Source organism: Nocardia sp. CDC153 (genome assembly GCF_035818515.1).
In the GTDB taxonomy this organism is placed as follows: Bacteria; Actinomycetota; Actinomycetes; order Mycobacteriales; family Mycobacteriaceae; genus Nocardia.
Genome location: NZ_JAYKYU010000009.1, coordinates 1 through 115,343, shown reverse-complemented (window position 1 = coordinate 115,343; position 115,343 = coordinate 1). Strand labels below are relative to the sequence as shown.

101 protein-coding genes, 1 pseudogene and 1 riboswitch (1 of these 103 running past the window's edge) are annotated in these 115,343 nt (G+C 68.7%); of the genes and pseudogenes, 45 read left to right on the top strand and 57 right to left on the bottom strand.

The window, feature by feature from the left end; genetic code table 11:
* The 5 genes in view from VMT65_RS36745 to VMT65_RS36725 are tightly spaced (at most 11 nt apart) and all read right to left on the bottom strand, a layout consistent with a single transcriptional unit that may run on beyond the window.
* Positions 1 to 1,018, bottom strand: partial view of an acyl-CoA dehydrogenase family protein gene (locus tag VMT65_RS36745; protein WP_326313304.1) — the 5' portion only. Its footprint begins 146 nt before the window's first position; only the first 1,018 of its 1,164 coding nucleotides appear in the window; the start codon lies at positions 1,016 to 1,018; the stop codon falls past the left edge of the window.
* 3 nt (positions 1,019 to 1,021) lie between these two features.
* The gene (locus VMT65_RS36740; RefSeq protein WP_326313303.1) at positions 1,022 to 3,031 is read right to left on the bottom strand and encodes an acetyl/propionyl/methylcrotonyl-CoA carboxylase subunit alpha; all 2,010 of its coding nucleotides are present in this window, start codon (positions 3,029 to 3,031) and stop codon (positions 1,022 to 1,024) included.
* An 8-nt stretch (positions 3,032 to 3,039) separates the two neighbouring features.
* Positions 3,040 to 4,644, bottom strand: coding sequence for an acyl-CoA carboxylase subunit beta (locus VMT65_RS36735; RefSeq protein ID WP_326313302.1), 1,605 nt, complete (start codon positions 4,642 to 4,644; stop codon positions 3,040 to 3,042).
* Positions 4,641 to 5,789, bottom strand: a complete 1,149-nt coding sequence (locus tag VMT65_RS36730) for an acyl-CoA dehydrogenase family protein (protein ID WP_326313372.1) — start codon at positions 5,787 to 5,789, stop codon at positions 4,641 to 4,643. Before VMT65_RS36730 ends, VMT65_RS36735 begins: the two co-directional genes overlap by 4 nt.
* An 11-nt stretch (positions 5,790 to 5,800) precedes the next feature.
* Positions 5,801 to 7,516 carry an acyclic terpene utilization AtuA family protein gene (locus tag VMT65_RS36725; protein ID WP_326313301.1) on the bottom strand — a complete coding sequence of 572 codons (1,716 nt, stop codon included), beginning with the start codon at positions 7,514 to 7,516 and terminating at the stop codon, positions 5,801 to 5,803.
* Between the two features lie 167 nt (positions 7,517 to 7,683).
* Between VMT65_RS36725 and VMT65_RS36720 the strand changes: the two genes are divergently transcribed.
* Positions 7,684 to 7,842: a hypothetical protein gene (locus VMT65_RS36720; RefSeq protein WP_326313300.1), complete on the top strand. Its 159-nt coding sequence runs from the start codon at positions 7,684 to 7,686 to the stop codon at positions 7,840 to 7,842.
* Here the strand turns inward: VMT65_RS36720 and VMT65_RS36715 are convergent, their stop codons facing one another.
* The 6 genes from VMT65_RS36715 to thiO all read right to left on the bottom strand — a co-directional run bounded on the left by VMT65_RS36715 (position 7,843) and on the right by thiO (position 13,117).
* The gene (locus tag VMT65_RS36715; RefSeq protein ID WP_326313370.1) at positions 7,843 to 8,610 is read right to left on the bottom strand and encodes an adenylate/guanylate cyclase domain-containing protein; all 768 of its coding nucleotides are present in this window, start codon (positions 8,608 to 8,610) and stop codon (positions 7,843 to 7,845) included.
* Positions 8,611 to 9,156: 546 nt separating this feature from the next.
* Positions 9,157 to 9,975, bottom strand: a complete 819-nt coding sequence (locus VMT65_RS36710; protein ID WP_326313299.1) for an ABC transporter permease — start codon at positions 9,973 to 9,975, stop codon at positions 9,157 to 9,159.
* Entirely contained in the window at positions 9,975 to 10,919 is a 945-nt protein-coding gene (locus VMT65_RS36705) for an ABC transporter ATP-binding protein (protein WP_326313298.1), read from the bottom strand. Before VMT65_RS36705 ends, VMT65_RS36710 begins: the two co-directional genes overlap by 1 nt.
* A 140-nt stretch (positions 10,920 to 11,059) precedes the next feature.
* Positions 11,060 to 11,824, bottom strand: coding sequence for a thiazole synthase (locus VMT65_RS36700; RefSeq protein ID WP_326313297.1), 765 nt, complete (start codon positions 11,822 to 11,824; stop codon positions 11,060 to 11,062).
* On the bottom strand, positions 11,817 to 12,026 hold the full coding sequence (gene thiS / locus VMT65_RS36695) for a sulfur carrier protein ThiS (RefSeq protein WP_326313296.1): 210 nt from the start codon (positions 12,024 to 12,026) through the stop codon (positions 11,817 to 11,819). The genes VMT65_RS36700 and thiS overlap by 8 nt, the downstream gene beginning before the upstream one ends.
* Positions 12,023 to 13,117: a glycine oxidase ThiO gene (gene thiO / locus VMT65_RS36690; RefSeq protein WP_326313295.1), complete on the bottom strand. Its 1,095-nt coding sequence runs from the start codon at positions 13,115 to 13,117 to the stop codon at positions 12,023 to 12,025. The genes thiS and thiO overlap by 4 nt, the downstream gene beginning before the upstream one ends.
* A 153-nt stretch (positions 13,118 to 13,270) precedes the next feature.
* Here thiO and thiE point away from each other — a divergent pair, with 153 nt between their 5' ends.
* On the top strand, positions 13,271 to 13,972 hold the full coding sequence (thiE, locus tag VMT65_RS36685; RefSeq protein WP_326313294.1) for a thiamine phosphate synthase: 702 nt from the start codon (positions 13,271 to 13,273) through the stop codon (positions 13,970 to 13,972).
* Here the strand turns inward: thiE and VMT65_RS36680 are convergent, their stop codons facing one another.
* Both VMT65_RS36680 and VMT65_RS36675 read right to left on the bottom strand, forming a co-directional pair.
* The gene (locus tag VMT65_RS36680; RefSeq protein WP_326313293.1) at positions 13,973 to 16,156 is read right to left on the bottom strand and encodes a molybdopterin-containing oxidoreductase family protein; all 2,184 of its coding nucleotides are present in this window, start codon (positions 16,154 to 16,156) and stop codon (positions 13,973 to 13,975) included. It abuts the gene before it with no gap.
* Between the two features lie 3 nt (positions 16,157 to 16,159).
* Positions 16,160 to 16,831: an NUDIX domain-containing protein gene (locus VMT65_RS36675; protein WP_326313369.1), complete on the bottom strand. Its 672-nt coding sequence runs from the start codon at positions 16,829 to 16,831 to the stop codon at positions 16,160 to 16,162.
* Positions 16,832 to 16,987: 156 nt separating this feature from the next.
* Here VMT65_RS36675 and VMT65_RS36670 point away from each other — a divergent pair, with 156 nt between their 5' ends.
* The 3 genes from VMT65_RS36670 to VMT65_RS36660 are packed head-to-tail and all read left to right on the top strand — an operon-like array spanning position 16,988 to position 21,674.
* Positions 16,988 to 18,319, top strand: coding sequence for a hypothetical protein (locus VMT65_RS36670; RefSeq protein ID WP_326313292.1), 1,332 nt, complete (start codon positions 16,988 to 16,990; stop codon positions 18,317 to 18,319).
* Positions 18,319 to 19,302 carry a glutamate ABC transporter substrate-binding protein gene (locus VMT65_RS36665; protein WP_326313368.1) on the top strand — a complete coding sequence of 328 codons (984 nt, stop codon included), beginning with the start codon at positions 18,319 to 18,321 and terminating at the stop codon, positions 19,300 to 19,302. Before VMT65_RS36670 ends, VMT65_RS36665 begins: the two co-directional genes overlap by 1 nt.
* A complete protein-coding gene (locus VMT65_RS36660; protein WP_326313291.1) occupies positions 19,302 to 21,674 on the top strand; it encodes a serine/threonine-protein kinase in 2,373 nt (790 codons plus the stop codon). Before VMT65_RS36665 ends, VMT65_RS36660 begins: the two co-directional genes overlap by 1 nt.
* Positions 21,675 to 21,863: 189 nt before the next feature.
* On the opposite strand, the gene VMT65_RS36655 is transcribed toward VMT65_RS36660, so the two are convergent.
* The 3 genes from VMT65_RS36655 to fgd form a co-directional block, all read right to left on the bottom strand.
* Positions 21,864 to 23,060, bottom strand: coding sequence for an acetate kinase (locus tag VMT65_RS36655; protein WP_326313290.1), 1,197 nt, complete (start codon positions 23,058 to 23,060; stop codon positions 21,864 to 21,866).
* Positions 23,057 to 25,138 carry a phosphate acetyltransferase gene (gene pta, locus VMT65_RS36650; protein ID WP_326313289.1) on the bottom strand — a complete coding sequence of 694 codons (2,082 nt, stop codon included), beginning with the start codon at positions 25,136 to 25,138 and terminating at the stop codon, positions 23,057 to 23,059. The genes VMT65_RS36655 and pta overlap by 4 nt, the downstream gene beginning before the upstream one ends.
* Positions 25,139 to 25,444: 306 nt before the next feature.
* Complete coding sequence (fgd, locus tag VMT65_RS36645) at positions 25,445 to 26,452, bottom strand: glucose-6-phosphate dehydrogenase (coenzyme-F420) (protein WP_326313288.1); 1,008 nt, start codon at positions 26,450 to 26,452, stop codon at positions 25,445 to 25,447.
* 296 nt (positions 26,453 to 26,748) lie between these two features.
* Here fgd and VMT65_RS36640 point away from each other — a divergent pair, with 296 nt between their 5' ends.
* Positions 26,749 to 27,507: an HAD-IIA family hydrolase gene (locus VMT65_RS36640; RefSeq protein ID WP_326313367.1), complete on the top strand. Its 759-nt coding sequence runs from the start codon at positions 26,749 to 26,751 to the stop codon at positions 27,505 to 27,507.
* A gap of 13 nt (positions 27,508 to 27,520) precedes the next feature.
* Here the strand turns inward: VMT65_RS36640 and VMT65_RS36635 are convergent, their stop codons facing one another.
* From VMT65_RS36635 to VMT65_RS36610, 6 genes are all read right to left on the bottom strand, one after another.
* Positions 27,521 to 27,982, bottom strand: a complete 462-nt coding sequence (locus tag VMT65_RS36635) for a MarR family winged helix-turn-helix transcriptional regulator (protein ID WP_326313287.1) — start codon at positions 27,980 to 27,982, stop codon at positions 27,521 to 27,523.
* Entirely contained in the window at positions 27,979 to 28,623 is a 645-nt protein-coding gene (locus VMT65_RS36630) for a type 1 glutamine amidotransferase family protein (RefSeq protein ID WP_326313366.1), read from the bottom strand. Before VMT65_RS36630 ends, VMT65_RS36635 begins: the two co-directional genes overlap by 4 nt.
* A gap of 65 nt (positions 28,624 to 28,688) precedes the next feature.
* Complete coding sequence (locus VMT65_RS36625) at positions 28,689 to 29,501, bottom strand: alpha/beta fold hydrolase (RefSeq protein ID WP_326313286.1); 813 nt, start codon at positions 29,499 to 29,501, stop codon at positions 28,689 to 28,691.
* Positions 29,502 to 29,618: 117 nt separating this feature from the next.
* On the bottom strand, positions 29,619 to 30,833 hold the full coding sequence (locus tag VMT65_RS36620; RefSeq protein WP_326313285.1) for an O-succinylhomoserine sulfhydrylase: 1,215 nt from the start codon (positions 30,831 to 30,833) through the stop codon (positions 29,619 to 29,621).
* A 40-nt stretch (positions 30,834 to 30,873) separates the two neighbouring features.
* Positions 30,874 to 31,296, bottom strand: coding sequence for a rhodanese-like domain-containing protein (locus tag VMT65_RS36615; RefSeq protein ID WP_326313284.1), 423 nt, complete (start codon positions 31,294 to 31,296; stop codon positions 30,874 to 30,876).
* A gap of 14 nt (positions 31,297 to 31,310) precedes the next feature.
* Positions 31,311 to 31,426, bottom strand: a riboswitch (SAM riboswitch).
* 62 nt (positions 31,427 to 31,488) lie between these two features.
* Positions 31,489 to 31,935, bottom strand: coding sequence for an Rv0361 family membrane protein (locus VMT65_RS36610; protein WP_326313283.1), 447 nt, complete (start codon positions 31,933 to 31,935; stop codon positions 31,489 to 31,491).
* A 240-nt stretch (positions 31,936 to 32,175) separates the two neighbouring features.
* Here VMT65_RS36610 and VMT65_RS36605 point away from each other — a divergent pair, with 240 nt between their 5' ends.
* From VMT65_RS36605 to VMT65_RS36595, 3 genes are all read left to right on the top strand, one after another.
* Positions 32,176 to 33,585 carry an FAD-dependent oxidoreductase gene (locus VMT65_RS36605; RefSeq protein ID WP_326313282.1) on the top strand — a complete coding sequence of 470 codons (1,410 nt, stop codon included), beginning with the start codon at positions 32,176 to 32,178 and terminating at the stop codon, positions 33,583 to 33,585.
* Positions 33,586 to 33,665: 80 nt separating this feature from the next.
* Positions 33,666 to 34,550: an amidohydrolase family protein gene (locus tag VMT65_RS36600; protein ID WP_442790387.1), complete on the top strand. Its 885-nt coding sequence runs from the start codon at positions 33,666 to 33,668 to the stop codon at positions 34,548 to 34,550.
* Positions 34,551 to 34,625: 75 nt separating this feature from the next.
* Positions 34,626 to 35,723 (top strand): CaiB/BaiF CoA transferase family protein, encoded by a 1,098-nt coding sequence (locus VMT65_RS36595; protein ID WP_326313281.1) that lies wholly within the window; start codon positions 34,626 to 34,628, stop codon positions 35,721 to 35,723.
* 73 nt (positions 35,724 to 35,796) lie between these two features.
* On the opposite strand, the gene VMT65_RS36590 is transcribed toward VMT65_RS36595, so the two are convergent.
* On the bottom strand, positions 35,797 to 36,333 hold the full coding sequence (locus tag VMT65_RS36590; protein WP_326313280.1) for a YceI family protein: 537 nt from the start codon (positions 36,331 to 36,333) through the stop codon (positions 35,797 to 35,799).
* A 101-nt stretch (positions 36,334 to 36,434) separates the two neighbouring features.
* Here VMT65_RS36590 and VMT65_RS36585 point away from each other — a divergent pair, with 101 nt between their 5' ends.
* From VMT65_RS36585 to VMT65_RS36550, 8 genes are all read left to right on the top strand, one after another.
* Entirely contained in the window at positions 36,435 to 37,256 is an 822-nt protein-coding gene (locus VMT65_RS36585) for a helix-turn-helix transcriptional regulator (protein WP_326313279.1), read from the top strand.
* A gap of 65 nt (positions 37,257 to 37,321) precedes the next feature.
* Positions 37,322 to 39,937 (top strand): helix-turn-helix transcriptional regulator, encoded by a 2,616-nt coding sequence (locus tag VMT65_RS36580; RefSeq protein ID WP_326313278.1) that lies wholly within the window; start codon positions 37,322 to 37,324, stop codon positions 39,935 to 39,937.
* A 198-nt stretch (positions 39,938 to 40,135) separates the two neighbouring features.
* Positions 40,136 to 41,029, top strand: coding sequence for a hypothetical protein (locus tag VMT65_RS36575; protein ID WP_326313277.1), 894 nt, complete (start codon positions 40,136 to 40,138; stop codon positions 41,027 to 41,029).
* Positions 41,030 to 41,220: 191 nt separating this feature from the next.
* Complete coding sequence (locus VMT65_RS36570) at positions 41,221 to 42,210, top strand: hypothetical protein (RefSeq protein ID WP_326313276.1); 990 nt, start codon at positions 41,221 to 41,223, stop codon at positions 42,208 to 42,210.
* Between the two features lie 78 nt (positions 42,211 to 42,288).
* On the top strand, positions 42,289 to 42,618 hold the full coding sequence (locus tag VMT65_RS36565) for a hypothetical protein (RefSeq protein WP_326313275.1): 330 nt from the start codon (positions 42,289 to 42,291) through the stop codon (positions 42,616 to 42,618).
* 108 nt (positions 42,619 to 42,726) lie between these two features.
* The gene (locus VMT65_RS36560) at positions 42,727 to 43,155 is read left to right on the top strand and encodes a DoxX family protein (RefSeq protein WP_326313274.1); all 429 of its coding nucleotides are present in this window, start codon (positions 42,727 to 42,729) and stop codon (positions 43,153 to 43,155) included.
* Positions 43,156 to 43,324: 169 nt separating this feature from the next.
* Entirely contained in the window at positions 43,325 to 44,248 is a 924-nt protein-coding gene (locus tag VMT65_RS36555; protein ID WP_326313273.1) for a helix-turn-helix domain-containing protein, read from the top strand.
* A gap of 1 nt (position 44,249) precedes the next feature.
* Positions 44,250 to 44,783, top strand: a complete 534-nt coding sequence (locus VMT65_RS36550; RefSeq protein WP_326313272.1) for a dihydrofolate reductase family protein — start codon at positions 44,250 to 44,252, stop codon at positions 44,781 to 44,783.
* Positions 44,784 to 44,805: 22 nt separating this feature from the next.
* Here the strand turns inward: VMT65_RS36550 and VMT65_RS36545 are convergent, their stop codons facing one another.
* Both VMT65_RS36545 and VMT65_RS36540 read right to left on the bottom strand, forming a co-directional pair.
* Positions 44,806 to 45,366, bottom strand: a complete 561-nt coding sequence (locus VMT65_RS36545) for a methylated-DNA--[protein]-cysteine S-methyltransferase (RefSeq protein ID WP_326313271.1) — start codon at positions 45,364 to 45,366, stop codon at positions 44,806 to 44,808.
* A 52-nt stretch (positions 45,367 to 45,418) separates the two neighbouring features.
* Positions 45,419 to 45,721 carry a hypothetical protein gene (locus VMT65_RS36540; protein WP_326313270.1) on the bottom strand — a complete coding sequence of 101 codons (303 nt, stop codon included), beginning with the start codon at positions 45,719 to 45,721 and terminating at the stop codon, positions 45,419 to 45,421.
* Positions 45,722 to 45,783: 62 nt separating this feature from the next.
* On the opposite strand from VMT65_RS36540, the gene yczR reads away from it, so the two are divergent.
* The gene (gene yczR, locus VMT65_RS36535; protein WP_326313269.1) at positions 45,784 to 47,277 is read left to right on the top strand and encodes a MocR-like transcription factor YczR; all 1,494 of its coding nucleotides are present in this window, start codon (positions 45,784 to 45,786) and stop codon (positions 47,275 to 47,277) included.
* A gap of 79 nt (positions 47,278 to 47,356) precedes the next feature.
* Here yczR and VMT65_RS36530 read toward each other — a convergent pair whose 3' ends face one another.
* Positions 47,357 to 48,646, bottom strand: a complete 1,290-nt coding sequence (locus VMT65_RS36530) for an adenylosuccinate synthase (RefSeq protein WP_040813938.1) — start codon at positions 48,644 to 48,646, stop codon at positions 47,357 to 47,359.
* Between the two features lie 274 nt (positions 48,647 to 48,920).
* Between VMT65_RS36530 and VMT65_RS36525 the strand changes: the two genes are divergently transcribed.
* Together VMT65_RS36525 and VMT65_RS36520 are read left to right on the top strand one after the other, a co-directional pair.
* The gene (locus VMT65_RS36525) at positions 48,921 to 49,580 is read left to right on the top strand and encodes a hypothetical protein (protein ID WP_326313268.1); all 660 of its coding nucleotides are present in this window, start codon (positions 48,921 to 48,923) and stop codon (positions 49,578 to 49,580) included.
* Between the two features lie 58 nt (positions 49,581 to 49,638).
* Entirely contained in the window at positions 49,639 to 50,421 is a 783-nt protein-coding gene (locus tag VMT65_RS36520) for a site-2 protease family protein (RefSeq protein WP_326313267.1), read from the top strand.
* A 185-nt stretch (positions 50,422 to 50,606) separates the two neighbouring features.
* Here VMT65_RS36520 and VMT65_RS36515 read toward each other — a convergent pair whose 3' ends face one another.
* Positions 50,607 to 51,701 (bottom strand): FUSC family protein, encoded by a 1,095-nt coding sequence (locus VMT65_RS36515; RefSeq protein ID WP_326313364.1) that lies wholly within the window; start codon positions 51,699 to 51,701, stop codon positions 50,607 to 50,609.
* 73 nt (positions 51,702 to 51,774) lie between these two features.
* Positions 51,775 to 52,218 (bottom strand): DUF3151 domain-containing protein, encoded by a 444-nt coding sequence (locus tag VMT65_RS36510; RefSeq protein WP_326313266.1) that lies wholly within the window; start codon positions 52,216 to 52,218, stop codon positions 51,775 to 51,777.
* 83 nt (positions 52,219 to 52,301) lie between these two features.
* On the opposite strand from VMT65_RS36510, the gene VMT65_RS36505 reads away from it, so the two are divergent.
* Together VMT65_RS36505 and VMT65_RS36500 are read left to right on the top strand one after the other, a co-directional pair.
* Positions 52,302 to 54,242, top strand: a complete 1,941-nt coding sequence (locus VMT65_RS36505; RefSeq protein ID WP_326313265.1) for an Rv0361 family membrane protein — start codon at positions 52,302 to 52,304, stop codon at positions 54,240 to 54,242.
* Between the two features lie 216 nt (positions 54,243 to 54,458).
* Entirely contained in the window at positions 54,459 to 55,508 is a 1,050-nt protein-coding gene (locus tag VMT65_RS36500; protein ID WP_326313264.1) for a fused (3R)-hydroxyacyl-ACP dehydratase subunits HadA/HadB, read from the top strand.
* Between the two features lie 70 nt (positions 55,509 to 55,578).
* Here VMT65_RS36500 and VMT65_RS36495 read toward each other — a convergent pair whose 3' ends face one another.
* From VMT65_RS36495 to fbaA, 3 genes are all read right to left on the bottom strand, one after another.
* Positions 55,579 to 57,036 (bottom strand): DUF4185 domain-containing protein, encoded by a 1,458-nt coding sequence (locus VMT65_RS36495; protein ID WP_326313263.1) that lies wholly within the window; start codon positions 57,034 to 57,036, stop codon positions 55,579 to 55,581.
* 159 nt (positions 57,037 to 57,195) lie between these two features.
* A complete protein-coding gene (locus VMT65_RS36490) occupies positions 57,196 to 58,314 on the bottom strand; it encodes a BTAD domain-containing putative transcriptional regulator (RefSeq protein WP_326313262.1) in 1,119 nt (372 codons plus the stop codon).
* Positions 58,315 to 58,403: 89 nt separating this feature from the next.
* Positions 58,404 to 59,441 (bottom strand): class II fructose-bisphosphate aldolase, encoded by a 1,038-nt coding sequence (fbaA, locus tag VMT65_RS36485; protein ID WP_326313261.1) that lies wholly within the window; start codon positions 59,439 to 59,441, stop codon positions 58,404 to 58,406.
* Between the two features lie 226 nt (positions 59,442 to 59,667).
* On the opposite strand from fbaA, the gene VMT65_RS36480 reads away from it, so the two are divergent.
* Together VMT65_RS36480 and VMT65_RS36475 are read left to right on the top strand one after the other, a co-directional pair.
* On the top strand, positions 59,668 to 60,321 hold the full coding sequence (locus VMT65_RS36480) for a DedA family protein (protein WP_326313363.1): 654 nt from the start codon (positions 59,668 to 59,670) through the stop codon (positions 60,319 to 60,321).
* A 7-nt stretch (positions 60,322 to 60,328) separates the two neighbouring features.
* The gene (locus tag VMT65_RS36475; RefSeq protein ID WP_326313260.1) at positions 60,329 to 61,048 is read left to right on the top strand and encodes a DedA family protein; all 720 of its coding nucleotides are present in this window, start codon (positions 60,329 to 60,331) and stop codon (positions 61,046 to 61,048) included.
* Positions 61,049 to 61,068: 20 nt separating this feature from the next.
* On the opposite strand, the gene VMT65_RS36470 is transcribed toward VMT65_RS36475, so the two are convergent.
* The 3 genes from VMT65_RS36470 to VMT65_RS36460 form a co-directional block, all read right to left on the bottom strand.
* Positions 61,069 to 62,214 (bottom strand): glycoside hydrolase family 76 protein, encoded by a 1,146-nt coding sequence (locus VMT65_RS36470; RefSeq protein ID WP_326313259.1) that lies wholly within the window; start codon positions 62,212 to 62,214, stop codon positions 61,069 to 61,071.
* Between the two features lie 114 nt (positions 62,215 to 62,328).
* Positions 62,329 to 63,012, bottom strand: coding sequence for a TrmH family RNA methyltransferase (locus VMT65_RS36465; protein ID WP_326313258.1), 684 nt, complete (start codon positions 63,010 to 63,012; stop codon positions 62,329 to 62,331).
* A 48-nt stretch (positions 63,013 to 63,060) separates the two neighbouring features.
* A complete protein-coding gene (locus VMT65_RS36460; RefSeq protein ID WP_326313257.1) occupies positions 63,061 to 63,564 on the bottom strand; it encodes a DUF4190 domain-containing protein in 504 nt (167 codons plus the stop codon).
* 92 nt (positions 63,565 to 63,656) lie between these two features.
* Here VMT65_RS36460 and VMT65_RS36455 point away from each other — a divergent pair, with 92 nt between their 5' ends.
* From VMT65_RS36455 to VMT65_RS36425, 7 genes are all read left to right on the top strand, one after another.
* Positions 63,657 to 65,084, top strand: coding sequence for a sensor histidine kinase (locus VMT65_RS36455; RefSeq protein ID WP_326313256.1), 1,428 nt, complete (start codon positions 63,657 to 63,659; stop codon positions 65,082 to 65,084).
* 14 nt (positions 65,085 to 65,098) lie between these two features.
* Positions 65,099 to 65,761 (top strand): response regulator transcription factor, encoded by a 663-nt coding sequence (locus tag VMT65_RS36450; protein WP_326313362.1) that lies wholly within the window; start codon positions 65,099 to 65,101, stop codon positions 65,759 to 65,761.
* Between the two features lie 39 nt (positions 65,762 to 65,800).
* Positions 65,801 to 66,412, top strand: a complete 612-nt coding sequence (locus VMT65_RS36445; protein ID WP_326313255.1) for a Uma2 family endonuclease — start codon at positions 65,801 to 65,803, stop codon at positions 66,410 to 66,412.
* A gap of 92 nt (positions 66,413 to 66,504) precedes the next feature.
* Positions 66,505 to 66,951, top strand: coding sequence for a hypothetical protein (locus VMT65_RS36440; protein ID WP_326313254.1), 447 nt, complete (start codon positions 66,505 to 66,507; stop codon positions 66,949 to 66,951).
* Between the two features lie 67 nt (positions 66,952 to 67,018).
* Positions 67,019 to 68,341, top strand: coding sequence for a purine-cytosine permease family protein (locus VMT65_RS36435; RefSeq protein ID WP_326313253.1), 1,323 nt, complete (start codon positions 67,019 to 67,021; stop codon positions 68,339 to 68,341).
* On the top strand, positions 68,338 to 69,438 hold the full coding sequence (locus tag VMT65_RS36430; RefSeq protein WP_326313252.1) for a phosphotransferase enzyme family protein: 1,101 nt from the start codon (positions 68,338 to 68,340) through the stop codon (positions 69,436 to 69,438). Before VMT65_RS36435 ends, VMT65_RS36430 begins: the two co-directional genes overlap by 4 nt.
* A 188-nt stretch (positions 69,439 to 69,626) precedes the next feature.
* Complete coding sequence (locus VMT65_RS36425; RefSeq protein ID WP_326313251.1) at positions 69,627 to 70,115, top strand: hypothetical protein; 489 nt, start codon at positions 69,627 to 69,629, stop codon at positions 70,113 to 70,115.
* 124 nt (positions 70,116 to 70,239) lie between these two features.
* Here the strand turns inward: VMT65_RS36425 and VMT65_RS36420 are convergent, their stop codons facing one another.
* The 7 genes from VMT65_RS36420 to clpB all read right to left on the bottom strand — a co-directional run bounded on the left by VMT65_RS36420 (position 70,240) and on the right by clpB (position 78,351).
* Positions 70,240 to 70,926 carry a lysoplasmalogenase gene (locus VMT65_RS36420; protein WP_326313250.1) on the bottom strand — a complete coding sequence of 229 codons (687 nt, stop codon included), beginning with the start codon at positions 70,924 to 70,926 and terminating at the stop codon, positions 70,240 to 70,242.
* Complete coding sequence (locus VMT65_RS36415) at positions 70,926 to 71,984, bottom strand: beta-ketoacyl-ACP synthase 3 (protein WP_326313249.1); 1,059 nt, start codon at positions 71,982 to 71,984, stop codon at positions 70,926 to 70,928. Before VMT65_RS36415 ends, VMT65_RS36420 begins: the two co-directional genes overlap by 1 nt.
* Before the next feature lie 122 nt (positions 71,985 to 72,106).
* Complete coding sequence (gene pyrE / locus VMT65_RS36410; protein WP_157389682.1) at positions 72,107 to 72,652, bottom strand: orotate phosphoribosyltransferase; 546 nt, start codon at positions 72,650 to 72,652, stop codon at positions 72,107 to 72,109.
* 8 nt (positions 72,653 to 72,660) lie between these two features.
* Positions 72,661 to 73,470, bottom strand: a complete 810-nt coding sequence (locus VMT65_RS36405; RefSeq protein WP_326313248.1) for an SDR family NAD(P)-dependent oxidoreductase — start codon at positions 73,468 to 73,470, stop codon at positions 72,661 to 72,663.
* Positions 73,471 to 73,620: 150 nt separating this feature from the next.
* The gene (locus VMT65_RS36400) at positions 73,621 to 74,718 is read right to left on the bottom strand and encodes a hypothetical protein (protein WP_326313247.1); all 1,098 of its coding nucleotides are present in this window, start codon (positions 74,716 to 74,718) and stop codon (positions 73,621 to 73,623) included.
* A gap of 59 nt (positions 74,719 to 74,777) precedes the next feature.
* Positions 74,778 to 75,650 (bottom strand): DUF5666 domain-containing protein, encoded by an 873-nt coding sequence (locus VMT65_RS36395; protein ID WP_326313246.1) that lies wholly within the window; start codon positions 75,648 to 75,650, stop codon positions 74,778 to 74,780.
* Positions 75,651 to 75,795: 145 nt separating this feature from the next.
* Positions 75,796 to 78,351 carry an ATP-dependent chaperone ClpB gene (gene clpB, locus VMT65_RS36390; protein WP_326313245.1) on the bottom strand — a complete coding sequence of 852 codons (2,556 nt, stop codon included), beginning with the start codon at positions 78,349 to 78,351 and terminating at the stop codon, positions 75,796 to 75,798.
* Positions 78,352 to 78,580: 229 nt separating this feature from the next.
* Between clpB and VMT65_RS36385 the strand changes: the two genes are divergently transcribed.
* The 3 genes from VMT65_RS36385 to VMT65_RS36375 all read left to right on the top strand — a co-directional run bounded on the left by VMT65_RS36385 (position 78,581) and on the right by VMT65_RS36375 (position 81,713).
* Complete coding sequence (locus VMT65_RS36385) at positions 78,581 to 79,558, top strand: NADP-dependent oxidoreductase (protein ID WP_326313244.1); 978 nt, start codon at positions 78,581 to 78,583, stop codon at positions 79,556 to 79,558.
* A 133-nt stretch (positions 79,559 to 79,691) separates the two neighbouring features.
* A complete protein-coding gene (locus VMT65_RS36380; protein WP_326313243.1) occupies positions 79,692 to 80,852 on the top strand; it encodes an FAD-binding oxidoreductase in 1,161 nt (386 codons plus the stop codon).
* Positions 80,853 to 80,912: 60 nt separating this feature from the next.
* Entirely contained in the window at positions 80,913 to 81,713 is an 801-nt protein-coding gene (locus VMT65_RS36375) for an FAD-binding oxidoreductase (RefSeq protein WP_442790389.1), read from the top strand.
* Positions 81,714 to 81,716: 3 nt separating this feature from the next.
* On the opposite strand, the gene VMT65_RS36370 is transcribed toward VMT65_RS36375, so the two are convergent.
* From VMT65_RS36370 to VMT65_RS36335, 8 genes are all read right to left on the bottom strand, one after another.
* Positions 81,717 to 82,886, bottom strand: coding sequence for a globin domain-containing protein (locus VMT65_RS36370; RefSeq protein WP_326313242.1), 1,170 nt, complete (start codon positions 82,884 to 82,886; stop codon positions 81,717 to 81,719).
* Between the two features lie 505 nt (positions 82,887 to 83,391).
* A complete protein-coding gene (locus tag VMT65_RS36365) occupies positions 83,392 to 83,790 on the bottom strand; it encodes a heat shock protein transcriptional repressor HspR (protein WP_326313241.1) in 399 nt (132 codons plus the stop codon).
* Positions 83,790 to 84,962: a molecular chaperone DnaJ gene (gene dnaJ, locus VMT65_RS36360; RefSeq protein ID WP_326313240.1), complete on the bottom strand. Its 1,173-nt coding sequence runs from the start codon at positions 84,960 to 84,962 to the stop codon at positions 83,790 to 83,792. The genes VMT65_RS36365 and dnaJ overlap by 1 nt, the downstream gene beginning before the upstream one ends.
* Before the next feature lie 78 nt (positions 84,963 to 85,040).
* Positions 85,041 to 85,673: a nucleotide exchange factor GrpE gene (gene grpE / locus VMT65_RS36355; RefSeq protein WP_326313239.1), complete on the bottom strand. Its 633-nt coding sequence runs from the start codon at positions 85,671 to 85,673 to the stop codon at positions 85,041 to 85,043.
* Entirely contained in the window at positions 85,670 to 87,508 is a 1,839-nt protein-coding gene (dnaK, locus tag VMT65_RS36350) for a molecular chaperone DnaK (protein WP_326313238.1), read from the bottom strand. Before dnaK ends, grpE begins: the two co-directional genes overlap by 4 nt.
* A gap of 173 nt (positions 87,509 to 87,681) precedes the next feature.
* The gene (locus VMT65_RS36345; protein ID WP_326313237.1) at positions 87,682 to 88,452 is read right to left on the bottom strand and encodes a DUF1707 SHOCT-like domain-containing protein; all 771 of its coding nucleotides are present in this window, start codon (positions 88,450 to 88,452) and stop codon (positions 87,682 to 87,684) included.
* An 8-nt stretch (positions 88,453 to 88,460) separates the two neighbouring features.
* Entirely contained in the window at positions 88,461 to 89,528 is a 1,068-nt protein-coding gene (locus VMT65_RS36340) for a DUF1707 SHOCT-like domain-containing protein (protein WP_326313236.1), read from the bottom strand.
* Positions 89,529 to 89,581: 53 nt separating this feature from the next.
* A complete protein-coding gene (locus tag VMT65_RS36335) occupies positions 89,582 to 90,226 on the bottom strand; it encodes an endonuclease (RefSeq protein WP_326313235.1) in 645 nt (214 codons plus the stop codon).
* A gap of 152 nt (positions 90,227 to 90,378) precedes the next feature.
* Here VMT65_RS36335 and VMT65_RS36330 point away from each other — a divergent pair, with 152 nt between their 5' ends.
* A complete protein-coding gene (locus tag VMT65_RS36330; RefSeq protein ID WP_326313234.1) occupies positions 90,379 to 91,272 on the top strand; it encodes an LLM class flavin-dependent oxidoreductase in 894 nt (297 codons plus the stop codon).
* 10 nt (positions 91,273 to 91,282) lie between these two features.
* On the opposite strand, the gene VMT65_RS36325 is transcribed toward VMT65_RS36330, so the two are convergent.
* On the bottom strand, positions 91,283 to 91,768 hold the full coding sequence (locus tag VMT65_RS36325; protein ID WP_326313233.1) for an SRPBCC family protein: 486 nt from the start codon (positions 91,766 to 91,768) through the stop codon (positions 91,283 to 91,285).
* Between the two features lie 106 nt (positions 91,769 to 91,874).
* On the opposite strand from VMT65_RS36325, the gene VMT65_RS36320 reads away from it, so the two are divergent.
* Positions 91,875 to 92,351 carry a winged helix-turn-helix transcriptional regulator gene (locus tag VMT65_RS36320; RefSeq protein ID WP_326313232.1) on the top strand — a complete coding sequence of 159 codons (477 nt, stop codon included), beginning with the start codon at positions 91,875 to 91,877 and terminating at the stop codon, positions 92,349 to 92,351.
* Here the strand turns inward: VMT65_RS36320 and VMT65_RS36315 are convergent.
* The 3 genes from VMT65_RS36315 to VMT65_RS36305 form a co-directional block, all read right to left on the bottom strand.
* Positions 92,340 to 93,185: an RNA polymerase sigma factor gene (locus VMT65_RS36315; protein WP_326313231.1), complete on the bottom strand. Its 846-nt coding sequence runs from the start codon at positions 93,183 to 93,185 to the stop codon at positions 92,340 to 92,342. The genes VMT65_RS36320 and VMT65_RS36315 overlap by 12 nt on opposite strands.
* Positions 93,186 to 93,290: 105 nt before the next feature.
* Positions 93,291 to 94,166, bottom strand: a complete 876-nt coding sequence (locus VMT65_RS36310) for a haloalkane dehalogenase (protein ID WP_326313230.1) — start codon at positions 94,164 to 94,166, stop codon at positions 93,291 to 93,293.
* Positions 94,167 to 94,235: 69 nt separating this feature from the next.
* A complete protein-coding gene (locus VMT65_RS36305) occupies positions 94,236 to 94,751 on the bottom strand; it encodes a MarR family winged helix-turn-helix transcriptional regulator (RefSeq protein ID WP_326313229.1) in 516 nt (171 codons plus the stop codon).
* Between the two features lie 114 nt (positions 94,752 to 94,865).
* Between VMT65_RS36305 and VMT65_RS36300 the strand changes: the two genes are divergently transcribed.
* Both VMT65_RS36300 and VMT65_RS36295 read left to right on the top strand, forming a co-directional pair.
* Positions 94,866 to 96,551, top strand: coding sequence for an MFS transporter (locus VMT65_RS36300; protein WP_326313228.1), 1,686 nt, complete (start codon positions 94,866 to 94,868; stop codon positions 96,549 to 96,551).
* Between the two features lie 105 nt (positions 96,552 to 96,656).
* Complete coding sequence (locus tag VMT65_RS36295; protein ID WP_326313227.1) at positions 96,657 to 97,817, top strand: zinc-binding dehydrogenase; 1,161 nt, start codon at positions 96,657 to 96,659, stop codon at positions 97,815 to 97,817.
* 7 nt (positions 97,818 to 97,824) lie between these two features.
* Here the strand turns inward: VMT65_RS36295 and VMT65_RS36290 are convergent, their stop codons facing one another.
* From VMT65_RS36290 to VMT65_RS36280, 3 genes are all read right to left on the bottom strand, one after another.
* Complete coding sequence (locus VMT65_RS36290) at positions 97,825 to 99,387, bottom strand: dynamin family protein (RefSeq protein WP_326313359.1); 1,563 nt, start codon at positions 99,385 to 99,387, stop codon at positions 97,825 to 97,827.
* 182 nt (positions 99,388 to 99,569) lie between these two features.
* A complete protein-coding gene (locus tag VMT65_RS36285) occupies positions 99,570 to 101,411 on the bottom strand; it encodes a dynamin family protein (RefSeq protein ID WP_326313358.1) in 1,842 nt (613 codons plus the stop codon).
* Between the two features lie 94 nt (positions 101,412 to 101,505).
* Positions 101,506 to 103,032, bottom strand: coding sequence for an IniB N-terminal domain-containing protein (locus tag VMT65_RS36280; protein WP_326313226.1), 1,527 nt, complete (start codon positions 103,030 to 103,032; stop codon positions 101,506 to 101,508).
* Positions 103,033 to 103,348: 316 nt separating this feature from the next.
* On the opposite strand from VMT65_RS36280, the gene VMT65_RS36275 reads away from it, so the two are divergent.
* From VMT65_RS36275 to VMT65_RS36250, 6 genes are all read left to right on the top strand, one after another.
* On the top strand, positions 103,349 to 105,091 hold the full coding sequence (locus VMT65_RS36275; RefSeq protein ID WP_326313225.1) for an Hsp70 family protein: 1,743 nt from the start codon (positions 103,349 to 103,351) through the stop codon (positions 105,089 to 105,091).
* Positions 105,092 to 105,104: 13 nt separating this feature from the next.
* A complete protein-coding gene (locus VMT65_RS36270) occupies positions 105,105 to 107,972 on the top strand; it encodes a LuxR C-terminal-related transcriptional regulator (protein WP_326313224.1) in 2,868 nt (955 codons plus the stop codon).
* Between the two features lie 46 nt (positions 107,973 to 108,018).
* Complete coding sequence (locus VMT65_RS36265; protein WP_326313223.1) at positions 108,019 to 109,131, top strand: hypothetical protein; 1,113 nt, start codon at positions 108,019 to 108,021, stop codon at positions 109,129 to 109,131.
* A 118-nt stretch (positions 109,132 to 109,249) separates the two neighbouring features.
* Positions 109,250 to 110,602 carry a S1 family peptidase gene (locus VMT65_RS36260; RefSeq protein ID WP_326313222.1) on the top strand — a complete coding sequence of 451 codons (1,353 nt, stop codon included), beginning with the start codon at positions 109,250 to 109,252 and terminating at the stop codon, positions 110,600 to 110,602.
* 149 nt (positions 110,603 to 110,751) lie between these two features.
* Positions 110,752 to 112,098, top strand: a complete 1,347-nt coding sequence (locus VMT65_RS36255; protein ID WP_326313221.1) for a S1 family peptidase — start codon at positions 110,752 to 110,754, stop codon at positions 112,096 to 112,098.
* A gap of 163 nt (positions 112,099 to 112,261) precedes the next feature.
* Positions 112,262 to 113,095 (top strand): NRDE family protein, encoded by an 834-nt coding sequence (locus VMT65_RS36250; protein ID WP_326313220.1) that lies wholly within the window; start codon positions 112,262 to 112,264, stop codon positions 113,093 to 113,095.
* Positions 113,096 to 113,282: 187 nt separating this feature from the next.
* Here the strand turns inward: VMT65_RS36250 and VMT65_RS36245 are convergent, their stop codons facing one another.
* Positions 113,283 to 114,086 carry a hypothetical protein gene (locus VMT65_RS36245; protein ID WP_326313219.1) on the bottom strand — a complete coding sequence of 268 codons (804 nt, stop codon included), beginning with the start codon at positions 114,084 to 114,086 and terminating at the stop codon, positions 113,283 to 113,285.
* 322 nt (positions 114,087 to 114,408) lie between these two features.
* On the opposite strand from VMT65_RS36245, the pseudogene VMT65_RS36240 reads away from it, so the two are divergent.
* Positions 114,409 to 115,343: pseudogene (locus VMT65_RS36240) on the top strand (Fe-S oxidoreductase); the annotation flags it as partial.

The window sequence follows — 115,343 nt, the reverse complement described above, 5'->3', positions numbered from 1 at the left end:
TCTGGATCGCCTGGTCGAGGGCCTTGATACTGGCCTCGGCCGCAGCGTATTTGGCCATATTGGCGGCCTCGGCGGCACCGAAGTCGTCGCCGGAGTCGTAGAGGAACGCGGCCTTCTGCATCATGACCTTGGCCAGTTCCAGCTCGATCTTCACCTGCGCCAGCGGATGCGAGATGCCCTGGTGCGAACCGATCGGCGCGCCCTTCCACACCGCACGCTCCTTGGCGTACTTCACCGCCGCGTCGATGGCGTAGCGGCCCATGCCGACCGCCATGGCCGCACCCATGATGCGCTCCGGGTTGAGGCCCGCGAACAGCTGCGCGATGGCCGCGTCCTCCTGACCGACCAGGGCGGTGGCGGGCAGGCGGACCTCGTCGAGGAACAGCGTGAACTGGTTGTCCGGCTCGATGATGTCCATCTCCTGCTTCGTCTTCACGAAGCCGGGGGTGTCGACGGGGACGATGAACAGCGCGGGCTGCAGGTTGCCGGTCTTGGCGTTCTCGGAGCGGGCCACGATGAGCACGGCCTCGGCCTGGTCCACGCCGGAGATGAAGATCTTGCGGCCGTTGAGGATCCAGTCCTCGCCGTCGCGGCGGGCGGTGGTGGTGATCTTGTGCGAGTTGGAGCCCGCGTCCGGCTCGGTGATGCCGAACACCATCTTCGCCGAGCCGTCGGCCAGCTTGGTCAGCCACTGCTGCTTCTGCGCCTCGGTGCCGTACTTGGTGATGATGGTGCCGCAGATGGCGGGCGAGACCACCACGAGCAGCAGTCCGCAGCCCTGCGCCGCCAATTCCTCTTGGACCAGCGCGAGTTCGTAGATGCCCGCGCCACCGCCGCCGTACTCCTCGGGCAGGTTCACGCCCAGGAAGCCGAGCTTGCCCGCCTCGTCCCACAGTTCGTCGAAGGGCTCGTTGCGGCGGGCCTTGGGTCCGGCGTAATCGCGGAAGTTGTATTTCGCGGCCAGCTTGGCCACCGCGGACCGCAGCGCCTTCTGTTCGTCGGTCTCGATGAAACTCATTGCCTACTCCTGCTCTTCGCTGGGGACCGCGGATTCTTCGGCATGCACGACGGCGAGCACCGCGCCCACCTCGACCTGCTGACCGGCGGAAACATTCAATTCGGTGAGGACACCGGCGGCGGGCGCCGCGATGGTGTGCTCCATCTTCATCGCCTCCAGCCACAGGATCGGCTGGCCCTTCTCGACCCGATCGCCGACCTGCGCGCCCAGGCGGATCACCGCGCCGGGCATGGGCGCGAGCAGCGAGCCCTCGGCCACCTGGTCGGCCGGGTCCTCGAAACGCGGCAGGCGGCGCACGGCCACCGGGCCGAGCGGGGAGTCCACCGCCACCAGATCGCCGTAGCGGGCGATCTCGAAGCGCCGACGCACCGGGCCGCGCTCGCCGGGGACCTGAAGGATGACGAGATCCGGTGTGGCCTCGACCAATTCGAGCCCATCGTGACACTCGACCTCGAGCCCCGTGCGGGTGAGGCGGTAGCGCACCTCGTGCTTACCGGTCAGACGCGACTCGTAGGACTTGGACTGTCCCTGCGAGGGCAGATTGCGCCAGCCGCTGGGCAGCCCGCCACCGACCCGCGCCGAGCGGCGATTGGCGGCCGCGTCGGCCAGGGCCGCGGCGATGATCGACAGCTTCTCGTCCTCCTCCGAAACCAGCGGGGCGGAGAGCTTTTCGAGATCGTGCGTGGCGAAGAACGCGGTGTCGGTGTCCCCGGCCAGGAACGCCGGGTGCCGCAGCACCCGCACCAGCAGGTCGCGGTTGGTGACCAGGCCGTGAATCTTGGCCCGCTGCAACGCGCTCGCCAGCAGGTGCGCGGCCTCGTCGCGGGTCTCGGCGAAGGAGATGACCTTCGACAGCATGGGGTCGTAGTGCACGCCGACGACCGAACCGTCCACCACGCCGGTGTCCAGGCGCACGCCCGGCTCGGTCAGCACGGTGAATTCGCCCAGGGTGCCCGGGATGTCGAGCTTGTGCACCGGTCCGGACTGCGGCTGCCAGTCGTGGGCCGGGTCCTCGGCGTACAGGCGCACCTCGATGGAGTGGCCGCGCATCTCCGGCTGCCGCGCGGGCAGCGGGCGACCGGCGGCCACCTGCAGTTGCAGGCGCACCAGATCCAGGCCGGTGACCTGCTCGGTGACCGGATGTTCCACCTGCAGACGGGTATTCATCTCCAGGAAGAAGAAGTCGCCCTTCTCGTCGGCCAGGAATTCGACGGTGCCCGCGCCCTCGTACCCGATGGCCTCCGACGCCAGCCGCGCCGCCTCGAACAGCCGCGCCCGCATCCCGTCGATCTTCTCGACCAGCGGCGACGGTGCCTCTTCCACCACCTTCTGGTGCCGGCGCTGAATCGAGCACTCGCGCTCGCCGACCGCCCACACCGTGCCGTGGGTGTCGGCCATGACCTGCACCTCGATATGGCGGCCGGTCTCGAGGTAGCGCTCACAGAAAACCGTCGGATCGCCGAAGGCGGACTGGGCTTCGCGCTGCGCGGCCTCGATCTGACCGGTCAGCTCGGACAGCTCGCGCACGACCCGCATGCCGCGACCACCGCCGCCGGCCGATGCCTTGATGAGCACCGGCAGCATCTGGGCGGTGACCTCGGCCGGATCCAGCTGCTTCAGCACCGGGACGCCCGCGGCGTCCATCATCTTCTTGGACTCGACCTTGGAGCCCATCTGCTCGATGGCCGCGACCGGCGGGCCGATCCAGGTCAGTCCGGCGGCCTGTACGGCCGCAGCGAATTCGGCGTTCTCGGAAAGGAATCCGTAGCCCGGGTGAATGGCGTCGGCACCGGCGGCCAAGGCGGCCTCGATGATCAATTCGCTCCGCAGGTACGTCTCACCGGGCGTGTTGCCCGGCAGGCGAATCGCCGCGTCGGCCTCCGCCACATGCGGGGCGTTGGCGTCGGCGTCCGAATAGACCGCGGTGGTCGCGATCCCCATGCGACGGCACGTCGCGAAGACCCGTCGCGCGATCTCGCCACGGTTGGCGACCAGCACATTCGTGATTTCCATACCGTGCCTCACATCCGGAAGACGCCGAAGCCCTCGGCGCCCTTGATCGGGGCATTGTGAATGGCCGACAACGCCATTCCCAAGACCGTGCGGGTGTCGCGGGGATCGATGACGCCGTCGTCGTAGAGGCGGCCCGACATGAACATGGGCAGCGATTCGGCCTCGATCTGCGCCTCGATCATGGCGCGCAACCCGGCGTCGGCCTCCGCGTCGAAGGGAATGCCGCGGGCCTCATTGGCGGCCCGGCCGACGATCGAGATGACGCCCGCCAGCTGCGCGCCGCCCATGACGGCGGATTTCGCACTGGGCCAGGCGAAGACGAAGCGCGGATCGTAGGCGCGCCCGCACATGCCGTAGTGGCCCGCACCGTAGGACGCGCCCATGAGCAGCGAAATGTGCGGGACCTTCGAGTTCGACACCGCGTTGATCATCATCGCGCCGTGCTTGATGATGCCCTTCTGCTCGTACTCCTTGCCGACCATGTAGCCGGTGGTGTTGTGCAGGAACAGCAGTGGCGTGTTCGACTGGTTGGCCAGCTGAATGAACTGGGTGGCCTTCTGGGCCTCCTCCGAGAACAGCACCCCGCGCGCATTGGCGAGAACGCCGACCGGATAGCCGTGCAGTTCGGCCCAGCCGGTGACCAGGCTGGAGCCGTAGAGCGGCTTGAACTCGTCGAAATCCGAGCCGTCCACCACGCGGGCGATGACCTCGCGCGGATCGAACGGGATCTTGAGATCGCCCGGCACGATGCCGAGCAGCTCCTCCTGGTCGTACAGCGGCTCGATGATCTGATCGGCCGGGCGCGCCGCCGGACCCTGCTTACGCCAGTTCAGGCGCTTGACGATGGACCGGCCCAGGCGGATCGCGTCCTGCTCGTCCACGGCCAGGTAGTCGGCCAGACCCGAAGTGCGGGCGTGCATTTCGGCACCGCCGAGGGATTCGTCGTCGGACTCCTCACCGGTGGCCATCTTGACCAGCGGCGGCCCGCCCAGGAACACCTTGGAGCGCTCCTTGATCATGACCGTGTAGTCGGACATACCGGGTATGTACGCGCCACCGGCGGTCGAGTTTCCGAAAACCAGTGCGATGGTGGGGATTCCGGCCGCCGACAACCGGGTCAGATCCCGGAACATGCGGCCGCCGGGCACGAAGACTTCCTTCTGCGTCGGCAGATCCGCGCCGCCGGACTCCACCAGGCCGATCACCGGCAGCCGGTTCTCCAGCGCGATGTCGTTCATCCGCAGCGTCTTCCGCAGCGTCCAGGGATTCGAGGTGCCGCCGCGCACCGTCGGGTCGGGGGCGGTGATCAGGCACTCGACGCCCTCCACAATGCCGATGCCCGCGATCACGCTCGCGCCCACGTGGAACTCGCTGCCCCAGGCCGCCAGCGGGGCCAGCTCGAGGAACGGCGAGTCCTCGTCGATGAGCAGTTCGATGCGCTCGCGCGCGGTCAGCTTGCCGCGCTTGCGATGCCGCGCCAGCTTCTCCGGGCCGCCGCCCGCGATGTTCTTGGCGTATTCGGCCTCCACCTCGGCGAGCTTGGTGGTCATGGCCTCGGCGGCGGCCTGATACTCCGCCGAGTTCGAGTCGAGGGACGTGCGCAGAATGGTCAAGACTGGAACCCCAATCGCTTGGCCGCGAGGCTGGTCAGGATCTCGTTGGTACCGCCGCCGATGCCCAGGATGCGGACATCCCGGTAGTGCCGTTCGACTTCGGACTCACGCATGTAGCCGAGGCCGCCGAAGAGCTGCACCGCCTGGTGCGCAACCCATTCGGCCGTCTCCACGGCGGTGTTCTTGGCGAAGCATACTTCCGCGATGAGATCGGTCTCGCCGTGCGCGGCGCGCTCCACCACATGATGGGTGTAGACGCGTGCCACATCTATGCGACGCGCCATCTCGGACAGCGTGTTCTGCACGGCCTGGCGGCTGATGAGCGGGCGACCGAAGGTCTCGCGATCCCGGCACCACCGCAGGGTCAGGTCCAGACAGCGCTGCGCGTGCCCGTACGCCTGCGCGGCCAGACCCACCCGCTCGCTCACGAAAGCCTGTGCGATCTGCGCGAATCCGGAATTCTCCGGGCCCACCAGATTCGAGACCGGCACCCGCACATCGACATACGACAGTTCGGCGGTATCGGAGGCCAGCCAGCCCATCTTCTCCAGCTTGCGGCTGACCGTGAATCCCGGCGTGCCCTTCTCCACCACCAGCAGCGAAACACCGCCCGCGCCGGGGCCACCCGTGCGCACGGCCGTCACGACGTAATCGGCGCGCACGCCGGAGGTGATGAACGTCTTGGCACCGTTGACGATGAATTCGTCGCCGTCGCGCACCGCGCTGGTGCGCAGATGCCCGACATCCGAGCCGCCGCCCGGCTCGGTGATCGCCAGCGACCCGATCTTCTCCCCCGCCAGCGTCGGCTTCACCCACCGCTCGATGTGCTCGGCATTCCCCGACGCGACCAGGTGCGGCACCGCGATTCCACAGGTGAACAGCGACGCGAACAGACCGCCCGAGCATCCCGCGTAATGCATCTCCTCGCACACGATGGCGGCGTCGATCCCGTCACCGCCTGAACCGCCCACGGCTTCGGGGAATTGGATGCCCAACAGCCCCAGCGCACCCGCCTTCTTGTGCAGCTCGCGCGGAATCTCGCCCTGCCGCTCCCAGTCGTCCAGGTAGGGCAGCACCTCCCGCTCCGCGAAACCGCGCACGGTCGCACGCAATTCACGCCGCTCGGGCGTCGTCCAGGGATTCACGTATCCGGTGGTCATGGCAGCAGCTCCACGGGGATCTCGAGGTGTCGGGCCCGCAGCCATTCGCCGAGCCCCTTGGCCTGCGGGTCGAAACGGGCCTGATAGGCCACGCCCGCGCCGAGCAGGCCTTCGACAATGAAGTTGAGTGCCAACAGATTCGGCAATACATGCCGGGTGACGGGCAGCTCGGCGGTCTCCGGCAGCAGGCGGCGCAGCTCGTCGACGGTGAGGGTGTGCACCAGCCAGCGCCACTGCTCCTCGGTGCGGACCCAGACACCGATGTTCGCGTTACCGCCCTTGTCACCGGAGCGTGCGAGCGCGATCGTGCCCAGCGGCACCCGCTTGCTCGCGCCCGCCGGAAGCGGTTGCGGCAGCGCCGGTTCGGCGACCGCGTCGAGTTCGAGGGTCTCCCCCGCCGGGGCGATCGCCACCTCGGAGCCGTCCGGCAGCACCGCCGTGTGCGGGACCTCCTTGGCATCCACGTAGCCCGGCGTGAACACGCCGTAGGGGCCGCCGTTGCCGGGCGGGGAGGTCAGCGAAAAGCCGGGGAAGCTGGCCAGCGCCAATTCGACCGCGACACTGGAGAAATTGCGGCCCACCTTGTTCGGGTCCGGGTCGCGCACCACGCAGCGCAGCAGGGCGCTGGCCTGCTCCTCGGTGTCGGCGTCGGGGCGGTCCAGGCGGGCCAGGGTCCACTCCAGCTCGGCGGGCCGGACGGCCAGCCAGGATTCCAGCTGCCGTTGCGCCAGTGCGGCTTTGGCCTCGATATCGAGGCCGGTGAGGATGAACTCCATCTCGTTGCGGAAGCCGCCGATGGTGTTGGTGGAGACCTTCGTCCGCGGCGGCGGGGCCTCACCGGTGACCCCGCTGATGAGCACCCGATCCGGCGCGTCCTGGCTCACCCGGATGCTGTCGAGCCGCGCGGTGACATCCGGCCCGGCGTAGCGCGCACCCTGGATCTCGTACATCAGCTGCGCCTTGACCGTGTCCACGGTGACCGCGCCGTCGGTGCCCTCGTGCTTGGTGATGACGCTGCTGCCGTCGCGGCGCACCTCGGCGATCGGGAAGCCGGGGCGGCCCAGATCGGCGATCTCGGTGAAGAAGGCGAAGTTGCCGCCGGTGGCCTGGGTACCGCATTCGATCACGTGCCCCGCCACCACCGCACCGGCCAGCGCGTCGTAATCGGTTCGGCCCCAGCCGAAGTGCGCGGCCGCCGGTCCGACGACCACCGACGCGTCGGTGACCCGGCCGGTCACCACGATGTCCGCGCCCGCGTTCAGGCATTCGGCGATGCCCCACCCGCCCAGATAGGCATTGGCGGTCAGCGGTGCGCCCAGCCCGAGTTCGCCCGCGCGTGCCAGCAGGTCGTCACCGGTCACATGGGCGACTTTCGGTGCGAGACCGAGGTTCTCGGCCACCTCGCGGATCCGCTGCGCGAGCCCGGCCGGATTCAGCCCGCCCGCGTTCGACACGATCTTCACGCCCGACTCCAGGGCCAGCCCGAGGCAGTCCTCCACCTGCTTCACAAAGGTCTTGGCGTAGCCGAGGTTCGGATCCTTCATGCGATCCCGTCCCAGGATCAGCATGGTGAGCTCGGCCAGATAGTCGCCGGTCAACACGTCGAGCTGCCCGCCCTCGAGCATCTCCCGCATGGCGCTGAGCCGATCGCCGTAGAACCCGGAACAATTGCCGATCCGGATGACATCCGGAGTGTCGGCGAGCTGACTCATGAAGGGCCTCCTGTGCACACCTGAGTCCGGCGCAGCTTCGGCGCTGCGGTCGGTTACAGGGTCACATCCACCCCTGAAAAAAGCAAGCCCGCGTGCTTGTTATTCAAAGAATCACCAGTTCGGGACCGGTGACCGGAGTGGCGGCAACCTTCAGGCAGACTGGGCGCGTGTCCTCAGACGTCACCGCCATCGTCCTGCTCGCCCTCGCCGGATTCCTGCTCGGCGGGGCGTACTCGCTGTTCAAGACCTCGCGGCCACTGGCCATCGGCCTGGGCGCGTGCGGCGTCCTCGCGGCAGTGGGCGCGATCTTGTGGATGACCAGCTAGCTATTCGGCTTCGAGGCGGAAGATGCGCAGATCTTCCGGGACCCCGCTGAGGGGAGCCGCGAAAAAGCTCCGGCGGTAAGGCTTTACGCCCAGGCCGAGTTCCTCGAGCGTTTCGGGCTGCAGGGCGTCGAGGGTCGCGCCCGAGATCATGGTGTTGCCATTGCCGCCCGCCTCCATGACGCGGGCGGCGATATTCACGTCGATGCCGAGCCAGTCGCCGCCGATCTCCCGCGGGCTGCCGGTGTGCAGGCCCAGGCGCATCTGCGGGCGGTAGCCGTCCACGGAAACCGCGGAGAGGTTCTCCTTGGCGGCGATGGCCGCGCGCACCGCGCGGTCCGCGGACGGGAACACGGCCATGACACCGTCACCCATGCGCTTGACCACCTGGCCGCCGCGATCATTGATCGGCGGCTCGATGGCCTTGGCCACCCGCCGCAGCAGATCCAGGGTCACCTCGTCGCCCGCGGCCAGCGACCAACTGGAGAAGGCCACCAGATCGGTGAACATGATGGTGATCTCCTGCGCCCCACGGCCTTTGCCGACCCGTTCCAGCATGGCCTGCCAGACCTGCAGCGCGCCCAGCCCCAATTCGCGTGCGGCACTGGGGGAATCGCCGACCAGCTTGTCGGCCGCGCGAGCCACGGCGCGCACGCCGCCGGGACCGGACACCGAGAGCGGATCGCCGAAGGCCGGATCGCCGGGCAGGTTCTCGCGGGCCTTGCGGATGACGCCGATCAGATCGCCGCGCTGATTGGCGGCGTTGACCAGGGCCGAGAGCTGCCCCGGAAACCGGCCGCGCCGACGCGGCTGCCCGTCGGATTCGGCGTCGTCCGCGGAGAGTTCGGCGGGGATCAGGGGAATGACCACATCCGGGTCGATGCGGTTGTCCCGCGCCCGGTTGCCGCTCGCCTCGCGCGAGCGGTTGCGATCGGTTCCCAGTCCGTCCGTGCGGTTCGCGTCGGAGGCGCGTTCACCGCCGTCGGAGGGTCGTTCGCTCACGCCCAGAGCGTATCCCAGGGCTCGGTCCTGGGATGGATCAATGATTGCCACCTGACACCTCCCGATCGGTGCTAGCGGCCACTTCATTGGACCCGCCGATGTTTGAGTGTTTTGGTTGCTGAGGCGATGCTACAGACCGTTCAGTCCGAGATCTAGAAGATTCCGGCCGGAAGCGAAAGTTTTCACACGGCCTTAGCCCGCCGCTCGGAAATGACATCGGCCCGACACGGAATTCCGCATCGGGCCGATGCCTGCCGCCGGGCCGGGCAGTGGCCGGCGGCTCCCCGGGCAGGGTCTCTATTCGATGGTCACGAGCTAGGCGTCGCGCTTGTTCACCACGAACAGCGCGGCACCGAAGACGATCGCCACGAAGACGGCGAAGTAGATCAGACCACCCCACGGTCCCCAGTGCCAGTACTGGGATTTCTCGTCCACGGTACCCAGGAACCGGCCCGCGTTCTGGAACGGCAGCAGCACCTGGATCTCGCGGCCGATCTTGCCGAACGCGCCGACCATGGGCTCGATGATCACCGGCCACACGATCAGCAGCGACAACGCGCCCGCCGACTGCCGGATCAGCGTGCCCACGCCCACGGCCAGGAACACCACCAGCAGGATGAACAGCGGCACGGCGTAGAAGACGCGCAGATCACCGCTGCTCAGGCTCAGGTGACTGCCCGCGTCGTGGGTGACCATCGCCTTGAAGATGAAGAATCCGAGGAAGGTCAGCATCGCGCTCAGCAAACTCATAGCTACCCCGATGACACCCGCCTTGGTGAGCAGGACCGTGGTCCGGTTCGGGCTGGCCAGGAAGGTCGTCTTGATGGTCCCGAAGCGGTATTCACTGGTCACCGCGAGCGCGGCCAGGATCATGACCATCAGGTAGCCGAAACCCGGAATGCCCTGGGCCAGACCGGTGATGCCCAGGCCCGCCACCGAGTTCTCCGCGTAAGGGGCGTCGGCAGGGGTCATCTTGCCCTCGGCCAGCTGATCCTGGAACACCCGCCAGGAGGCATTGAGCGCCAGGCTGAACAGGGCCGCGATACCGAGCGCGAACACCACCAGCAGGGCCGTGCACCAGACCGGGGACTTGGTCGAGGTGAGCTTGATTCGTTCCGCCGCGAGCACTCCCATCAGAGCGCACCTCCCATAACCTGATCGAAGCCTTCGCCGTGGTACTGCACCGCGCCACCGGTCATGCGCATGAACGCCTCCTCCAGCGAGGCCCGCTGCGGCGAGAGCTCGTAGAGCGTGATGTCGTTGGCGCCGGCCAATTTTCCGACCGCGTCACTGGTGACACCGGCGACGACCAGGGCCGGACCGTCGGCCTCGGCCCCGTCCTCGCGGACGGTCATGCCATTGGAGGTGAGCAGGCTGCGCAGCTGATCCAGCTGCGGACTGCGCACGCGCACCGACTGTTCCGAGGCCTTCTCGATGAAATCCTTCGTGGTGGTGTCGGCGATCAGGCGGCCGCGGCCGATCACGATGAGATGCTCTGCGGTCTGGGCCATTTCGGAGAGCAGGTGGCTCGACACCAGCACGGTGCGACCCTCCCCCGCCAGCCGCTGCATGAAGCGGCGGATCCACAGGATGCCCTCGGGGTCCAGGCCGTTGACCGGCTCGTCGAACAGCAGCACCTGCGGATCCCCGAGCAGCGCCCCGGCCAGGCCGAGCCGCTGCGACATGCCCAGGGAGAAGCCGCCCGCGCTCTTGTTGGCCACCTCGGACAGGCCGACCAGGCGCAGCACCTCCTCGACCCGGGCGGCCGGAATGTCATTGGAGGCGGCCATCCAGCGCAGATGCGAGCGCGCGGAACGGTTGGGGTGCACCCACTTCGCGTCGAGCAGCGCGCCGACCGTCTCCAGCGGCTTCTTCAATTCGTGGTAGGGCTGGCCGTTGATGAGGGCGGTGCCCGAGGTCGGGGTGTCGAGTCCCAGGATCATGCGCATGGTGGTCGACTTGCCCGCCCCATTGGGGCCGAGAAAGCCGGTCACCTGGCCGGGCGGGACCGTGAACGACAGGTCCGACACCGCGACGGTCTGGCCGTAGTGTTTGGTCAGGCCTCTCAGTTCGATCATGGGCACCAGTCTTCCCCACATTCGGAGCGCGCACTATCGCTAATTGGTAGCGCGTCGCTCATCCTCAGGGATGACTACGGCCGGACCACGACTCCGGGTTCACAATCAGGGCCGACCGGTTCGGAATTCGGCCCGTCTGCTCAGAATCCGGGCGAGGAGGCCTGGGCCCAGAAGCGCTTGGGGATGCGACCGGCCTGGCGGGCGAGCCAACCGGCCTCGACGGCGCGGGCCATGGCGGCGGCCATGAGGGCGGGCTGGCGGGCGCGGGTGACCGCGGTCGCCAACAGCACGGCCGAGCAGCCGAGTTCCATGGCCAGGGCGGCGTCGCTGGCGGTGCCGATGCCCGCGTCGAGAATGACCGGGACGCCCGCGGCGGCCACGATCATCTCGATATTGTGCGGATTGCCGATGCCCAGGCCGGTGCCGATGGGCGAGCCCAGCGGCATGACCGCGGCGCAGCCGATGTCCTCGAGCCGCTTGGCCAGCACCGGATCGTCATTGGTGTAGGGCAGCACGGTGAAGCCGTCGTCCACCAATTGCTCGGCGGCGGCGACCAATTCGATGGCGTCGGGCAGCAGGGTGCGCTCGTCGGCGATGACTTCCAGCTTCACCCAATCGGTTTCGAGCGCCTCGCGGCCCAGCTGCGCGGTGAGCACGGCCTCGGCGGCGGTGCGACAGCCTGCGGTATTGGGCAGCGGGGCGATCTCGAGGCGCTTGAGCAGATCCAGCACGCCGGTGCCGCCCGCGGCGTCCACCCGGCGCATGGCCACGGTGGTCAGCTCGGTGCCGGAGGCGACCAGTGCCTCCTCCAGGACCGCCAGATTCTCCGCGCCGCCGGTGCCGGTAATGAGCCGCGAACCGAATTCGCGACCCGCGATGACCAGGGGCTCGACGAGACTAGCCACCCTGCACCGCCGTCAGCACCTCGATCTCCCAGCCGCGGCCGACCGGTTCGTCCCAGCGGGACTTGGGGAACACCGCGCCGTCGATGGCCAGGGCCACGCCCTGGGACGGCAGGTTCAGGCGATCCAGCAGTTCACGCACGGTGAGCGCGTCGGGGAAGACATGGTCCTGCCCGTTCACGGTCACGCCGACCGGGATTGTCATCGAACTCCTCCTGGGTAAAGCGATGCGGCAACCGAAGATTCGGGGAACCGCCGCGGATGCGCGGGGGCGGCCTCGGGCAGCTCGGTATCGGTGAGCAGGGCGAGGACGGCGTCGGCGGTGACGGGGGTATCGAGAATGCCGTTGCGGCCGTGGCCCGCCGCCACGATCACGCGGTCGTCGAGATGGCCGATGAGCGGCAGATTGTCCGGGGTGCCGGGGCGGTGACCGGCGATGGCCTCGGCGAATTCGTACTCGCCCAGGCCGGGCAGCACCGACTCGGCGTCGGTGACCAGATCGCGCACGCCCGCCACGGTGACGGCGGTGTCGAAGCCGACCTCGTATTGGGTTGCGCCCAAAACGATTCCGTCGTGGCGGGGCACGATGTAGATGGGACGCCCGTGCACGCGCGCGCGAATGACGCGCCGGGGCGGGGTCGGCGCGCTGGGGCGGCGGCGCAGGCGCAGGATCTCGCCCTTCACCGGTCGAATCGGCAGACCGGGCCACAGCTGCGCCGCGGCGGCCCCGGTCGCGAGGACGACGCGGTCGTGCGGCAGGTCGGCCAGGGCTGCCACGCGTTCGGCGCGGAACTCGACTCCGGCTGCGCCGCAGGCGATTCGGAGCGCGTCGACCAGGGCCCGATTGTCCACGGCCGGTTCGGTGCTCGCGAGCAGTCCGGCGCGCACACCGCGACCCAGATTCGGTTCCGCGGCGCGCACGCCCGCGCGGTCCAAGACGCGCAGTTCGTGGCCGCGGGCATTGACCCAGTCGGCGATGGTGCGCAGGTCCGCGGCATCGGCGGCGTCGAGGGCGACGGTCAGGGTCTCATCGGCGACGAAGACATCGGTACCGCTGATCGCCTTCAGCTCGGCGGCGAAGCCGGGCCAGCGGGCGAGGGAGGCGGCGCCGAAGGCGAGGGCCTCGTCCTCGCCGGGCCAGCCTTCGGACAGCGGTGCGAGCATGCCGCCCGCCACCCAGGAGGCTCCGGAGCCGACGGCCGGGTCGAAGAGGGTGACGGTAAAGCCCGCTCCGGCGGCCCGCCAGGCCGCCGACAGTCCGATCACACCGCCGCCGACGACGGCCAAAGTCCGCATTAGATCCACCTAACCCGCCCGGACGCCGCCGGGACCTGCATATATACCTTTCGAAACCGAAAATTCACGGGTGACCGTCGCGCTGCCCGGCAGCGGGTGCGTCCCCATGGGTCGTTTCGACTCAACCACCGTAGCGCGACTACCGTCGTGGCTGTGCAACCCTCCCACCCGAACCGGCCGGTATCCCCACGGGAGCGTCTCGCGACCGCGCGGCTCTACCTGTGCACCGACGCCCGCCGCGACAAGGGCGACCTGGCCCAGTTCGCCGAAGCCGCCCTCGCGGGCGGTGTCGACATCATTCAGATCCGCGACAAGGGCTCGCGCGGGGAGAAGCAGTTCGGCCCGCTCGAGGCCAAGGCCGAACTGGGTGCGCTCGCCGAATTGAAGGCCGCGGCCCGCCGCCACGGCGCGCTGGTCGCCTGCAACGACCGCGCCGATATCGCGCTCGCGGCCGGGGTCGACGTGCTGCACCTGGGTCAGGGCGATCTGCCGCCCTGGTACGCGCGGCAGATTCTGGGCAGCGAGGTCGTGCTGGGCCGCTCCACCCACAATCGCGCGCAGGCCGGACTGGCCGCGATCGACGAACACATCGACTACTTCTGCACCGGCCCGGTCTTCGCCACCCCGACCAAGCCCGGCCGCACCCCCGCGGGCATCGACCTGGTCCGCTCCACCGCCGATTCGCACACCCAGCGCCCGTGGTTCGCCATCGGCGGCATCGACGAGCAGACCCTCCCCGAGGTGCTGGACGCGGGCGCGACCCGAATCGTGGTGGTACGAGCCATTACCGAGGCCGACGACCCGGAGGCCGCGGCCCGCGCGATCAAACAGCGGATCCTCGAGAACGACCGCTGATCAGGCGACCGGGTCCAGGCGGATGGGGACGCCGTTCAGGTTGGACATGCCCGCGAGGCGTTCCACATCGGCGAGCTCGGTGGACATCAGGTCGTTGACGTTCGCGCCGCCCGCGGCGTTCGCGCGCTGCCAGCCGCCGCGGTGACCCCAGCCGTGCGGGATGGCCACGGTGCCCTCGGTCATGTCCTCGGTCAGGCGGGCGGTGACCTCGATGGAGCCGTGGGCGGAGGTGACCCGGCAGCGGTCGCCGTCGTTGATGCCCGCCACCGCGGCGTCCTTGGGGTTGATGCGGGCCGCGTGCTCGCGGTCGCCGCGCATGAGCGCCTCGACATTGTGCATCCACGAGTTGTGGGATTTGAGCTCGCGCAGGCCGATCACGCGCAGCGGGTAGGTGGGGTCGGCGGGACGATCGGCGAGGGTGCGCAACTCGATGATGATCTCGTCGGGGTCCAGCCGGACGCGACCGCCCTTGTGCATCACCACTTCTCGCAGCACGCCGGTGGTGATGGCGTCGGCCAGCACCACGCCGTGCGGGTGGCGGCGCAGCATGCGCAGGCTGATTCCCTTGCGGCGCAGGCCGAACAGATCACCGTAGGGGCCGGTGCGCAGGGCCAGATCCGCCAGCAGGGTCGGGGTGGGGCGCGCCGAGGCCAGGCCGGGCACGCGGCGGCGCAATGAGCTCAGCAGGCGACCCATCGGGCGAGCCGGCCCGACGGCGAAGGGCTGCACGCCGATTCGGGTCGCGAGGGCGTCGATGATCCGCCATTCCTCGCGGGCCTCCCCGTACGGCTCCACGACGCGCTCGGTGTACTGGGTGTACGGGGTCGGGGAGAGCGCGGTGAACGGCAGCGGAATGTCGTCGCGCTCGAGGAAGGTGGTCGCCGGGAGGATGTAGTCGGCCAGCCGGTTGGAGTCGTTGACGTAGATGTCGATGGAGACGTGCAGGTCGAGTTGTGCCAGGGCGGAGGCCAATTCGCGGCCGTTGGGCACCGAGGACACCGGATTGCCCGCCGAGGTGAACAGGGCCCGCAGTCGACCCGGCCCCGGCGTGGTGATCTCCTTGGCCATGATGGCGGCCGGGAAGGTGCCCAGCACATCCGGGAATCCGCCCACGCGGGAACGGTTCTTGCCGTAGCCGACGAAACCCAGGCGGGCGTTCAGCTTGGAGACCGCCACCAGCTCCTTGCCGAAGACGGCGCCGCCGGGCCGGTCCAGATTGCCGGTGACCAGGGACAGCGCGTCGATGAGGAAGGCCACCAGGGTGGCGTGCCGACCCAGGCAGGTGCCGGTGCGGCCGTAGACGGCGGCGCTCTCGGCGCGGGCCAGATCGCGCGCCAGGGCGCGCACCCGGTCGGGTTCGAGGCCGGTCACCTCGGCGGTGGCCTCGGGCGTGAAACGGCTGACGGCCGTGCGCAATTCGCGGACCCCGGAGGCTTGGCGGCGCAAGGCTTCGGCGTCCTCGAGACCCTCGTCGAAGATGACCTGCAGCAGCGCGGCCAGCAGCCAGGCGTCTCCGTCCGCGCGCACCCCGACGTGCTCGAACAGCTTGGCCGTCTCGGTGTTTCGCGGATCGACCACGACCACGCGGCCGCCGCGCTTGGTGATCGCGGTGAGCTTCTCGCGAATCCGCGGCACGCTCATCACACTGCCGTGCGAGATCAGCGGATTCGCGCCCAGCATGAGCAGGAAGTCGGTGCGGTCCAGGTCGGGCACCGGCACCGAGGTGAGCGAGCCGTAGAGCAGCTGACTGGCCACGAAGCGGTTGTTCACGTCCTGGGAGCCCGCCGAATACACGTGCTTCAGCCCGGCGGCCAGCTGGAATCCCAGCATCCACAGGGTGTGTGAGTAGGAGAAGGAGGACGGGTTCCCGAAATACCAACCGAGGCTTTCGATTCCGTGCAGGTCGATGAGTCGGCGCAGCCGCTCGCCGATCTCGTCCAGCGCGGTATCCCAGGAGATCCGCTCGAACTCGCCCTCGGGCGTGCGCCGCAGCGGGTGGAGCACGCGGTCCGGATCGTTCTGGATCTCGGTGAACGCGATGCCCTTCGGGCAGGCATTGCCGCGGGAGAGCGGATGCTCCTTGTCGGCGCGCAGCTGCACCAGCCGACCGTCCTCGACGGTGGCGATCAGCCCGCAGAGCGGCTCACAGATTCGGCAGTAGGTCGGAAGCTCGCGCGTGCTCACGGCTCAAGACAACACCTGATCCAGAGTGAGGAACAACACATTTCCGGCCAATTCGGTCTGTTTCGGGTCGGATCCGCCGCCGATGCGGGCCGTGCGGCCGTCCCCGTCGCCATTGGAGTGCAGCCAGAGGAATCCGAGCTCGGCCAGGTCCAGGGTGCGCGGCAACGCGGCCGCCACCGCCTCGGACTCGGCGAAACCCTCCAGGCTGACGCGGGTGGGTGTGGCGCGCAGGGTCGGCCAGGCCGCGGCGAAACCCGGATGCAGCGGACGGTCCTCGACCTCGTCCTCGGGGACCCAGACCAGATCCTGACTCTCCTTGTTGCCGCGGGTCTCGAGGCGGTCGGCCGCGTCGGCGACGACCGTCGTGTAGGTCCAGCCGCTGGGCGCGGTCGCGGTCACCCGGGAGCCGCGCACGCGAATCGAGCCGGGCGCGATGCCCGCCTCCTCCTCGGCCTCGCGGACCGCGGCGTGCACGGTGGTCTCGTGCGAGTCGCGGGCGCCGCCGGGCAGGGCCCAGGTGCCGCCCTGATGGGTCCACGCGGCGCGGTGATGCAGCAGGACCGCGGAGCCGCCGCCGATGAGCGGGGCCCGCAGCAACAGTCCGGCAGCGCCGTAACGGCCCCATTGACGGGTGCCATCCGGACTTTCCGCCCAACCGTCGCCGTCACCACGCATCGCCACAATCCCATCGTCCGAACACGCCGTGGTGCGCGTTTCCCGCACGGTGGGGCACACCGCGGGGATTCCCGCGTCACGGCGGAGGTACGTCCACAATAAGCTCATCCGACGGGAACAAGTCGGTCGTTCGATTTCGGTCACTGGGAGGTGAGGATGGCTCGTACCGCGGAGTTGGATATCGAGGAGCTGTCCCCGCGCGCGTCCGCCGCGGCCTGGCGAGAACGCTTCGCCACCACCGAACTGCGCTCGTTCGCCCAGTCCTCCCCGGCCAAATTGATCGCCGTCGGACTGGTGCTGCTGAGTCTGTGTGTGACCGCGGGCATCGTGACCGCCACCGCGGTCACCAACCGGCAACAAGCCCTCGACGTACTGCTGAGCGAATCGGAACCCGACGCCTACTCGGCGCAGCGGCTCTACACCTCGTTGTCGGTGGCCGACGCGTCGGCGGGCACCGCGTTCATCTCCGGTGGGCTGGAGCCCAAGCCGGTGCGCGACCGCTACAACCAGGCGGTCGGCGAGGCCGCCGCCGAACTGGTCACCCAGTCCAATCGCAGTGAGGGCGACGCGGATACGCATCTGCGCAGCGGGATCGCCACCGGCCTGCCGGTCTACACCGGGATCGTCGAGACCGCGCGGGCCAACAATCGCGGCGGACAACCGGTCGGCGCGGCGTATCTGAGCGAGGCCTCCAATCTCATGCAGACCACCCTGCTGCCGATGGCGCAGGAACTGCAGGAGCACCGGTCCGCGGCCATCACCGCCACCCAGCGCAATCACGTGCGGCCGCCGTGGCCGGCCATCCTGCTGCCGCTGCTGGCCGTCGCGGCCCTGATCATCGCGCAGCTGTTCCTGTTCCGCCGCTGGCACCGGGTATTGAATCTCGGTCTGCTGCTGGCCAGCGCGACCATGGTGGTGCTGCTGGCCTGGACGGTGGTGGCGGGCATCATCTCCGCGGTGGACACCACCCACGCCCGCGACGACGGCAGCATTCCGACCGCCGCGCTCACCGAGAGCCGCATCCTGGCCCAGCAGGCGCGCACCGCCGAGACCCTGAAACTGGTGCGCCGCGACACCAGCGCCGACTACGACCGCACCTACGACCAGGCCATTGGAAAACTGCGAAACATCCTGTCCGGCTACGCATCCGACGCGCCCGGCGCGAACGACGTGAAGACCGCCGCGGACGCGCTGGACCGCTGGCGGGCCGCCCATCAGCGCATGAACGAGGCGCTGTCCAAGGGCGATTTCCTCGGCGCCGCCGCCGTCGCGACCGGGCCCGGCGCGAACGAGGCCACCGCCCAGACCGACGCCCTGGACAAGGCCCTCGGCGACGGCATCGCCGAGACCCGGAACATGTTGCGCGCCGACACCTCTCACGCCGCCCGCACCCTGGACCTGCTCGGGCCGGGTGCGCTGGTGCTGAGCACGGCGGCCGCGGTGCTGGTCGCGGCGGGTCTGTGGCCACGGCTGCGGGAGTACCGATGATGCGAAGACCCGCCCGTCCGCTCGCCCTCGCGGCCCTGGCGCTGGCCGTGGCCGCCACGGCGGCCTGCGGCGACGACACGCCACCGCCGCCCGCGCCGTCCACCCGGGTGCCGAGCTATATCGAACCGCCGCTGCCGTCGGGAGCCGTGGTGGCGCAGACGCAATCGGCCCCGCCGCCGGTCGCCCCCGACTGCGGGGACCCGACGGCCAGCCTGCGGCCCAATGGGATTCGCAGCGGCCCGAACATCGATGCCATTCGGGCGCGCGGCCGACTACTCGTGGGCCTGGACCCGGGCAGCAATCTGTTCAGCTTCCGCGATCCGACCACCGGCACCCTGGCCGGCTTCGACGTGGACATCGCCAAGGAGCTGGCCCGGGATCTGCTCGGCGATCCGGCCGCGATCGAATATCGGATCCTCAGCTCGGCCGATCGCGAGAAGGCCCTGGTGGAGCACACCGTGGACGTCGTGGTGAAGACCATGACCATCAATTGCCAACGGCGGCAGACGGTCACCTTCTCGACCTCGTATCTGCAGGCGCACCAGCGGGTGCTGACCGTGCGCGACTCCGGCATCGCCGGGCTCACCGATCTCGCGGGCAAGCGGGTGTGCGTGGCCAGCGGCACCACCTCGCTCGACCTGATTCGGCGGCAGCAGCCCGCCGCCTCCGTCCTCACCGTGCCCGGCTGGGCCGACTGCCTGGTGGTGCTGCAGCAGCGGCAGGTCGACGCGGTCAGCACCGACGACACCGTCCTGGCCGGTCTGGCCGAACAGGATCCGGCCACCGAGGTGGTCGGGCCGAATCTGAGCACCGAGCAGTACGGCATCGGCATCTCCAAGGGCTCGGACGATCTGGTCCGCTTCGTCAACGGCACCCTGGAACGGATTCGCGCCGACGGCACCTGGGACCGGCTCTACCAGCGCTGGCTGGTGTCCGAGCTGGGCACCGCGGCCATCCCGCCCGCACCGAGGTATCAGGATTGATGACCACGCCGTCCGGATCCGAGCCCGCGCGCACCGAGATCACCACCCGGCCCGAACCGGCCGGGGACAGTGCGGAATTCCCGCCGACGCAGGCCACCGAGCGCACCCAGTTGACACCGCGCACGGCCGGGGAGGCGGACGAGGCCGTTCCCGAGGCGGAGCCCGTCCCGAAGGCGGAGTCCGTCCCCGAATCCGAGCCGCGCACACCGACGCGACCCTCACAGCGGACCGCGCGCATGACGCGCCCGCGGCCGGTGGTCCGGCGGCTCGGGGCCGGGCTGGTGCCGATCCCCACGGTCGAACCGGTCGATCCGGAAGCCGCGGTGCTGGAGGATCCGGTGGTGGCCGAGGGTCGCCGATTCTGTTGGCGCTGTGGGAAACCGGTGGGGCGGGCCACGCCGACGCAGCCGTCGACCACGGTGGGCACCTGCCAAACCTGCGGCGCGCCTTACGATTTCCGGCCGTCGCTGCATCCGGGCGATCGGGTGGCCGGGCAGTACGAGATCCAGGGCTGTATCGCGCACGGCGGGTTGGGCTGGATCTATCTGGCCATCGACCGGAATGTGAGCGACCGCTGGGTGGTGCTCAAGGGCCTCTTGCACGCCGGTGACGCCGAGGCGCAGGCCGTGGCCGTGGCCGAACGGCAGTTCCTGGCCGAGGTGGCGCATCCGAGCATCGTGAAGATCCACAATTTCGTGGAGCACGCGGGTTCGGACGGGACGCCCATCGGCTATATCGTCATGGAGTACGTGGGCGGGCATTCGCTGCGCGATCTGCTCGATCACTATGCGCCCGAACGCATGCCGGTCACCGAGGCCATCGCGTATCTGCTGGAGATCCTGCCGGCACTGGACTATCTGCACTCGGTGGGGCTGGCCTACAACGACCTCAAGCCCGACAACATCATGATCACCACCGATCGGGTGGAGCTCATCGACCTGGGCGCGGTCAGCCAGTTCGAGGCGTACGGAAACCTGTACGGCACCAGGGGATATCAGGCGCCGGAGATCGCGCAGACCGGGCCGACCGTGGCCTCGGACATCTACACCGTGGGCCGCACGCTGGCCGTGCTCACCCTGCACATGCCGATGGAACGCGGCGCGTATGTGGACGGCATCCCGGACCCCAAGGACGAGCCGATCCTGGCCCGGCACCGGTTCCTTTATCGGCTGCTGCTGCGCGCCACCCACCCGGACCCGGATCGCCGCTTCCCCTCGGCGCGGGTGCTGGGCAACCAGCTCACGGGTGTCCTTCGCGAGATCCTGGCCGTGGAGACCGGGACCGAGCATCCGCAGCTGTCCACGCTGTTCAGCCCGCCGCGCACCAGTTTCGGGACGGGTGAGCTGATCGCGCAGACCGACGGCATCATCGACGGCGTCGCCCGCGACACCCTGTTGCGGCCCGGCGAGGTGGTGGCGGCGCTGCCGGTGCCGATCATCGATCCCGGCGACCCCTCCGCGCCGCTGCTGGCCGGGGCCGCGCATCCCGAACCCCGCCACGCCCTCGACGAACTGCGGCACGCCCGCCAGCGCGCCACGGCCGAACCCGGCGGCGCGCCCGAGACTTTCGAGCTCGAGGTGACCCTGGCCGAGGCCCGCGCCCACCTGGATCTCCAGGAACCCGCGGCCGCGCGCATGCTGCTGGACCGACTCGCCGACGAGCCGCTGCCGCCAGCCCCGGATTGGCGCATCGACTGGTACCTGGGCCTGACCGAGCTGCTGGAACTGGAATACGAGCGCGCCTTCGCCCGCTTCGACGCGGTACTGGAGGCGCTGCCCGGCGAGATCGGACCCAAGCTGGCCTTGGCCGCCACGGCGGAACTCATTCTCCAGCACTGGGATTCGCCAGATCCGGAGGAGTGGCGGGTCTACGCCGAGAACTACTACGCCACCGTGTGGCGCACCGACCGGGGTGTGGTGAGCGCCGCGTTCGGGCTGGCCCGCCAGCTGGCCGCGGCGGGGAACATCACCGCGGCCGTGCACGCGCTGGATCAGGTGCCGCCCGCCTCGCGGCACTACTCCGAGGCGCGCATGACGGCCGTCCTCATGCTGCTGACCTGCGCTCCCGCAGCGGAATTGGATGAATCGACACTGCATGTCGCGGCCGCGCGGGTGCAGGATCTGCCGCCCGGCGAGGGGCGCGCGGCACAGCTGCGCATCCTCACCCTGGGCATCGCGCTGGGCTGGGTGCAGGCCGGGAAACGTCCGAAGTCGCCCGCCGCCAAGCTGTTCGGCTCCCCGTTCACCGAACGGGATCTGCGCCGCGGCATCGAAACGGGTCTGCGCGGCCTGGCGCGCTCCGCACCCGCGCGCACGCACCGCTACGCCCTCGTGGACCTGGCCAACGCGGTGCGCGCCAAATCCTGGTTCTGATCACCCGGAGAGAGCCCGTGTCGCCTGCGGCGATCTCGGGGGCAGCCTGAGATCACGGGGTCGGCGAGGGATATGTTCGATCCCTACCGCAGTTGTGCGTGGTGCGACACGGGTTCCGGTGGACCGGGGAAGAACCGGGCCCGTCGACCACGATGCCAGGGGCATCGTGATGTTTTCATGAAGAAGTTTTCAGGCCACCAGGTCGGCGGCCGCGCGGGCGATGGCGAGCTCCTCGTTGGTCGGCACCACCAGTACCGAGATCGCGGAGTCGTCCGTCGAGATGCGCCGGGCCGAGCGGTCTTTCGCGGTATTGCGGGCCTCGTCGAGCTTGATGCCGTAGTTCTCCAGCCCGGCCAGCGCCTCGGCGCGGACGTGCGCGTCGTTCTCGCCGACACCGGCGGTGAAGGTGATGGCGTCCACCGTGCCCAGGTCGATCAGGTACGCGCCGATGTAGCGGCGCAGGCGGTGGATGTAGACGTCGAAGGCCAATTTCGCGGTGGGATGGCCGGTTTCGATGAGCTGACCCAGTTCGCGGAAGTCGTTGACACCGGAGATGCCCTTGATGCCGGAGTGCCGGTTGAGCAGGTTGTCCACATCGTCCACGCCCATGCCCGCGGTGCGGATCAGGTGGAAGATGATGCCCGGGTCCAGATCTCCGGAGCGGGTGCCCATGACCAGGCCCTCGAGCGGGGTCAGACCCATGGTGGTGTCGACGGCCCGTCCGGCGCGAATGGCCGAGGCCGACGCGCCGTTGCCCAGGTGCAGCACGATCTGATTGAGCTCGGACCGGTCCTTGCCCAGGAAGGCCGCGACCTGCCCGGAGACGTAGTCGTGCGAGGTGCCGTGGAAGCCGTACTTGCGAATGCCGTGCGCGGCGGCGGTTTCCGCGTCGATGGCGTAGGTCTTGGCGGCGGCGGGCAGGTTGTGGAAGAACGCGGTGTCGAACACCGCGACCTGCGGCACGTCCGGCAGCAGCGCCCGCGCCGACTCGATGCCGGTGACATTCGGCGGATTGTGCAGGGGGGCCAGCGCGGACAGGTCGATGATCGCCTTGACCACGTCGTCGTCGATCAGGGTCGGCCGGTAGAAGACCTCGCCGCCGTGCACCACCCGGTGCCCGACCGCACCCAGGTCGGCGTGGGCCAGATCCTGGCCGCTCGCGCCGAACAGGTCGAACACCACCCGCAGGCCCGCCGCGTGATCGGCGACGGGTCCGCGGTGCTCGAAAGTCTCTCCGCCGCACTTGTGTTCGACGGTGACGACATCGCCCTCGACGTCCTCGCCGATGCGCTGCACCGTGCCGGAGGCCACCACATGAGCCGATTCCGGTTCCAGCAGTTGATATTTGATGGACGAGGAACCGGAATTGATCACCAGTACCTTCATTGCGCCTCCTGTTGGGCTTGAATGGCGGTGATGGCGACGGTGTTGACGATGTCGGCGACGAGCGCGCCGCGCGAGAGGTCGTTGACCGGCTTGCGCAGACCCTGGAGCACGGGGCCGATGGCCACCGCGCCGGCGCTGCGCTGCACCGCTTTGTAGGTGTTGTTACCCGTATTGAGGTCCGGGAAGATGAAGACCGTCGCCTGACCCGCCACCTCGGAATTGGGCAGCTTGGTCTTGGCCACCGTGGGTTCGATGGCGGCGTCGTACTGAATCGGGCCCTCCACCAACAACTCCGGGGCACGCTCGTGCACCAGCTTGGTGGCGGTGCGGACCTTGTCGACGTCCGCGCCGGAGCCGGATTCACCGGTCGAGTACGAGAGCATGGCCACGCGCGGGTCGATGCCGAACTGGGCGGCGGTGCGCGCGGAGGAGATGGCGATATCGGCCAGCTGTTCCTGGGTCGGGTCCGGCACCACGGCGCAGTCGCCGTACACCAGCACCCGATCCGCGAGACACATGAGGAAGACCGACGACACCGTGGACACGCCCGGCGTGGTCTTGATGATCTCGAAGGACGGGCGGATGGTGTGCGCGGTGGTGTGCGCCGCACCCGACACCATGCCGTCGGCGACACCCATGTGCACCATCATGGTGCCGAAATACGAGATGTCGCTCATGAATTCGCGGGCGCGGTCCACCGTCATGCCCTTGTGGGCGCGCAGGCGGGCGTACTCCTCGGCGAATTCGTCGCGCAGCGGGCAGGTCTTGGGGTCGAGCACCTCGGCGGCGTCGATGTCCACGCCCAGTTCGGCGGCGCGGCCGCGAATGGCGGCCTCCTCGCCGAGAATGGTGAGGTCGGCGATCTTGCGCTGCAGCACGCGACCGGCGGCGCGCAGAATGCGGTCGTCGTCGCCCTCGGGCAGCACGATGCGCTTGCGGTCGTTGCGGGCGCGCTCGATGAGCTGGTATTCGAACATCTGCGGGGTGACCACGTTCGGAATCGGAACGTCGATCTGCCGCAACAGTTCTCGCGGATCTACGCGCTCCTCCATGACGGCCAGCGCGGTGTCGACCTTGCGAATGCTGGACAGCGAGACCCGGCCGCGGGTGAGCGCGGTGGCCTTGGCGGTCTCGTAGGTGCCGAGGTCGGTGGAGAGGATGGGCAGCTTGGGCTTGAGGCCCGCCATGAGCCGCGCGATGGACGGCTCGGGCAGCATGCCGCCGTTCATGATGATGCCCGCCAGCGACGGAAAGCCTTCCGCCTCATGGGCGTTCACCAGGGCGAGCAGCACGTCGGAGCGGTCGCCGGGGGTGATGACGGCGACGCCGTCGGTGAGCCGCTCCAGAATGTGTTCGGCGGTCATGCCGCCGACGATCACCTCGAGGGCCTCGCGCTGCATGAGTTCCGGGTCGCCGCTGTAGAGTTCGCCGCCGATGGCCTCGCGCAGCTCCTCCATGGTGGGGGCCTGCAGCAGCGGCACCTCCGGCAGCGCCCAGGACGGCACGGCCGCAACCTTTTTCAGCACGGCGTCGTCGGCCTCGAGCTGGGCGGGCTCGCAGCGGTTGGCGACCACGGCCACCAGCTTGGCGTGCTCGGCCACCAGCTCGCCGCGGCACAGCTCCACCAGCTGACCCAATTCGTCTGGGGTGCGGCCGATTCCGCGCACCACGAGCAGCACGGGCGCACCGAGGTTCACGGCGATGCGGGCGTTGTAGCGCAGTTCGCTGGGGCTGGCGACATCGGTGTAGTCGGAGCCGATGATGAGCACGGCGTCGCACTGCTTGGCGACCGCGTGATAGCGCATCACGATCTCGCTGATCGCCGCGTCCGGGTCCTCGTGCACCTGTTCGTAGGTGACGCCGATGGCCTGGTCGTAGTCGACATCGGAGGTGGAGTGCTCGAGCAGCAGCTCGAGGATGTAGTCGCGTCCGTTCGCGGACCGGGTGATGGGTCGGAACACGCCTACGCGCGGTGTGGTCGCGGCGAGGGCCTGCAGGACGCCGAGCGCCACCGTCGACTTGCCGGTGTCGCCCTCGGGGGACGCGATGTAGACACTGGAAACCGGTGTGGCAGCCATGAGCAGAAGACTACCGACCGATATGGGCCGATTTCCGCTGCTGCCTGGCAACACGACATTCGGTCCGACTGATGCACAGTTGCTATTAGTTGGTCAAGGCCCGTCCGAGCTGGGGTTTCCGCGACCGCCCATACCCGAACCCATCGGCGCGAGACCGCAATCACATGACATATGTCCCGGTCCGGCACCACTTTTCAGCCAACGAGCGGCACACCGGGACCGGACTTCGCAAGGGATGTCCGTCCCGATGTGCCGCTCGATGAGGTGTGACGCAGGTCCCGTCAGAGTCGAATGGGACGCGACGCGTCAGAGCGCGCGCAGACGCGGGGCCAGATCGCGCTGGAACAGGTCCAGGAAGCGCTTCTGGTCGTGCCCGGGGGCGTGGAAGACCAGGTGGTTCAGGCCCGCGTCCAGGTACGGCTTGATCTGCTCGACGGCCTGGTCGGGATCGCTGGCCACGATCCAGCGCTTGGCGATCTGCTCGATCGGCAGCGCGTCGGCCGCGGCCTCCATCTCGATCGGGTCGGTGATGGAGTGCTTCTGCTCGGCGGTCAGCGACAGCGGGGCCCAGAAGCGGGTGTTCTCCAGCGCCAGAACGGGATCGGTGTCGTAGGAGATCTTGATCTCGATCATCCGGTCGATGTCGTCGAGGGTGCGCCCGGCCTTGGCCGCGCCCTCCTCGACGGCGGGCATGAGCTTCTCGGTGTAGAGGTCCATGCCCTTGCCCGAGGTGCAGATGAAACCGTCACCGGCGCGACCGGCGTAGCGGGCCACCAGCGGACCACCCGCGGCGATGTAGACCGGGATGCCGCCCTTGGACACGTCGTAGATGGAGGCGCCGACGGTCTTGTAGTACTGGCCGTCGAAATCGGTGCGCTCGCCCGTCCACAGGGCGCGCATCAGATCCACCGACTCGCGCAGCCGCGCGAAACGCTCCTTGAATTCGGGCCATTCGCCGGTGTAGCCGGTGGCGATCTCATTGAGCGCCTCGCCGGAGCCGACGCCGAGCATGATGCGGCCCGGGTACAGGCAGCCCATGGTGGCGAAGGCCTGCGCGATGACCGCGGGGTTGTAGCGGAAGGTCGGGGTCAGCACCGAGGTGCCGAGCTGAATGCGGCTGGTGCGCTCGCCCACCGCGGCCAGGAAGGCCAGCGAGAACGGGGCGTGACCGCCATTGTGCCGCCAGGGCTGGAAATGGTCGGAGACGGTCGCGGAGTCGAGGCCGTGCGCCTCCGCCTCCACCGCCAGCTCCACCAGTTCGCGCGGGCCGAACTGTTCCGCGGATGCCTTGTAACCGAGCTTGAGGTCCTTCACCTGGGCACTCCTGTCGCCTTGCTGCGCTTGGGTTGTGCGGGCCAACCTCCCGCCGGTCGCCTGCGACGCGCGCGCCGCAAACGGACTTACCTCGCACCCTAGTCAGCGGCGGAAAGCGGTGCGGCAGGGGTCACACCCAAGACGTCGAACCCCGGGTCGGGGAACGGTATTCCAGGGATGAGACCGGTCGGACGGTCAGCAAGAGCAGGAATATATGAGCGCCCGGTCCGGGGATAGCGGAGAATGTGCGCGTGACCAACTCGAGCGCAGATCCGATCCTCTCCTACCTGACCGACATGGACGGCGTCCTCGTGCACGAGAACCACCTGGTGCCCGGGGCCGATCAGTTCCTCGCCGAACTGCGCGACAACGACATCCCGTTCCTGGTGCTCACCAACAATTCGATCTACACCGCGCGCGATCTGCAGGCCCGGCTCAAGCACACCGGCCTGGAGATCCCGGTCGAGGCCATCTGGACCTCCGCGCTGGCCACCGCGACCTTCCTGAACGAGCAGCGCCCGGGCGGCACCGCCTACGTGGTCGGCGAGTCCGGCCTCACCACCGCGCTGCACGAAATCGGTTACATCCTCACCGATTCCGATCCGGACTACGTGGTGCTGGGCGAAACCCGCACCTACTCTTTCGAAGCCATCACCACCGCCATCCGGCTCGTCGCGGCGGGCGCGCGCTTCATCGCCACCAATCCCGACGCCACCGGACCCTCGCGCGAGGGCATTCTCCCGGCCACCGGCTCGGTCGCGGCGCTGATCACCCGGGCCACCGGCAAGGAGCCGTACTACGTCGGCAAGCCCAACCCGCTGATGATGCGCTCGGCACTGCGCCGCATCGGCGCGCACTCGCAGTCCACGGTCATGATCGGCGACCGCATGGACACCGATGTGATCGCGGGGCTCGAGGCGGGCATGCGCACCATCCTCGTGACCACCGGCATCTCCACCCCGGCTCTGGTCGAACAGTTCCCGTACCGCCCGACCACCATCCTGCCGTCGGTGGCGGCCCTGGTCGGCAAGACCAAGGACCCGTTCTCGGCCTAGTCGAAAAGACCGGTCACGCCGCGTCCGTAGCGTCGCCCTCGAGCGCTTCGAGGGCGACCGACAGGTCGGTGAGCGCGTCCACGATGCGGGCCAGCTTTTCCTTACCCAGTTGCGCCGTCAGGCGTTTCGCCATGGCCGCGTGCTGCGGATCGATCCGTCGCACCGCGTCGTGACCGCCCTCGGTGATCGCCACCAGCTTGGCGCGCCGATGCGCCGGATTCGGGCGGTATTCGGCAAATCCCTTGTCCACCAGCAGATCCGCGACGCGTTGCACGCTCTGCCGGGTGATGCCCATCTCGCGCGCGATGCCCGCGACCGGCAGCGGCCCGTGCACCACCGCGCCCAGCACCTGCCACCAGGCCACGGTGATTCCGGCGGGCTTGGCCAATTCCTCCGCGATGGCGAGGAATTGACCGTTCAGCTTGAACGACGTGACCGCCGCGGTGGCGAAGAGCTGCTGTTCGGTGCGCGTCATCGGGTTTTCACCGCCCGCTGCTGCTCGTACTCGTAGAGCGCGTAGAACCCGGCGGGGTCATTGTTTCCGTACAGCTTGTACCAGGCCTCGAGCACGTGCGGCTCGAAAATGTCGAGGCGAGCGAAGATCTCGCGGGCGAAGTCCACCGGACGGGTGCCGGTCGCCGTGATCAGGTCCCCATCGGTGACCGCGGTCGCCGACGTGACGTAGTGCTCGCCCCCCGAATATCCGGAGTAGCCAAGGTATCCCGGGTCGTTGCTGGTGTGCGGCCGCTCGTCGAGCAGCCCCTCCTTCGCCAGGCCGAAGGTCGCACCGCAGATGGCGGCGACCGGGACACCGGCGGCGAGGAACTCCCGGGCCTCACGGGCGAACGCCGTGATCGGACTGTCCGGATCGAATTCGGTGCCCAATCCGGGGAGTATGAGCATGGCACTGTCGGCGGGCTTCAGGTCCTCGAGCACCAGGTCCGGCACGACTCGCATGCCACCCATCGAGGTGACCGGATCGGCGGTGAGCGCCACCGTCTTCACCCGCCAGTTCCCCGGATCCCGGTGCCACAGTTCGCGATTGATGTGGGCCGTCGCATATCCGACCTCCCAGTCCGAGAAGGTGTCGTACACGGCCATGTGGACTGTTCTCATCATGACAGTATGCTGTCATATTTGACAGCATACTGTCAATGATTCGGTCTGCTCCGGTTCTCCCATCAAGCGACCTCGCGGACCGCGTCGGCCACGGCCTTGAAGTCCTTGCGCAGAATGTGATCGTGGTTGCTGGCGACCTTCGCACTGATCGCGATGTGGGGATTGCGTTCGCACGCACCGGCGACCGAGGCGCGGATCACCTCCTGCTCGTCACCGTGGCTGCCCAACGACGAGCCCGAGGCGAGCACGAACCGGGTGGGCACCGCGATGTTGTCCAGGACCGGTCCCAGGACCGCGGCCCGCGACAGCTTGCCCAGCTCGATATTGCTCTCGGCCTGCTGCGCGGCGGTCAGCTTCGGGGTCAGGCCCGTCGGGCGCAGCAGCGCGGTGATCGGGGCGAGCCGCTTGAACAGCTTGCGGATGCGCGCCTCCATGGCGTCGTCCAGCCAGTCATGCGGCATCGCACCGTCGACCAGCACCGCACCGATGGCCCGGTCGGGGTTGCGGTTCGCCCAGTTCGCGGCAACCAGCGCGCCGTACGACCAGCCGATCACGATGGCCTTCTCGACGCCCCGGGCGGCGAGCACGGCGTCCACATCGCGGACGCACGCCTCGAAGGAGTAGTCGGCGGACTTCAGCGACTTCTTGCCGCGCGCCCGCTCGTCGAAGGTGATGTGGCGGAAGCCGTCACCGAGCTCGGCGATGACATGCTTCCAGTAGCCCTGGGTGGCGAACTGGCCGTTGAGGTAGATCACCGGGATGCCGTCGCCGCCGGTATCGGTGCAGAACAGGGCGGTGTCGTCGACCGGAATCATGCCGGTCCAGGTGGTGGAGGAGGAAGCGGAGGAAGCGGAGGAGCTGTTGTTCTTCGTCATGCCGACAACTTTCGGCGGGTGGCCTGATATCGGCCTGACACCGTCCTGACGTCTCCCCTGACATGGAAAAAGGGCCGGAATCCAGTGGGTTCCGGCCCTTTTCGAACGATCGACGGATCAGCTCAGCGCGTGATCCAGATCGTTCAGCAGATCTTCGACATCCTCGAGGCCGATCGAGATGCGCACGACGCCGTCCGTAATGCCCACGGCCGCACGGCCTTCCGGGCCCATGGCGCGGTGCGTCGTGGTGGCCGGGTGGGTGATGAGGGTCTTCGCGTCACCGAGGTTGTTGGAGATGTCGATGATGCGCAAGCGGTTGAGCACCTCGAAGGCCCGCTTCTTGGCCTCGTTCTCGGCGGCCTTCAGCTCGAAGGTGATTACCGTGCCGCCGCCGGACATCTGGCGCTTGGCCAGCTCGTACTGCGGGTGCGAGGACAGGAACGGGTACTTCACCCAGGCCACCGCCGGATGGTTCTCGAGGAACTGGGCGATCTTCAGGGCGGAGTCCACCGACTGGCGCAGCCGCAGCGGCATGGTCTCGAGACCCTTGAGCAGCGTCCAGGCATTGAACGGGCTCAGCGCCGGACCGGTGTGGCGCATCAGGTTCTTCACCGGACCGTCGATGTAGTCCTGCGGGCCCAGGATCGCGCCGCCGAGCACGCGGCCCTGGCCGTCGATGTGCTTGGTGCCCGAGTAGACGGTGATGTCCGCGCCCAGGTCGAAGCCGCGCTGCAGCAGCGGGGTGGCGAAGACGTTGTCCAGCACCACCTTCGCGCCCGCCGCGTGAGCGAGATCGGAGACCGCGCGCACATCGGTGAGGGTCTGCATCGGATTCGAGGGGGTCTCGAAGAAGACGGCCTGGGTGGGCACCGACAGCGCCTTTTCCCACTGGTCCAGATCCTCGCCGTCGACGAAGACGGTCTCCACGCCCCAGCGCGGCAGGATCTCATTGGCCACCACGAAGCAGGAGCCGAACAGGCTGCGCGCCGCCACCAGTCGATCGCCCGCGGCGAGCAGCGCGCCCAGCGCGGTGAACACCGCCGACATGCCCGACGCGGTCGCGAAACAGGCCTCCGCGCCGTCGATCAGGCGCAGCCGCTCCTCGAACATGGCGACCGTCGGATTGCCGTAGCGGGAGTAGACGAAATGCTCGATATCGCCGGTGAACGACGCCTCGGCCGCCTCGGCGCTCTCGTAGACGAAACCCGAATTGAGGAACAGCGCCTCGGAGGTCTCGTCGAAGCCGGAGCGGCGGGTGCCGCCGCGCACGGCCTGGGTGGCGGGGCCGACGCCCTCGGGCAGCGGCTTGTCGAAAGAGCCACCGGTGATCATGACTGGTTCCCTTCGGAGGAGCTGGGGGAGCTGGGCGAAATCACGACTGCCGCCACGGCAGGCCGTCGGCCCGCCAACCGGTGGCACCGCGATGGCCCTGGCCGTCCAGCGCGCCCTCGAAACCGTCGACCACATTGAACGACGGCGTGATGCCGACGGTGGTGGCCGCGGTGGCCGCGCCGATGGAGCGCTGACCCGAGCGGCAGATGAACAGGACCGGGGCCTGCGAATCCGGGTTCCGGTCGGCGAGCGCCTGCTTCAACTGGTCCACGAACCGCGGGTTGGGCGTGCCGGTGGCGTCCACCCATTCGATCAGCGCGGTCGGGCGGCCGATCTCGCTGGTGTCGGGCACACCGACGAATCGCCATTCCGCCTCGGTGCGCACGTCCACCAGCACCGCATCCGGATTGTCGCGCAACAACTCCCATGCCTGCTTCGGCGTGATGTCACCCGCGTAGCTCACCTGTACCTCCTGTGAATCCGCACTTGCCGCATCGCTGCTCGATGCGTGGCCAGGTCGTCACCCGGAGCACCCCACCGCGGAGGAGGGTTGCCGACCAGCCAGCCGGGGCTTGGCGCTGGTACTCATGACCTGGGATGAGAGTGCCGAAAAAACCGGTGTTGTGTCAAACCCCCGGTCGGTCTTCGGACCTTGTCACGAACCGCAGACCAACCACCGGGAATTCTCCTTGGTGAAATGCCAAGTCGAGGTCGACTGCGCACCGTCCACGCTGAAGGTGACCTGGGCGGTGGCCTTGTCACCGTCGACCACCGGATCGTCGAGCCGATCGAAGGTGATGCCCGTGCCGCTCGTGCCCGCGATCTTCAGCGGGGAGTTGTTCTCGTCGAATCCCTTGCAGGCCACGGCCGGAACGAACTTGCCGGTGTCGTTACGGGACTTGATGAACTCGCCCGCGGCGACCGAGAGGCGATCGCGATCTGTGACATTCTTCTCAACCGGCGAGATCAGCGTCGCGATCACGATGCCCAGGATCACCGCCGCGATGACACCCGCCGCGAGCAGAAACGGCCACATGCTGCGGGTCTCGTTCTGCTCGATCGGAATCGACGTCTCCTCGACTGTCTCCTCGGCATCGCTCATGGGTAGATCATGCCTGGCGTTCCCGCAGTTTCCCCGCCCGCGCGCGGGGGCGCCCGTGCGCCATCGATAGAATCAGCAGAATTTCCGCTCCGGTGCGGGAATAGCAAGACCACGCAGCAACGCTGCAGCGTCGGGGGCCAACGAAGGTCGCCGAGGCCAGGGCGTCAACTTAGCCTAAGCTAAGAACGACGGCTAAGTTTTGACGGCAAGTTAGTTTCGACCCAAAGGGTGCGCGGAAGAATGACCGAACAGAGTGCAGCGACCCGCCCGCTACGCATTGCGATCGTGGGCGCGGGCCCGGCCGGTATCTATGCCGCCGACGCCTTGATGAAGTCCGATGCCCCCGCCGGGTTCGACGGGGTGAGCATCGACCTCTACGAGCGCATGCCCGCGCCGTTCGGCCTGATCCGCTACGGCGTCGCGCCCGATCACCCGCGCATCAAGGGCATCATCACCGCCCTGCACAAGGTGCTCGACAAGGACCAGGTCCGCCTGCTCGGCAATATCGACTACGGCACCGACATCACCCTCGAGGACCTGCGCCAGTTCTACGACGCGGTCATCTTCTCCACCGGCGCCAATGCCGACCGCGCCCTGGGCGTTCCGGGCATCGACCTCGACGGCTCCTACGGCGCCGCGGACTTCGTGTCCTGGTACGACGGCCACCCCGATGTGCCGCGCACCTGGCCCCTCGATGCGGAGAAGGTCGCCGTGCTCGGCGTCGGCAATGTCGCCCTGGACGTGGCGCGCGTGCTGGCCAAGACCGGTGACGAACTGCTGCCCACCGAGATCCCGCCGAACGTCTACGAGGGGCTGAAGGCCAACAAGGCCGTCGAGGTGCACGTGTTCGGCCGCCGCGGCCCGGCCCAGGCCAAGTTCACGCCGCTCGAGCTGCGCGAACTCGACCACTCCCCCACCATCGAGGTCATCGTCGATCCCGAGGACATCGACTACGACGAGGGCTCCGAGGCCGCCCGCCGCCACTCCAAGCAGGTCGACATGATCTGCAATACGTTGGAGCAGTGGGCCATTCGCGACGTCGGCAACCGCCCGCACAAGCTGTTCCTGCACTTCTTCGAGAACCCCGCCGAAATCCTCGGTGACGAGAACGGCAAGGTCGTGGGCCTGCGCACCGAGCGCACCCAGCTCGACGGCACCGGAAACTGCAAGGGCACCGGCGAATTCAAGGACTGGGACATCCAGGCCGTGTACCGCGCGGTCGGCTACCTGTCGCAGAACATCCCGGCCCTGCCCTTCGACGACCAGGCCGGCACCGTCCCCAACGAGGCCGGACGCGTGCTGGTCGACGAGAACGCCGACGGCAAGGACCGCTACGCGCCCGCCACCTACGTGACCGGCTGGATCAAACGCGGCCCGGTCGGCCTCATCGGCCACACCAAGGGCGACGCCAACGAGACCATCGCCTGCCTGCTCGACGACGCCGCCGATTTCGTCCCGGCCCCCAAGCCGGAACCCGAGGCCGTCACCGAGTTCCTCGAGGGCAAGGGCATCCCGTTCACCACCTGGGCCGGCTGGTACCGCCTCGACGCGCACGAGCGCGCCCTGGGCGAGCCGCAGGGCCGCGAGCGGGTCAAGGTCGTCGAGCGCGAGGAGATGCTCGCCGCCTCCGAGCCCGACAAGGTGTCCTGACCAGTACCGGACACCAGGTCCTGACCAGCGCGAATCCGCTTGCCGGACAAGGTTGTCCACACTTGTCACCGTTCTGAGGCATGCTGATCAACGTGTTCGATGCCCATCTCCACATCTTCGACCCGCGGTTCCCGCTGTCGGAGAACGAGGGCTACCTGCCCGACCCGTACACCATCGCCGACTATCGCAAGCGCATGTCCCGCTTCGATATCGACGGTGGTGCGGTGGTCAGCGGGTCGTTCCAGGGCACCGATCAGAGCTATCTCATGGCGGCGTTGGCGGCGCTCGGCGAGGGCTGGGTGGGCGTCACCATGCTGCCCGTCGACGCCTCCGACAAGCAGATCATCGAGTTGAACCGGGCCGGGGTCCGCGCGATCCGGTTCAATCTCAAGCGGGCGGGCGGCGATATCGTCGGGCTGACCATGCTGGCCCTGCGCGCCTATGAACTGGCCGGTTGGCATGTGGAGCTGTACATCGACGGATCCATGCTGGGCTCGCTCGAACCGGTCATCACCAAGCTGCCCAAGCTGTCCATCGACCACCTGGGCATGTCCGACGAATGCCTGCCCTACCTGCTCAACCTGGTCGACCGGGGCGCGAAGGTGAAGGCGTCCGGGTTCGGGCGGGTGTCGATGAACGTGGGTGCGGCGCTGCGGAAGATCCACACCGTCAATCCCGAGGCCCTCATGTTCGGCACCGATCTGCCGGGCACCCGGGCCGGGCGTCCCTTCCGCGATGCCGATCTGTCGATCATCGCCGACGCCGTGGGCTCGGACCTGCACCGCGTGCTCGAGGACAATGCCCGGGCCTTCTACGGTCTGCCCGCCAAGGACCGGACGCTCGAGGATCCGGAGTCCCCGCTGCGCAAGGCCTCCGGCGAGGTGCCCACCCTGCGCCTGCCCCGCTCCGAGCTCCCCACGACCCCGCCGCCGGACACCCTGCCCCTCCCGATTGTCGACCACTGAATCCGCGTTATTGTCATAACGTCAACACCGGCGTGGCGTCGGTGCGCAGGATTCGACGACGAACCGAGGTAGGGCGTGAGCACTCCATCCACCGCCAAGCAGGGCCCGCTCGCGGGCATTCGAGTGGTCGAACTGGCCGGTATCGGTCCGGGTCCGCACGCGGCACTGCTGCTCGCCGATCTCGGCGCGGACGTGGTGCGGGTGCAGCGGCCGGGCGGGTTTCCCGGCTTCATGGAGCGCCCGCAGTGGCGGGGCCGCACCATCGTCGAGGCCAATCTGAAGGATCCGGCCGATATCGAGAAGGTGCTCGGGCTCATCGAGAAGGCCGACGTGCTCATCGAGGGCTTCCGGCCGGGTGTCACCGAGCGCATGGGACTGGGTCCCGAGGTCGCGCTGGAACGCAATCCGCGGCTGGTCTACGGCCGCATGACCGGGTGGGGCCAGTACGGGCCGCTGGCCGATCGCGCCGGGCACGACATCAACTACATCTCGCTGACCGGTGTGCTGAATGCCATCGGCCGCAAGGGCGAACGCCCCGTCCCGCCGCTGAACATGGTGGGGGACTTCGGCGGTGGGTCCATGTTCCTGGTCTTCGGCATCCTGGCCGCGCTGGTGGAGCGACAGAATTCGGGCAAGGGCCAGGTCATCGACTCGGCCATGATCGATGGCGCGCTTGCCCTTTCGCACATGATCTGGGGCATGAAGGGCATGGGCCTGTGGTCCGACGAGCGCGGCACCAACCTGCTCGACACCGGCATGGCCTTCTACGACACCTATGAGACCGCCGACGGCAAGTACATGGCGGTCGGCTGCATCGAGCCGCAGTTCTACGCGGAACTGCTTCGGGGCCTGGAGATCTCGCCCGAGGGGCTGCCGCATCAGATCGACCCGGCCGGTCAGGATCAGTTGCGCAAGCTGTTCGCCGAGAAGTTCAAGACCAAGACGCGCGACGAGTGGTGGGCGATCTTCGAACACACCGACGCCTGCACCACCCCGGTGCTGACCTTCACCGAGGCCGAACAGAATCCGCACATTCAGGCCCGCACCGGCCTCATCGAGATCGACGGCGTCGTGCAGCACGCTCCGGCCCCGCGCTTCTCCCGCACCCCGTCGGGCACCCCGACCCCGCCGCCGGACGCGGGCACCCCGATCGAATCGGTCTGGGCGGACTGACCTCCCCCGGACGGCCGAACGCCCCCTGTGGAATCCACAGGGGGCGTTGACTTTTCCGATGCGGCGGGGAGAACTACGGGGCGACCAGCTGGATGTCGAGCTCGATGGCGATCTTGTCGCTCAGCATGGCGTTGGGCATGCCCGGGGCCACGCCGAAGTCGCTGCGCTTGATGGTGCCGGTGGCGGTGAAGCCCGCGTGCTCCTTGTTGTCCTGCGGGAAGACCTGCACGCCGCCCCACTCGACGTCGAGGGTGACGGGCTTGGTGATGCCGCCGATGGTGGCCTCGCCGGTGACCTCGAACTCCTCGGCCAGCGCGACCGGCTCCGGGACGCGGAAGGTCAGGTGCGGGCGGTTGGCGACATCGAGGATGTCGGCGCTGCGCACGTGGCCGTCGCGCATCTCGTTGCCGGTGTCGAAGGAGTCGAAGTAGATGGTGGCCTCGATGGCCGCCTCGCCCGCCTCGTTCACGACGAAACCGGTCTCGAAGCGGTTGAAGCGGCCGCGGACCTTGGAAATGCCCAGGTGCTTCACGGTGAAGCTGACCGAGGAGTGGTTGGCGTCGAGGGTCCAGGCGCCGGGGGCGAGGGTGGTCTGCTCGGAAGTCGTCATGGCTCGAGATTAAGTGGACTGTGGTCCGGTTATCCAGGCCGTAGTTATCCGGGTATTGGCAGGGCGGGGATAACGGGACGGGGACCGGGCACTATGGAGAGGTGTCTCGTTCCGAATTCGCCGAGTTCCTGATCGCACGCCGCGCCCAGCTGCAGCCCGAGGACGTCGGGCTGCCCGCCGGTCGGCGGCGGCGCACGCCCGGCCTGCGCCGCGAAGAGGTCGCGGCCCTCGCGGGCGTCAGCGCAGACTACCTGGCCCGGCTCGAACAGGGACGCGACACCAACCCCTCCACGGCGGTGCTGGCGGCGCTCGCGGATGCCTTGCGGCTCAATGAGATCGAGAAGCACCACTTCGGCAAGCTGGCGCTCGGCATGGAGCAGAAGGCCAACTGCCCGTCCGCCGGGCAGGCCCGCGAACAGGTCTCGCCGACCATGCAGGCGGTCATCGACGCCCTGCATCCCACACCCGCGTTCATACTCGGCCGCTGGCTGAACCTGCTCACCGGCAACCCGGCCTGGCGCGACTTCGCCGAGCCGCTCGGCATGTTCGACGAGGAGTCGCACGGCAACTTCGCCACCTTCGTCTTCGCCCATCCGACCGCCAAGAAGACCATCCTGAACTGGGACGCCGCCGCCGATATGGCCGCCTCGGCGCTGCGCGCGGCCGTGACCCGCTTCCCGGACGACCCGTCGGTCCAGAACTACATCACCGCGCTGAGCCGCTATCCGGAGTTCGAGCGACGCTGGCGCGAACACCGGCTCACCGACTTCCGAACCGTCGTGCTGAAGATTCAGCACCCGGTGCGGGGCGAGGTGGAGGTCGAGATCGAGACCCTGGATCCGGCCGCCGACCAGACCGTCATGGTCTGGCTGGTCGACCGGCGACAGGCCCGCCAACCCGGATTGCGGCTGGTCAACGAATAAAAGCCGCAGGTTCCGGGCATTTCGTTCCCGCTGCCCGGGCGCGTCGCGGGCACTACAGTTGAGCCATGGCTCGGAATTGGCCGATGGTCGAACGGGAGTCCGAACTCGAATCGATCTCCTCGGCGCTCACCGGCGACGACTTCGTCGGGGCGGTTCTCACCGGGGACGCGGGGGTCGGCAAGACTACGCTGGCACGGCAGGCCACCGCCGCCGTCGGCGGCAATATTCGTTGGGTCGCGGGGACCGAATCCGCCCGGAGCATTCCGCTCGGGGTCTTCGCGCACATGGTGGGGGTGTACACCGCCCACGATCCGGTGACCTTCATGGCCGCGGCGCGCGAGGCGCTGCTCGCCGACGGGCACACCATCATCGGCGTCGACGACGCGCATCTGCTCGATCAGCTCTCCGCCACACTGCTTTTGCAGCTGGCCATCGACAAGGCGGCGCACATCGTGTGCACCGTGCGCAGCGGGGTGCAAGTGCCCGACGCGGTGACCTCGCTGTGGAAGGACGGGCACCTGCTGCGCATCGACCTGCGGCCGTTCACGCAACGCCAGAGCGTGGAACTGGTGGAGTCGATGCTCGGCGGACAGCTCGAGGGCTTCACCGCCAACCTCATGTGGGAATCCTCCGGGGGCAACGCGCTGTTCCTGCGGCACCTGGTCGAGGGCGCGCTGGAGGCGGGGACGCTGCGGCAGGTCAACGGGGTGTGGCAGTTGCGCGGGCGCGCCGCCGTCACCTCGGAACTGGCCGCGCTGCTGGAGGATCGGGTGGAGCAGCTGCCCGACTCCGTGCTGCGGGTGCTGGAACTGCTGACGTTCTGCGAGCCCATCGATCTGGATGTGCTCTCGGAGCTGGCGGGCGAGGAGGCGGTGGAATCGGCCGAAACCCGCGGGCTCATAAGGATTGTGGAGAACAGCCATCAGCTGCTGGTGCGATACAACCATCCGCTGTTCGGGGAGGTGATCCGGCGGCGACTGGGCATCGCGTCGGCGCGGCGGCTGCGCGGGCGGCTGTATTCGGCGCTGAAGGATCGGCCCATCAATTCGGCGTCCGAACGCATCCGGCTGGCCGAATTGGCCTTGGACAGTGACAAATCCGCCGATCTCGAGCTGTTCCTGGCGGCGGCGTCGGATGCCATCGCACTGGCGAATCTCCCGCTGGGAGAACGCTTCGCGCGCGCGGCGGTGGAACGGCAGGGCGGCGTGGAGGCCGCCGATCTGCTGGGTCGAGCGCTGCTGTGGCAGGGTCATCGCATCGAGGCCGAACGCATGCTGGCCGGATTCGATCCGGATCAGATGAACGAGGTCCAGCTCGCGCGCTGGGGCACCACCCGGGTCTCGAACCTGCTGTGGTCCATGGGCGACGCCGACCGCGCCGACGCGGTGCTGGAATCGGTGCGCAGCCGGGTCACCAATCCGAAAATCATTGCGACACTGGATGGCCTGGCCTCGGCCTGCGCGGTCAACGAGAACCGCGTCGATGAGGCGTTCGCGCTCGCCGAACCGGTCATGTCCGCCACGGAAGTGCCCCCGTGGGCGGTGTACTGGGCGGCCTTCGGCGGCGGCCTCGCGCTGGCGCTCATGGGCCGCGGCGAAGCGGCCCGGCAGTACGCGGCACGCGGGCACGCCGTGGAATCCCATGTCGACGGGCTCAACCGGTTCATGTCCACACACGCCGAGGTGCTGGCCCTCACCTTCACCGGGGAGCTGGAGGCCGCACGGCGTTGCGCCGGAAGCAATTTCAGCTACTCCTCGCCGGGGCAATACCTGGCCTGGGGCTTCGCCAAGATCCTGCAGGGCACCGTGGACGTGGCGCAGGGCCAATTCCCGCAGGGCATAGACAATCTCGAACAGGCGCTCGCGGCGCTGGCCGCCGAGGGCGCGGCGGCCTGGATGTTCCCGGCGCACCTGCGGCTGGCCGAGGCCTACGCCGGGCTCGGGCGCGCCACCGAGGCCGCGGAAGCCATTGCGGCGGCGAGCTTCCGGGGTGGTCGGCACAGCGCGGTCTACGAGCCGATGCTCGAACTCGCGCGCGCCATGCAGGCCGCAGCCGAGGGCACCGCGACGCCCGCGATTCGGCTCGCTCTCAGCGCCGCCGATATAGCCGCGCGCAGCCATCAGCACGCCATCGAGGCCATGGCGCTGCACACCGCGGCGCGGTTCGGTGATCACTCCGTGGCGGGGCGGCTGGCGGATCTCGCGGCCCGCATCGACGGTCGGCTGGTGCAGGTGCAGGCCCGGCACGCGGTGGCGGTAGCGGCCCACGACGGGCCCGGATTGGATACCGCCGCAGCGGAATTCGAGAACATCGGGGCCTTGCTCTCGGCGGCCGACGCGGCGGCGCAGGCGGCATCGGCGCACGAGCGTGCGGGCGATCGACGACGGCTGCTGGAATCGGCGGCGACCGCGAATCGGCTGGCGGCCGCGTGCGGCGGGGCCTCGACCCCGGCGCTGCGGCAGTCCGCGCAGCCCCTGCCGCTGACCGCGCGGGAACGCGAGATCGCGAATCTGGTGGCGGCCGGGCTGTCGAACCGGCAGATCGCGGATCGGCTGACGGTGTCGGTGCGGACGGTGGAAGGTCACCTGTACCGGGCGTGCATCAAGCTCGATGTCACCGATCGTGAGGCGCTTGCCGAACTTATGCGTGGCGGGACATCTTCTAGCAAACTCGAGAACTGAAGGTGGTAGAGCGCTTGAAAACCGCTCTACCAGCCAAATGTGGGATATGTCTCGTTGCCCACCGTCAAACTATGCAAGCGCTCGAGAGAGGCTAGAGCAACAAGCTCTCAATCAGTTAACATCCCGCATCGTGTGAACCCGTCAAGGGTCACCTCCGGGGGGAGGTCGGGAAAATCTGATGAGGGTGGTGTTTTCGGCGTGACTCGTCGGCATCGTGAAGTGAATACCGGCGTGCTCCGTCACGCCATCCGTCCCGCCATCGGCATCCTGCCGCTGGCCCTTGCCATCGCCTGCGCGTCCGTCGCCCAGGCCGTCCCGCAGCCGGGCGTGACGACGAGCCCCGCGCAGCCGGGCGGCTCGCCGTCCGCGGTGCAGCCCGGGACCACCGTCTCGCCCGCCGCGCCGCAGTCGTCCCCGCAGGTCGACTACGTGGTGCCGGAGAATCACCGGCCGATTCCGGCCGAGACCGAGCCCGCGCCCGCCATCGACTGGCAGTCGCTGCACACGCCCGAGCCCGTCGAGCCGGTCGCGCCCATCGCTCCCCCGCCGCGCACCGTGCGCATCGGTGACTTCTACACCCCGGCCCCGGATGCGGTGCCGGACGAGATCCTGAATCCGGTCAACGACTTCTCGGCCGATGCCGAGGCCGCGCTGGCCACCGGGCTGCAGTCGATCGGCATCGACGCGTCCCGCTCCGACAAGATCGCGGGCATGACCGCGGCCGGTGCGGTGACCGGCGCTGCGCTGCTGGGCATTCCGGGCGCGGTGGCCGGTGCGGTCGGCGGCGGTGTCGGCGGCGGCATCATCGGTGCGGGCGTCGGCGCGGCCATCGGCGCCGGCGTCGGCGTCGGGATCGTCGCGGCCACCGCGGCCGCCGCGGGTGCGAGCACCGGCGGCATCGGCGCCGCCATCGCCGCGCCCGAGGCCATTCCGGTCATCGGCGGCGGCGCGCTCATCGGCCTCGGCGTGGGTGCCGCGGTCGGCGCGGTCGGCGGTGCCGCACTCGGCGCGGCCGCCGTCGGCATCCCCATGGCCGTCCTCGGCGGTGTCGGCGGCGGTATCGCCGGTGCCGCCATCGGCGGGGCGTTCTAACCAACTTCGCACCCCCAATTCATCGCTCTGACATGCGGATACATGTCGGGGCGGTGGCATGGGCAACGCCGGGCCGGGGGCGGGCGCGAATAACCGGCATCGACAGACGGTCCCCGGACCGGTGAAACGAAATATGTTCGGAAGGTGGGTGTTTCGGCGTGGGTCGTCGGCATCGTGAAGTGAAGAGCAGCGTGGCTCGACGGGCGATCGTCGTAGGCACCATCCCGTTGGCCCTCGCCGTGGCCTGCTCGACGACGAGCAACCAGCCGACCAAGGTCGCCGACGGCACCACGACGCAATCCCCCGCGTCGTCCCCCACCGGCACCCCGCAGTCGGGCAATACCGCCGCGCCCCAACCCAACCCGCAGCCGGGCCTCGCCGACCAGGGCGGCGCGAACACCGCGCCCGGTGTCCAGCCCGGCCCACGCCCCACCGGCGCGCAGCCCGGCGTCGCCCTCCCGGCCGGTGACCAGGACCGCCCGGCCCCGCGCCCGAGCCTGGCCCAGCCCGGCGTCACCGTCCCGAACCGCCCACTGCCGCAACCCCAGTCGCCGCAGTCCGACTACCCGATCCCGGCCAACTTCCGCCCGATCCCCAACCACGAGGCGGCCCCCGCGGTCGATTTCCAAACCCTGCACACCCCCACGGTGGTGGACCCGGTGCTCCCCATCGCGCCGCCCCCGCGCACGGTCCGCATCGGCGACTTCTCCACCCCCGCCCCAGAACAGCTGCCCGACAACATTCTCGACGGCGTGAACGGCCTCGCCGCCAACACCGAAGCGGGCCTCGCCACCGGCCTCAACTCTATCGGCGTCAACCCCAGCCGCTCCGACAAGATCGCCGCGGGCACCCTCGGCGGTGCCGCGATCGGCGCGGGCATCGGCGCGGTCGCCGCGGGCGTTCCGTTCGCCGTGGCCGGTGGCGCGGGCGGTGCGGCCATCGGTGCCGGGATCGGCGCTGTCACCGGTGTCGCGATCGGCTCCATCGGCGGCATCGCGATCGCACCGTGGCTGGCCCCTATTGATGTGGTCGGCGGCGGCATCGGCGGCGCGCTCATCGGCGCCGGTGTCGGCGGTGCGGCCGGAGCCGCGGCCCTCGGCGTGCCGGCCGCGGTCGTCGGTGGCGTCGCGGGCGGTGCCGCCGGAGCCGCGATCGGCGGCTTCCTCGGCGGCGCACTGTAACCGAAAGACCCTCGCAATCGGCGAATCCCACTGCGCCGCTTGCTTGTTTCACACAGCTCTTCACAAAGGGGAATTGCAATGAAATCAGGAATGCGCATCGTCACCGTCGCCGGGGCGGTCATCGCCGCCGGTGTGATCGGCACCCAGTCGGCCTCCGCCACCGCTCCGGTCATCACGACCGAGCCGGGCGGCGTCATCCGGGCGGACATCGCGCCCGGCGAGTGGTGGAACTGCGGCGGCTGGAGCCTGCAGCCCCCGTTCATCAACAGCGCCCCCGCCTTCGGCGCGGTGCAAGGCCCGGACACCCTCCGAATGACCTTCACCCCCGGTGCCGACGTCTGGGTCTTCTGCAACGGCACCGGCCTCCCCATCTACGACTGGAACCACATCATCAAGACCACCCCGTAGCCCCGGCCCTGAAGATTTTCGATGGCGGCGATGAGTTTTTCGGACCGGCTCCGTCCTTGTTGGTGAACGCGCTACCAACCCGGCGCGACCGACCAGAAGGAACACGAGATGACCGCCATCGCCGCCACCCAGACCACCGACGCCGTCCGTACCAACAAGATTCGCAATCGCGTGCTGTGGACCCTGCAGATTGTGCTCGGCCTGTTCTTCGTCATCGCCTCCGGCGGCCCGAAGCTCGTCATTCCGAAGACCCTGATGGAGAACAACGCCTCCGCTGCCTCGATCCCGTTGGGGCTGCTGGTGTTCATCGGGCTCGCCGAGGTCGCGGGCGGGATCGGACTCATGGTGCCCCGGCTGACCGCGGCCGCCGCGATCGGCCTCGCGATCGTCACCTTCCTCGCCGCTGGCTTCAACGCGTTCGTGGTTCATACCCCGGGAATGGCCCCGTTCCCGCTGGCGCTGGCCGGGATCTTCGCCTGGATCGCCTACGAGCGCCGCGCCTCGCTCACCGCCCTGGGTGCGCTGATCAACCGATGACCCACCCATGACGCCCGGCTACCGGCGGCGCCCAGCCGCCGGTAGCCGCGTTGTGCGTTTCGGGGACGGTCCGGTCGGGTTGGTCGGACCGTCCATCGCGCCGCTCGGTCCTGGGAGTTGAGCAAGATCGGTCAAGCGGGGTCGGGGGTGGGGTTGGGAGACTCGTCGGGTGGCCAAGAACGGACGGGATCGACTACGGGAATTGCTCGATGCGGTGCTCGACGAGGACAACACCACGCTCGGGGCGATGGCGGCCGATGCCTTTGTTTCGCCGTTTCATTTCACGCGGCAGGTCTCGCGCGGGATCGGCGAGCCGCCGGTGGCGTTGAAGCGGCGGGTGCTGCTGGAGCGGGCGGCATGGGAGATATCGACAGGTCGGTCGGTGACCGATGTGGCGTTCGCGGCCGGGTACGAGTCGGTGGAGGGTTTCAGCCGGGCGTTCAGCGCCGCCTTCGGGTATCCGCCCAGCCTGACGCCCACCGATGAGCGGCGGCCATGGTTGCCCGCGAGCAATGGCATCCACTTTCACCCGCCGATGTCGCTGTGGGTGACCGGCGGGCCGAAGGGAGCGGCCGGGCTGGATCCCACCACGCTGATGGTTCATCACGATGTCGATGACACCCGCGAACTGCTCGGCATGGCAGCGCGACTCGACGAATCGCGATACCGGCGGGTGCGGGCTCCGGGTCTGCTGGTGGAGTCGTTCCGGGGCCCCGAGGAATCGATTGCCGCCGTGCTCACCCATCTCATCGAGGCGAAGGAGATGTGGCTGGCCGCGATAGACGGCGAGGACGTCCCGACGGCCGGGGACGACGCCCTCCCGGAACTGGTGCGACGCCATGAGCGCGTGGCGGTTCGGTGGCTGGACACCGTCCGCGACATCACCCGGCGGGGCGGGTGGGACGACACCCTGATCGACGCGCTGTGCGAGCCACCGCAGAGCTTCGTCATCGGCAGCGTGATCGCCCACATCCTGAGCTACTCCGCCCACCGCAGACATCTCGTACGGCATTGGCTGCGCACCGAATTGTCCACCGCCGGAACCGAAATCGGAGACGGCGATCTCATCGAATGGCTACACCGGAGAGGCTGACGTGACCTTCAAGACCGTTTACCACACCGCCACCAGTCTGGACGGTTTTCTCGCGACGCCCGACCACAAGCTGGATTGGTTGCTGTCCCGGCAGGTCGACTGGGACGGCCCGCTGGGACTGAACCGGTTCACGGCCGGTGCGGGCGCAATCGCCATGGGCGCCAGCACCTATCGGTGGATCAACGAGAATTCCACCGAGCCATGGCCTTACGACATGCCGACCTGGGTGTTCACCCATCGTGAGTTTCCCGCATTCGACGACGGCCGCGACGTCCGATTCACCTCGGAGCCGGTGGCGGTCGTGCACCGGGAGATGGCCGCGGCCGCCGACGGCAAGGATCTCTGGCTGATGGGCGGCGGCGAACTGGTCGGGCAATTCGCCGATCAGGATTTGCTGGACGAAATCATCGTGTCCATCGCCCCCGTCACGCTGGGCGCGGGCGCACCCCTGCTCCCCCGGCGTCTCGAACTGAAGGCCGAGGAACTCGCCCACAACGGCGAATTCGCCTGCGTCCGTTACTCGGTCGTGCGCTGACGGTTCCCGGAACGAGAGACCTTCAGAAGAGGGTGGGTTCGCCGAAGCCGGGGGTGCGTTCTATTTCCAGGAGGTGTTGTTTGGTGGTCAGGCCGCCGGGTGCGGAAAAGCCGTGGAGGGCGTGGTCGGCGGCCAGGACTCGGTGGCAGGGGATGATCAGGGGGATGGGGTTGCGGCCCAAGGACTGACCTACCGCTTGGGCTCCGGAGGGGTGACCGATGCGGGTGGCGACGGCTCCGTAGTTGAGGGTGTGGCCCGGGTCGATGGCCCGGGTCACCTCGTAGACGGCTCGGTCGAAATCGTTGAGCGGGCTGGTGTCCAAGGGGATCCAGCGGAGATCGTCGAGGTCACCGGAGAGGTGGGCCTGAATTCCGGTTATGGCCTCGGCGATTTCGGGGGTGGGATCGGCTTCGCGCACATCCATCACGCGGTGGCGGCGCACGATGTGGGTGCGGGTGGCCTCCGGGTCGCGATCGGGGAGGGCGAAGCGGAGGACGCCGGTGGCGCTCCAGGCGATGGCGCAGACGCCGATCGCGGTGTCGAAGAGCGCCGCCGACGCCGAGGGGCGGGCCGGGGCGGACATAGGGCCAGTGTGCACGGTGGCACCGACAAGAAGTCCACTTCAGACCAGTTTGCTAGAACTGGACCGATTCGCCACGACAGGGGATGTGCGAGAGGGCCGCGACCGCGGAGGATTGGCGGCGGAAGCGGCGGATCGGGGTGGGCGGGCAGGCGTCGGGACGCAGGGAGGCGATGGCGGCCAGGTCCGAATATTGGCGCACGGCTTCATATTCGGCGACCGACCAGTCCGACATAGGGGCGTGCGGGCGGTAGCGCTCGAGCATGATGCCCCAGCGCTCACCGGACTTCGGGGCGAACCGGTACACCAGACCGGCGAAGGCGGCGACGATCACGAGGGAGGCGAGCAGAGCGACCATAGGGCAATGGTGGCCTTGTCGTGGACTTGAAGAAAATATCCAGTGCCCCGATACTGGCCTGTATGGCGACACGAGTTATCGGCGCGGCCAGCTTGACGCGCGATCTGGGTCGGTGGCGAAACGACGAGTCGGGAGCCACCGCCGACACCGGCAAGCGGTCGGCGCGGCCCGCCTACGTGGCACTGGCGGAGAGCATTCGCCTGCTCATTCACGACGGCCGCGCGCCCCTGGGCGTCGCGCTGCCCAGCGAACGGGATCTGGCCACCAGCCTCGCGGTCAGCCGCACCACCGTCACCTCCGCGTACGCGTTGCTGCGCGAGCACGGCTACCTGGTCAGCCGCCAGGGTTCGCGCAGCACCGTGGCCCTGCCGCCGACCGTCGTACACGACGGCGCGAAGCCGACCCGCAGCCTGCTCGCCACGATGGCGCAGCCGGACCTGCCGACCATCGACATGACCTATGCCGCCATGGCCGCCCCGCCGCAGATGACCGAGGCGTATTCCTTTGCCCTGCAAGGTCTTCCGACCTATCTCGGCACCCACGGCATGGACCCGGTGGGCGTGCTCATGCTGCGCGAGGCACTGGCCCGCCGCTACACCGAGCGCGGCCTGCCCACCGAACCGGACCAGATCCTGATCACCCTCGGCGCACAGCACGGCCTGCGCCTGCTGCTGAACGTGCTCACCACGCCCGCCGAGCGCGTCCTCATCGAGCACCCCACCTACCCGAACGCCATCGAGGCGATTCGCGATGTGGGCGCGCGCCCGGTGCCGGTTCCCCTGCGCCCGGACGGCTGGGATCTGGATGGAATCCGCAGTGCCGCACGGCAGACCGCCGCCAGCGCCGCCTATCTGATTCCCGACTTCAACAACCCCACCGGTCACCTGCTGGACACCGAGGGCCGCGCCGAGCTGGCCGCCATCGCCCGCGAGACCCGCATGACGGTCATCGTCGACGAATCCATGGTCGACCTGAACCTCTCGGATCTCGAATCCCCGCCGCCCGTGGCCGCTTTCGCCCGCAATGCGGAGATCGTCACCATCGGCTCGGCCTCCAAATCCTTCTGGGGCGGCCTGCGGGTCGGCTGGGTGCGCGCCAACCAGTCCCTCATCACCAAGCTGCTCGGCATTCGCTCCACGGTCGACCTGGGCACCCCGGTCATGGATCAGCTGGCCACCGTCCACCTGCTGCGCAATGCCGACGAAATCCTCACCGCCAGAAGGGATCAGCTCCGCGCCCGCCGCGCCGTGCTACTGGAATCCCTCGCCGAGGAACTCCCCGACTGGCGCATCACCCCGGCCGTCGGCGGCATGTCCCTGTGGGCCCAACTTCCCACCCCGGTCTCCACCGCCCTCGCCGCGACGGCCCCCAACCACGGCGTCTTGCTCGCCGCCGGACCACGTTTCGGCGTCCAGGGCGCCTTCGAACGTTTCATCCGCCTCCCCTTCACCCACGAGGAACCCGACATCCGCCTCGGCGTGAAGTCCATCGCCGCCGCCTACCAGGCCCTCACCCCCCACGCCGCCGATCCATTGGCACCCCTCATCACCTACTGACACCAACCCCCGTCGAAACGAGTTCGGCCCCACCGCATCACAGGCGGTGGGGCCGAATTGTTCAGTGCTCAGCGCAAATTCACGCGAGGATGTCGTGGCGGACGATGGTCTGGTCGCGGCCCGGGCCGACGCCGATGCACGAAACCCGGGCGCCGGACAGCTCTTCCAGGCGCTTCACGTAGGCCTGGGCGTTGGCCGGGAGATCCTCGAAGGTGCGGGCTCCGGAGATGTCCTCCCACCAGCCGGGCATCTCTTCGTAAATCGGCTTGGCGTGGTGGAATTCGGTCTGGGTGGTGGGCATCTGCTCGACGCGCTCGCCGTCGATCTCGTAGGCCACGCAGATCGGGACGGTGTCCAGGCTGGAGAGCACGTCCAGCTTGGTGAGGAAGTAGTCGGTGATGCCGTTGACGCGGGTGGCGTAGCGGGCGATCACGGCGTCGAACCAGCCGGTGCGCCGCGCGCGGCCGGTGGTGACGCCGACCTCGCCGCCGGTCTTGGCCAGGTAGGTGCCGGACTCGTCGAAGAGCTCGGTCGGGAACGGGCCGGAGCCGACGCGGGTGGTGTACGCCTTCAGGATGCCGAGCACCGTGGTGATCTTGTTCGGGCCGACGCCCGCGCCCACGGCCGCGCCACCGGCGGTCGGGTTGGAGGAGGTCACATACGGGTAGGTGCCGTGATCGACATCGAGCAGCGTGCCCTGCGAACCCTCAAGCAGCACGATCTCGTCGCGCTCCAAGGCCTGGTTGAGCAGCAGCCGCGAGTCGGCGATGCGGTGCTTGAAGCCCTCGGCCTTCTCCAGCACCTCGTCCACCACCTGCTGCGGGTCCAGCGCGCGGCGGTTGTAGATCTTCACCAGCACCTGGTTCTTGAATTCCAGTGCGGCCTCGACCTTCTGGGTGAGGATCTTCTCGTCCAGCACGTCCGCGACGCGGACGCCGACGCGGGCGACCTTGTCCTGGTAGCAGGGGCCGATGCCGCGGCCGGTGGTGCCGATCTTCTTGTTGCCCAGGAAGCGTTCGGTGACCTTATCGATGGCCACGTGGTACGGCATGATCAGATGCGCGTCGGCCGAGAGCAGCAGGCGGGAGGTGTCCACACCGCGCTCTTCCAGACCGGCGAGTTCGGCCAGCAGCACGCCCGGGTCGACCACGACGCCATTGCCGATGACGTTGGTCACATCGGGGGTGAGGATGCCGGAGGGAATCAGGTGCAGCGCGAAGCTCTCACCGTTCGGCAGCACCACGGTGTGTCCCGCGTTGTTGCCGCCCTGGTATCGAACTACCCACTGAACGCGATCACCGAGCAGATCGGTCGCTTTGCCCTTGCCCTCGTCGCCCCACTGGGCGCCGATCAGCACGATTGCCGGCATGTGAGTGTCTCCTACGGGTTCGACGCGCAGCACCCCGGTGCTGCAGCTACCCGCCGTCAGAAGGCGGTGGCCGTAGGCACACTTTACTGGATGGCCACATACGTCCAGGTATAAGGCCCGACTCCCAAAAAACCGGACGTAACGGATGCGCAGCGAGGGCAGCGTGGCTATTGAGACAGGGTTATGGTGACACGGGGAGAGGGACCGGCAGGGGGTCCATCGGAACGCAGCGAGGCGGATAGGTGTTGGCAAGCCAGAGGAGGGTGTTCGGCAGTTGAGTACCCATGTTCTCCGCTGCGACGGCGCGCCGGTTCCCATCGCGCTGGCTTCCCTGCCCCTCACCCAGACCTCGGCCATTCCCGATACGGGCGTGTTGGACGAGTTGCTCCCGGTGATGGCGGCCGACAGCCTGCCCCGACTCATCGTGCTCGGTGAGGACGCGGGCCTCGCGGCCGTGCTGACCCACCTGATGCGCACCGAACGCCTCGGCGTCGAGATCGGCTACGTGCCCATCGACCGCACCTACGGCTCGCGCGCCTACGAGACCGGCACCGGTTCGGCGGCCGCCAAGCGCGCCCTCGAGGGCAAGGCCACCGAGACCCCGCTCATTCGCGACGACACCGGCAAGGTGCTCATCGGCCGCGCCACCATCGTGGGCGAGGCGGGCGCGAAGCTCGAGGGTGAGGCGTACGTCGACGACACCCGGCTGTTCACGGGAAAGGTCGCGGCACTGCACGTTTCGCCGATGCTGGAGATGCCGGGTCTGCACGCCACCGTGCAGCGGGGGCTGCGCAAGAAGCGTTGGGTCGAGGGGCGTGCCATGCAGTTGGGCACGCACGGCGCGATCGTCACCCGCGACGGAATCACCGCCGACCGCCTGGTGAAGCGGTCCACTTTCTATCGACACCACGAGCCTTGGCTACTGGTTCGCTGATTCACCCCCAGAATGGGAATCGGCAGATCCGCAAGGCCGACCAGTTGGGAGTACACAGGTGAATTACCCGCGCGCGGTGGGACGGCAGTCGGGGGCGGTGCGGCCCAGTCCGGTGTTCCTGCTCGTCGTGGTGATCACGGTGGCGGGCGGCGCGCTCGCGTGGGACGCCGATTACGGCACGCGCACAGCCCAAATCGGGGTGTTCATTCTGGTGGTGGCGGGCTGGATCGTGTCGGTCTGCCTGCACGAGTTCGCGCACGCGTATGTCGGCTGGCGGGCCGGGGACCGCGAAGTGGAGATGCGCGGGTACCTGACGCTGAATCCACTCAAGTACAGCCATCCCCTGCTGTCGATCGGATTGCCGCTGTTGTTCATCGCGCTCGGCGGCTTCGCGCTTCCAGGTGGCGCGGTCTACGTGCACTCACACAACTTCAGCCCGCGCACGCAGCGGATTCTGAGTGGCGCGGGCCCGGCCGTGAACGCGGTCTGCGCGATCATCCTGCTGATGGTCGTGCGCCTGTACGGCAGCACCCATGCGCACTCGGCCTTCTGGTTCGGCCTCAGTTATCTTGCGTTCCTGCAGATTACGGCGACGGTGCTGAATCTCATCCCGATTCCGGGCACCGACGGATACGGGATTCTGGAGCCTTCGCTGAGCTATCAGACGCGGCGGTCACTCGATCAGATCAAGCCGTTCGGCATCTTGATCCTCTTCGCGCTGCTGTTCACGCCGCAGGTCCGCGATATCTTCTTCACCTTCGTCAACACCCTGTTCGACCTGTCGGGTCTGTCCCGGTACTGGTGGACCGAGGGGTACTGGCTGACCCGATTCTGGGCGTGAGCATCGACGTGGAGGAGCCGCCCGGACGACCCGGTTGCCGGGCGGCTCCCTTCGCGGTACCGAACTACCCCTCGCGAGTCCGGCCTGATACGAACGGTAGAGCGACACAGGCGGTTCAACGCGAGTAGCGGACTACTCGAAGATCAAGAGCAGACCCCCGCAGCCGGGCGAATCGGCCACGTGCGTCAATCGATCGGCGTCACATACGGATTCGCCACGGTGGGCGGCAGCAGTGCCATGGCCGAGAGGCGGCGCATGCCGCAGACCTGCATGAGATCGACGACGATGGAACGCAACTGCGCGAAGACCACGTGGGCCGACAGCCCCGCACCGGCCACCAGATCCTTGGTCGCGCCCTTGCCGACCGAGCGCAGCACCCGGGTGGCCTCGGCGGGATCGGGCTTCTCGTCCGGGTCGGCGAGCATCATGCGGCGCACCACGTCCACGGCCTGCCCCAGCTTCTCGACCTCCGCGATGAGTCGGGGGTCGAGCACCTCGTCGTCGCGGACCGAGGTGAGCGCGCGGCGCAGCAGCACGCGGGTATTGCGGATGGCGTTGTCGAGCGGGTCGGCGGCCTCGCGCAGACGGCCCAGCCGGGCGCGAGAGTTCCAGTACAGCGGGGAGATTCGAATGATCTCCCGACTGCCCTCGAGCGTATTGCGCATGGAGTCGATCGCGCCCTGGGTGCCGCGGGCGGCCTCGAGGGCCCGCTTGATCTTGTCGGCGTCGTGCTCGAGCAGGCCGTCCGCGCATTCGGTGAGCGCCGTGCCCATCACCTCGAGGATTCCAGCGGCCTGCTCGCGGGCGCGGCGCACCGGGTGCAACGGAATGGCCGCCACCACCACGATGCCGACCAGTCCGCCGATGAGGGCGTCGATCATGCGCAGTCCCGCACCGCCATTGCCGGGCGGGTAGAGGGTCGCGACCAGGACGGCCGAGCTGGCGGCCTGCATGGTGATGACCGGGCCGCCGTCCAGGAAGACGGCCGCGCACATGGCGATCAGCACCAGCAGCACGATCTGCCAGCCGCCGGTGCCGACCTGGGTGACGAACAGGTCGCCGATGCCGATGCCCACGGCCACGCCGACGATCAGCTCGACCGAGCGGCGCAGCCGCGCGCCGAAGGAGACGCCGATGGAGATCATGGCGGCCATGGGCGCGAAGAACGGGCGCTCGTGGCCGACCACATTGTGGGCGATGAACCAGGCGACGCCCGCACCGACGGCGCACTGCACGATCGGCAGCAGCGAGGACCGCACGCGCGCGGCGGCGCGGCGCATGCGGGTGAGGCTGCTCTCGCGGGCAGCGTCGAGGGTTTCGCCTAGGGCGCCGCTCAATTCGGCCGCCGCGGGATCAGTCGAGGCCGAGTTCGGCGGCCGCGCGCGGGTCGCAGTCCTCGAGCAGGTCGAGGCAGCGCGCGTACTCGTCGGTCTCGCCGATGGCGCGGGCGGCCTTGGCCAGCGCGCCGACACTGCGCAGGAATCCCTGATTCGGTTCGTGGCTCCACGGGACCGGGCCGAAGCCCTTCCAGCCGTTGCGGCGCAACAGGTCCAGGCCGCGGTGGTAGCCGGTGCGGGCGAACGCGTAGGCGGAGATGACGTCGAGATTGACCTCGCCCTCGGCCTGCTCGCCCCGCGCGAGGGCGGCTTCGGCCAGGTGGGCCCAGGCGATGGAGGCGGTCGGATGCGCCGCGGCGACCTGCACCGGGTCCTGGTTCTGCAGCAGCGCGTCCTCGGCCTCGATGTTTTCCGGAAGGAGGACCGGCTGCGGTCCGAGCAGATCACCGAAGGAGGTCATGCCGATCATTCTGCACCGCCGCCCGGATTGCTCAGTAGGCTGACCGTCGAATCACAGTTCCGCCGATACGAGGGGTGCAGCGCGTGTCCGACCCGAAAGACGACCAGCAGCCACAGGGCCCGGCCGACTCGGCGGCCCGACCCGCCGCAGGTAACCCGGACACTCCCGCCACTCCGAACCCGGCCGACCAGTCCACTCCCGGCCCGGCAGACAAGCCCGCCGCCGCGAGCGACAAGCCCGCCGACCAGGCCCCGCCGACGGCCGCCACCGAGGTGATCCCCTCCCCCAACGCCCGCACCGAGGAAATCCGCACCGGCGCACCGAAACCCGCCGCACCCGGATCCGGCTTCGCCACAATCCATTACGAGGCCCCCAAGCCGAACGGCCCCGCGGGCGCGTCACGAGTCCAGCCACCCGCGCCCGGCCGCCCCGCCCCGACCCCTCCCGCGCAGGCAGCGAAGAACGAACCGGCCGGACAACCCACCTCCGCAGGGCAGTCCGGCCCCAGCGGCCAGGCCCCGGCCGCGGCCGGAAGCGGCGTGCCCGGACGTGAAGGATCCGGGGCGTTTTCGCCGCAGAGTGCGCCGAGTGGGCAGCCGCAGGCTCCGGGGCAGGTCGGCAAGGGAGGGCAGGGGCCCGGGGCTCCGTCTCCGGCCGACGCGCCCACGCAGTTCATTCCGATTCAGCGGCCGGGTGGGGAGAAGAAGGCCCCGGAGGCGGGTGGCGATCGGCCGGACCAGGGCGGTTCGGCCGATGCCGCGGCCGCGGACGCGACCACGCAGATGATCAAGATTCAGCGGCCGGATCAGGCGGCCCAGGGCGAAAAGGCCAAGGAGGCCAAGCAGGCCAAGCAGGCCAAGCAGGCCGAGGAGACCAAAGAGGCCGGGAAGAAGCCCGCGCCCGAGGATGTTCCGACGCAGGGCATGGCGGAAGTCGATGCCGGAGACGGTGATTCGGGGACGCCCGGCGACAGCGCGGAGCAGGCCGACGGCAAAGCCGACGGCAAGGGCGAGTCCGCCGCGCAGCCGGAGCCGGAGAGCGCGGACGCCGGGGACGCGAAAACCGTTGTGATCAAGAAGGTTCCGAGCCCCGCGGAGGATGCCACCACCGCGTTACCGATCGTGAACGGTGAGGCGGGGACCGAGAAGATTCGGGTTTCGGGCCCGCAGGGGCGGCCCGTGAGCAAGCCGCCGCAGACCCCGCGCGGGAATGTCGGGCCGCGCAATGCGGGTCCGCGCGCCGCCGGGCCGGTGCCGGACGCGCCGGTCGAGGAGACGCGACCCGCGCCGCCGCGGCCACCGATGGGCCCGCGCCGCCCGGCCACCGCGCCGTCGCCCGCGGATATGCAGCCGACCACCCCCGGTCAGCCGATCGGCGGGCCGCGCATCGCCGCGCCGCAGCGGGTCGGCGCGGGCGCGCCGCAAGGTCCCGGACCACAGGGTCCGCGCGGGCCGCAGGGTCAGGACGCCCCGGGACAGCCCGGGGCGCAAGCCGGTCCGGCCGTGCAGGATGCACCGGCCCCGGTGCTCGCGCAGCCGCAGCGGGTGCCAGCCGTGGACGCGGACTCCGGCAAGGCCGCCGGCGGGTCCAAGAAGAAGCTGTGGATCATCCTGGCGGCGGCCGCGGTGGTGGTGATCGCGATCATCGGCGTGGTGCTCGGGGTGGTGAAGCACAACAACGACAATTCGCCGGAAGCCTTGGTGCAGAACGCGGTTACGTCCTACACCGACGCGTTGAACAGCGGGAACCTGGATACGCTGCGCGCGGTGACCTGCGGCAACCAGCACGACTTCTATCAGAAGATCTCGGCGGACCAGTTCACCAGCGTGTATCGGACGTCCAAGGAGCAGAAGAGCATTCCGCGGGTGAAGAGCATCGACGCCATCCAGGTCACCGGCGATACCGCCATCGCGCAGGCGACGGTCTACACCGACGCGGATCCGAACAAGACCTCCGCGCGCACGTTCGATCTGCGGAACGAGGGTGGTTCGTGGAAGGTGTGTGATCCGCAGAACGGGCACTGACACCTTCGCGGTCCCCGCCGCGATAAACATCACAAACACCTGGTCATCGGTCCGATACGCCGGTAGAGTCGCCCGGATTGTCTGGGCCAGCCTTTTCGGCATTCCGGCACTTCGACGGTTGTACACCGTCCAGGACATTGTCTTCACAGCCCGAAGCAATGTCCGCGCGAAGTGGTGCGGGCCCACCGGGTTTCGATTTGCAGGGAGCTGAACACCATGCCGGAAACGGCAGAGGCGACTAAAGCCACCGCGGCCGAGCTGGTCGGACGACACTTCCGTGTCCGTGATCACTATGACGTCGGCCGCGAGAAGATTCGCGAATTCGCGCGCGCCGTGCGCAACGATCATCCCGCCCACCACAAAGAGGATGCGGCCGTTGCGCTCGGCTACGGCGGACTGCTCGCCCCGCCGACCTTCGCGTCGGTGATCGGCGCGGCCACTACCCGCTCGCTGATCGGCACCGTGCTCACCGAGTACGACGTCTCCCAGTTCCTGCAGACAGATCAGGTCTTCGAGTACTACCGCCCGATCCTGGCCGAGGACCGCCTTGGTGTGGACGTGACGGTGGAGAGCATCCGCAGCTACGGCGACAACGACTTCATCAACGTCAAGGTGACGATGACCGACGCGGACCTGCTGCCGGTACTGGTCGCGACCACCACCATCGTGGCCCGCAAGGGCGTTGAAATCGATCCCGGCATGGTGGAGACGGTGACCGGGGTCGTCATGCACGGCCACGTAGCGAAGCCGGGTGAGTCCGCCGCCGATCCCAACGCGCTCATCCTGCTCGAGCCCGAGGAGGTGGGCGAGCTGGCCGCCCCGGCCGCCCCACTTCCGGTGCACACCAAGCACACCGTGGCCGAGCTGACCGCCGGGTCGGAGCTGCCCGCCGGTCGGTCCGCCGTCACCCGCGGCGATCTGGTGAACTACGCGGGCGTCTCGGGCGACCCGAACCCCATCCACTTCAGCGACGCCGCCGCGAAGCTGGCCGGACTACCCACCGTGGTGGCGCACGGCATGCTCACCATGGGCCTGACCGCCGACTACCTGGTGAAGTGGCTGGGCGATCCGTCGGCGCTGCGCAAGTTCAGCGTGCGGTTCTCCGGCTTCGTGCCGGTCGAGCCCACCGCGGCGACCCCAATCGACTTCACCGGCAAGGTGAAGTCGGTGGACGCCGAAACCGGCCTGGCGACCGTGGTTCTCGGCGCGACCTCGGAGGGCAAGAAGCTCTTCGGCCGTGCCGTCGCCGAGGTCAAACTCGGCTGAGCCCCGAAACCCGAAGAGCGGGCCGCACATTCCGTGCGGCCCGCTCTTTTTGGTTGTCCCGCAGCACGATTCAGTTCAGGCTGGCGTGCATCAGGTAGACGTTGTAGTCGCTCCAGGTCGACATGGTGAAGTACATGTCGTTCCCGGTCGACCACGGGTGGATGAAACCACCGTAGAGCTCCGGATATTGGAGGGCGCTCACCGTGACCGCACTGTCGGACCACGCGCCCTGCGGCGAATCCGATTCCCGCACGACCAGAGCCGCCTTGGCGGTGTCCAGGTAGCTCATCTGCCACACCTTGCGGCTCTCGTCGTAGCGCACCGACAGCTCACCGGCGGGCGCGTCCACAATCGGTGTGGCGGTGACCAATCCATTGACCGCGGGCACCCAGGCGTCGGTCTGCCAGTACTGGTAGGCCGTCGGATTGAGGACCTGGTCCTTGGGCACCCGGGCCAGCCCGACCCCGCCGAGGCGGGTATTGGGGATGCCGAACATGTAGACCCAGTCGCCCTGCGGCACCATGGCCGCCACCTGGAAGTTGGAGACGCCGAAGATGTTCTCCCACTTGGCGTACGGGTCCTTGATCCAGTGTTCGCCGTGGTCGTCGGAGTAGGCGATGCCGCCGTAGTTGGTGTACCAGGTGCCCGGGATGCTGTTCCAGGTGCGAATCGACATGTAGCTCATGTACTGCCGCTCACCGAGGGCGAAACCCGAGGTGGGGATGGTGGTGATCTCGATATTGTCCATCTTGCGGCTGCTCAGCAGCTCCGAGGCGTGGCAGCGGTCGTCGGTGACCATGCGGTCGAACACGACACCCTGGCTCAGATCCCGATTCTTGCTGAACGCCAAGAGATTCGAGCGCCAGTCCTCGCCCATGCCGCCCGGCGGATGGAAGTCGCGGCCCACGGTGTCGCCGAAGGCGATGGCGATCTCGTCGGGCGCGCTCTGCCACATGATGCCCAGGTCGGTGCCCTGCACCTGCCAGCGCTTGTCGGTGCGGTTGACCGAGTTCGCGCCGGTCAGCTTGGCCACCTCGCGCACCTGCGAGACCTGCGGGGTGGGCCGGGCGGGCGTCTGCGCGGCGGCCTCGACCGGCGGGTGCTCGGGATCGGGCCCGGGCGGCAGCGTCGGCGGATTCGGGTTGGGCAGTGCGAAATTGAACGGTTGCGGCCGCAGGATCAGCTTCGGTAGGCCGAGCTGCTGGGCCAGATCGGGCGGCCCGGCCGGTTGATCGGTGAGGTCCGGACACGGGTTCACGCACGGATCGGAGGGCAGCTCCATCTGCACGCGCTTGGTGTTCTCCACCGGCGGACCCGGATCGACCGTGACGACCGGGTACACGACCGGCACCTCGACGGTCTTGGGCACCAGCGCCTCGTGGGTCGGCTTGGCCTCGCTCTGGCACGGCCCGGTGCCCGGAACGGCCTGTGCCACACCCGGATCCGCCACCGCCGCATGGTCCATTCCGACCAGCGCACCCGCCCCGAAGATCACCGCTCCCGCAGCTGCGACCAGCCGCTTGGCCATGAACTCAACCTCTCGCCACATCAAGATCCCGGACACATTCGCCGCAGAGACCCTACCCGCCAAACCGGGCGAATCGCCGGTACTCGGCCGATCTCGATCGAATCGAGACAGGCTCGGCGCAGTATCCGATGTGCGCTCGGCGCGGTATCCGATGGGCGCTCAGCGCAGCGCTTGGAAGGTCAACACCGTGGTCCCGATCCGAATGGCGTCCCCGTCGGCCAGTACGGCGGCCGATTCGATGGACTCCTCGTTGATGTAGATGCCATTGGCCGAGTGCAGATCCTTGATGAGCAGTCCGGCCCGGCTCGGGGTGATCTGCGCGTGGTACCGGCTGGCTTTGGGATCGTCGAGCACCAGATCGTTGTCGGTCATGCGGCCGATCTTCATGCCGTTCGCGCCGATCGGGATCACCCGCCCGTCCGCCATGCGCAGCTGACCGGCGCGCACCGCGCGCGGCATCTCGGTGACGGTCTCGGTCATGGCCTTGGCCATGCGCTCGACCTCGTGAATCTGCCCGGTGCTCAACGGTTCCTGGCGCAGCACCTTCTGTTCCAGCGCGATGAGCGCGGGACCCGGATCGATGCCCAACTCGTCGGAGAGCACGGTGCGCACCCGCCGGCACGCCTCGAGCGCGTCGGCCTGACGGCCCGAGAGGTAGAGGGCGATGATCAATTGCGCCCACAGCGGTTCGCGCAGCGGATGGGCATTGGTCATCGAGACCAGTTCGCCGACCACCGAAGACGCTCGGCCCAGGGCGATTTCGGAATCGATGCGCGCGGAGGCGACCAGCAGCCGCTCCTCGTCCATGGCGGTCGCGAAGCTCTCCGCGAAGCCGAGCCCGGACAGGTCGTCGAGCGCCCGCCCGCTCCACTCCGCCAGCGCCGCACCGAAAAGCCGCGCGGCGGAAGCGGGATCGCCGATCGCGGCGGCCTCGGAGCCCTCCCGCCGCAGCGTCTCGAAGCGGCCGAGGTCGCATTCGTCGTCCTCGATTTCCAGCCGGTAGCCGGAGGATTCGGTGCGCAGCAACGCCACCGGGTCCACCCCGGCCGTGCGCAGCGTCTTGCGAATGTTCGACACGAACACCTGCAGACTGGCCTGATAGGAGTCCGGCGGATCATCGTTCCAGACGATGTCGGCCAGCGCCTGCGAGGACACCGCCCGCCGCCGGTTCACGGTCAAGGCCGCCAGCAGCGCACGGGGTTTGGGGCCGCCGACCGGCACGGACCGACCGGCGACCAACAGCTGCACGGGGCCCAGGACCCGTACATCGACAGTCATGCCACCTGCCTCGATAGAGACCGCGGCGCGCCCGCCGCTCGAAAATTGCCCGGGATTCCGCGTTTTCAGCGGAATCCCGACCGTTGAGCTTACTTGGCGCTGATCGAACGTCCCGCCGACTTCAGGTCGTTGCAGGCTTCGACGACGCGCGCGGCCATCGAGGTCTCGGCCTTCTTGAGGTAGCTGCGCGGGTCGTAGACCTTCTTGTTGCCGACCTCGCCGTCGATCTTGAGCACGCCGTCGTAGTTGCCGAACATGTGGCCCGCGACCGGACGGGTGAAGGCGTACTGGGTGTCGGTGTCGACGTTCATCTTCACCACGCCGAAGCGCAGCGAGTCCTCGATCTCCGACTTCAGCGAGCCCGAACCGCCGTGGAAGACGAAGTCGAACGGCTGCGCGTCCGCGCCCAGACCCAGCTTGGCGGCGGCCACCCGCTGGCCCTCGGCCAGCACCTCGGGCTTGAGCACGACATTGCCCGGCTTGTAGACGCCGTGCACATTGCCGAAGGTGGCGGCCAGCAGGTACTTGCCGTTCTCACCCGAGCCCAGCGCGTCGATGGTCTTCTCGAAGTCCTCGGGCGAGGTGTAGAGCTTCTCGTTGATCTCGGCCTCGACGCCGTCCTCTTCACCGCCGACGACGCCGATCTCGACCTCGAGGATGATGTTGGCCGCGTGCGCCTGCTTCAGCAGCTCCTTGGCGATCTCGAGGTTCTCGTCGATCGGAATCGCGGAACCGTCCCACATGTGCGACTGGAACAGCGGGTTCAGACCGTTCTTGACGCGCTCGGCCGAGATGGCCAGCAGCGGGCGCACGAAGGTGTCCAGCTTGTCCTTGGGGCAGTGGTCGGTGTGCAGCGCGATGGTCACGTCGTACTTGGCGGCGACCACGTTCGCGAACTCGGCCAGCGCGACCGCACCGGTCACCATGTCCTTCACACCCAGTCCGGAACCGAATTCCGCACCGCCGGTGGAGAACTGGATGATGCCGTCGGAACCGGCGTCCGCGAAGCCCTTGATCGCCGCGTTGATCGTCTCCGAGGACGTGCAATTGATGGCGGGGAACGCGAAGGAGTTCTGCTTGGCCCGAGCAATCATCTCGGCGTAGATCTCCGGAGTCGCGATGGGCACAGTGACCTCCGTGTTGTGTGTGGTGCGTACGACAAATTCTGTCAGCTGACACGATAGGACAGCCCTTTTTCTCCGGGGCAGTGGCCTCTTATTCCCTACAACTTTGTGAGGTTGCTTCGACGTTGGGTGTGATGTCCGAGCTACCGGTACTGTGGTGGCCGTGACCTTGCTGGCCGTATCCGATGCCGTGACGACCAATGCCGCGCTGCCCGCGATCTTGGATCCAATGCACCTCCTGACGGAGACTTGGCTCTCACACGCGGTGCTCCCGGCGATCTTGGCGATCGTCTTCATCGAGACCGGCCTGCTGTTCCCCATCCTGCCCGGCGACTCGCTGCTGTTCACTGGCGGGCTGCTGGCGGCCCAGGCGCATCCGCCGGCCGGCATGAACATCTGGTGGCTGGTGCCCGCGACCGCCTTCGTGGCCTGGCTGGGCGACCAGAGCGGCTACTGGATCGGCCGCAGCATCGGTCCGGCGCTGTTCAAGAAGGAAGACACGCGCTTCTTCAAGCAGCACTACATCACCGAGACGCACGCCTTCTTCGAGAAGCACGGCCCCAAGACCATCGTGCTGGCCCGCTTCGTGCCCATCGTGCGCACCTTCATGCCGGTGCTGGCCGGTGTCTCGAAGATGGACTACCGCAAGTTCGCCACCGTCGACATCATCGGCGCGGTGCTGTGGGGCGGCGGTGTCACGGTGCTCGGCTACTTCCTGGGCAATGTCGAATTCATTCGCAAGAACGTCGAGGCGATCTTCCTGCTGATCGTGTTCGTGTCCATTCTCCCGGGCATCATCACGGTCGCGAAGAACCTGCTGCACCGTGGCCAGCAGCCGGAGAAGGCCGAGCTGGCCACCTCGACGAACGAGCCGACCCGCTGAGCCACCGGTGTCGACCACCCCGCTAACCACCCTCGCCGCCGGCGGGTTCGGACCGCTGGAAACGGCGGGACCGGTTCTCGTCTGGACGATCGTGCTCACGTTCGTCTTCCTCGAATGCGCGCTCATCATCGGACTGTTCCTGCCCGGTGACTCCATGCTCATCACCGCGGGCGTGGTGATGGCCTCGCAGGTCAATGGCGAGGGCCATATCTGGGCGCTGTCGGTCGGCACCATGATCGCGGCGATCGCGGGCAATCAGGTGGGGTATGTGTTCGGCAATCGCACCGGACACCATCTGGTCGCGCGCAAGAACGGGAAATACATCAATACCCGCAATCTGGCGCGGGTTTCGGAAATGCTGCACAAGCACGGTTTTCTGGCGGTGCTGGTGGCCCGCTGGATTCCGTGGGTGCGCACCCTGTGCCCGCTGGTGGCGGGCGCGGCCGGGATGGATCACCGCAAGTACACGATCGCCTCGACCATCGGCGCGGTCGTCTGGGCCCCGGTGATCCTGCTGGCCAGCTACTACGCGGGCAGCTTCCTCGAGGACATGTCCTGGCTGATGCCCGCCGTCATCGGCACGCTGGTGGTCGGCCTGATCCTGGGCACGATCGTCGGGGTCCGGCAGTACCGCGCCGAAATGGCGCGCCCCGCCGAGGATTTCGACCTGGACGCGGCCGAGGCGGCGACCCAGCCGATCCCGGTGATCCGGCGGCACAACGTCTGAACCGGGAAACGCCCCGGCGGCTACAGCAACCCCGCGGCCGTGACGGTATGCGCGGCCTCCATCAGCATCCAGCCCGAAAGCTGCACCGACAGATCGCGTTCCGGGTTGCGCGAGGCGGTCACCGAACCGCCCTCGAACCCGCCCGCGCCCGCGAGGCCGGGCAGTCGCGCGGGCTGTCGCCAGTCCGCGCCGAACAGCGGTTCGCCCTCCACATCCAGGCGGTGCCCCCAGGCCGCGGTCGCCGACGCGCGCACGATGGCCGCGGCCTTGCGGCGCGCGGTGACCTGCGCGGGCTCGTCGCCGGGCAGCATGAGGGCGGTCAGGGCCAGGTAGCGAATGAGGATGCCGTTGAACAGGCCGCCGTCGCCGCCGCCGTCCCCAACCACCACGCCGCCCACGGTCATGTGTTCCTCGACCGCGTCCACCAGTCGCACGGCCCGCTCGGTGTGCCGGGATTCGCCGGTGTGCACGGCCAATTCGGTTTCCAGACCGAGTGTCACGCCCTGGCAGTAGCTGTAGACGGGGGTTTCCACCTCGCCCGACGGTAGATGGATGCCGTCGAAGACGAGACCGGTCTCCTTGTCACGCAGGTGCGTATCGAGGAAGTCGGCGAGTTCCTGGGCCCGGGCGTAGCGGCCCAGCCTGGCCATGGCGATGCCCGTCGGACCATTGGCCGGGGCATTGAAGAAGTCCGAGCCCTTGCGCCACGGCACCGCGCCGAACTCCGGCTCGAAGCCGTCGACCAGCGTCTTCTCCAGAGCCAGTAGTGCGCCGCGGACCTCGGACACCCCCTGGGTGCGCTCGGCGCGCTCCAAAGAGATTGTCAGCCAGGCCATATCGTCGTAGTAGTTGTTGGTCCAGCCGGTGATATTGCGCCGCCGCATGGCGTGTGCGATGGACCAGAGTCGGCGTTGACGGGCGGGCGTGGGGGCACGATTCGCGGCATCCACCGCGCAGTCGATCAGGTGGGCTTGCCACCAGTAGTGCCAGAAGGCGAACGCGCGCTCGCTCTTGGTGGCGGGCCAGCCGACCACCCCGAGCTGGGTGCCCGGAATGGCCCACAATTTCCGTAGATGACGGGACAGGATCGCGGATTCCGCCAGGTCGGCGCGCTCAGACCACAGCGCAGCGGTCGGCTCGATATTGCGCCCGGTCCGCGAAGTCATGGGACTAATGGTGCCAGTCGGACAGGGGCTCTCGTGGCTTATTTGTTACCTCTCGATCCCGTGCCCCGCTGCCTGACGGCAGCGGGGAACTGAGGGAAAGGGGGTCAGGGTGACCTACCACGCGTTGGCGAGGTCGGCGTGTTGGCGGATCCAGGCGTGCATGGCGATGCCCGCGGCGACACCGGCGTTGATGCTGCGGGTGGAGCCGAACTGGGCGATCGAAACGGTCAGCAGCGCGCCTTTTTTCGCGGCCTCGGTGACGCCGGGGCCCTCCTGGCCGAAGAGCAGCAGGCAATCGCGCGGCAGTTCCGCGGTTTCCAGCGGCACCGAGCCGGGGACATTGTCGACGGCCACCACGGTCAGGCCGTGCTCCTCCGCGTAGCGGAGCAGTTCGTCGGTGTCGGTGTGGTGCTCGATGTGCTGGTAGCGGTCGGTGACCATGGCACCGCGCCGATTCCAGCGCTTGCGGCCCACAATGTGCACCGCCGCCGCGGCGAAGGCATTGGCCGTGCGCACCACCGTGCCGATATTGGCGTCGTGCCCGAAGTTCTCGATGGCCACGTGGAAGGGATGCCGGCGCGCGTCGATATCGGCGACTATGGCCTCGCGCCGCCAATACCGGTAGGCATCCACCACATTGCGGCGGTCCCCGTGTTCGAGCAGTTCCGGGTCCAGGCGCGCGTCCGCGGGCGGCTCGGTGCCGAACTCCACGCGCCACGGTCCGACGCCGTGCGGATGCTCACCCCATTCGGTCGGGCCGGGGGCGAGCGGTTCGTCGGCGATCGGAGCGGGACTCACCCGGGCGATGCTAATGCGTGCCCCGACCGGCCCCGCGCGGCGAGCAGGCTAACTCGTCGAGCTGGCCGCGCCGACGACGATCATCAGCACGATGAACAGGACGGCCAGGATGAGCAGCGCCGAGGACACGATGCCGCAGATCCAGCCCGCGGTCACCATGCCGCTGCCGCCGATGGCCCCGCCCGAATCCTGGATCTCCCGGCGCGCCTTGCCGCCCATGATCCAGGCCACCGGTCCGAGCAACTGGCAGAACACCAGGCTCATGATGCCGAGAATCAGCACCACCACGGCCTGCGGATGGTCCGGCGCGGGCGCACCGTAGTAGCCCTGCGGGTAGTAGCCCGGCCCGGCCTGCGGGTATCCCGGGTTGTAGGGGTAGGGCTGGCCGTAGCCCTGGGGTTGGCCGTAACCCTGCGCGCCGAAATCCTGCGGCTGACCGTAGTCCTGAGGCTGGCCGTAGTTCTGGGGCTGACCGTCCTGCGGCTTGTTCAAGTCCACGGGCTGCGGTGGGTGCTGTGGATCCCAGCCGGGCGGCGGCGGATCGTATGTCATGGCCAGAATGCTAGGGGGTAGTGCTGGCTACACCACACATTTACGGGTCTGCTCCATCGCCGCGGAATCCGGCAACCGGGACGATGAGACGCATGAGCGAAACCGCGGGACCCCGCAGCGACACGGCCACCCAGCCCTTCCTCGCCGTCGACCCGGAGCCGCGCTCGGATCCGCCTGCGCCGCAACCGGACCCGGGCGGACACGGTCTGGCCTCCGCGTTGCGCACCTTTCTCCGCACTCCCTTCCGGGCGCGCACCTGGAAGGAATTCGCCTATCTGATCATTGTTTTCGTGCTCGGTTGCCTGGCGACGGCGTATCTGTTCCTGGTCGTCGGCGGCAGCCTGTACCTGTCACTGGTCCTGATCGGCATCCCGGTGCTCGCGGTGGCGCTGCTGGGCGGGCGGGTCTGGGGGAAGGTCTACCGGGTGCTGGCCGCGGTGCTGTTGGACACCCCGCTGCCCGAGCCGCCACCGTTCACCTTCGCGCCCGGCCCGATCCGCTGGCTGCGCGCCGCCTTCACCGACCGGGTCTCGTGGCGCGCCATGCTGTTTCTGCTCCTCGAATGCGTACTGGGCATGATGGTCGGTTACGTCGTACTGACGGTGGTGGCCATGATCGGATTCGCGGCCATCTCCCCCATTCCGTGGGCGGTTCTCCAGCCCACCAATGTGGACGACCAAGGCGTGGCACACCATTCGCAGTTCCAATTCGGCGACTACTACATCGAGACCTGGCCGCGGGTATTGGGTATCGCCGCGATCGGCGTCCTCCTGTGCTTCCTGCTGCCGTGGCTGTTTCGCGGCGTGTGCTTCCTGCATCGCCTGCTCTCCTTCTGGCTGCTCACCCCGACCGCACGCGATCACAAGCTGGCCGAACTGCGGGAGAGCCGCCGCGCCGCGGTCGACGATGCCGCCGCGACCCTGCGCCGCCTGGAACGCGATCTGCACGACGGCACCCAGGCGCGGCTGGTGAGCATCGCCATGATGCTGGGACGCGCCGAGGAGCGCATGGCCAATGGCGGCGACGCCATCGAGTTGATCACCCTGGCCCGCATGGGATCCAAGGAGGCGCTGACCGAATTGCGCGAATTGGTGCGCGGCATTCACCCGCCCGCCCTGGAACTCGGACTGGAACCGGCGCTGGAAACCCTGGCCGCGCGCTGCGCGATTCCGGTGGAGTTGCGGGTGCTGCTGCCGGTGCGGCCCAGCCCGGCCATCGAGGCCATCGCCTACTTCTCGGTCGCCGAACTGCTCACCAATGTGGTGAAACACGCTGGTGCCAGCCGAATCTGGGTGGCCGTGCTGCCCACCGGCACCGACTCGCTGTCGGTGAGCGTGCGCGACAACGGTCAGGGCGGTGCGCTGCAACCGGCCGACGCGTCGGGCGAAGCCGTTGTGGCGGGCGGGCTTTCGGGGCTGGCGCAGCGGGCGCGGGCGGTGGACGGCGCGCTGTTCGTGGACAGTCCGGTGGGTGGCCCGACCGTGGTCACGCTGGTGCTGCCGGTGGCGGGGCCGCGATGATCGGGGACGTGCGCATGGAGACCGGGAACGCGCCGCTGCGCGTGGTGATCGCCGAGGACAATGCCATCCTGCGGGACGGGCTGACCGCGCTGCTGTCGGAGCGCGGATTCGAGGTGGTGAGCACCGTGGGAGACGCGACCGGTCTGCATGTTGCGGTGGCCGAGCAGCGGCCGGACGTGGCCGTGGTGGATGTCCGCATGCCGCCGAGCTTCACCGACGAGGGCCTGCTCGCCGCGCTGGCGCTGCGGCGTAGCCACCCGGGCACGGGGGTCCTGGTGTTCTCGCAATGGATCGAAACCCGCTATGCCACCGAACTACTGGCCGCGGGCGCGGGCGGCGTCGGCTATCTGCTCAAGGACCGCGTGGCCGATGTGACCGATTTCGTGGAGGCGCTGCGCCGCGTCGCCACCGGCGGCACGGCCCTGGACCCGGAGGTGGTGAGCCAGCTCATGGGCGCTGCCCGACAACAGGATTCGCTGGCCCGGCTCACCCCGCGCGAGCGCGAGGTGCTGGAATCCATGGCCCAGGGATTGTCGAATTCGGCCATCGCACAGGCCCTGAGCGTCACCGAACGCGCGGTCGAAAAACACATCGGCAACATCTTCACCAAACTGGAACTGCCGCCCTCGGATCTGCATCACCGGCGCGTGCTGGCGGTTTTGCGCTTGAAAGGCTAAACGTCGCTGCGCGGTTGCGGAGCGTGGAAGACTGGGGGCATGACTCGGTCGAGTTCCGCGGAATTGCTGAAATCGGTTGAATACTGGCCGAATCACCTGCTGACCATTGCCGAGTGGTCGCTACTGCCCGAGAACAATCGCCACTGCCGGGAACTGGTGGACGGCGTGCTCGTGGTCGCGCCGCAGCCGCCCCGGCACCAACTCGCGGTGTGGCGCTTGGCCGCTCAATTGGAGCGGGCGCTGCCGCGGCGGGTGGCGGCCATGGCGCGCATCGAATTGCTCATCGACGAGGGCTCGCCGCCGACGGTGCGGGTGCCGGACGTGCTGATCGTGGGCGGTGCGGCCGGGGCCGAGCACGCCACCCGGGTGCGGCCCGCGGATGTGCTGGCCGCCATCGAGATCGTGTCGCCGGGCTCGCGGCGAGTGGATCGGGTGATGAAGTTCGCCGAGTACGCGGCGGTCGGCATCGAGCACTATTGGCTGCTGGAGACACAGGATTCGCTGCGGTTGCTGACGCATCGGCTGCGCGACGGGCGATACGTACCGACCGGTGAGTACGGCGGACAGGTGACACTCGAACTCGACACCCTGCACCTGCCGCTGGATCTCGACGCCCTCACCACCCTGCGCAGCTCCGGCGCGTCCGTCTGACCCGTTCCGGCCACTGACCTCGCCTGATTCGCCCACCTGCGACGAAATTCGGGACTATCCTGGAGTTCCGTAAGCCGTGGTTGGAGGGTGTCATGGACCACGCGCGCATAGTCCGAACGGTGCTCGCGGTGACGGCCGCCTATCTGGTCGCGCTCGGGGTGTGGCTGGGCTGGATCGTTCCGCTCACGCCGCCCGGTACCGTGCCGGTCCAAGTCATCACGCTGGTCGGTCTCTTCGGAACCTTCCTGGGGCTCGGCATGCTCTTCGCCCAACGGCCGTCCCGTTCCGACCGGCGACTGCGCCGCCACGGACTCGAGGGCTGGGCGAACATCGAAGGCGTCCACCCGCTCCAGCGCACCGACCACTGCACCGAGATCACCGAACTGGACCTCGAACTGGTGGTGCCGGGCTCGGAGACCTATTACGGCAGCATCGTCTTCGATGTGGAACCGGTCGTGAAGCCGCGAATCACAGTGGGCGGAACGCTCTCGATCCGCGTCGACCCCACCAACCGCGACCGCATCATGCTGTGCCTATGAAACATATATCCAGGTCAGGACGACCTGACTGTCGGTTTTGCCGGTTCCGGGCCGTAGCATCCTCGGCATGACGATCGCCGAAAAGAAGGACCACCGAGAAGCGCCGCTGGTGCTCGACACCGAGCCGCCGCGCACGCTCGGGTTCACCGATCAGGCGGCGTTCTGGCTCAATATCGGCGTCAGCCTGATCGGGTTCAGCGGCGCGGCCGTGGTGCTGTCCCCGACCGAGGGCTCGCGGCTGCCGTTGCTCGGCGCGCTGCTGGCGACCGTGGTCGGCACCGTGATCGGCGCGGCCATGGTGGCCGGACCCGCCGCCATCGGAGCACGCACCGGCGCGCCCGCCATGGCCGTGCTGCGCGGTCTGTTCGGCACGCGGTTGTCCTACGTGCCGACGGTCGCCAATATCGTGCAGTGCATCGGCTGGGGCGTGTACGAGCTGACCGTCATCACCCTCGGCGTCTCGGCGCTCACCCACGACCGGGTGCCGCACTGGATCGTCATCGTCGCGGCGGGCGTGCTGTCCACGGTCATGGCCATCTGGCCGCTGGCCGCCGTGCGGGCGCTGCGCAAGTACGTGTCGGTGGCGGTCGGCATCGCGCTCGTCTACTTCACGATTCAGCTGCTGCGGCAACCGATTCCGCTGCCCACGGGCACCAGCTGGAGCGGCTTCTGGCCCGCCGTGGACTCCACCCTCGCGGTCTCCATCTCCTTCGTCCCGCTGGCCGCCGACTACACCCGCCACTCGCGCTCGGCGAAGACGGCCGCCGGGGCCACCGTGATCGGCTACTCCGTCGCCCAAATCTGGTGCTACGGACTGGGAATCCTGGCGATCCTGCACGCGGGCAATGCCGACAACATCTTCGACACCTTCCTCGGCGTGGCCGCGGGCTGGGTGTTCTTCGCGGTCCTGGTGCTGCGCGAATCGGATCAGTCCTTCGCCAATATCTATTCGACGGCCATGTCGATTCAGAACCTGCTGCCGCGGGTCGATCGCCGGATTCTCGCCGGACTGGTCGGCCTGATCGTGACACTGCTGGCACTGCCGGTCCGCGACTTCAGCAACTACGCCAACTTCCTGGTGTTGATCGGTTCGGTGTTCGTGCCGCTGTGCGCGGTGCTGATCGTCGACTACTTCTTCGGCCAGGGGCGGCGCGGCTGGAACCTGACCGAGAGCGCGCCCACCCGGCCACTCATGTTGCTGCCGTGGGCCATCGGCTTCGTCACCTACCAGCTGTTCAATCCCGGTTCGATCACCTGGTGGACCGATTTCTGGACCAAGGCGCAGGACACGCTGCACATTCACCCGGGCTGGTGGTCCTCGGCCTCGCTGTACTCCTTCCTGGTCGCCGCGGCCGTGACGGCACTGCTGGTGCGTTTCCGGCGGGCATGACCGGCGACGACCGCGTCTACGGCATGGCGCTCGACCCACTGGTCGAACCCGATTGGCCCGCACTGACTTCCACCGAGGTGGAGGCGGTGTTGGGCACCGACGCGGTCATCAGCTGGCGCAGCCCGCGACCGCTGTCGGCGACCGCCCTGGTCCGATTGCCCGACGGGGACGAGGTCATCGTCAAGCGGCTGCCGCACGCCCTGCGCGATGCCGCCGCACTCGGCGAGGAACACCGGTTCATGGATCACGTGCGGGCGCGCGGAATTCCGGTGCCGCGCATGCGGCACACGGTCGACCTCGGCGAATTCACCTACGAGGTCCAGGAACTCGGCGACGGAGCCGACGAGTACGCGGGCGTGTTCTCCTGGTCGCCGTATCTGTCCCGCGACGAGGCGGCCGCCGCCGGTCACATGCTGGCCCGCCTGCACCTCGCGGCCGCCGGCTACGACGCGCCCCGCCGCCCGGCCCGGCCGCTGCTGGCCGGTTTCACGATCTTCGCCTCCCCCGATCCCCTTGCGGCCGTGGCGGATCGGGCCGTCGCGCGACCGGCGCTGGGCGCGTTCCTGGCCGAGCGCGACTGGCGGGCCGATATGACCCGCGTCCACCTGCCCGCCCACGATCGCCTACGCCCACTGCTCGGCGAGCTGGAACCGCTGTGGACACACAATGATTGGCACGGCACCAACCTGCTCTGGCGCGACCACGAGGTGACCTCGGTCATCGACTTCGGCCTGTGCGACCGCACCACCGCCGTCCACGATCTGGCCACCGCCATCGAACGCTGTGCCGTGGACTGGATTTCGATTCGCGACGGCGGTCCCGCGCACGTCCGCTTCGATCAGGTGCGCGCCCTGCTCGAGTCATACCAATCGGTACGCAATTTGCCGGCCGCCGAACGCCACGCACTTCCGGCCCTGCTGCCACTCGTGCACTGTGAGTACGAACTCTCCGAGATCGACTACTTCCTCGGCGTCATTCCCGGCGGCAATGCGAAGAACGCCGAAATCGCGTACAGCGAGTACTTTCTCGGGCATACCGCCTGGTGGATGGAATCCGAGGCGGGCGCCGAACTACTCGGCGCGATCCCCGAAATATAGGGGCATTGCCGAATAGTGGCGGTCAACACAATTCCGCGAATCCCGAATGGCGATCCGGGACTTGATTCCGTGACCGCGATCGGATAGAACTTGTCTCGTTGCTCTTGGACAATTGGTCGGGGCAACGCGAATCGTTCTGCACGTCATCTGAGTTCGTGCAGCCGGGGGTCGGGAGAATCAGGAAAATCATGCGCAGCACCGTTCGTCATCTCGGTCGTAAGGCCCTCGTCGCGGCCCTGCCGCTGGCCGTCGTCGCCGCCGCCTTCGCCAGCGCCGGAACCGCTTCCGCCACCGCGCCCGCCGACCTTCCGGCCCAGGCCGCCGTCGTGCAGCCGGTCGCCGTCGAGCAGGCCGCCCTGCCGATCGCCCCGGAAGCCGCCGCCACCACGGCTGTCGAGCAGCCCGCCGTCGACGCCAATGCCCCTGCGGCAGCCGAGATTTCGCAGCCGCAGGACATCGCCACCGATCCGAACGCCAAGAACCATGATCCGCTGGCCAATGGCGCCGCGGCCGGCGCCATTGGCGGTGCCATCTTCGGGGCCGTCGTCTGCGGTGTCACCATCATCGGCATCCCCCTCATTCCGCTCTGCGCACTCGGTCCGGCCTTCCAGGGCGCCCTGGTCGGCCTGATCGTCGGCGCGATCGCCCCGGACGTCATTCCGCAGGTGCTGCCCTGATCCCTCGGGGATAAAGCGTGAGAACCCCTTCCCGATTCGGGAAGGGGTTCTTGTCGAATGGAATTCGATTTTGCCGACCGGTGACCTATTCGATGACCGATACGGTGACCGATTCGATTACCGATTACCGATGCGCGCGCGGATCCGCCAGCAGATATTGCGCCGCCGCATAGGTCCCGAGAATCATGCCCTCGGTGACCCGCCGCGACTTCTCGCCGCGCGCGAAAACCCGTCGCAGCACGATCAATCCGTCCGACAGCGTGAACAGCAGCGCGCCCAGCCCGAGCCGACTGCGCGGATCGGCATTGGGAATATTGAGTCCCGCGATGTTTTTCGCGTCGCGCGCCAGGTCCGGATCCGACGCCAGGGTGGCCGCCGTACCGAGGGTCGCGCCGTAGGCGGTGAGCGGAACCGCCACCGTCGGGGCCTTGCACCGCATGAGGACCGCCGCACCCAACCATGCCGCCACCCGGGGAGCCACGACCGACGCCCGCGGCCGACCGCCGCGCCGGAACCACAGCCACGAGTAGCCGGTCTGCATGACCGCGAAAGACGAAGCCCCGGCAATCAATCGGCGATCGTCGTCCGGATCGATCAGCAATACGTCCCCGACGGTGGCCGCGGCCAGTGCGCCCAGCAGTACCGCGCGGTCGGTCCGGTGCAGATACCCGCCGTTTGCCACGACGTCCGCCGCCAGCAGCGGCATGAGCAGCGGCTTGGCCGCCCACTGCGCTTTCTCACGACCGGTGACCGCGCCGAACACGGTCACCGCCGCCGCGCCGACGAACGCGGCGCGGAACGGGCGGGCCATCAGAAGCTGGGTTCGGCCGGGGCCGGGGGCAGCACCGCGACCTGGCCCGCGTAGGACAGGCCCGCGCCGAACCCGAGCAGCAGCGCCAGCTGGCCGCCCTTGGCCTTGCCGGTCACCAGCATTTCCTCCATGGCCAGCGGAATCGAGGCGGCCGAGGTGTTGCCGGTGTTCTCGATGTCATTGGCCATCGGGATGTCGTCGGCGAGCCCGAGGTTCTTCTTCATGAGCTCGTTGATGCGGGCATTGGCCTGGTGCGGAATGAATATCTCGATGTCCTCCTTGGCCACACCCGAGACCTCGATGGCGCTGGAGAGCGCCCGCGGCAGGGTGACCGCGGCCCAGCGGAAGACCTTGGGGCCCTCCATGTGCAGCGACATCCGGCCGACCGGTTCGATCTCCGGGTCGGTGCCCTGCAGCCGCTGCGCCTTGTTCATGAACTCCAGGAAGTCAACATCCTGGGCGATGGCCTCGGCGTTCTCGCCGTCGGAGCCCCACACGGTCGGGGAGATGCCGTTCTCCTCGCTGGGTCCGACCACGACCGCGCCCGCGCCGTCACCGAAGATCATGGCGGTGCCGCGGTCGGTCGGGTCCAGGCCGACGGTCATCGTCTCCGCGCCGATGACCAGGATGTATTCGGCCGAGCCGGACCGGATCATGTCGGTGGCGACACCCAGGCCGTAACCGAAACCGCCGCAGCCGGAGGTCAGGTCGAAGGCCGGGATGCCGTTCATGCCGAGGTCGGCGGCCACGGTGGGCGCGCCGTGCGGGGTCAGCTTGAGCCAGCTGGAGGTGCACAGGATGACCGCGCCGATCTTGGCGCGATCGATGCCGGTGTTGTTCAGCGCCCGGTCACCGGCCGCCACCGCCATGCTGCGCAGCGTCTCGTCGCCGGAGATCCAACGCCGGTTGTGGATGCCGGTGCGCTCGAAGATCCACTCGGGGGTGGAGTCGAGGACCTCGCACACCTCGGCGTTGCTGACCAGGCGCTGGGGCCGGTAGGCGCCGATGCCGAGCATTGCGACATTCTGATGACCCTTATTGATAGCAATGCTCACCACAGGTGACTCACACGACCCTTCACAACACCTTTGTCGGACGTAAGACCAGCACCAGGCTAACCCAGAGCAAGGGTTCAGCCCAGCGCCAAGTCGCGTTCACCACCGAGTAAGGACTTTTGTCCTCAGCCCAGTGCGAGGTCCTTCAAACCCAGAATCGAGCGGTACTCGAGACCCTCGGCCGCGATGATGCCGTCGGCCCCGGTCTCCCGGTCCACCACCGTGGCCACGCCGACCACGATCGCGCCCGCGTCGCGCAGCGCGCGCACCGCGGTGAGGGGTGAGTTGCCGGTCGTGGTGGTGTCCTCGACCACCAGCACCCGCTTGCCCACGATGTCCGGGCCCTCGATCTGCCGCTGCATGCCGTGGGTCTTGGCCGCCTTGCGGACCACGAAGGCGTCGATGGGACGGCCCGGCGCGTGCATGACCGCGGCCGCCACCGGGTCCGCGCCCATGGTGAGCCCGCCCACCGCGTCGAAGTCCCAGTCCGCCACCAGTTCCCGCAGCAGCTTGCCGATCAGCGGGGCCGCCTCGTGGTGCAGGGTGGCCCGGCGCAGGTCCACGTAGTAGTCGGCTTCCTTGCCCGAGGACAGGGTGACCCGGCCGTGTACGACGGCGAGGTCACGCACCAGAGCCGCGAGTCTGTCCCGGTCGGTCGTCGTTACCTGCATTGCTGTGTCTATGTCCTTCCGCGTGCGTTGAACAGGCCCCGGTTCAGGCGGCTCACCAGGGATCCTGGGATAAGTCCGGCGATCGCGACGATCGCTTTGTACTGCATTCCGGGCACGCTGATCACCCGGTCTCTCTCCAGATCACGCAGCGAACCGGCCACCACCTCGTCCACGCTCAACCACAGTGGTCGCGGCAGCGAGGCCATATCGATTCCGGCTCGCTCATGGAATTCGGTGCGGACGAATCCCGGGCACAAGGCCTGCACCCGGACTCCGGTCCCGGCCAGCCCGCCCGCCAGCCCTTGGGAGAAGGATACGACGTACGCCTTGGAGGCCGAATAGGTCGATCCCCGTCCGGGGATCAGACCCGCCGTACTGGCCACATTGACCACCGTGCCCTTGGCGGCGTGCAGCATGGGCGGCAGGGCCGCCCGGGTCAGCTGCACCACGGCGGTGACGTTCACATCCAGTTGCCGCTGCAGGGCGTCGGGCTCCTGCGTCCAGAATTCACCCGACATGCCGAATCCCGCGTTGTTGACCAGGAATTCGACGCCGTCGCCCAGGCGGGCGGCCACCAGATCGCGATCGTGCGGCCGGGCCAGATCGGCGGGCAGCATCTCCGCGCGCGCACCGAACCGCACCTGCACATCGTGTGCCAGCGCGGCCAGCCGGTCCTCATCGCGCGCCACCAGCACCAGGTCGTAACCGAGCGAGGCGAGCCGGGTGGCGTACGCCTTGCCGATGCCGGAGGTGGGCCCGGTGACCAGGGCCACCGAACGATGCGCGCCGGGCAGGCGGGCAGGGGAACTCTCGGTCATCGACGGCCTATCACTCGCACGACGGGGCAACGGTCGGCGATGACCGGAAACTGCGCCCCCATTCTGGGGCCTGGGCGACCCACCCGCGGCGAATTCACGCAGACACGACGTGGTCGCGGCGTGCCGCGGGCGGGCGCACCCCGTGGCGCGTCACCGGGGAGTCGGTCCCTGATAGGGCCGGAACCCCGGATGGAAGGGGCCGCCGGGCGGGGCGCTGCGGCCCTGATCCTTGCGCCAGCCCTCCTCGGGCTCGCGGTCGGGATCCTCGTCGCGGTCCTCGGATTCGGGCTCGGCCCAACGGTCTTCGTCCTCGGGGCCGCGGGGCACGCCGGACTCGTCGCGCCAATCCGGTTCGTCCTCCGGGGCGGGCGGCCAGTTGCGGCGCGGACGATTGCGCGGGTCCGGCACGACCTTCAGTGCGGGACGCCAGTTCTCGGACTCACCGTCGGCGTCCGCCTCTCCGGCGATATCGCTGACCAGCGGGGAGTCGTAGTCGTCGGCCTCCGCGCGCGGGCGCGGCCGGGGCGGTTCCTCGTCGGCGTAGTCGCCGTACTCGTCGTGGCCGTCGTAGTCGTCGTCCTCGGGGACCGGGCGGGAGCTGCCGGGTTCGGGCAGTTCGTCGCGGCCACGCTCGGCATTGATGACCGGCGGCAGCACGTGCAGCAGACCGGACAGCCGCAGCACCGCGTCGATGGCCATCTCCCAGTCCTTGGAGGCGGAACCCACCGGCAGCATGCCGAGCGTCCAATTGCCTTCGGACCACAGCTGTTGCACGGTGTCGGGCAGCGACTCGATGAACGCCACCATGCGCTGATCCACCGCGTGCCGGGCGATGTCCGGATTCGTCGCGAAGACCACCCGGTCACCGATGGCGCCGAGCAGCTCCAGATCGTGATCCTTCGGCGGCGCCGCGGTTTTCAGGCGCAGGTCGATATCGATGTCCGAGCCGATCTGGCGACGCACCGCGACCAGGGTGGCGGCGTCCTCCAGATCGAAGAGCACGAACTTCTCGCCCTTGCGGTTGCCGGAGACCACGTCCACCGCGGACAGGTAGCCGAGCTTGGCCAGCGCACCGCGCCGCCAGGTGGAGGCGAGCGCGGGCTCCACCGAAACATAGGTGTAGCCCTGGGATTTCGCCCAGACCTGTCGTACGTGTCCCGTACGCTGCCGTTGCAGCCGATCGAAGTAGAGCAGCACGATCGCACCCACGAGTGCGATCGCCGCCAGCCCGAACCATATCGCCGTCATCGCCGCCTACCCTATCCAGCTGAACGTTGTAATGCCCGGCACGCCTGCGGTTTCGCCTGTCATCGGGTCGCACTCGGCAGCGAGGTGCTGAAGATCAGCTTCGCCTGAATGGATCCGTCGGCGTTCTTATCGCCTTGCACCATAACGACTTCCCCCACGGCGAGATCGGCCACCTTGGTGCTGCCGAGCGAGATCACCTGGGTCTTGTCATCGGTCTTGACGGTGAGCTTGTCGCCGGTCAGCGAGGTGAGGGTCAGCGTGGACCCGTCGTTGCTGGCGATGGTGCCCATATTGGCGCCGAGCTGATCCAGGTCCCCGAGGCCCGGAATGGTCGGGATGCCGCTGGGTAGGGGCACGGCGGAGGTATTGCCCGGCGCCGGATACGAGGAGGTCCGGACGCTGCTGGACGCGGATGCGGAATTCGACGAATCCTTGCTGCCCAACAGGGTTCCGATCAATACGCCCGCGATGGCGACGACGATGACCGCGCCGATGGCGAGGGCGACCCACAGGGTCGTATTGCGTTTGGGCGGGGGCGGCGGCGGGTCCTGCGGGAATCCCGCGGGCTGATAGCCGCCCGGCCCACCCGGACCGCCGGGCCCGCCCGGATAACCCGGAGTGCCGTAGTTGCCGGAGGCGCCGTAGTTGCCGGGAGTGCCGTAGCTGCCGGGAGTGCCGTAGCTGGCCGTCGGCGGGTATCCCTGCTGCCCCGAGTAGACGGCCGTCGGCTCGTAGCCCCCGCCGGTCTCGTAGCCGCCCCACTGCGCGTCGGCGGGCGGCATGACCCGGGTGGAGTCGGCTCCGATCGGCTGCCCGAAATACTCGGTCGGGCTGTTGTCCGAGGGGTGGCCGCCCGGTCCGGCCTGCTCGGTCGGCCCACCGTCCTGGCCCGGTTCCGGCCGCCGCGACCACGGATCGCTCGGGTTGGTCATGGCCTCCAGGGTAGGCGGCCTGGACCTGATGAGCCGCGAACTCGACCGGACGGTCCCAAAAGCGGGCCGCGACGACGAACGCCCCGCCCGAACCGAAGTTCGAGCGGGGCGCCGCGGTGCCCGATCGGACACCGCCGGAGGCGAATCAGCGCCCGACGATCAGCGTGTCCCCGTCGGGGGAGACGTTGACCTTCACCGTGTCGCCGTCCTGCACCTCTCCGGCCAGCAGTTCCTTGGCGAGCGAGTCGCCGATGGCCTGCTGGATGAGGCGGCGCAGCGGCCGCGCGCCATAGGCCGGGTCGTAGCCGCGCACGGCCAGCCAGAAGCGGGCCGAGTCGGACACGTCCAGCTTCAGGCGGCGCTGCGACAGCCGCTTCTGCAGCTGCTGCAGCTGGATGTCGACGATGAGCTCCAGCTGTTCCTCGTCGAGGGCGTGGAACATGACCACGTCGTCGAGCCGGTTGAGGAACTCCGGCTTGAACGCCGAGCGCACCGCCGCCATGACCATGTCCTTGTCACCGCCCGCACCCAGATTCGAGGTCAGGATGAGGATGGTGTTGCGGAAATCGACCGTGCGGCCCTGGGAGTCGGTGAGCCGACCCTCGTCGAGCACCTGCAGCAGGATGTCGAAGACGTCCGGGTGGGCCTTCTCGATCTCGTCGAAGAGCACCACCGTGTACGGGCGTCGCCGCACCGCCTCGGTGAGCTGACCGCCCTGGTCGTAGCCGACATAGCCCGGGGGCGCGCCGACCAGGCGGGCCACCGAGTGCTTCTCGGAGTACTCGCTCATATCGATGCGGACCATGGCGCGCTCGTCGTCGAACAGGAAGTCCGCCAACGCCTTCGCGAGCTCGGTCTTACCGACACCGGTCGGACCCACGAACATAAAGGAACCGGTCGGACGGTTCGGGTCGGCGACCCCGGCCCGCGCGCGGCGCACCGCATCCGAAACCGCTTGCACGGCTTCTTTCTGCCCGACGACCCGATGCCCCAGCTCGTCCTCCATGCGCAGCAGCTTCTGGGTCTCGCCCTCCATCATCTTGCCGACGGGGACACCGGTCCACGACGACACCACCTCGGCGATATCGTCCGGGCCGACCTCCTCCTTGAGCATGACGTCGCCGTCGGAGGCCGACTTGGCCTTGGACTCGGCCTCGGCGAGTTCCTTCTCCAGCTTGGGGATTCGCCCATACCGGAGTTCGGCGGCCTTGTTGTAGTCGCCGTCGCGCTCGGCCCGCTCGGACTCGCCCTTGAGCGACTCCAGCTGCTCCTTGAGCACCGATACCGCGTCGATGGCCTGCTTCTCGTTCTGCCAGCGGGTCATCAGCTGGTTGAGCTTCTCGCGGTCGTCGGCGAGTTCGGAGCGCAGCTTCTCCAGCCGCGCCTTGGAGGCCTCGTCGGTCTCCTTGGCCAGGGCCACCTCCTCGATCTCGAGGCGGCGCACGACGCGCTCGATCTCGTCGATTTCCACGGGGCGGGAATCGATTTCCATGCGCAGCCGGGACGCGGCCTCGTCGACCAGGTCGATGGCCTTGTCCGGCAGGAACCGGGAGGTGATGTAGCGGTCGGACAGGGTCGCGGCGGCCACCAGCGCGGAATCGGTGATGCGCACGTGGTGGTGGTTCTCGTAGCGCTCCTTGAGCCCGCGCAGGATGCCGACGGTGTCCTCCACCGACGGCTCGCCGACCAGCACCTGTTGGAAGCGGCGCTCCAGGGCCGCGTCCTTCTCGATGTGCTGGCGGTACTCGTCGAGCGTGGTCGCGCCGACCAGCCGCAGCTCACCGCGGGCGAGCATGGGCTTGATCATGTTTCCGGCGTCCATGGCGGATTCGCCGGTCGCGCCCGCGCCCACGATGGTGTGCAGCTCGTCGATGAACGTGATGATCTGTCCCGCAGAGGATTTGATCTCCTCCAGCACGGCCTTCAACCGCTCCTCGAACTCACCGCGGTACTTGGCGCCGGCCACCATCGCGCCCAGGTCGAGCGAGATGAGCTTCTTGCCGCGCAACGATTCCGGGACGTCACCCGCGACGATGCGCTGGGCCAGGCCCTCCACGATGGCGGTCTTGCCGACGCCCGGCTCGCCGATGAGCACCGGGTTGTTCTTGGTGCGGCGGCTCAACACCTGGACGACACGGCGGATTTCGTGATCGCGCCCGATGACCGGGTCCAGCTTGCCCTCGCGGGCGGCGGCGGTCAGATCGGTGGAGTACTTCTCCAGCGCCTGGTACGAACCCTCCGGGTCGGCGGTGGTGACGCGGGTATTGCCGCGCACGGCGGTGAACGCCTCGCGCAGCGCGTCGGCGGTCGCGCCGTACTTCAGCAGCAGCTGCTGAACATCCGAATCACCTTCGGCCAGACCGACCATCAGGTGCTCGGTGGAGACGTACTCGTCGCCCATCTCGGTGGCCAGCTTCTGCGCGGCGGTGACCGCGGCCAGGGCCTCGCGCCCGAGGTTGGGGGTGGTGGTCGCGCCGGTCGCGCGGGGCAGCCGGTCGACGATGTCCTGGGCCTCGCGCCGCACCGTCGCCGGGTCGACTGCGACGGCCTTGAGCAAGGGGGCGGCGATGCCGTCGGTCTGATCCAGCAACGCCACCAGCAAGTGCGCCGGACGGATCTCCGGGTTTCCGGCGGCGGAGGCCGCCTGGAGTGCGGCGGTCAGGGCCGCCTGGGTCTTGGTGGTGGGATTGAACGAGTCCACTGTCACCTTCCTACTAGTCGCTGCCCGGTACAACGCGGCACAAGTTGAGTCTGTTCCGCTCAAGTCTGACTAGTTTCCGGCGTCGCCGCCAGAGGACCAAAGCCCCTACTTACGCTACGCGTACGATGGGGGCGTTCGTTGACGCATCACACCGGTTCGCCTCAACTCTCGGAACTCTCAGGGGCTTCCCCTGAAACCCCTTCTGAAGAGCCCACATGTGAGGAGTTCAATGCGCGCGATCGTCGTCCGTGAATTCGGTGGCAAGCCCGAGACCGCCGACATGCCGACTCCGGAGGTCGGACCGGAACAGATACAGATCCAGCTGGAAGCGGCGGGGGTCAACCCGTTCGACAAGCGGATCATCGACGGCTTCCTGGACGGCAAACTGCCCCACGACTTTCCGATGATTCCCGGCGTCGACGGCGCGGGAACGGTCAGCGCCGTGGGCGCGGGCGTGGACGACTTCGAGATCGGGGATCGGGTGGTCGGGAAGTTCCTGATTCCGCCGGTCGGGCACGGCACCTTCGCCGAGTACATCGTGGTGCCGCGCGAGAGCACCATCGCCAAGCTGTCCGACGAGGTCACCGCGATCCGGGCCGCGGCGCTGCCGACCGCGGGCATCACCGCGCTGGATCTCATGCGCGCCGCCGGGGTTTCGGACGGGCAGAAGGTGCTGATCGTGGGGGCCTCGGGCGGGGTCGGCTCGTATCTGGTGCAACTGGCCGCGCTGGCCGGTGCCCACACCATCGCCACCGCGCGGCCCGACGACACCGATCGAATGATTCGCCTGGGCGCGACCGAGGTGGTGAACTACGGCCGGATCACCGTCACCGACTCCCCGACCCACGCCGAGGCCTCGGAGCTCTCGGTTGCCGATTCGGTGCGGATCACCGATCCGGGCGGCATCGACGTGCTCTTCGACCTGGTCTCCCCGCCGCCGGTCTTCGCCGACAACGCGAGCCTGGTGCGGCCGGGCGGTGCGGCCTACTCGACCATCTGGTCCGCGAACGAGGCCGATTTGCGGGCCCGCGACATCCGGGGCGGCAATCTCGAATCGACCGGCGGCGCAGCCGAATTGCGGGAGCTCTTACGATTGGTGGGGAACGGCGACCTGATGGTGCCGATCAGCAATATGCCACCCTTGGCGGAGGCCGCCGATGCCATCGGCGCGCCCGGTGCCCGCGGCAAGACCGTCATAGTCATCTGAACCTCGAGTCACACAAAACGATCACCTCCCGCTATATCCGTGCGACCACCGGCTTTTAAGGGATACTTGACGCGGAGGGCCGCCTGGCAGCAGGCGTTCCGGGGTAGCAGCACAGGAAGGAAAGCTCGACGTCGTGGATGCGCGTTCGGCAGCGCTGGTCCGCGCAAACTTTCGGACAGTCGTCGAGGCCCCGAACGGGCCCGAACGACTGATCAGCGCGTTCTACGGTCATCTTTTCGCGGAGATTCCCGCCCTGCGGGAGCTGTTCCCCTCCGCCATGGACATGCAGCCGAAGAGGTTGGTCACCGCCATCCAATTCGTGCTCGACAATCTGGAGGACTGGGATCGCGCACAGCGCTTCCTCGAACAGCTCGCGCGCGACCACCGCAAATACGGGGTCGAGGCCGCGCACTACGACATCGCCGGGCGCGCCCTGCTCGCGGCCTTCCGCAGCTACAACGGCGCGGCCAATTGGTCGCGGCCGCTGGAGGCGGGTTGGCGCGACATCACCATCCTGATCTCGGCGTCCATGGCCATCGGGGCCAATTCCGATAAGTCGCAGCCCTATTGGGAGGCGACGGTGGTCGGGCACCGGCGGGTGGTGGACGATCTGGCCATCGTCCGGCTGCAGACCGACACCCCGATCCCGTATCAGGCCGGGCAGTACGTGCCGATCGCGATTCCGCAGCGCCCCAAGATGTGGCGCTATCTGTCCCCGGCGATTCCCACGAATCCCTACGGCGAGATCGAATTCCACGTGCGCAAGGTGCGCACCGGCTGGGTGAGTCCGGCCATCGTGAACGAGACCCAGGTCGGCGACCGCTGGATGATCGCGGCCCCGCTGGGCGGGCTGCACGTGGATCTGAGCATCCGCAAGGACGTGCTCATGATCGGCTCGGGCACCGGCATCGCGCCGCTGCGCGCGCAGTTGATCGAAATGGGCCGCCGCGGCATCAATCCGCGGGTGCACCTGTTCCTGGGCGGGCGCTACCCGTGCGATCTCTACGACGTGGAGAACATGTGGCAGCTCTCGCAATCGAATCCGTGGCTCACGGTGATCCCGGTGTGCGAGAACGAGACCAACCCGTGGTGGCATCCGTACCCGCCCGCCGAGACGCCGTTCGGCATGCACCGTCGGCTGATCGGCAATCTGGGCGCGGTGGTGGCCAGCTTCGGGGCCTGGGCGGATCGTCAGATCCAGATCGCCGGATCGGCCCGCATGATCGCCGACACCAAGCGCGCTCTGTTGTCGGTGGGCACCCCGGAGTCGGCGATAAGCTCGGACCCGGTGTAGTGCACGACCTTTCGACGCTCCACCCCGCACCGCCGCACTGATCAGGAGTTCGCGTTGAGTATCGGCCCCGAGGAAACCGGCGCACTGCCGTTGGGCGAGCAGGCTCTGCCGCCCGGTGAGCAAACAGAGTGGACCGCGACGGTGGTCGGTGCGCACCGGCTGCGCGAGGACACCACGGTGGTGCGGCTGATCGGTGAGTTCGTGCCGTTCGCGGCGGGCCAGTCGGTGGAAGTGCGCACGCCGCAGCATCCGAACATGGTGCGGCGCATGTATTGCGCGCTGCCGCCCTCGCTGGACGGCAAGCTGGAGTTCCATGTGCGCACCGTGCCGGGCGGCTGGTGCAGCGGCTCCATCGTCGCCGATTCGCATCCCGGCGACGAGTGGCGGATCAGCGCACCGGCGGGGTGGCTGGCGGTGGAGCCGGGAGCCACCGACGTGGTCATGCTGGCCGACGGTGTCGGGCTCGCGCCGCTGCGCTCCCTGCTGCTGGACATCTCGCGCCGCCCCGAGCCGCCGCGCACCCACCTGTTCGTCGGCGGCCGCTACCCGCGCGACCTCTACGCCTCGGACATGCTCTACCTGCTGACCGGCGAATTGCCCTGGCTCACCGTGATTCCCGTGGTCGAGGACGAGGACGATCCGGATCTGGTCGACCCCTGGTACGAGCAGTGCCGGGTCGATATCGGCTTCCGCCCGGAGGAGATGATGCCGGGCACCATCGCCGACATCCCCGAACGCTTCGGCCCGCTCGACCACCACCAGATCCTGGTGTGCGGCGGCGCGGCCATGGTGCGCAACACCATCGATCAGCTGGTTGCCATCGGCGCACCGGCGGAAGCCATTCGCTACGAAGGGTTTTGAGCCTCAGAAGAGGGGATCGTGGCGGATGTTCTGGGTCGGGGTCCCCGCGGCCATGAGCCGGAACTTGGTGGTCTGCACCATGGAGGGCGCACCCACGATCTGCACGTCCCGGTCGTCCCAGGAGCCGTAGGCCGCCACGATCTTGCCCATCTGACCGACCACGCGCGGCTGCAGGCCCGGAAACTCCTGCGGCCCTTCGGAATCGTCGTAATGCCACCACGGGTTCTCGGTGGATTCGGTGACCGGGTGGACGGTGAGCCACTTGTTGGCGCAGGCCAATTGGCTCAGCACCTCGAGATCGTAGAGATCGCACGGGTAGTGGCCGCCGACGAACAGATCCACCTTCGGATTGGAGCGGCGCGCGGTCATGGCCATGAGCTGCGCGCGCAGCGGCGCGATGCCGGTGCCGCAGCCGATCATGAGCATCTTGCGCCGGGTATTGCGCGGCACGCCCAGACCGCCGAGCGGCGAACCGATCAGCCACTGTTCCCCGACCCGGGTGTGGCCGACCATGGCGGGACTGACCCAGCCGCCGGTGACACCGCGAATGTGGAATTCCAACTCCCCGTTGCCATTCGCGGGAATGGCCGGTGACAGGTACCGCCACATGCGGGGCCGGGACGGGATCTGCACGCTCATGTACTGCCCGGCCGCGTACTGCATGGGCTGGTCCAGCTTCAGCCGCACCACGGCCAGATTGCGCAGCACCTCGCGATGCTCGATCACGGTGCCGGTCCACACCGGCGGGGTGGTCTCCTGGTCGGCCGCGCCGATCATGGTTTCGGCGATCACGCCGATGCCCTCGTCCCAGGCCCGGCCGATCTCCTCGGTCCAGATCTCGGTTCCGGCGTAGGCCTCGAGCGCGGTCTTCAGCGATTTGCCCACGGCCACATAGTGTTCGGCCACCACGCCGTACTTGCGGTGGTCGCGGCCGAGCTGGGCCAGGAAGGGCAGCAGTCGATCGGGTTCCTCGAGCCGGTCCACCACGTAGGCGATGGCCTTGACCAGGCGGTCACGCTGAGCGTCGAGGGCGGCGGGGAAGAAGTCGCGAACCTGTGGATAGTCGGTGAAGAGGATGGCGTAGAACGATCGAGCGAGTTTCTCGGGGCCACCATCCTCCGCAGCAACCGCCTTGAACGTTGTTCTTATCAATGCGACGGTCCGCGAATCCATGTGTGTCACAACCCCATTTCGCAATCGAACACAGGCGTGACCGGCGAGTGAAGTGCTGCGGGACACTCGACAGCAGCCGTTGCCAAGCAAGTGTAGGCGAGGTTAGCCAGCAACGGAACGGGACGTTTCAATAACACGCCCTTTTATCCTCGAAAACATGAACGTTGCGGGGTATCTGACGCGAAAACAGACTGTTCAACTGGAACACGCCGCGCGACACGAGCTTTCAGCTGCCGATACTGCCTGATCCGTTTTGCAAGACTCAGTAAAGTAGCGATCCCACCGCAACCGCGCCCTGCATCTAATTCCCCTGCAGCATACGGACAAAACTCATGAATGGCAGTAATCGATAACCTACCGGTCCGTATGTAATTAACTGCCGCAAAGAACTTCGCCAATCCCACAGTGATTAGGGGTAACTCAGCACATTGCCCGCAACATTCGCCGAAAACGAGCAGGCGGTGTCCCCCGTCGAGGGGACACCGCCTGCTCCAGTTCTCTTGCCCTACTGCGGCTTACGCCGGTTTCTGGGCTGCCACACCACGAGGGCCGTGCTGGGCTGAGGTGTCAGGTGCGCGGGCCGGTACCCGGCCCGCAGCCTTTCCACCTCGGCGGTCAACTCGCTCACCCGGTGTTGCAGCGCCTCCACCTCGTTGGTGAGTTCGATGATCCGTTTGATGCCCGCCAGATTCACGCCCTCGTCCTGGGACAGGCGCTGCACCTCGCGGAGCAGCTCCACATCCCGGTTCGAGTAGCGCCGCCCGCCCCCGGAGGTGCGTTGCGGCGATACGAGACCCAGTCGGTCATAGGTGCGCAGCGTCTGGGCGTGCATGCCCGCCAGCTGCGCGGCCACCGAGATCAGGAAGTACTGGGCCTCGGTCTTCTTCGGATGATCGGAACTCATTACGCACCTGCCCATCCCGCACGTGGATCGAACCCGCTGGTCTTCTCGGCCTCCGCGTAGCGCCGGAGCGCCTCGGTGGCATTGTCGTCCAGCTTCTGCGGCACCGCGACCTTCACGGTGACCAACAGGTCGCCCGCGCCACCGTCACGCTTGGGCACACCGCGCCCGCGCACCCGCAGGGTCCGGCCGTCGGCGGTGCCCGGCGGCACCTTGACGCCCACGCGTCCGTCCAGTGTGGGCACGGAAACCGTTGTGCCCAACACCAGTTCGGCGTACGAGACCGGCAGCACCAGGGTCAGGTCGTCGCCATTGCGGCCGAAGACCTTGTCCTGGCTGACGTGCACGGTGACGTACAGGTCACCCGGCGGCGCGCCGCGCAGGCCCGCCTCGCCCTGACCGGCCAGTCGGATCCGCTGCCCGTCGCGCACGCCCGGGGGAATGCGCACGGTGATGGTGCGGGTCCGGTTCTGGATGCCGGTGCCGCGGCAGTCGACACACGGGTCGTCGATGATCGACCCGGTGCCCCGGCAGTCCTCGCACGGCTCGCTGAAGCCGAACGCGCCCTGATTGCGGCTGACCACACCGGAACCGTTGCAGTGCGGGCAGACTCGCGGGCTGGTGCCCGGCTTGGCACCGCTGCCGTGGCAGGTGGTGCAGGCGGCCGGACTGGTCATGCGCAGCGGGACGGTCACGCCCTGGGCGGCCTCGCGGAAGCCGAGGGTCGTCTCGGTCTCCACGTCGGAACCGCGCCGGGGACGCGAGGACGCCCGCGTGCCACCGCGATTGAACAAACCGCCCAGGATGTCACCGAGTCCGCCATCGGCTCCCCCGGCGCCCGCGCCGAAGATGTCGCCGATATTGAACTCGCTGGAGAATCCGCCCCCGGGCTGGCCGTAACCGGCGCCGGGGGTGAAGCCGCCGCGGCCGAAACCGCCGCCCGCGAACAGCTTCCGGGCTTCGTCGTACTCCTTGCGCTTCTCCGGATCCGACAGCACGGCATTCGCCTCGCTGACGGCCTTGAACCGCTCCTCGGCCTTGCTGTCCCCGGGGTTCTTGTCCGGGTGCAGGTCTCGGGCCAGTCGGCGGTAGGCCTTCTTGATCTCGTCCTGGGTGGCGCTGGAGGAAACACCCAGATCCTTGTAGAAGTCCTTCTCGAGCCACTCTCGATTCACCGGGCATCTCCTCCTTTCCGTGTTGTAGGTGACGCCGGGGGCGTCGGTGTTGTAGACGCCGGGGGCGTCGGGGTGTTGTTAATCAGTGCCAGCGGCATCGGTGCCAGCGTTCGTCGTATCCGACTGCGCCGCAGCCGAATCCGCCACACCGTCGGTCACGCCGACCAGCGCGTGCCGCAGCACGCGATCGCCGAAGCGGTAGCCCTTGCGCATCACCATGCCCAGCACCGGGTCCGCGCCGCTGCCCTCGTGCTGCACGGCCTCGTGCAGGGTCGGGTCGAAGGGCTCGCCCTCCAGACCGAACTCCTCGAGACCCTGCTTCTGCAGGGCGGTGACGAGCTTGTCCGCCACCGACTTCAGCGGCCCGTTGTCCAGGTCGCCGTGGGCCCGCGCGCGGTCCAGATCGTCGAGCACGGGCAGCAGTTCGCTGACCACCGCGGCCTTGGCGGTATCGATGGTGACCTTGCGGTCCCGCTCGACCCGACGGCGGTAGTTGGCGTACTCCGCCGTCAGACGCTGCAGATCGGCTGTGCGCTCGGCCAATTCGGCCGTGATCGCGTCGGCGAGGGCATCCTCGCTCACCTCGGGGGAACCCTCGGCCTCCGCGGCCGCGGCGTCGTCCGCCGCGGCCTCGAAGACCTCACCCGTAGGCGCGAAGCGCCCCTCGAACTCAGCCGGATCGATGGTTGGTTCCGGGTTCTGGTTCGTCACTTCTTCTCAGGCTCCTCGACCACCTCGGCGTCCACGACGGTGTCATCGGACTGCGGCGCCGAAGCACCGTTGCCCTGGGCGGCCTGGTCGGCGGCCGAGGCCTCGTAGATGGCCTGGCCCAGCGCCTGCGACTCGGTGGCGAGCTTCTCCACCGCGGTCTTGATGACCGCGATATCGGTGCCCTTGAGCGCGTCGTTGGCCTCCGCGATGGCCGCCTCGACCTTGGTCTTGACGTCCGCCGGGACCTTGTCCTCGTTGTCCTTGATGAACTTCTCGGTCTGGTGCACCAGCGACTCGGCCTGGTTGCGGGTCTCCGCCTCCTCGCGACGCGCCTTGTCCTCGGCCGCGTGCGCCTCGGCGTCCTTCACCATGCGGTCGATCTCCTCCTTGGACAGGCCGGAGCCGTCCTGGATCTTGATCGTGTTCTCCTTGCCGGTGCCCTTGTCCTTGGCCGTCACGTGCACGATGCCGTTGGCGTCGATGTCGAAGGTGACCTCGATCTGCGGCACGCCGCGCGGGGCCGGCGGGATGCCGGTCAGCTCGAACGAGCCGAGCAGCTTGTTGTGCGAGGCGATCTCGCGCTCACCCTGGAAGACCTGGATCTGCACGGACGGCTGGTTGTCGTCGGCCGTGGTGAAGGTCTCCGAGCGCTTGGTCGGAATGGTGGTGTTGCGCTCGATGAGCTTGGTCATCACGCCGCCCTTGGTCTCGATGCCCAGCGACAGCGGGGTGACATCGAGCAGCAGGACGTCCTTGACCTCACCCTTGAGCACACCGGCCTGCAGGGCGGCGCCGACGGCGACGACCTCGTCCGGGTTCACGCCCTTGTTGGGCTCCTTGCCGCCGGTCAGCTCCTTGACCAGGTCGGAGACCGCGGGCATACGGGTCGAACCGCCAACCAGCACAACGTGATCGATGTCGCCGACGGAGATGCCGGCGTCCTTGATGACCGACTGGAACGGCTTGCGGGTGCGGTCCAGCAGATCGGAGGTGATCTTCTGGAACTCGGCGCGGGTCAGCTGCTCGTCGAGGAACAGCGGGTTCTTGTCCGCGTCCACGGTGATGTAGGGCAGGTTGATCGAGGTGCTCTGCGAGGAGCTCAGCTCGATCTTCGCCTTCTCCGCGGCCTCGCGCAGGCGCTGCATGGCCATCTTGTCCTTGGTCAGGTCGATGCCCGAGGTGCCCTTGAACTTGTCGACCAGCCAGCTGACGATGCGCTCGTCCCAGTCGTCGCCACCGAGGTGGTTGTCACCGGAGGTGGCGCGGACCTCGACGACGCCCTCGCCGATCTCCAGCAGGGAGACGTCGAAGGTGCCACCACCGAGGTCGAAGACCAGGATGGTCTGTTCCTTGTCGCCCTTGTCGAGGCCGTAGGCCAGCGCGGCCGCGGTGGGCTCGTTGACGATGCGCAGGACGTTCAGGCCCGCGATCTGTCCGGCCTCCTTGGTGGCCTGGCGCTGGGCGTCCTCGAAGTAGGCCGGGACGGTGATAACCGCGTCGGTGATCTCCTCACCGAGGTAGGCCTCGGCGTCGCGCTTCAGCTTCATGAGCGTGCGCGCGGAAATCTCCTGCGGGGTGTACTTCTTGCCGTCGATCTCGACCGTCCAGTCCTCGCCCATGTGGCGCTTGACGGACTTGATGGTGCGGTCGACATTGGTGACGGCCTGGTTCTTGGCGGGCTGGCCGACGAGCACCTCACCGTTCTTGGCGAACGCGACGATCGACGGGGTGGTGCGCGATCCTTCCGAATTGGCCACGACGACCGGCTCGCCGCCTTCGAGAACGGCGATGACAGAGTTCGTGGTCCCGAGGTCGATACCGACCGCACGAGCCATGGTGTTCCTCCTGTTGTCCTTCATCCCAGTAACACTGAGCGTGGTCGGCTCAATCTTGCCCCCGCCCCGGGCGGTGCGCAACTCCAACTTGAGTCCAACTCACTCAACCTTGCTGACCTGTGCCAACGGGAGACGCACGTCATCTATTCCACGTGCCGGAAAAAATCTATGGATCAGCTCGGCGGGTAGACGGCCATGGGCTCGCCCTTGGCGGTCATCTTGAACCAGCCGCTGACCGAGCCGTCGGCGACATAGACGGAGACCTCGGGATTGCCGTCCGCGCCGCGGGCGAGCTCGACGTGGCTGATCCGGCCGTTCGGGACACCCACCGATTGCGGGGCGCCGGCCAGCAGCGGGGCCACCTTCCGAATGTCCAGGGCCGACATGTCGAAGATGTCGGTACCCGGGGACCGCGCGACGTCGTCATAGGAGTGGAAGGTGCCGTCGTAGCGGATGTGCGCATCACGCGGCGCGGCCGGATTCTGGCGGCGCTCGATCAATACGTAATCGGGATAGAGCAGCACCTGGTCGGCCTTGGTGTCGCCGAAATGATCCTTGTAGGCCGTGACGAAACTGGCCAGCCCCGGCCCGGTGGTCGGGTCGGGCAGCGCGGGTTTCGGTGCGGCCGTACGGGATACGCAACCCGCGAACGCGCCGAGCAGGGCCGCCGCCACCACGATCGCGGCGGCGACCCGCCACCGCGTCGAGGGCCCACGCCGATTCGGCCGCACCACGGCCGAATTCACCAGATTGCGGGGGATCTGCAGATCCGAGAGCACCGCGTCGAGGTCACCGAAGGTGGTGGCGGACATGGCCTTCGCGGTGCGTTCGGAGTGCTCGACGGCGGTGAGTTCGCCGGATTCGCGGGCGGCGTCGAGCAGGGTGCAGGCATCCACGCGATCGGTGTCGCGGGCCCGCAATCCCTGGGAGCGTGCATCAGCCATGGTCTCGCCTATCCCCCGAACGCCAGGGTGCGCACGATCCGGCCGTCCGGAGCGGCCTCGACATAGCCGTTCTCACCGGCCTTGTTGCCCACATAGATTCGGACGATGGGACCGGTGGCGCCGCCCTCGATGTCCAGGTAGCTGACCGTGCCCTGGTCCACCTTGGTCAGGGTGGGGGCCTGGGTCAGCAGCGCCGCGATGGCGGCCACGTTCACCGCGGCCAGATCCACGGTCGGGGTCGCCGGCGGCCGGGTCTGCGGGTTCTCGCCCTGGTCGAAGCCACCGCGATAGGTGTAGCGCACCTTGCGATTCGCCTGGGTGCCCCGGGTCACCACGGCATAGTCGGGGAACAGGTCGGCCTCGTCGACGACGGTGTCGCCGAACTTCGCGCGATAGGCGGAGATGAAATACGAAATGCCTTCGGCGGTGGTCAATTTCGGCCGCGGCAGCACCAGCGGCTGGACGATGCCGATATCCACCTTGGGCGGTCCGGCCGGTGCGGACGCGGGCCGGTCCACCGCCAGGAACGTGCCCACGGCGACCAGGATGCTGGCCGCCACCACCCCGGTGGTGAACCACGTCTCGCGCCGGGATTTCGGCGGCACCGGGTCCGGCGGTGCGTCCGCGGCGCGTTGCAGATCATCGGTGAGTTGCGCCAGCTCACCCAAAGTCTTTGCCTCACCGGCGAGTTCGGTGAGGGTGCGATGGTCGGCGGCGGTCAGCTGCCCGTCGGCCAGACCGGCGTCGAGCAGCGCGCAGGCGGCCTGTCGGTCGCTGTCGCGCGCCCGGGTGCTCGGTGGATAGCCCCCGGCGCTCCGCCGGGTCCGCTTTCGGGCGGGTGTGAGATCGACGGTCTTGGTGCTCGGCTGGAGATCGCCGATGAGCGCCCGCAGTTCGCCGAGTGTCTGCGCCCGCTGCGCCCGCTCCGACCGCTGGTGATACTCCTCGGTCCCCAGCTCGCCTTCCTCGTAGGCGGCGTCGAGCAGCGACCGGGCATTGACCCGGTCGATGTCGCGCGCCCGCATCCGCCCGGACGCGGCCGCATCCCCGGCCGATCCGGACGATTGGGAGCTCACGCCCGGGATCGTAGACGTAATCGGTGCCGACCGCGCGGCTTCGAATACTCCCGCTACGTGGCCTCGGCCAGGATCTCGTCGCGCAGGTGGTGATCGAGGGTGACGCGCACCAGCGCGGCGGCGAGGTCGGCGTCCCGGCCGGTGGGGTTGAGGCGATCGAGGGCGACGGCGTCGGTGGGCAGGTCGAGTTCGGACGCGCCCCGGCGGGCGCGCTCGTCGAAGTACGGGCGCACCCAGGTCCAGGTGTCCTGGACCTCGCGCAGATAGATGTCCGCACCGACCGGGCCGATGCCCTTGAAGCGCTGGAGCAGTGCGGCCAGCCGGGCCGGATCGTGCCCGGATTCGGCTGCGAGCCCGCGCATATCGCCGGACCACTCGGCGACCAGGTCGGACGCGTTGGCGATCAGGCGCGTGGCGGTGGACTCGTCGTAGCGGACGAAATGGGCGCGGCCGAGCGTCAACACCAGATCGGACCATTGCGCCTCGGCCACCCGGCGCGGGGTGGTGTATCCGGCGGCCAGGAGTTCGCGGGCCGCGGCCACCGCGATATCGGCGGAGATGCGATGCCCGAGCAGCTGGGCCAGCATCAGGAGTTGGAACAGTGGCGCGGGCCGGTCGGCCAGCCGGATTCCGGCCTCGGCGGCGTAGCTGGTTCCGGCGCGATGCAGCAGCCTGCGCACCGTGTCGTGATCGTTCATGCGGCACCTGCCTTTCTTCCGTGGGCATGCCCGGATACGCCGCTCGCAACCCCCGGACACGCCCACGGGCGGGCCGACGTCCGAAATGCCGGGTATCGGCCGACCCGGCCATGAAGATCGAATTTGTCGATTTTCGCTGGTGAGGAGGCGTGATGAAGGCAAGGTTCGGCATTTCGATCCCGCCCGTCGCGGCCGCGCTGCCGGACGTCATCGACATGGCCCTGGCCGCCGATGCCGACGGGCTGGATCTGGTGGCCATTCAGGATCATCCGTACAACGCGCAGTTCGCGGACACCTTCGCGGTGATCGGCGCGTGTCTGGCCGCCACCGGCCGGGTCAGCCTCTATCCGGGGGTCGCGAATCTGCCGCTGCGTACCCCGGCCATGATCGCCAAACAGGCCGCCACCTTCGATCTGCTCAGCGGCGGCCGCTTCGAATTGGGTTTGGGGACGGGCGCTTTCGAGAGCGGCGTGGTCGGCATGGGCGGACCGGCGCGCAAGGGCCGCGCCGCGCTCATGGCGCTCGCCGAGGCGATCGCCATCATTCGCGCGCAATGGCGTCCGGGACAACTGGTTTCGGTGGTGGGCACCGAATACACCGTGCAGGGCATCGAGGGCGGACCCGCGCCCGCGCACGCCATCGGCATCTGGCTGGGCGCGATGGGCCCGCACGCCCTGGATCTGATCGGTTCGGCCGCGGACGGATGGGTTGCGCCGCTGCCGAATTGGATGCCGTGGGAGCAGTGGGCCGATGCCAATGCCCGCATCGACGCGGCGGCCCGTGCGGTGGGCCGCGATCCGCGCACCATCACCCGGCTGGCGGCGCTGCCGGGTGTGGTGAGCGATCGTGCGCTGCACCCGAATCCGCGTGGCTCCGATCCGATTCACGGTTCGCCGCAGGAGTGGGCGGAGCTCATCGCGCGACTGGCCCACGAGGGCGGATTCGACACCTTCATCTATTGGCCGCCCGGCTTCGACGTGGATCAGGTGCAGCGTTTCGCGCGTCAGGTGGTGCCGCTGGCGCGAAAGCTGCTGGGCGACGGCTGAAACGGGACCGTCACCACGCGCCCTGGACGGCTGCGATCGCCTCGGCCTGGCCGGGCAGCTGATCGGGGAGTCCAACGCCGGTGCCGATCAGGTCGCGCAGACTCCGGGTGACGTAGTAGGTCCACGCCGGGCTGCAGGCGTCGTAGCACTCATAGTCGGGCACCAGCCCGATCTGGGTGAAGCGGAGTTCGGTGCCGCCTTCGGATTCGGTGATGTCGAAGTGGATTTCGTTGTTCACCCATTCGGTCTGGTCCTGAATGAACGACATGCGGTTCTCGGTGACCAGCCAGACCACCTTGCGGTCCGGCACCACCTCGGTCAGTTCGATCCGGCTGCGGTGCACGCCCGGGACCTCGTAATCGAAGGTGTCGCCGACCTTCTCGGTGCCCCCTTGAATGTCGGCCGACCACCACGCGCGCGGATCGAGGACGGCGCGGAAGACCTCGGCGGGCGTGCGGTCGACGGTGAAGCTGACGGTGAAGTTCTGATCGGTCATGGCGGATTCCGTTCCTCGGACAATTTATGCAGGCATTTACCTGCCTACTTGCATGACGATAGCGCGCCTGCTTGCATCACACAAGCGATTCCGACACCCTGGAGACATGTTGGGACGCATGTACGAGGGGGAGGTCTGCTCGGCGGCGCGCACGCTGGAGATCGTGGGCGAGCGCTGGAGCCTGCTGATCATTCGAAACGCCATGTTCGCGGGCATGACGCGGTTCACCGAGTTCCAGCGCGGCCTGGGCATCGCGCCGAACATCCTCACCAAGCGGCTCGCGGAATTCGTCGAGGCGGGAATCCTCGAGCAGCGCGGCGGCACCGGCCACACCGAATACCTGCTCACCCCGAAGGGCCTGGACCTGAAGCCGGTCATTCTCGCGCTCACCGCGTGGGGTGACGCCTGGGCCGCCCCCGACGGCCCGCCGGTGACCTACCGGCACACCGGCTGCGGCGGGGAAGTCGCTGTGCGCCTGGAGTGTTCGGACTGCGACAGCGCGCCCGAGCTCACGGCGGTGACCGCCGAACTGGCCCCCTGGGCCTACGAGAAGAAGTTCGGCGCGGCCGCGTCAGTCCAGTAGCGGGAACCGACCGGACGCCAGCAGCCCCGCGATGGCCGCCATTTTCGCCTGCGGCGCAGCGTAATCCGGGTGCGAGCCGAGGACGGCGGCGGCATCGTGCAGCCGGATCATCTGCCGTTCGGCCTCCTCGACGCCGCGCCCGCCGGGCGTGATCGGATGCGTGGCGAACGCGGGCCGACGCGGATCCACCCGCCCCAGCTCGACCGCCTTCGCCACCCGCCGCGAACACCGGCAGAAGGCCTCCGGATTCGCGAGCCCACAGGTGGCGGACAGGAAGTTGCCGAGCCGTTTCTTGGCCCGCTCCACCCGCTTTCGGTACGCGGCGGGTGTCGCGCCGACGATCCAGGCGGCCTCCTCGGAGCTCACCTCGAAGACATCGGAGAGCACATAGGCGACCCGCTCGTCGCGGCCGAGGCACTGCAGCATGGCCTGACTGCAGTTCAGACGGGTTTCATGGGTGAGCAGCGCGGCCTCGGGTCCGCGGTAATCCTCGTCCGCCAGACCGTCTTTGAGTCCCTCGCTGTATTCGTCGAGGCTGAGCTGCCGCGCCTCCTGCGGCGTCCGCCGCTTCAGGTTCAGCAGATAGTTGACGCCGATCCGATACGCCCACGTGGTCAGTTTGGCCTCGCCGCGGAAGGTGTCGAGATGGCCGAGGACCCGCAGCAGGATCTCCTGGGTGGCGTCCTCGGCATCGGCGGGCCGCCACACCATGCGCAGCGCCAGCCGGTAGATCGGATCCTGCAGCAGCCGAACGATATCCGAGACGGCGGCGCGATCACCCCCGGCGGCCCGGGCCACTAGTGCGCGCTCATCGGTGTCCTGCCCGGTGTCCATCTCGCCAGCATAGGGATCGCGGGGCACCCGTGCGGTGCCCCGCGATCAGCCCTGCCACGGCGAATCCAGGCTAACCGGTCGAACCGGCCCGATGCGAAATCCGACCTACCGGACTTCGGCCGGGCTGCCGAGCAGCGCGTGGCGGCGAATCCAGTCGGCGACCGCCGCGCCGATCTCGTCCGGCCGCTCCTCCGGGCAGTGATGCCCGGCCGCACCGATATTCACGGTCTCGGCGGAGGCGAAGGTCCGCGCGGCCCAACCCACCGCCTCGGGCGAGCCCAGACCGACACCCTGATCCACGTGCATGATCAGCTTGGGCACCTCGGGGGTGTCGGCCATCGCGCGGCCGTAGTTCTCCACGATCGCGACCGTGTCGCCGGGCTCCTCGAGGATCGGGAATTCCCGCGGCCACACCAGCATCGGCTTGCGGGACTCCGGGGTCGGGTACGGCGCGCGGTACGCGTCGTGCGCCTCGGCGGTCAGGCCGGGAATCGCGGTGGGCAGGTTGAATTCGATGAACAGATTGTCCTCGAGGATCATCTTCTCGCCCTCGGGCGACCAGAAGCGCCGGAACAGCTGCTCGCCCTGCGGCGGCAGGTCGGACCAGTGCAGCGGCCGCAGGAACGTCTCCACCACGGCGATGCCGCGCACCCGGCCCGGGTGCCGGGCGGCGAAGTCCATGCCGAGCGCCCCGCCCCAGTCGTGGCCCACGATCACCACGTCGTCCAGGCCGAGCGCATCGAACCAGGCGTCGAGGTAGCGGGCGTGGTCGACGAAGCGGTAGTCGCTCGCGGGCTTGCCGGAGGCCCCCATGCCGATGAGATCCGGTGCCAGGGCGCGGGTTTCGCCGCTCACGTGTGGAATCACATTGCGCCACAGGTAGGACGAGGTGGGGTTGCCGTGCAGGAAGACGACCGGAACGTCGCCGCTGCCGGTGTCGGTGTAGTTGATGAACGAGTCCAGGATGTCGATGGTGGCCATCGTCGGTGTCCTTCCGGGTGAATTGCCTACACCTGGTTGGACACGCGCCGGGGCGGCCTGTGACAGCTCCTAGGTATGACCTGGGTCACAGATCGGCATGACGCCCGGCTCGACCGTCAGGCCCGGGTGCACCCCCGGCGTGAGGCCGTTGCCGATGGACATCCGCTGCAGCATGGCCAGCATGCGCGGCCGGTCCTCGGGCTCGAGCGGGGCCAGCAGCTCGGCGTTCAGCCGGTCGGCGAGTTCGCCCGCGCGCGTGATGGTCTCGCGCCCGGCGGGCAGCAGGTGCACCGCGTGCGCGCGCCGATCGACGGGATGGCGACGCCGTTCGACCAGCCCCCGCCGCTCCAGGGCGTCGATCACGCTGACCATGACATTGCGGTGGATGCCGAGCGCCTCGCACAGCTGCTGCTGGGTCCGCCCGTCATTGGCCTCGAGCAGGCGCAGCGTGCCGTACTGCGGCGGATTGATGCCCAGCGGCTCGAGCAGCTGGCCGAACCGGTAGGCGGAGTGGGATCCCAACTGCCCCAACAGGAATGCGGAACTGGTGAACAACGGCATACGGGTGGGATCGACAGCGGTCACCCGCCCAGCATACAGCAACGCCTCATAGGTGATTGCCCTATTGCGGGATAATCACTTCAGGTGCATAGTTTCAGGCGGGCCCCGTCACACTCACCGCACCGAAGAGAGTTCGCAGTGGAAACCGACATCTCACCCACTCTCGATCCACGCCGCTGGATCGCCTTCGCCGTCGTGCTGGCCGCCGGATTCATGGACCTGCTCGACGTCACCATCGTCAATGTGGCGGTGCCCAGCATTCAGCGGGATCTGGGCGCGGCCTACTCCGAGATCGAATGGATCATCGCCGCCTATGTGCTGTCCTTCGCGGCGGTGCTCATCACCGGCGGCCGCCTCGGCGACATCTACGGCCGCAAGCGGCTGTTCCTGGTCGGCATGGCCGGATTCACCGCGGCCTCGCTGGCCTGCGGCATCGCCTCGTCGCCCGCGCTGCTCATCGGCTCCCGCTTCGTGCAGGGCGCGATGGCCGGGCTCATGGTGCCGCAGATTCTGGCCATCATCCGGGTCACCTTCCCGAAGCGCGAGCGCGCCAAGGCGATCGCCATCTACAGCGGGGTCGGCGGGTCCGCCTCCGCGGTGGGGCTGTCGCTGGGCGGGATGCTGGTGCAGTGGAATCTGCTGGATCTGGGCTGGCGGCCCATCTTCCTGGTGAACGTGCCGGTGGGCATCGCGGCACTGGCCGCGGCGGCCGTGGTGATGCGGGATTCCCGTTCCGCGCACGCGCCGCGGCTCGACATCGTCGGCATGGTGCTGGCCGTCTCGGCGGTGCTGCTGCTGGTGTACCCGCTCACCGAGGGACGCCGATTGGATTGGCCCGCCTGGACTTTCGTCATGATGGGCGCGGCCGGGCTCACGTTCGTGGCGTTCGGCGTCTACGAGCGGTGGCGAGCGCGGACCATCGGATCGCCGCTGGTCGACCTGGAACTCTTCCGGTCCCGGCCGTTCACCGTTGGCCTGGCCAGCTGGGGACTGTTCTGGATCGGCTTCGGCGGGTTCTTCCTCATCTGGACGCTGTTCATGCAGGCCGGACTGGGCTGGTCACCCATGCGGGCCGGGCTCACCTCGGTGTTCTTCGCGGTCGGCGCGGGCATTGGCGCGGGCGTCTCGGTGAGCGTGCTGGCACCCCGGTTCGGCAAGTGGGTGCTGCTGGCGGGCGGGCTGGTCACCATGGGCGGGTTCGGGCTGTACGGGGCCATGGCCGCGCACTACGAATCCGATTTCGCCTCTTGGCAAATGGTGTTGCCGCTGCTGGTCACCGGCATCGGCTTCGGCATCGTGGTCGCGCCGACCATCGACATGCTGCTCGGGCGGATTCCCGACCGCGAGGCCGGGGCCGCGTCCGGGCTGCTGAACACCGGGCAGCAGTTGGGGATGGCGCTCGGCGTGGCGCTGGTCGGGATTCTGTTCTTCGCGCAGCTGGACCACGATTCGGTCCGCGGCGTGGATTCGGTCGCGGCGCAGACCCGGACCGAGCTGGCGGCGACCGGTGTGCCGGAACCGGCCCAGGACCAGATTCTCGCGGGCTTCCGGGCGTGCGTGCGGTATCGGTCCGCCGAGGTGGATCCGTCCGTGGTTCCGGCCAGTTGCCAGTCCACGCCCGGTGATCCGCGCATTGCCCAGACCCTCGCCCGCGCGGGCAAGGACGCGAACGCGGTGAACTTCGCGCACACCTTCGACTACACGATGGTGTGGGGCATCGGGCTGCTGGCGCTGGTCTGCCTGGGATTCCTGGCACTGCCGCGCGATACCCGGCTCGAACAGCACGAGATCGAGGCCGACGACGAGGAACTCGTCACCGTCTGATCGATATCCGGACAAAAGCGGCCGCGGGTTCGGTGATTCACCGGACCCGTGGCGCGCGTCGGTGAAGAATCCCCACTGTCACCGTCTTTCGGACAGGAGTCAGGCATGCGCGCGACCGTGGTCAGCAAGGGTGAATTCCAGGTCGAGGACCTGCCGAACCCGGTGCCCGGTCCGGGCCAAGTGCTGATCAGCGTGACCCGCTGCGGCATCTGCGGCTCCGATCTGCACGCCCGCGTGCACTGCGACGAGCTGGCCGACCTGGCCGCCGCCACCGGCTACGACCGCTTCATGCGCTCCGATCAGCGGGTGGTCATGGGACACGAATTCACCGGGGAGATCATCGAATACGGTCCCGCCACCCGCCGCCGCTGGAAGCCGGGGACGCCCGTGGTGGCGCTGCCCATCCTGCGCACCGGGCGCCGGCCCGAACTCACCGGACTGTCGGTCCACGCGCCCGGTGGCTACGCCGAACAGGTGGTGGTGCAGGAATCCATGACCTTCCCGGTGCCGGGTGGTCTGTCTCCCGATCACGCGGCCCTCACCGAACCCATGGCGGTGGCCTGGCACGCGGTGCGCAAGAGTCGAATCACCAAGGGGCAGACCGCGTTCGTGATCGGCTGCGGGCCCATCGGCCTGGCGGTCATCACCATGTTGAAGGCCGCGGGCGTGCACACCGTCGTCGCCAGCGACTTCTCGCCCCGCCGCCGGGAACTGGCGGGCCGCTGCGGCGCGGACGTGGTCGTCGACCCGAGCACCGAATCACCCTGGGAGGCAACGCCGAAGCAGCCGCGCATCACCGGTGCGGCCGATGTGCTGAATCTCGGGTTCGACGCCATGGAGCGGCTGCGGCGCATCCCGAACTTCCCGTGGTGGTATCTGTTCCGCGTCCTGCACGGCCTCAACCGAGGCCCCGCGGGACCGGTCGTCTTCGAATGCGTCGGCGTTCCGGGCATCATCGACCAGATCCTCACGGCCGCACCACCATTGACGCGGGTCGTGGTCGTCGGCGTGTGCATGCAACAGGACGCCTTCCACCCCGCCACGGCCATCAACAAGGAGATCGAACTTCGATTCGTGCTCGGCTACGATCCGGGCGAGTTCCGCGACACGCTGCACATGATCGCCGACGGCAAGGTCGATCCGGGCCCCTTGATCACCGGCACCGTCGGCCTGGATGGCATCGACGCCGCCTTCGCCACCCTCGCCTCGCCCGACCACCACGCCAAAATCCTCATCGACCCGCGCAGTGACCGCACCACGCCCTGAGATTCGGCTACCGGTGCTGTCGCAGTGCCGGGAACGGGGTGGTCGGCGGCTCGTGGAGGATGTCCAGGAGCCCTTCGGCACTGCGGGCGGCGGTCAGGCAGGCGCTGGCGAAGGACTGATCGGCCAGGGGATGACGGGCGCGGGCGCGCCAGGTGTGCACGGCCGCCAGCGCGACCTCGCGCTGGGTGGGGAGATCGGTGTGCGCGGACAGACCCAGGCGCAGCGTGGGCGCGACGCCCGCGCCGCCGATGAGCCGGTGCAGTTCGGCGAGATCGGCCGGCGGTAACGGGAATTCGTCGGTGCGCAACTGGGCCAGCAGCCGCAGCTCCGCGAAGGCGTGCACGTCCGCGAGCAGGGTGCGAACCCGGGGCAGCAGGGTGTCGGCGGCGGTGCCGGGGTTGGCGGTGAGGATGCGCGAGAGGGCGGTGAGGGCCGAATGCGCCTTCAATTCGTCCGCGCGCTGGGCGAATTGGACGTCCAGGACGGTGCGGAGTTCATCGAGGCCGCTGCGGGCGGTGAGCTCGGCGGCCAGCGCCTGGGAACCGCGCACACCGAGCCGGATCAGGGTGACGGCCAGGCGGATACCGAACAGGCCGAAACGCGCGGCCAGGTGGGCGCGCAGTTCGGCGGGCACGGGCAGCGGCAGATCCGGGTGGGCGAAGCGGTCGGCGGACAGCAGGGCCGCGGTGAGTTCGTCCACGGGAATCGCGGCCAGCGCCTCGAAGGCGTCGTATTCGCGCTGGCGCAGCGTGGCGGCGGCGAAGGCGAGCAGGCCCGCGACCGGAATCACGGACTGGCACAGGCCGGTTCGCTCCAGTTCGGTGGCGAAGCGGGCGGCCACATCGCGCGCGGAGTGCAGGGCGTCGATGCGTCCGGCCCCGATCTCATCGGCCCGCGACACCACACCGATCACGCCGAGCGGACCCGAGAAGCCCTGCGGCGCACTGCCGCTCCCGCTCGGCCCCGCGCCGATCCGCTCCAGGAAGTCGACATCGGCGGTGTCGAGGCGGCGCAGCAGATAGACCACGGCGTCGGCGGGCGGCAGCACCGGACCCGGACCGCCCGGGGTGAGCAGCCGCGCGGTGCGGGCCGACACCTCCCGCGAGAGCGAGGAGATGCCCGGCGTGTCGATGATGGTGGTCTGCGCCAGCTCCGCGGACGGCCACTCGACGGCCAAATGGTCCACCTCGCGCGGCGTCGGCGAATTCCAGCGTGGGGCGGACAGATCGAAGGTGAGCCCGTGCGCACCCGGCAGCCCCTCGGTCCCGCGACCGCGCCGCACCACCACATCCGCGTGCGAGCCGTCCGCGGCGTACGCGGTGACCCGCGGCGCGGGCCCGTGGCGATACCAGGTGACCAGCCGCGTGCACTCGGTCGCGTCGGTGGGCGCGATGTCCTGCCCGACCAGCGCGTTCAACAGCGTCGACTTACCGGCCTTGAGCTGTCCCGCCAGGGCCACCCGCAGCGGCTCATCCAATCGCCGCGCGCACTCGTCCAACTGCCCGCGCACTCGCGGCCGATCGCCCAGCGCCCGCCGCGCGGCCGCCACCAACCCGCGAGTCTCCGCCACCAGCCCGTAGCCGACACCGCTCGCGTCGTCCCGCCTGGGCTCCCGATTCCGAAGCACTCCGCACCTCCACGCATTCGCTTGGCATTCGCGCCGCTCCGGCGAATCGTTAGCAGATGGCGCGGTGACTCACACCGAATTCGCAGTTCCGAGGGATGTTCCGTCACATATGCCCGACCGTCGGCTCAGGGGCCGGGTGGGAGCTGCGGCGTGCCCTGGGGCTGCGAGCCCGGAGCCGCGGGACCCAGGAGGGCATTGGCGTGGTGACGGAGTTCGGCGACCACGCGCAGGCGGCGTTCCAGTTCGGCGGCGCGCTCGGTGCGGCGGGCGGCCTCGAGGTTCGCGGCCTCCTGGGCGGCGCGCAGGGATTCGTCGAGGGAGCGCAGGGTGCGGTCGGCGATGGCGGTGAAGTGGTCGCGCAGCAGGCGGTGGATCCGGTGCAGGCGGTCCTTGGTCTCCTTGCCCGCGTGGAAGGCGATGTCGTCGAGGTAGCGGCGCACCGCCAGCTTGGCGTCGGCGCGGCGCTTGGCCAGCCGGGCCTTCTTGTCGTCGCTGAAGGCCTTGCCGCCCAACAACACTCCCGCGCCGAGGGACAGCGGATTGATCAGCGCCATTCCGGCCATGGTCCCGACCATGCCCGCCATGATCACGCCGCCGTAGGAGCCGCGCACACCCACCAGGAGCTTGTGACTCAGTCCCAGATCGGGTTCCAGATCCGACAGCGTGCAGGAGGCGGTGCGCGACGCGCCGTCGAGCGTGCCGCGGACCTCCGGCAGATCCACCGCGCCGAGCTCGGTGAAATGCGCGGCCACCCGCTCGGCCAGGCGCACGGCCCGGGTGCCGGTCCACACCAGATTGTCGCCGACCGCCGAACCCACGGTGGCCGTGAGCCATTCGTCGATGCTGTCCCAGTGGCGGCCCGGATCGTGGTCGTCGATCCAGTCCTCGGCGGTGCGGGCGATCTCGCGCAGCCGGTCGCGCAGATCGTGGTCGATGTCCCCGGCCAGATCGGTGATGCCGTCACCCAGCGTCTGCTGCCAGGTGGCGGTGTGGCGATGCAGTTTCTCGGCCTCGGCCTTGGCGGCGTGCAGTTCGCGAATGGCGGCGGCGCCGCGCGCCGGATCACGCAGGGCCACCAGTTCGCTGCCCAGGGCCAGGGCCAAATGCTCTGCGGCCGAGGAGATGTCGAGCGCTACGGCGCGCTGCAGGGCCGCCTGGTCGCGGGCCACCACCTGTTCGCGCAGGAACTGGAACACCAGCCCGAAACCGGACTCGCGACCCAGGCCCTCGTCCCGCAGACGCATGGCGTGGGCGCGCAGGACCGCCGACACCGGCAGCATGGGCAGCTCGAGGTCGGCGGTGCGCAGATGGGTGCGATTGGCCTCGAACACCTGCCGCCAGTGCGGATACAGGTCGATCTTGGTGACCAATACCGCGACGGCCGGGCAGAGTTCCCGCACCTGACGCAGGAAATCGACCTCGGTCTCGGTGAGTTCGGTGGAGGCATCGGTCAGCACCAGCACCGCGTCGGCCGCCGGAGCCTGGCCGAGAATGGTTGCTGTGCCGGTGTTTCCGTGCGCACCGAGGCCGGGGGTGTCCACCACCACGATGCCGTCGGCGAGCAGCGGACTGGGTGCCTCGAGCTCGAGGCGCAACACGGTGCGCCCCTGCGGGCTGCGCGTGCCGACCGTCGGAATCGCCTGGAATGGCAGCGGTTCCCGCGTGTTCTCGGTTCCGTCGGCACCGGCCGCCACGATGGTCGCCCGCGGTTCGGGGCCGTAGGACAGCACGGTGCTGACCGTGGTGGTCGCGTCGTCCGTCACCGGGCACACGTCCATATTGACGAGCGCGTTGACGAATCGGCTCTTGCCCTGATTCCCCAACCCGGCCACCAGGATCCGCCGCCGCGGATCGCGGACCCGGCCCGCCACCGTCTCCAGCCGGGCGACCAGATCCCCGCGCTGTGCGGCCCGCGCCACCGCGATGGTCTCCTGCACCATCGTCAGCAGCGGATTCGCCGCCACCATGCTCGTCACTGCCTACTCACCGAACCTATTCCAGCCGTACGTGTCTCGGAGGACCTCGCTCACCGCGGCGAACCGCGGTGAGCGACCCCTCGCCCTAGGAATGCAGCATGTCGCCGACGATGTCCCCGCCGGCATGCGCTCCCAGATCCGCCCCGGTGTGCGCCGCACCACCGCCGAACAGCGACGCATCCGCCCCCGGCGCCTGCACCCCACCCCCGAACGCCTGCGAAACATCCACCCCCGCCCAAGGATTCACCCCCGCCCCATGCAACCCGGCGTCCACCGCACCCCCACCATGCGCCCCCACATCGAGCCCGCTGCCGACCTGGGCCCCGCCCTGGCCCGCCCCCGAGAGCCCGGTATCCAGTCCTCCGCCGACCCCCGTGACCGCATTGCCGACCCCGGTCAAGCCGGTATCCACACCCCCACCGAGTTGAGTCCCGGCATCGAGCGCCGAATGCACACCTGCGTCGAGTCCGGTACCTACGCCCGCGCCGATTCCGGTGGCGGCATTCCCCGCACCAGAAATGCCGGTCTCCAAACCACTGCCGATCTGGGCACCCAAGTCCGCGCCGGTGTGAATACCGGTATCGAGCCCGCCCTGCAGCCCCGCGCCGACCCCTGTCGCCGCATTGCCCATGCCGGAAATGTCGGTTTGCAGGCCGCTTCCGAGATGAGTGCCGAGATCAGCGCCGGTGTGCAGGCCGGTATCCAGCCCCGCGCCAATCCCGGTCGCCGCATTACCCATGCCCGAAATGCCCGCATCCAGGCCGCTTCCGAGTTGCGCACCGAGATCCGCGCCGGTGTGGAGACCCGTGTCGAGGCCGCCCTGCAGCCCTGCGCCAACCCCTGCCGCAGCGTTGCTCACGCCCGAAATGCCTGTCTCCAAGCCGGTTCCGAGCTGCGTGCTCAGATCCGCGCCGGTGTGGAGGCCGGTGTCGAGGCCCGCGCCGAGATCCGCTGCGGAGTTCAGGGCTCCGGTCAGACCGGTTTGGAGGCCCGCGGCCGCGTCGGTCCCGGCGGAAACGCTTGTGCCGAGGCCGGTTTCGAGACCGGCGGCGGTGTTCAGCGCTCCGGTGAGGCCCGTGGTCAGGTCGGCTCCGGCATTGGCGAAGGCGTCGGTGGTGGCCTGGATGCCGGTTTGCAGGCCCGCGCCCAGGTCGGTGGCGGCCCCGACGACCGCGCCGATGTTGTTGGACAGGCCCAGATCCAGGCCCGTGCCGGTGCCGCCGTTGAGGACGACCTGGCTGGCGGCGGTGGTGCCGAGGTTGATCCCGGCCACGTCGCCGAGGCCGACGCTGCCATTGGCCCCGAGGCCGCCGTTGACGCCCGCTCCGACGCCGAGGCCGGTGTCCGCGCTCAGCCCGGTGTCGGCCCCCAGCCCGGTGTCGGCGCTCACGTCGGTCGCGCCGCCCGCGGCGATGATGTCGGACAGCTGCGAACCTCCCGCAACCAATGCGGATTCGGCCACCATGGGCGCGACGGCCGCGATGTCCTCCGGCGTCACATTGTCCAGTCCGGCGGCGGCCAAGGCCGCTCCCGGATTGGCGCAATAGCTGACCGCGGCCTCGTGGTCGCGCAGCAGATTGAGGATGAACTCGAGAATTGCGTTGGGGCTCATGATAAATCGTCTCCCTGGATGGGCGGGCCCCGCTGACCCGCGCTGCTCGAATGTCCTTTCACGTTAGGAAGCCGACGCGTTACGCGTAACGGGGCGAACTCCCCTGTCTCCGGTTACGTACACCCGGGGGAGAAGGTGGACATTAGGGGAATTTCCCCATACCTGTCGGGGAATCGGTAACGACGACCCCCCAGCTACCGACAGGCTCGGTGGGTCGCCCGGCGTAACCCAAGGATTTCGTACAAATCAGACCGAAGAGCTTTCATACGGCACGCGATTCACCCGACGCGGGTCAGGGAATGACAGGGGAACTCGAATGAGTCAGGGGCTGGCGCTCGGCATCACCGTCGGGTCGTCCAATACCGTCGCCGTGACGACTTCGGGGGGACAGCACAGAGTGCATACGCGGCCCAGCATGCTGGGCGCGGAGCCGGAAGTTCCGGAAAGTTTCCTGTCCCGGGTCGGGGATCCCGTGGACATTCGCACGCGCGACGGATCCGCTGTTCGCGCAGCGGATCTGGTGGCCGGGGCCATCGGTCGGACCGTGCACGACGCGGGCCCGGCCGACGCCGTGATCGCCTGCTATCCGGCGTGGTGGTCGCAACACACCGTCGAGGTGCAGCGCGCGGCCCTGGCCGAGGCCGGGCTGGACGCGGTGACCCTGGTCCCGGAGCCGACCGCGGCCATGCGCTGGCTGCAGGAGGTGCACGAGTCCAGCCACGACGGCGCGATGGCGGTGTACGACCTGGGAGCCACCGGCCTGACCGTTTCGGTCGCCCGCACGGGCACCATGTCGGGCCTGCTCGGCGAACCGGTACGGACCACCGCGGTGGCCGGTTCGGAATTCGATCTACTGACAATGCGATACGTGCTCGCCCATGCCCTCGGCGATAAGGATTTCGATCCTTTCGATCCATTGGTGGAACAAGAATTGGCGGCACTCCGAGTTCGCTGCAAAATTGCGAAAGAAAGTCTCTCCACAAATACCGCGACCATGGTGCCCGTGCGTTTGCCGGGCATGAACCAGTTGGACGTACGACTTGTTCGCGACGATATCGAGGAACTGCTGCGCGGCCCGCTGCTCGGTTCCACCGACCTGATCCGCGAGGCCCTGCGCCGGGCGGGCGTGGCGGTGGCCGATCTGGACGGCTTCCTGCTCACCGGCGGCGGCGCCAGCATCCCGCTGGTAACCGAGTTGCTGTCCACCGAATTCGGCGTCCCGGTCGCGGCCGCCGCCGACCCGGCCCACCTGAGCGCGCACGGCGCGGCCCTGCTGGCCGCCGATCTGCTCGCCGACACCACCGACACCGAGGCGCATCCGGCCATCGCGGGCCGCACCGGTCACGCCGAGGCCGATGCCGCGCACGCCCTCCCCCGCACCGCGGCCGGTCTGCCGCAACGGGTTCGCGCCGACTCTCTAGCCGGTTCCGGCGAGCCCGCCCGCGACGACACCGACCGCGCACCGAACTCCGCTGCCGCCCAGCGGGTTCCGCTGCTCCCCGAGTTGCCCACCGAGGGTCCGGGCGGCGGCTTCCGCCATTGGAAGCGGCTCGCCGTCTTCGGCGCGGCCGCCCTGGCGGTGGCCGCGGTGGCCACCGGGACCCTGGCCATGGGCACCGGCGCGCAGTCGTCGTCCACGAATCCCAGTGCGCCCCAGAAGCCGTCGACCTCCGCGGTCGCGCTCGACGCCCCCGCGCCGACGGGCGGCGCGACCGTCTCCGCGACCCCGATCGCGGGCAACCCCGTGGTCGCGACCAAATCGGCGCAGCAGCCGGGCGGCGCGAAGGCCCCCGCGACCGGCACCCCCGCACCCGCCGGTGACGCGGCCGCCCCGGCGGACACCCCTGCGCCACAACAGGATTCGGCGGGATCGCAGTCCCCGGCCCAGCAGCCGCCCAGCCAGGCGCAGCAGCCGCCCCAGACCCAACCCCAGGCCCCGACGCAGGTGCCGACCATCCCCTCGCCCTCGCTCCCGACGGGAGCCCTGAACAACGCCGTCGATCCGCTCGGTCATGCGATTCCGCAGGCACCGGTGCAGGTCGTTCCGCATATCGGCTGAGAGTTGGTTCCTCGTGACAGGCATTACCCCGGTGGCGCTGGATTCCCTTCCGTGCGCGCGAGAAATATTCCGGGAACTGGATTCCGACGATGCCGCGGCGGCGCTCTACCTCATCCGAGGTCGTTCCGGCACCGGTAAGTCCACGCTGCTGGGCGCGATTCGCGCCCGGCTGCGGGCCCGCGGCATCCCCCATACCGACAATCCGGCCCACGCCCTGCGCCCGCCGGGCACCCGCGCGGACGGGCATGCGGGCCGCATCCGAATCGCCCTGATCGTGGACGACGCCCACACCCTGGGCGCGGGCGAGTTCGATCTGCTGTGCGCCGCGGTGGAGGCCGGGGAGTTCCCGGTCGTCATCGGCCTGCGCCCGCGACCCCACGACGCCCGCCTGCGCGCCCTTACCGATCTGGTGGCCCGGCGCGGCCGGGTCGTCGACCTGCGTGCCCTGGGCGCGACCGAGATCGCCCCGTTCGCACGGGAATTGGGCATGATGGTGCCGCGCGGCCTGGCCCTGCACATCCATCGCCAGACCGGCGGCATCCACGGCGGCGTGGTGGCCGCCCTGACCGCCGCCTGCGCCACCCGGCTGGACGCGGGCATGACGGCGGTCGACCAGGCGGTCGCGTCCTGGGCGCGGGCTCGCCTCGACGACGCCGACCCGGACCTGTTGGACGCCCTGGTGGTGGCGGCCATCGGCGCGGGCCTGGACACCGGCGAACTCGCCGAGGTGCTCGACCTGAATCCCACGGCCGCACAGGATCTGGTGGATCGCGCCCGGGGCAGCGCCCTGGTCACCGACGCCGATCTGCTGCTGGCCCCGGCCGTCGCGCCGCTGCGGACCCTGGTCGGGGATCGCCGCTTCCTGACCGTGGCACGGCGGCTGCTGCACGCGCGCCTGGACGCCGGACTGCTGCGCGACCACACTGCCCTGCTGCTCGCCGAATCCGGTGTCCGCGACGAGCGCCTGGCCGAATTCCTGTGTGCCGCCGCCGAACGGGCCGGGGACGAGGCGGTCCGGTGCTACGCGGCCGCGGCCGCCGCCGGCGCCGATCCGGAGGCGCTCGCGGTCCGCTGGGCCGATGCCGCGGCCCGCGCCGGGGACGGTGACACGGCCCTGCGCCTGGCCGAACCGGCCCTGGCCGATCCGGCGCTGTCGCTGGCCGATCTGGCCGCCGCCGTGCGCATTTGCGCGGGCGTCTGGACCCGGCGGGGTCTGGCCGAGCGCGCCGCCCAGCTCTACACCTGGCTCGGCCCCACTCGGGTCGGCCCGGACTGGGCGGTCGCCGCCACGGTGCTGTACCTGTCCGGCGATGCCCAAGGCGCGCAGATGCTTTCGGTGAACGCCGCGCAATGGCCGCCCACCGAAGCCACCGCACGCGCGGCGCTGATCGCCAACGCCCTGTTCGACTCCATCGGATCCCCCGGTGTCGCGGGCGATGCCACGACCCCGCACGGCTCCGCCCGCGGCGCGGCCCGCCGCCCGTCGGGCACCGAATATGCCGCGCCGCCAACGGCTTTCCGACCGCCGAACGGCATCGCGATCCAGTCGCCGACCAAACCCACCGGCGCCGACCGCAACCGGCCGACCGACCTCGAACCACCCCGTCAGTCCGACATGCTCGTGGCCGCCACCCCGCAGCCCTTCGGACCCGCCTCCGCGCCAACGGGATTCACCGGTGAGATGCGAGCCATCGCGCCGACAACCCTTGCCGCGCAACGCTTCGCGAGTCCCGCCCTGGCGCACCGCGGCGCGGCCGTGTCGGCGGCCTCGGCCCTGATCCAGGCGGCGCATTCGGGACCGGCCCCCGCCGACCACGGCGGCGATCGCTTCCTGCCCTGTTCGCCGGTGTCCATCGCGGTGCTGCTGTGCCTGAGCATGGGCGACCCCCGCCGCGCGGCCGACGCCCTGCGCGGCACCGCCCGCGACCCCCAGCGCCTGGTGCTGGGCGCGTGGGTGGCCATGCTGGGCGGCGACGAGCACACCGCCCACACCCTGATGACGGAGGTCGAGCTGGCTCAACTGGATCCGCGCGACCGCCTGCTCGCCCACGGCGTGCTGGTCGGATTGGCCCGGCGCAGCGGCGATCACACCGCCCTGTCGCTGGCCTGGCAGCAGGCCGCCCCGCTGTTCGACGAGGTCGGCCCGGATCTGTTGGCGCTGCTGCCGATCGGCGAGCTGTGGCTGGCCGGTATCCGGCTGCGCGACGAGGCCCGGCTGACCGCGCTGGTGACCGGCGCGGACGAGCTGCTGCGCCAACTCGGTCAGCCGCCCGCCTGGTCGAATGCCTTCCACTGGTACGCGATTCAGGCCGCCATCGCCCAGGAGAGCCCGGAAGCCCTACTGCCGCACGCCCATCGGCTCAAGACGGCCGCGGCGGCGGGCGACCCGCAGGCCGCCGCGCTGGCCGACGCGGGCCGCACCTGGGTGCTGGTGTTGCGCGGTCAGGTGGCGCGGGCTCAGGTGGAGGCCGCGGTGGCCCGGCTGGCCGGTCTCGGCCTGCGCTGGGACGCCGCCCGGCTGGCCAGCGAGGCGGCACTGGCGGCCGGAGACTCGGCCACGGCGACGGCCCTGCTGAAACTGGCCCGCACCCTGCGCGCCCAGGCCCGCCCGCCGGAGTCGCCGGTCCGGGTGGCCGCACCGGCCGCCCCGCAGCAGCGTCCGGAACCGATCACCGATACGGTGCTCAGCGAACGCGAACGCGAGGTCGCCGAACTGGTGCTCCTGGGCTTGACGTATCGGGAGATCGGGGCCCGCCTCTACATCTCGGCCAAGACCGTGGAACATCATGTCGCCCGGATGCGGCGTCGAATCGGTGCGGGCTCGCGTTCGGAGTTATTGTCAATGCTTCGCGCCATGGGTCACGGTTCACTCCTCGTCTGACCCCGGGCGCGAGAGGACCCGGACGCACCGAGCGAGGTAGAAGAGGATGGCCACTGGGGTGGGCCTGCGCATCGCGGACGACGAATCCGTCGTCGCCGTGGTGACCGGCGACGACGCCACACTCCCGGTGCACTACACGGTGCGCGAATCCGTGCTGCACATGTCGGAGGACGGCGATGCCGTGCTGGGCGGCGAAGCGCCCGAGGGCTATTCGCATTCCATTCGCGGTTTCGTCGGCGCGGTCGGCGACCCGGCCGGGCTGCCGGTGGACGACGGCGAGGCGTACCGCGCCGAGGATCTGATGGCGACCGCCGTCTTCTGCCTGATCGGCCAGGCCGCCGAGCACCTCAACGGCCCGGCCGAGTTCTACCTCACCCATCCGACCGGCTGGCCCGACACCCATGTCCGCGCCCTGCGCGAGGCCCTGGACTATCTGGGCCTGAAGTCGGTGGTGCTGGTCGCCGAGCGCGACCTACCCCCGGCGGACGCGGACACCGGCAAGACCCTCGCCTATCAAGCCGCGCGCGCGGCGCTGGCGGCGGTGCTGTCCACCCCCGCCGGGCTCACCCCGCCCGACGCCACCGCGTCCGCCGTCAACGCCTCCGACGTCACCGACGTGCTGCCCGCCCTCAAGTCCTCCGAACTGGCCCAGGCGTATTCGGAGGCGGTCCCGGCCGTCACCGCCGCCGAGCCGTCGGTGACCCGTTCGATTCCGGCGGCGGCCGTCACGCACGCGCCGCGCGCGAATCGCGGGCCCTACATCATCGCCGCCGCGGCCGCCCTGATCGGTTTGCTGCTCGGTGGCATCGGCGTCGCCGCGGTGTTGCGCCACGACGACTCCACGCCCGGACCGCCGCGCGGGGAGGTGCGTTCCGAGCCCGCGGGCAGTGCGGGCGCCGCACCGCCGCTGCTGCCGCCGACCGGTTCCACGAATCCGACCGCCGCCGCGCCGCCGGCCGATGTGGCCGACGTGCCGGTCACCTCGGACGCGCCGACCACCACCACCCCGCCGCCCCCGACGGAAGCCCCGACCACCACGCCGAGCCCCACCCACACCACGCCGCCGACCACCACTCGCCCGTACCCGCCGATCTATCAGTACCCGCCGGTTCCCACTTTCGAAATTCCGCAACCGCCGTGGGCACAGAATCTGCGCTGATTTCGTAGCGACCTTCGGTGGTTTGTGCCCTAAAGTGGTGCGCTGACCGACCTTCCGGAGGGTAACCGGAACCGGATCCGGAAATCGTCGGTCTGCTGGTGCACTACGAAGGGACTCCATGCGCAAGTTCATGGCGCGTCGCGCCGCGGTTCGAGCAGCCACCGTCGCTTTCGCCTCGACCGTCCTGATCGGCCCCTTGCTCAGCACCGCCACCGCGGATCCGGTGTCATCGGATCAGCTTGCCGCCGAGAACCTTCCGGCCGAGTTGGTCACCGCGATCCAGCGCGATCTGAAGATGTCGCCCGCCGAATACCTCGACCGCGCCGCCAAGGCCCAGCAATTGCGGGACTACGCAACGAGTTTCCGCGCCCAGCGCCCCGACGACTTCGCGGGCGCGTGGGTGGGCGCCGACGGCAAGCCGGTCGTGGCCGTCACCTCCCTCGACGCCGCCAAGATCGCCGCCGACGACGGCTACCAGACCCGACTGGCCCCGATCAGCGCCGACGGCCTGGAGAAGTCCGCCGATCAGCTGAACATGTGGATCGCCGCGCTGCCGGTCGATCTGTCCAGCGCCATCAATTCGGTGGCCATCGACTTTCTCAACAGCCAGCTGGTACTCAGCGTGGCCAACACCCCCGCCGGGCATTTGCTGAACCTGCCCACCCTGATCGCGAATATCAAGGTGATGCTGTCCCCGGATGCCGGCGGCCCGGTCGAGCGTCGCCCCATGGGCGGTGACACCTACATCACCGCGCCGACTCCGCTCGACGATGCGGCGCTGCGCACCGTGGATGTCTGCTCATTCGGATTCAACAGTGTGGATTCCGCCGGAAACGCGCTGAACATCAGTGCCGGGCACTGCAATCCGAATGTCGAGAAAGGCACCGGCGCGGATGTCTATCTGCCGAATGTGAAAAACCTTGCCTCCAGTCCGAAGGTGGGCAGCTTCGTCTCCTCGAATCTGGGGGGCGGTAGCGCGCTGGACTATTCGGTCATCAAGCTGAACGACGACGCGGTGCGCGCCGGCATGGATCAGCCCTCGGTGCGCGGCGCGAACGGCACCACGCTCACCATTACCGGTGTGGCCGACCCGATTACCGGCGCGCCGGTCTGCAAGTCGGGCCAATCCTCCACCTTCACCTGCGGTTTCGTGGTGGCCGACCGGGTCGAGACCCAGTTGTTCACCGCCGAGGGCCAGTCCAAGACGGTGCGCGGATTCGCCTCCAGCGCCTGCACCCTGGGCGGCGACAGCGGCGGCGCCATCGTGACCGGCACGCTCGCCCTGGGCATCACCAGCGGTTCGAACGCGGCCGACGCGCCGAACTGCAACGAGGCCAATACCGCGCTGGCGCAGTACGGTGGAACCGCGTCGCTGGGCATCCCGGTGCGCGCGATTCTCTCCGATATCGACGCCAATTCCGGTGGTGGCATCGGCAGTGGAATTCAGGTGCGGACCCGGTCCAACGCCTGAGGGATGAGCGGATGGGAGGACATCCGCGAAAATCGGACATCCTTCCCATTGTGCTTGAATCCGACATGCCCGCTGTTTGCCCGGTGAATACCGAAACGTCACCTCGCAATAAGTAGGCATAACGGGCCGGACACCATATAGTCGGGGCCATGCTCCTGCCACGTATGCGCTTCTCCATGCCTTCTGCGGGCCGACGTCCACAGACCCTTGTCCGTACTGCGGCGATCGCGGCCACCACGCTGCTCGTCGCCGGACCCTTGGCGGCCAGCGCACACGCGGAACCCGCGAATCCCCCCGCGACCCCGGATCTCCCGGCCTCGCTGCTCGCGGCCATCACCCGCGACCTGAAGATCTCCCCGCAGGACTACCTGCAGCGCGCCGACACCGCGCAGAAGGTGGCCACCTTCGCCACCACCGCGCAGCGCCAGTTCCCGCAGGTCTTCGGCGGCGCGTGGTTGGACGAGACCGGTAAGGCCATCGTGGCGCTGGCCCCCGGCGACGGCGTGGACCAGGCCCGCAAGGCCGTCCAGGACGCCGGGTTCACCGCCAAGGACGTGAGCAAGAGCGAGACCACCCTGCGCGGCGAGAAGAACGCCTTCCAGCAGTGGCTCAAGGATCAGCCCGAATCCGTGTCGAAGGCCATCCGGGGCGTGGCCATCGACACCCTGAACAACAGCATCGCGGTCCGGGTGGACAAGCCCGACCTGCCGCTGCCGGGCTTCGTGGACCCGGCCCGCGTCATCGTCATGGCCGCGCCGCCGGTCGGCGGCGAGGGCCAGGAGGTGCCGCAGGCCAGCGATGTCGCCGGGGCGGGACCGCGGGCCGCGGCCGCCGGTGACGCCTACGCCTCGGTGGCCGGGCGAATGTCGCTGCGCTGCTCGCTCGGCTTCAACGGCCTCGACGCCAATGACAATGTCGTGAATATCACCGCGGGACACTGCAATCCGAACATCCCGGCCACCGGCGGCGCCAACTCGCCGGCCGTGTACCAGGTGGTCGGCGAGAGCCGCGGCCCGCAGGTCGGCGTGTTCCAGAAGTCGATCCTGGGCAACCAGGACTACTCGATCATCGGCATCAACAACGACTACCGCGACGCCTTCTCCAACCCGTTCGTGACCGTGCCGGGCGCGGCCCCGATCTCCGTCACCGGCGTGGCGGTGCCGGTGGTCGGCGCGCCGGTCTGCAAGTCGGGTGCGCGCACCGGCTTCAGCTGCGGCGTGGTGAACGCCGTCGACCAGACCGTCCAGGTCGGCGACCGCCTGCTCACCCAGTCGTTCTCGGCGAATATCTGCGCCCTGCCCGGTGATTCGGGCGGCCCGCTGGTGACCGGCACCCTGGCCCTGGGCATCTCCAGCGCCTCGTCGGTCGCCGACTACCCGATCTGCGAGATCCCCAACCTGATCGGGCTCATCACCGGCAACACCCCGCAGCTGTTCGCGCAGCCGGTGAGCACCGTGCTCTCCGACAACCCGGGCCTGCGGGTCCGCACCTCGTAATCACAGCACCCTCGAAAAGGCCGGTAGCTCAACAGCTACCGGCCTTTTCGCGCTCCGGGGTATCCGGATAGCCCTTCGGTGGCAGCGATGGGACAGCAGGGAGGCCTGGGGCGGGAGTGATCGGGCGTGGTCCGGTACCGGGGGTTTCCGGCATGCTGGGGATATGTGTTTGGTGTTGCTCGGGTGGCGGGCGCATCCGGAGTACCGGTTGATCGTGGCCGCCAATCGCGAAGAGTTCTTCACCCGCCCAACGGAATCGCTGCGGCGCTGGGACGAGGTGCCCGGCCTGGTGGCGGGCCGGGACCTGGGCGCGGCGGGCCCAGTCCCCGGCACCTGGCTCGGCGCGCTACCCGACCGCCACCGCTTCGCGACGGTCACCAATGTGCGCCTGCCCGGCGACTTCCGCGCCGACGCCCGCTCCCGCGGCGCGCTGCTCATGGATTTCCTGCGCGGCGACACGGTGCCGGAGAAGTTCGCGCGCGGCGTGGCCGCGGCCCCCGACGACTACAACGGCTTCAACCTGGTGGTCTCGGATCTGGAAACGCTGTGGTGGCACAGCAATCGGACCGATCGCACCCCGCGCGAGTTGACGCCCGGCTTCCACGGGCTGTCCAACAGCACGCTCGTCGGCTCGCTCGAACCCGACGGCGGCGTCGCCACCGGCACCCCGGATCCCGCCTGGCCCAAGGTCCGTTCCGGCGTGCGCGCCCTGGCACAGGTGGCCGCCACCACCCCGGAAGACGTGGACGCCTACCTGACCGTGCTCGCCGACCGCACCCCCGCCCCGACCGCCGAACTGCCCAATACCGGATTGGACCGCCTCACCGAGCGTTCCGCCTCCGCGCGCTTCGTCAATCACCCGGTGCATGGAACCCGCTGCAGCACGGTCCTTCTCGTCCGCGAGGACGGCACCTACTCGATGACCGAACGCACCTTCGCCCGCTTCGGCCGCGATCAGGGCACGGTGTCGTTCGAGGGGCGCGTCGAATTGCCCTGAGCGGCGCCCGATCCCGAATACACCGATGGCCCGACTCCACACCGGAGCCGGGCCATCGGACGTTTAGGGGATCAGGCGCCCCAGGTGCTGCAGGACGCGCCACCGCTGGAAGCGGTGCACAGGGTCCGGAGCAAGGTGAAGAGCAGGGTCTGAATGCTGCCGAAGTTCATGGTTCTTCCTCGAAATCTCAGTTCTGGTTGACCGGCTGCTGAGCGGCGGCCTGCTGCTGGGCCTGCGCGGCGTCGGACCACCGGGTGGTGCCGGCCGGCGCCTGCAGGGTGTTGATCAAATCGAAGCCCGCGGCGGCGAGCGTCGGTCCACCGGCGGCGATGGTGCCGAGGATGCCACCGATGCCCGCACCGGCGACGAGGCCCGGTACGCAACCGGCGACAAAGGTCACGACGCAGCCGATGATCGCGCCGAGCGCGGTGCCCACGAAGCTGCCGATGCCGATGGCGAGGCTGAACTTGGTGGAGAAGTCGTTCATCGCCTTCTGGTTCTCGGCATCCGAGGCGATGTCCTTGAGCTGGCCGGCCGGCTGGACCTGAGCCACAACGGGTTCGGTGCCGGGCTGGAAGTCGGCGGGCTTCTCGGGCACGACCTCGAGGACCTTGCCGTCATCCTTGAGTTCCGACTTCACGGCGATGTCCTTGCCGGAAACGCTGTACTTCAGCGGGAAGGAAAGCAGGACGGCACCCTGCTGATCCTTGACGTTCACCAACGTCTGCTTCGGATCCTCGGGCGTCGCACCATCCTGCTGGGCGAGCTCGAAGGTGCCGTTCTTGAGGGTGGTGACGATCTTGTTTCCGTCGGCAAGCTTGGTGGAGTAGTCGATTCCAGCAGGCTTTGCGGGAGCATCGTCGGCGTGAGCGATCGTCATTCCCATGGTCATTGCGCCGATGACCAGGGCAGCGCACGCAGTCGTACTGCGAAGCTTCATTCGGTTGTTTTCCATTCCGTCATCAGGTAATCCGCTGTGCGTCTTCGCCACGCGAGGCCCGGCTTCCCTCGGGCCATGCCACGCGCTAGGACTAGTCCTCCCCGAGCATGTGAAGATCCGCACAGCTGTCGGACAGCGTGAGCCTAGTCGATCGATCTACGATTTGCGAGATTCGTTTCTTTCTGCAGGGCAGGGGCTTTCGAAGTAAGCCTGCCCTTGGTTACAGCTGCGATTTGCCGGGATTTACGGTGTGGGAAACCCTGGACAGTTAAGTTACCGGCGGGTAACTTACCGTCCATTAGGATACGTGCAACCCGAGGTGGAACCAGGCCGCCTCGCGAGACGCTCGTAGAACCGTAAGAAAGGTCGCGACATGAATGCCCTGACAGTGACGCTGGGCACGATTGGGGCGGTGTTCACAGTCTTCTGTTGGGCATCGTTCATCGGAGGCGTGCGCAACATCGTGCGCACCGTCATGGTCGGGCAGTCCGCGCCCGATCGGTGGCGGCCCTTCTTGCCCCGCTTCAAGACCATGCTCGTCGAATTCATCGCGCACACGCGCATGAACAAGTTCCGCACGGTCGGCTGGGCCCACTGGCTCGTCATGATCGGCTTCCTGCTCGGATTCATCCTGTGGTTCGAGGCCTACGGCCAGATCTTCGATCCCGAATTCCACTGGCCCATCATCGGTTCCTGGGGCATCTACCACCTGGTGGACGAAATCCTCGGCATTGGAACGGTGGTCGGCATTCTGGTGCTGATCGTCATTCGCCAGTTGAACCACCCGCGCGTGCCGCAGCGCCTGTCCCGCTTCAGCGGCTCCCGGTTCGCGCCCGCGTATGTGATCGAGTCCATCGTCCTCGTCGAGGGCCTGGGCATGGTGTTGGTGAAGGCGGGCAAGATCGCCACCTATCACGAATCCCACACCTGGAGTGACTTCTTCACCGAGCAGGTGGCCAAGCTGCTGCCCGAGTCGATCGCCATGGTGTCGATCTTCGCGTTCGTCAAGCTGGTCTCCGGCGCGACCTTCCTGCTGTTGGTCGGACGCAATGTCACCTGGGGCGTGGCGTGGCACCGGTTCGCGGCCTTCCCGAACATCTACTTCAAGCGCGAGGCCGACGGCGATGTCGCGCTGGGCGCGTTGAAGCCGATGTTGTCCAAGGGCAAGCCGATCGATATGGAGACCGCCGACCCGGACAACGACACCTTCGGTGTGGGCAAGTTCGAGGACTTCTCCTGGAAGGACATCCTCGACGTCACCACCTGTACCGAGTGTGGCCGCTGCCAGTCGCAGTGCCCGGCCTGGAA

Excerpts from the sequence above, each read along its gene's own strand:
- VMT65_RS36400 (WP_326313247.1), bottom strand. The coding sequence starts at position 74,718 with ATGACGGCGATATGGTTCGGGCTGGCGGCGATCGCACTCGTGGGTGCG.
- VMT65_RS36425 (WP_326313251.1), top strand. The coding sequence starts at position 69,627 with ATGCGCAGCACCGTTCGTCATCTCGGTCGTAAGGCCCTCGTCGCGGCC.
- VMT65_RS36280 (WP_326313226.1), bottom strand. The coding sequence starts at position 103,032 with ATGAGCCCCAACGCAATTCTCGAGTTCATCCTCAATCTGCTGCGCGAC.
- VMT65_RS36620 (WP_326313285.1), bottom strand. The coding sequence starts at position 30,833 with ATGATCACCGGTGGCTCTTTCGACAAGCCGCTGCCCGAGGGCGTCGGC.
- VMT65_RS36630 (WP_326313366.1), bottom strand. The coding sequence starts at position 28,623 with ATGAGAACAGTCCACATGGCCGTGTACGACACCTTCTCGGACTGGGAG.
- VMT65_RS36470 (WP_326313259.1), bottom strand. The coding sequence starts at position 62,214 with ATGACTTCGCGGACCGGGCGCAATATCGAGCCGACCGCTGCGCTGTGG.
- VMT65_RS36435 (WP_326313253.1), top strand. The coding sequence starts at position 67,019 with ATGACGATCGCCGAAAAGAAGGACCACCGAGAAGCGCCGCTGGTGCTC.
- VMT65_RS36255 (WP_326313221.1), top strand. The coding sequence starts at position 110,752 with ATGCTCCTGCCACGTATGCGCTTCTCCATGCCTTCTGCGGGCCGACGT.
- VMT65_RS36500 (WP_326313264.1), top strand. The coding sequence starts at position 54,459 with ATGCCGGAAACGGCAGAGGCGACTAAAGCCACCGCGGCCGAGCTGGTC.
- thiO (WP_326313295.1), bottom strand. The coding sequence starts at position 13,117 with ATGCGGACTTTGGCCGTCGTCGGCGGCGGTGTGATCGGACTGTCGGCG.
- VMT65_RS36325 (WP_326313233.1), bottom strand. The coding sequence starts at position 91,768 with ATGACCGATCAGAACTTCACCGTCAGCTTCACCGTCGACCGCACGCCC.
- VMT65_RS36655 (WP_326313290.1), bottom strand. The coding sequence starts at position 23,060 with ATGAAGGTACTGGTGATCAATTCCGGTTCCTCGTCCATCAAATATCAA.
- VMT65_RS36370 (WP_326313242.1), bottom strand. The coding sequence starts at position 82,886 with ATGGATTCGCGGACCGTCGCATTGATAAGAACAACGTTCAAGGCGGTT.
- VMT65_RS36345 (WP_326313237.1), bottom strand. The coding sequence starts at position 88,452 with ATGGCTGATGCACGCTCCCAGGGATTGCGGGCCCGCGACACCGATCGC.
- VMT65_RS36260 (WP_326313222.1), top strand. The coding sequence starts at position 109,250 with ATGCGCAAGTTCATGGCGCGTCGCGCCGCGGTTCGAGCAGCCACCGTC.
- VMT65_RS36395 (WP_326313246.1), bottom strand. The coding sequence starts at position 75,650 with ATGACCAACCCGAGCGATCCGTGGTCGCGGCGGCCGGAACCGGGCCAG.
- VMT65_RS36565 (WP_326313275.1), top strand. The coding sequence starts at position 42,289 with ATGAAATCAGGAATGCGCATCGTCACCGTCGCCGGGGCGGTCATCGCC.
- VMT65_RS36675 (WP_326313369.1), bottom strand. The coding sequence starts at position 16,831 with ATGCGTGGTGACGGCGACGGTTGGGCGGAAAGTCCGGATGGCACCCGT.
- VMT65_RS36725 (WP_326313301.1), bottom strand. The coding sequence starts at position 7,516 with ATGAGTCAGCTCGCCGACACTCCGGATGTCATCCGGATCGGCAATTGT.
- VMT65_RS36605 (WP_326313282.1), top strand. The coding sequence starts at position 32,176 with ATGACCGAACAGAGTGCAGCGACCCGCCCGCTACGCATTGCGATCGTG.
- VMT65_RS36315 (WP_326313231.1), bottom strand. The coding sequence starts at position 93,185 with ATGGACACCGGGCAGGACACCGATGAGCGCGCACTAGTGGCCCGGGCC.
- VMT65_RS36560 (WP_326313274.1), top strand. The coding sequence starts at position 42,727 with ATGACCGCCATCGCCGCCACCCAGACCACCGACGCCGTCCGTACCAAC.
- VMT65_RS36365 (WP_326313241.1), bottom strand. The coding sequence starts at position 83,790 with ATGAGTTCCGATCATCCGAAGAAGACCGAGGCCCAGTACTTCCTGATC.
- VMT65_RS36440 (WP_326313254.1), top strand. The coding sequence starts at position 66,505 with ATGGACCACGCGCGCATAGTCCGAACGGTGCTCGCGGTGACGGCCGCC.
- VMT65_RS36450 (WP_326313362.1), top strand. The coding sequence starts at position 65,099 with ATGGAGACCGGGAACGCGCCGCTGCGCGTGGTGATCGCCGAGGACAAT.
- VMT65_RS36295 (WP_326313227.1), top strand. The coding sequence starts at position 96,657 with ATGCGCGCGACCGTGGTCAGCAAGGGTGAATTCCAGGTCGAGGACCTG.
- VMT65_RS36640 (WP_326313367.1), top strand. The coding sequence starts at position 26,749 with ATGGACGGCGTCCTCGTGCACGAGAACCACCTGGTGCCCGGGGCCGAT.
- VMT65_RS36250 (WP_326313220.1), top strand. The coding sequence starts at position 112,262 with ATGTGTTTGGTGTTGCTCGGGTGGCGGGCGCATCCGGAGTACCGGTTG.
- VMT65_RS36490 (WP_326313262.1), bottom strand. The coding sequence starts at position 58,314 with ATGACTGTCGATGTACGGGTCCTGGGCCCCGTGCAGCTGTTGGTCGCC.
- VMT65_RS36310 (WP_326313230.1), bottom strand. The coding sequence starts at position 94,166 with ATGGCCACCATCGACATCCTGGACTCGTTCATCAACTACACCGACACC.
- VMT65_RS36545 (WP_326313271.1), bottom strand. The coding sequence starts at position 45,366 with ATGTCCGCCCCGGCCCGCCCCTCGGCGTCGGCGGCGCTCTTCGACACC.
- VMT65_RS36445 (WP_326313255.1), top strand. The coding sequence starts at position 65,801 with ATGACTCGGTCGAGTTCCGCGGAATTGCTGAAATCGGTTGAATACTGG.
- VMT65_RS36600 (WP_442790387.1), top strand. The coding sequence starts at position 33,666 with ATGCTGATCAACGTGTTCGATGCCCATCTCCACATCTTCGACCCGCGG.
- VMT65_RS36625 (WP_326313286.1), bottom strand. The coding sequence starts at position 29,501 with ATGACGAAGAACAACAGCTCCTCCGCTTCCTCCGCTTCCTCCTCCACC.
- VMT65_RS36420 (WP_326313250.1), bottom strand. The coding sequence starts at position 70,926 with ATGGCCCGCCCGTTCCGCGCCGCGTTCGTCGGCGCGGCGGCGGTGACC.
- VMT65_RS36610 (WP_326313283.1), bottom strand. The coding sequence starts at position 31,935 with ATGAGCGATGCCGAGGAGACAGTCGAGGAGACGTCGATTCCGATCGAG.
- VMT65_RS36265 (WP_326313223.1), top strand. The coding sequence starts at position 108,019 with ATGGCCACTGGGGTGGGCCTGCGCATCGCGGACGACGAATCCGTCGTC.
- VMT65_RS36510 (WP_326313266.1), bottom strand. The coding sequence starts at position 52,218 with ATGACCTCCTTCGGTGATCTGCTCGGACCGCAGCCGGTCCTCCTTCCG.
- VMT65_RS36405 (WP_326313248.1), bottom strand. The coding sequence starts at position 73,470 with ATGACCGAGAGTTCCCCTGCCCGCCTGCCCGGCGCGCATCGTTCGGTG.
- pta (WP_326313289.1), bottom strand. The coding sequence starts at position 25,138 with ATGGCTGCCACACCGGTTTCCAGTGTCTACATCGCGTCCCCCGAGGGC.
- VMT65_RS36635 (WP_326313287.1), bottom strand. The coding sequence starts at position 27,982 with ATGACGCGCACCGAACAGCAGCTCTTCGCCACCGCGGCGGTCACGTCG.
- VMT65_RS36495 (WP_326313263.1), bottom strand. The coding sequence starts at position 57,036 with ATGGCCAAGCGGCTGGTCGCAGCTGCGGGAGCGGTGATCTTCGGGGCG.
- VMT65_RS36590 (WP_326313280.1), bottom strand. The coding sequence starts at position 36,333 with ATGACGACTTCCGAGCAGACCACCCTCGCCCCCGGCGCCTGGACCCTC.
- VMT65_RS36385 (WP_326313244.1), top strand. The coding sequence starts at position 78,581 with ATGCGCGCGATCGTCGTCCGTGAATTCGGTGGCAAGCCCGAGACCGCC.
- VMT65_RS36710 (WP_326313299.1), bottom strand. The coding sequence starts at position 9,975 with ATGGGAGTGCTCGCGGCGGAACGAATCAAGCTCACCTCGACCAAGTCC.
- VMT65_RS36275 (WP_326313225.1), top strand. The coding sequence starts at position 103,349 with ATGAGTCAGGGGCTGGCGCTCGGCATCACCGTCGGGTCGTCCAATACC.
- VMT65_RS36285 (WP_326313358.1), bottom strand. The coding sequence starts at position 101,411 with ATGGTGGCGGCGAATCCGCTGCTGACGATGGTGCAGGAGACCATCGCG.
- VMT65_RS36330 (WP_326313234.1), top strand. The coding sequence starts at position 90,379 with ATGAAGGCAAGGTTCGGCATTTCGATCCCGCCCGTCGCGGCCGCGCTG.
- pyrE (WP_157389682.1), bottom strand. The coding sequence starts at position 72,652 with ATGCAGGTAACGACGACCGACCGGGACAGACTCGCGGCTCTGGTGCGT.
- VMT65_RS36515 (WP_326313364.1), bottom strand. The coding sequence starts at position 51,701 with ATGCGCCGCGCCGCCGCGCGCGTGCGGTCCTCGCTGCTGCCGATCGTG.
- VMT65_RS36530 (WP_040813938.1), bottom strand. The coding sequence starts at position 48,646 with ATGCCGGCAATCGTGCTGATCGGCGCCCAGTGGGGCGACGAGGGCAAG.
- VMT65_RS36665 (WP_326313368.1), top strand. The coding sequence starts at position 18,319 with ATGCGAAGACCCGCCCGTCCGCTCGCCCTCGCGGCCCTGGCGCTGGCC.
- VMT65_RS36540 (WP_326313270.1), bottom strand. The coding sequence starts at position 45,721 with ATGGTCGCTCTGCTCGCCTCCCTCGTGATCGTCGCCGCCTTCGCCGGT.
- VMT65_RS36480 (WP_326313363.1), top strand. The coding sequence starts at position 59,668 with ATGCACCTCCTGACGGAGACTTGGCTCTCACACGCGGTGCTCCCGGCG.
- thiS (WP_326313296.1), bottom strand. The coding sequence starts at position 12,026 with ATGACAATCCCGGTCGGCGTGACCGTGAACGGGCAGGACCATGTCTTC.
- VMT65_RS36430 (WP_326313252.1), top strand. The coding sequence starts at position 68,338 with ATGACCGGCGACGACCGCGTCTACGGCATGGCGCTCGACCCACTGGTC.
- VMT65_RS36705 (WP_326313298.1), bottom strand. The coding sequence starts at position 10,919 with ATGATCGAACTGAGAGGCCTGACCAAACACTACGGCCAGACCGTCGCG.
- dnaK (WP_326313238.1), bottom strand. The coding sequence starts at position 87,508 with ATGGCTCGTGCGGTCGGTATCGACCTCGGGACCACGAACTCTGTCATC.
- VMT65_RS36320 (WP_326313232.1), top strand. The coding sequence starts at position 91,875 with ATGTTGGGACGCATGTACGAGGGGGAGGTCTGCTCGGCGGCGCGCACG.
- VMT65_RS36660 (WP_326313291.1), top strand. The coding sequence starts at position 19,302 with ATGACCACGCCGTCCGGATCCGAGCCCGCGCGCACCGAGATCACCACC.
- VMT65_RS36670 (WP_326313292.1), top strand. The coding sequence starts at position 16,988 with ATGGCTCGTACCGCGGAGTTGGATATCGAGGAGCTGTCCCCGCGCGCG.
- VMT65_RS36580 (WP_326313278.1), top strand. The coding sequence starts at position 37,322 with ATGGCTCGGAATTGGCCGATGGTCGAACGGGAGTCCGAACTCGAATCG.
- VMT65_RS36335 (WP_326313235.1), bottom strand. The coding sequence starts at position 90,226 with ATGAACGATCACGACACGGTGCGCAGGCTGCTGCATCGCGCCGGAACC.
- yczR (WP_326313269.1), top strand. The coding sequence starts at position 45,784 with ATGGCGACACGAGTTATCGGCGCGGCCAGCTTGACGCGCGATCTGGGT.
- VMT65_RS36455 (WP_326313256.1), top strand. The coding sequence starts at position 63,657 with ATGAGCGAAACCGCGGGACCCCGCAGCGACACGGCCACCCAGCCCTTC.
- VMT65_RS36740 (WP_326313303.1), bottom strand. The coding sequence starts at position 3,031 with ATGGAAATCACGAATGTGCTGGTCGCCAACCGTGGCGAGATCGCGCGA.
- VMT65_RS36460 (WP_326313257.1), bottom strand. The coding sequence starts at position 63,564 with ATGACATACGATCCGCCGCCGCCCGGCTGGGATCCACAGCACCCACCG.